This window comes from Streptomyces sp. NPDC005004, from assembly GCF_053600675.1.
This window is the reverse complement of sequence record NZ_JBSGAH010000008.1, coordinates 1-115,343: the sequence shown is the minus strand read 5'-3', so window position 1 is coordinate 115,343 and position 115,343 is coordinate 1. Positions and strand designations below refer to the sequence as shown.

At 72.5% G+C, this 115,343-nt stretch carries 86 protein-coding genes, 1 tRNA gene, 1 rRNA gene, 1 other RNA gene and 2 pseudogenes (1 of these 91 running past the window's edge); 32 read left to right on the top strand and 59 right to left on the bottom strand.

Translation table 11 applies throughout. The annotated features are described in order from the left end of the window. The 3 genes from ACWEEU_RS13495 to clpS all read right to left on the bottom strand — a co-directional run. On the bottom strand, positions 1-608 hold the 5' end (the start) of the coding sequence (locus tag ACWEEU_RS13495; protein WP_451731741.1) for an amino acid permease. It extends 811 nt beyond the left edge of the window; the window shows 608 of its 1,419 coding nt (coding positions 1-608); its start codon is at positions 606-608; the stop codon falls past the left edge of the window. A 381-nt stretch (positions 609-989) separates the two neighbouring features. Then, on the bottom strand, positions 990-1,601 hold the full coding sequence (locus tag ACWEEU_RS13490; RefSeq protein ID WP_385745245.1) for a DUF2017 domain-containing protein: 612 nt from the start codon (positions 1,599-1,601) through the stop codon (positions 990-992). Between the two features lie 9 nt (positions 1,602-1,610). Continuing rightward, complete coding sequence (gene clpS, locus ACWEEU_RS13485; protein WP_451731738.1) at positions 1,611-1,976, bottom strand: ATP-dependent Clp protease adapter ClpS; 366 nt, start codon at positions 1,974-1,976, stop codon at positions 1,611-1,613. An 8-nt stretch (positions 1,977-1,984) separates the two neighbouring features. Between clpS and ACWEEU_RS13480 the strand changes: the two genes are divergently transcribed. Then, on the top strand, positions 1,985-3,331 hold the full coding sequence (locus ACWEEU_RS13480) for a nicotinate phosphoribosyltransferase (protein WP_385745241.1): 1,347 nt from the start codon (positions 1,985-1,987) through the stop codon (positions 3,329-3,331). A 141-nt stretch (positions 3,332-3,472) separates the two neighbouring features. Continuing rightward, a complete protein-coding gene (locus ACWEEU_RS13475; RefSeq protein ID WP_385745239.1) occupies positions 3,473-4,066 on the top strand; it encodes an isochorismatase family protein in 594 nt (197 codons plus the stop codon). On the opposite strand, the gene ACWEEU_RS13470 is transcribed toward ACWEEU_RS13475, so the two are convergent. The 3 genes from ACWEEU_RS13470 to ACWEEU_RS13460 all read right to left on the bottom strand — a co-directional run bounded on the left by ACWEEU_RS13470 (position 4,056) and on the right by ACWEEU_RS13460 (position 7,569). Next, positions 4,056-4,409, bottom strand: coding sequence for a hypothetical protein (locus ACWEEU_RS13470; RefSeq protein ID WP_451731733.1), 354 nt, complete (start codon positions 4,407-4,409; stop codon positions 4,056-4,058). The genes ACWEEU_RS13475 and ACWEEU_RS13470 overlap by 11 nt on opposite strands. A gap of 372 nt (positions 4,410-4,781) precedes the next feature. Next, positions 4,782-5,102 carry a hypothetical protein gene (locus tag ACWEEU_RS13465; RefSeq protein ID WP_385745235.1) on the bottom strand — a complete coding sequence of 107 codons (321 nt, stop codon included), beginning with the start codon at positions 5,100-5,102 and terminating at the stop codon, positions 4,782-4,784. A gap of 121 nt (positions 5,103-5,223) precedes the next feature. After that, on the bottom strand, positions 5,224-7,569 hold the full coding sequence (locus tag ACWEEU_RS13460; protein ID WP_451731729.1) for an immune inhibitor A domain-containing protein: 2,346 nt from the start codon (positions 7,567-7,569) through the stop codon (positions 5,224-5,226). Between the two features lie 361 nt (positions 7,570-7,930). Between ACWEEU_RS13460 and ACWEEU_RS13455 the strand changes: the two genes are divergently transcribed. Then, the gene (locus ACWEEU_RS13455; protein ID WP_385745231.1) at positions 7,931-8,227 is read left to right on the top strand and encodes a hypothetical protein; all 297 of its coding nucleotides are present in this window, start codon (positions 7,931-7,933) and stop codon (positions 8,225-8,227) included. 107 nt (positions 8,228-8,334) lie between these two features. Here ACWEEU_RS13455 and ACWEEU_RS13450 read toward each other — a convergent pair whose 3' ends face one another. The 3 genes and pseudogenes from ACWEEU_RS13450 to ACWEEU_RS13440 form a co-directional block, all read right to left on the bottom strand. Beyond that, positions 8,335-9,114 (bottom strand): RDD family protein, encoded by a 780-nt coding sequence (locus tag ACWEEU_RS13450; protein WP_385745229.1) that lies wholly within the window; start codon positions 9,112-9,114, stop codon positions 8,335-8,337. Positions 9,115-9,185: 71 nt separating this feature from the next. Continuing rightward, on the bottom strand, positions 9,186-9,836 hold the full coding sequence (locus ACWEEU_RS13445; RefSeq protein ID WP_385745278.1) for an RDD family protein: 651 nt from the start codon (positions 9,834-9,836) through the stop codon (positions 9,186-9,188). 867 nt (positions 9,837-10,703) lie between these two features. Continuing rightward, positions 10,704-10,799, bottom strand: a pseudogene (locus ACWEEU_RS13440) (DUF2510 domain-containing protein); the annotation flags it as partial. 285 nt (positions 10,800-11,084) lie between these two features. On the opposite strand from ACWEEU_RS13440, the gene ACWEEU_RS13435 reads away from it, so the two are divergent. After that, the gene (locus tag ACWEEU_RS13435; RefSeq protein ID WP_199585872.1) at positions 11,085-11,498 is read left to right on the top strand and encodes an SsgA family sporulation/cell division regulator; all 414 of its coding nucleotides are present in this window, start codon (positions 11,085-11,087) and stop codon (positions 11,496-11,498) included. Between the two features lie 23 nt (positions 11,499-11,521). On the opposite strand, the gene ACWEEU_RS13430 is transcribed toward ACWEEU_RS13435, so the two are convergent. Further along, positions 11,522-12,931 carry an FAD-binding oxidoreductase gene (locus tag ACWEEU_RS13430; protein ID WP_451731725.1) on the bottom strand — a complete coding sequence of 470 codons (1,410 nt, stop codon included), beginning with the start codon at positions 12,929-12,931 and terminating at the stop codon, positions 11,522-11,524. Between the two features lie 97 nt (positions 12,932-13,028). On the opposite strand from ACWEEU_RS13430, the gene ACWEEU_RS13425 reads away from it, so the two are divergent. Further along, positions 13,029-14,510 carry a tetratricopeptide repeat protein gene (locus tag ACWEEU_RS13425; RefSeq protein WP_451731722.1) on the top strand — a complete coding sequence of 494 codons (1,482 nt, stop codon included), beginning with the start codon at positions 13,029-13,031 and terminating at the stop codon, positions 14,508-14,510. Between the two features lie 50 nt (positions 14,511-14,560). Here the strand turns inward: ACWEEU_RS13425 and hppD are convergent, their stop codons facing one another. Further along, a complete protein-coding gene (gene hppD, locus ACWEEU_RS13420) occupies positions 14,561-15,706 on the bottom strand; it encodes a 4-hydroxyphenylpyruvate dioxygenase (protein ID WP_451731719.1) in 1,146 nt (381 codons plus the stop codon). Positions 15,707-15,829: 123 nt separating this feature from the next. On the opposite strand from hppD, the gene ACWEEU_RS13415 reads away from it, so the two are divergent. Then, positions 15,830-16,303, top strand: coding sequence for an Lrp/AsnC family transcriptional regulator (locus ACWEEU_RS13415; protein ID WP_451731716.1), 474 nt, complete (start codon positions 15,830-15,832; stop codon positions 16,301-16,303). A gap of 103 nt (positions 16,304-16,406) precedes the next feature. On the opposite strand, the gene ACWEEU_RS13410 is transcribed toward ACWEEU_RS13415, so the two are convergent. The 6 genes from ACWEEU_RS13410 to ACWEEU_RS13385 form a co-directional block, all read right to left on the bottom strand. Beyond that, on the bottom strand, positions 16,407-17,198 hold the full coding sequence (locus ACWEEU_RS13410; RefSeq protein ID WP_451731713.1) for a S16 family serine protease: 792 nt from the start codon (positions 17,196-17,198) through the stop codon (positions 16,407-16,409). Positions 17,199-17,467: 269 nt separating this feature from the next. Continuing rightward, positions 17,468-18,109: an IclR family transcriptional regulator gene (locus ACWEEU_RS13405; RefSeq protein WP_385745218.1), complete on the bottom strand. Its 642-nt coding sequence runs from the start codon at positions 18,107-18,109 to the stop codon at positions 17,468-17,470. A gap of 390 nt (positions 18,110-18,499) precedes the next feature. Next, a complete protein-coding gene (locus tag ACWEEU_RS13400) occupies positions 18,500-20,299 on the bottom strand; it encodes a DEAD/DEAH box helicase (protein WP_385745215.1) in 1,800 nt (599 codons plus the stop codon). Between the two features lie 128 nt (positions 20,300-20,427). Beyond that, entirely contained in the window at positions 20,428-20,808 is a 381-nt protein-coding gene (locus tag ACWEEU_RS13395) for a type II toxin-antitoxin system death-on-curing family toxin (RefSeq protein ID WP_451731709.1), read from the bottom strand. Further along, positions 20,805-21,005 carry a CopG family transcriptional regulator gene (locus tag ACWEEU_RS13390; protein ID WP_385745211.1) on the bottom strand — a complete coding sequence of 67 codons (201 nt, stop codon included), beginning with the start codon at positions 21,003-21,005 and terminating at the stop codon, positions 20,805-20,807. The genes ACWEEU_RS13395 and ACWEEU_RS13390 overlap by 4 nt, the downstream gene beginning before the upstream one ends. Positions 21,006-21,041: 36 nt before the next feature. Beyond that, positions 21,042-22,487: an MFS transporter gene (locus tag ACWEEU_RS13385; protein ID WP_451731706.1), complete on the bottom strand. Its 1,446-nt coding sequence runs from the start codon at positions 22,485-22,487 to the stop codon at positions 21,042-21,044. Positions 22,488-22,654: 167 nt separating this feature from the next. Here ACWEEU_RS13385 and ACWEEU_RS13380 point away from each other — a divergent pair. After that, a tRNA-Cys gene (locus ACWEEU_RS13380) sits at positions 22,655-22,729 on the top strand. A 71-nt stretch (positions 22,730-22,800) separates the two neighbouring features. Here the strand turns inward: ACWEEU_RS13380 and ACWEEU_RS13375 are convergent. The 7 genes from ACWEEU_RS13375 to ACWEEU_RS13345 all read right to left on the bottom strand — a co-directional run bounded on the left by ACWEEU_RS13375 (position 22,801) and on the right by ACWEEU_RS13345 (position 32,448). Continuing rightward, a complete protein-coding gene (locus ACWEEU_RS13375; RefSeq protein ID WP_451731703.1) occupies positions 22,801-23,970 on the bottom strand; it encodes an SUKH-4 family immunity protein in 1,170 nt (389 codons plus the stop codon). Between the two features lie 369 nt (positions 23,971-24,339). Then, positions 24,340-26,649 (bottom strand): xanthine dehydrogenase family protein molybdopterin-binding subunit, encoded by a 2,310-nt coding sequence (locus tag ACWEEU_RS13370; protein WP_385745205.1) that lies wholly within the window; start codon positions 26,647-26,649, stop codon positions 24,340-24,342. Then, on the bottom strand, positions 26,646-28,382 hold the full coding sequence (locus tag ACWEEU_RS13365; protein WP_451731700.1) for a 2Fe-2S iron-sulfur cluster-binding protein: 1,737 nt from the start codon (positions 28,380-28,382) through the stop codon (positions 26,646-26,648). Before ACWEEU_RS13365 ends, ACWEEU_RS13370 begins: the two co-directional genes overlap by 4 nt. Further along, positions 28,379-29,272: an FAD binding domain-containing protein gene (locus ACWEEU_RS13360; RefSeq protein ID WP_385745201.1), complete on the bottom strand. Its 894-nt coding sequence runs from the start codon at positions 29,270-29,272 to the stop codon at positions 28,379-28,381. Before ACWEEU_RS13360 ends, ACWEEU_RS13365 begins: the two co-directional genes overlap by 4 nt. Positions 29,273-29,496: 224 nt before the next feature. Continuing rightward, positions 29,497-31,209, bottom strand: coding sequence for a beta-N-acetylhexosaminidase (locus ACWEEU_RS13355; protein ID WP_451731697.1), 1,713 nt, complete (start codon positions 31,207-31,209; stop codon positions 29,497-29,499). Positions 31,210-31,564: 355 nt separating this feature from the next. Then, entirely contained in the window at positions 31,565-31,846 is a 282-nt protein-coding gene (locus ACWEEU_RS13350) for a DUF3039 domain-containing protein (RefSeq protein WP_018549697.1), read from the bottom strand. 29 nt (positions 31,847-31,875) lie between these two features. After that, entirely contained in the window at positions 31,876-32,448 is a 573-nt protein-coding gene (locus tag ACWEEU_RS13345) for a YqgE/AlgH family protein (RefSeq protein ID WP_451731694.1), read from the bottom strand. Between the two features lie 514 nt (positions 32,449-32,962). Here ACWEEU_RS13345 and murA point away from each other — a divergent pair. Then, complete coding sequence (gene murA / locus ACWEEU_RS13340) at positions 32,963-34,303, top strand: UDP-N-acetylglucosamine 1-carboxyvinyltransferase (RefSeq protein ID WP_385745197.1); 1,341 nt, start codon at positions 32,963-32,965, stop codon at positions 34,301-34,303. Positions 34,304-34,473: 170 nt separating this feature from the next. Here murA and ACWEEU_RS13335 read toward each other — a convergent pair whose 3' ends face one another. From ACWEEU_RS13335 to ACWEEU_RS13290, 10 genes are all read right to left on the bottom strand, one after another. Then, positions 34,474-34,755, bottom strand: coding sequence for an HU family DNA-binding protein (locus tag ACWEEU_RS13335; RefSeq protein ID WP_018549700.1), 282 nt, complete (start codon positions 34,753-34,755; stop codon positions 34,474-34,476). Positions 34,756-35,020: 265 nt separating this feature from the next. Beyond that, positions 35,021-36,448 (bottom strand): malic enzyme-like NAD(P)-binding protein, encoded by a 1,428-nt coding sequence (locus tag ACWEEU_RS13330; protein WP_451731690.1) that lies wholly within the window; start codon positions 36,446-36,448, stop codon positions 35,021-35,023. 338 nt (positions 36,449-36,786) lie between these two features. Next, positions 36,787-39,102: a HelD family protein gene (locus ACWEEU_RS13325; RefSeq protein ID WP_385749716.1), complete on the bottom strand. Its 2,316-nt coding sequence runs from the start codon at positions 39,100-39,102 to the stop codon at positions 36,787-36,789. Positions 39,103-39,178: 76 nt separating this feature from the next. Next, a complete protein-coding gene (locus ACWEEU_RS13320; RefSeq protein ID WP_385749717.1) occupies positions 39,179-39,952 on the bottom strand; it encodes an anti-sigma factor family protein in 774 nt (257 codons plus the stop codon). Positions 39,953-39,990: 38 nt separating this feature from the next. Beyond that, complete coding sequence (locus ACWEEU_RS13315) at positions 39,991-40,575, bottom strand: sigma-70 family RNA polymerase sigma factor (RefSeq protein WP_026249241.1); 585 nt, start codon at positions 40,573-40,575, stop codon at positions 39,991-39,993. 269 nt (positions 40,576-40,844) lie between these two features. Then, on the bottom strand, positions 40,845-41,438 hold the full coding sequence (locus ACWEEU_RS13310) for a CGNR zinc finger domain-containing protein (protein ID WP_385749720.1): 594 nt from the start codon (positions 41,436-41,438) through the stop codon (positions 40,845-40,847). Between the two features lie 43 nt (positions 41,439-41,481). Next, positions 41,482-42,822: an acyltransferase family protein gene (locus ACWEEU_RS13305; protein ID WP_451731685.1), complete on the bottom strand. Its 1,341-nt coding sequence runs from the start codon at positions 42,820-42,822 to the stop codon at positions 41,482-41,484. Continuing rightward, complete coding sequence (locus ACWEEU_RS13300) at positions 42,819-45,020, bottom strand: glycosyltransferase (protein ID WP_451731682.1); 2,202 nt, start codon at positions 45,018-45,020, stop codon at positions 42,819-42,821. Before ACWEEU_RS13300 ends, ACWEEU_RS13305 begins: the two co-directional genes overlap by 4 nt. Next, entirely contained in the window at positions 45,020-46,273 is a 1,254-nt protein-coding gene (locus ACWEEU_RS13295; protein ID WP_451731679.1) for a hypothetical protein, read from the bottom strand. The genes ACWEEU_RS13300 and ACWEEU_RS13295 overlap by 1 nt, the downstream gene beginning before the upstream one ends. A gap of 222 nt (positions 46,274-46,495) precedes the next feature. Continuing rightward, complete coding sequence (locus ACWEEU_RS13290; RefSeq protein ID WP_451731677.1) at positions 46,496-47,470, bottom strand: LysR family transcriptional regulator; 975 nt, start codon at positions 47,468-47,470, stop codon at positions 46,496-46,498. A gap of 86 nt (positions 47,471-47,556) precedes the next feature. On the opposite strand from ACWEEU_RS13290, the gene ACWEEU_RS13285 reads away from it, so the two are divergent. After that, positions 47,557-48,783 carry an MFS transporter gene (locus tag ACWEEU_RS13285; RefSeq protein ID WP_451731674.1) on the top strand — a complete coding sequence of 409 codons (1,227 nt, stop codon included), beginning with the start codon at positions 47,557-47,559 and terminating at the stop codon, positions 48,781-48,783. Between the two features lie 72 nt (positions 48,784-48,855). Here the strand turns inward: ACWEEU_RS13285 and ssrA are convergent. The 5 genes from ssrA to ftsE all read right to left on the bottom strand — a co-directional run bounded on the left by ssrA (position 48,856) and on the right by ftsE (position 52,828). Next, positions 48,856-49,224, bottom strand: a transfer-messenger RNA (tmRNA) gene (gene ssrA, locus ACWEEU_RS13280). A 105-nt stretch (positions 49,225-49,329) separates the two neighbouring features. Further along, positions 49,330-49,872 (bottom strand): SsrA-binding protein SmpB, encoded by a 543-nt coding sequence (gene smpB / locus ACWEEU_RS13275; protein WP_356102208.1) that lies wholly within the window; start codon positions 49,870-49,872, stop codon positions 49,330-49,332. A 68-nt stretch (positions 49,873-49,940) separates the two neighbouring features. Next, positions 49,941-51,116 (bottom strand): S41 family peptidase, encoded by a 1,176-nt coding sequence (locus tag ACWEEU_RS13270; protein ID WP_451731671.1) that lies wholly within the window; start codon positions 51,114-51,116, stop codon positions 49,941-49,943. A gap of 68 nt (positions 51,117-51,184) precedes the next feature. Further along, on the bottom strand, positions 51,185-52,105 hold the full coding sequence (gene ftsX, locus ACWEEU_RS13265) for a permease-like cell division protein FtsX (RefSeq protein WP_385751391.1): 921 nt from the start codon (positions 52,103-52,105) through the stop codon (positions 51,185-51,187). Between the two features lie 33 nt (positions 52,106-52,138). Then, complete coding sequence (ftsE, locus tag ACWEEU_RS13260; RefSeq protein ID WP_199588375.1) at positions 52,139-52,828, bottom strand: cell division ATP-binding protein FtsE; 690 nt, start codon at positions 52,826-52,828, stop codon at positions 52,139-52,141. 232 nt (positions 52,829-53,060) lie between these two features. Between ftsE and ACWEEU_RS13255 the strand changes: the two genes are divergently transcribed. Continuing rightward, entirely contained in the window at positions 53,061-53,255 is a 195-nt protein-coding gene (locus tag ACWEEU_RS13255) for a hypothetical protein (RefSeq protein ID WP_356102204.1), read from the top strand. Positions 53,256-53,354: 99 nt separating this feature from the next. Here the strand turns inward: ACWEEU_RS13255 and ACWEEU_RS13250 are convergent, their stop codons facing one another. The 4 genes from ACWEEU_RS13250 to ACWEEU_RS13235 all read right to left on the bottom strand — a co-directional run bounded on the left by ACWEEU_RS13250 (position 53,355) and on the right by ACWEEU_RS13235 (position 59,239). Beyond that, positions 53,355-54,155 carry a hypothetical protein gene (locus tag ACWEEU_RS13250; RefSeq protein WP_451731667.1) on the bottom strand — a complete coding sequence of 267 codons (801 nt, stop codon included), beginning with the start codon at positions 54,153-54,155 and terminating at the stop codon, positions 53,355-53,357. A gap of 325 nt (positions 54,156-54,480) precedes the next feature. Next, the gene (gene prfB / locus ACWEEU_RS13245; protein WP_385751385.1) at positions 54,481-55,587 is read right to left on the bottom strand and encodes a peptide chain release factor 2; all 1,107 of its coding nucleotides are present in this window, start codon (positions 55,585-55,587) and stop codon (positions 54,481-54,483) included. A 516-nt stretch (positions 55,588-56,103) separates the two neighbouring features. Further along, positions 56,104-57,327: a serine/threonine-protein kinase gene (locus ACWEEU_RS13240; protein WP_451731664.1), complete on the bottom strand. Its 1,224-nt coding sequence runs from the start codon at positions 57,325-57,327 to the stop codon at positions 56,104-56,106. 235 nt (positions 57,328-57,562) lie between these two features. Beyond that, positions 57,563-59,239 carry a serine/threonine-protein kinase gene (locus ACWEEU_RS13235; RefSeq protein ID WP_385743779.1) on the bottom strand — a complete coding sequence of 559 codons (1,677 nt, stop codon included), beginning with the start codon at positions 59,237-59,239 and terminating at the stop codon, positions 57,563-57,565. Between the two features lie 352 nt (positions 59,240-59,591). Between ACWEEU_RS13235 and ACWEEU_RS13230 the strand changes: the two genes are divergently transcribed. The 7 genes from ACWEEU_RS13230 to ACWEEU_RS13200 all read left to right on the top strand — a co-directional run bounded on the left by ACWEEU_RS13230 (position 59,592) and on the right by ACWEEU_RS13200 (position 73,729). Beyond that, a complete protein-coding gene (locus tag ACWEEU_RS13230; protein WP_451731660.1) occupies positions 59,592-62,840 on the top strand; it encodes an FtsK/SpoIIIE domain-containing protein in 3,249 nt (1,082 codons plus the stop codon). Between the two features lie 223 nt (positions 62,841-63,063). Then, the gene (locus tag ACWEEU_RS13225) at positions 63,064-64,440 is read left to right on the top strand and encodes an ABC transporter substrate-binding protein (protein ID WP_385743775.1); all 1,377 of its coding nucleotides are present in this window, start codon (positions 63,064-63,066) and stop codon (positions 64,438-64,440) included. 111 nt (positions 64,441-64,551) lie between these two features. Continuing rightward, positions 64,552-65,832 (top strand): carbohydrate ABC transporter permease, encoded by a 1,281-nt coding sequence (locus tag ACWEEU_RS13220; protein ID WP_451731657.1) that lies wholly within the window; start codon positions 64,552-64,554, stop codon positions 65,830-65,832. Continuing rightward, positions 65,829-66,734: a carbohydrate ABC transporter permease gene (locus tag ACWEEU_RS13215; RefSeq protein ID WP_451731654.1), complete on the top strand. Its 906-nt coding sequence runs from the start codon at positions 65,829-65,831 to the stop codon at positions 66,732-66,734. Before ACWEEU_RS13220 ends, ACWEEU_RS13215 begins: the two co-directional genes overlap by 4 nt. Positions 66,735-66,884: 150 nt before the next feature. Then, positions 66,885-69,071 (top strand): bifunctional glycosyltransferase/CDP-glycerol:glycerophosphate glycerophosphotransferase, encoded by a 2,187-nt coding sequence (locus ACWEEU_RS13210; protein ID WP_385743769.1) that lies wholly within the window; start codon positions 66,885-66,887, stop codon positions 69,069-69,071. Positions 69,072-69,301: 230 nt separating this feature from the next. Beyond that, positions 69,302-71,503 (top strand): bifunctional glycosyltransferase/CDP-glycerol:glycerophosphate glycerophosphotransferase, encoded by a 2,202-nt coding sequence (locus ACWEEU_RS13205; RefSeq protein ID WP_385743767.1) that lies wholly within the window; start codon positions 69,302-69,304, stop codon positions 71,501-71,503. A 6-nt stretch (positions 71,504-71,509) separates the two neighbouring features. Next, the gene (locus tag ACWEEU_RS13200; RefSeq protein ID WP_451731651.1) at positions 71,510-73,729 is read left to right on the top strand and encodes a bifunctional glycosyltransferase/CDP-glycerol:glycerophosphate glycerophosphotransferase; all 2,220 of its coding nucleotides are present in this window, start codon (positions 71,510-71,512) and stop codon (positions 73,727-73,729) included. A gap of 19 nt (positions 73,730-73,748) precedes the next feature. Here ACWEEU_RS13200 and ACWEEU_RS13195 read toward each other — a convergent pair whose 3' ends face one another. Continuing rightward, entirely contained in the window at positions 73,749-74,162 is a 414-nt protein-coding gene (locus ACWEEU_RS13195; RefSeq protein ID WP_385743763.1) for an organic hydroperoxide resistance protein, read from the bottom strand. A gap of 116 nt (positions 74,163-74,278) precedes the next feature. Between ACWEEU_RS13195 and ACWEEU_RS13190 the strand changes: the two genes are divergently transcribed. Next, the gene (locus tag ACWEEU_RS13190) at positions 74,279-74,797 is read left to right on the top strand and encodes a MarR family winged helix-turn-helix transcriptional regulator (RefSeq protein WP_385743761.1); all 519 of its coding nucleotides are present in this window, start codon (positions 74,279-74,281) and stop codon (positions 74,795-74,797) included. Here ACWEEU_RS13190 and ACWEEU_RS13185 read toward each other — a convergent pair. Further along, positions 74,742-76,358: pseudogene (locus ACWEEU_RS13185) on the bottom strand (glycosyltransferase family 39 protein); the annotation flags it as partial. The gene ACWEEU_RS13190 and the pseudogene ACWEEU_RS13185 sit on opposite strands and share 56 nt — an antisense overlap. A gap of 113 nt (positions 76,359-76,471) precedes the next feature. On the opposite strand from ACWEEU_RS13185, the gene ACWEEU_RS13180 reads away from it, so the two are divergent. Together ACWEEU_RS13180 and ACWEEU_RS13175 are read left to right on the top strand one after the other, a co-directional pair. Continuing rightward, complete coding sequence (locus ACWEEU_RS13180) at positions 76,472-77,770, top strand: glycosyltransferase 87 family protein (protein WP_451731646.1); 1,299 nt, start codon at positions 76,472-76,474, stop codon at positions 77,768-77,770. Between the two features lie 35 nt (positions 77,771-77,805). Further along, positions 77,806-79,422: a glycosyltransferase family 2 protein gene (locus ACWEEU_RS13175; RefSeq protein ID WP_451731643.1), complete on the top strand. Its 1,617-nt coding sequence runs from the start codon at positions 77,806-77,808 to the stop codon at positions 79,420-79,422. A 22-nt stretch (positions 79,423-79,444) separates the two neighbouring features. Here the strand turns inward: ACWEEU_RS13175 and ACWEEU_RS13170 are convergent, their stop codons facing one another. Further along, positions 79,445-80,071 (bottom strand): TetR/AcrR family transcriptional regulator, encoded by a 627-nt coding sequence (locus ACWEEU_RS13170; protein WP_385743755.1) that lies wholly within the window; start codon positions 80,069-80,071, stop codon positions 79,445-79,447. A 195-nt stretch (positions 80,072-80,266) separates the two neighbouring features. Here ACWEEU_RS13170 and ACWEEU_RS13165 point away from each other — a divergent pair, with 195 nt between their 5' ends. From ACWEEU_RS13165 to ACWEEU_RS13150, 4 genes are all read left to right on the top strand, one after another. After that, a complete protein-coding gene (locus ACWEEU_RS13165; RefSeq protein ID WP_385743753.1) occupies positions 80,267-81,184 on the top strand; it encodes an ABC transporter permease in 918 nt (305 codons plus the stop codon). Then, positions 81,177-82,043, top strand: a complete 867-nt coding sequence (locus ACWEEU_RS13160; protein WP_199588139.1) for an ABC transporter ATP-binding protein — start codon at positions 81,177-81,179, stop codon at positions 82,041-82,043. The genes ACWEEU_RS13165 and ACWEEU_RS13160 overlap by 8 nt, the downstream gene beginning before the upstream one ends. A gap of 149 nt (positions 82,044-82,192) precedes the next feature. Then, complete coding sequence (locus tag ACWEEU_RS13155; RefSeq protein WP_451731638.1) at positions 82,193-84,397, top strand: CDP-glycerol glycerophosphotransferase family protein; 2,205 nt, start codon at positions 82,193-82,195, stop codon at positions 84,395-84,397. Next, a complete protein-coding gene (locus ACWEEU_RS13150; RefSeq protein WP_451731636.1) occupies positions 84,394-86,052 on the top strand; it encodes a glycosyltransferase family 2 protein in 1,659 nt (552 codons plus the stop codon). The genes ACWEEU_RS13155 and ACWEEU_RS13150 overlap by 4 nt, the downstream gene beginning before the upstream one ends. Before the next feature lie 96 nt (positions 86,053-86,148). On the opposite strand, the gene ACWEEU_RS13145 is transcribed toward ACWEEU_RS13150, so the two are convergent. From ACWEEU_RS13145 to ACWEEU_RS13130, 4 genes are all read right to left on the bottom strand, one after another. Then, complete coding sequence (locus ACWEEU_RS13145) at positions 86,149-87,624, bottom strand: hypothetical protein (RefSeq protein WP_451731633.1); 1,476 nt, start codon at positions 87,622-87,624, stop codon at positions 86,149-86,151. Positions 87,625-87,798: 174 nt separating this feature from the next. Continuing rightward, positions 87,799-92,757, bottom strand: a complete 4,959-nt coding sequence (locus ACWEEU_RS13140; protein ID WP_451731630.1) for an NAD-glutamate dehydrogenase — start codon at positions 92,755-92,757, stop codon at positions 87,799-87,801. A 448-nt stretch (positions 92,758-93,205) separates the two neighbouring features. Beyond that, positions 93,206-93,874: an HAD family hydrolase gene (locus ACWEEU_RS13135; RefSeq protein ID WP_451731627.1), complete on the bottom strand. Its 669-nt coding sequence runs from the start codon at positions 93,872-93,874 to the stop codon at positions 93,206-93,208. Positions 93,875-93,998: 124 nt separating this feature from the next. Then, positions 93,999-94,511: a DUF6912 family protein gene (locus ACWEEU_RS13130; RefSeq protein WP_385743741.1), complete on the bottom strand. Its 513-nt coding sequence runs from the start codon at positions 94,509-94,511 to the stop codon at positions 93,999-94,001. Between the two features lie 314 nt (positions 94,512-94,825). Between ACWEEU_RS13130 and ACWEEU_RS13125 the strand changes: the two genes are divergently transcribed. Continuing rightward, complete coding sequence (locus tag ACWEEU_RS13125; RefSeq protein WP_451731624.1) at positions 94,826-95,548, top strand: Rv3235 family protein; 723 nt, start codon at positions 94,826-94,828, stop codon at positions 95,546-95,548. A gap of 103 nt (positions 95,549-95,651) precedes the next feature. Here ACWEEU_RS13125 and secA read toward each other — a convergent pair whose 3' ends face one another. Beyond that, positions 95,652-98,468, bottom strand: a complete 2,817-nt coding sequence (gene secA / locus ACWEEU_RS13120; protein ID WP_385743737.1) for a preprotein translocase subunit SecA — start codon at positions 98,466-98,468, stop codon at positions 95,652-95,654. A gap of 255 nt (positions 98,469-98,723) precedes the next feature. Between secA and ACWEEU_RS13115 the strand changes: the two genes are divergently transcribed. After that, positions 98,724-99,311, top strand: coding sequence for a GNAT family N-acetyltransferase (locus tag ACWEEU_RS13115; RefSeq protein WP_451731620.1), 588 nt, complete (start codon positions 98,724-98,726; stop codon positions 99,309-99,311). A 59-nt stretch (positions 99,312-99,370) separates the two neighbouring features. Beyond that, the gene (locus tag ACWEEU_RS13110) at positions 99,371-100,546 is read left to right on the top strand and encodes a winged helix-turn-helix domain-containing protein (protein ID WP_385743733.1); all 1,176 of its coding nucleotides are present in this window, start codon (positions 99,371-99,373) and stop codon (positions 100,544-100,546) included. Between the two features lie 24 nt (positions 100,547-100,570). On the opposite strand, the gene ACWEEU_RS13105 is transcribed toward ACWEEU_RS13110, so the two are convergent. The 7 genes from ACWEEU_RS13105 to mtnA all read right to left on the bottom strand — a co-directional run bounded on the left by ACWEEU_RS13105 (position 100,571) and on the right by mtnA (position 109,424). Continuing rightward, positions 100,571-101,317, bottom strand: coding sequence for a response regulator (locus tag ACWEEU_RS13105; protein WP_199588150.1), 747 nt, complete (start codon positions 101,315-101,317; stop codon positions 100,571-100,573). Between the two features lie 201 nt (positions 101,318-101,518). Continuing rightward, on the bottom strand, positions 101,519-102,214 hold the full coding sequence (gene hpf, locus ACWEEU_RS13100; RefSeq protein ID WP_451732101.1) for a ribosome hibernation-promoting factor, HPF/YfiA family: 696 nt from the start codon (positions 102,212-102,214) through the stop codon (positions 101,519-101,521). A gap of 315 nt (positions 102,215-102,529) precedes the next feature. Next, positions 102,530-102,991: a ComF family protein gene (locus tag ACWEEU_RS13095; protein WP_451731616.1), complete on the bottom strand. Its 462-nt coding sequence runs from the start codon at positions 102,989-102,991 to the stop codon at positions 102,530-102,532. 672 nt (positions 102,992-103,663) lie between these two features. Then, entirely contained in the window at positions 103,664-105,490 is a 1,827-nt protein-coding gene (locus ACWEEU_RS13090) for an LpqB family beta-propeller domain-containing protein (protein WP_451731613.1), read from the bottom strand. Then, positions 105,491-107,461 (bottom strand): MtrAB system histidine kinase MtrB, encoded by a 1,971-nt coding sequence (mtrB, locus tag ACWEEU_RS13085; RefSeq protein ID WP_385743725.1) that lies wholly within the window; start codon positions 107,459-107,461, stop codon positions 105,491-105,493. A 1-nt stretch (position 107,462) separates the two neighbouring features. After that, positions 107,463-108,152: a two-component system response regulator MtrA gene (mtrA, locus tag ACWEEU_RS13080; protein ID WP_190045392.1), complete on the bottom strand. Its 690-nt coding sequence runs from the start codon at positions 108,150-108,152 to the stop codon at positions 107,463-107,465. A gap of 129 nt (positions 108,153-108,281) precedes the next feature. Then, positions 108,282-109,424 (bottom strand): S-methyl-5-thioribose-1-phosphate isomerase, encoded by a 1,143-nt coding sequence (gene mtnA, locus ACWEEU_RS13075; RefSeq protein WP_385743723.1) that lies wholly within the window; start codon positions 109,422-109,424, stop codon positions 108,282-108,284. Between the two features lie 137 nt (positions 109,425-109,561). On the opposite strand from mtnA, the gene ACWEEU_RS13070 reads away from it, so the two are divergent. From ACWEEU_RS13070 to ACWEEU_RS13050, 5 genes are read left to right on the top strand one after another with little or no spacing between them, the layout of a single operon-like run. Continuing rightward, positions 109,562-110,881 carry a hypothetical protein gene (locus tag ACWEEU_RS13070; protein WP_451731609.1) on the top strand — a complete coding sequence of 440 codons (1,320 nt, stop codon included), beginning with the start codon at positions 109,562-109,564 and terminating at the stop codon, positions 110,879-110,881. Between the two features lie 4 nt (positions 110,882-110,885). Next, entirely contained in the window at positions 110,886-111,647 is a 762-nt protein-coding gene (locus tag ACWEEU_RS13065; RefSeq protein ID WP_451731606.1) for a DUF4129 domain-containing protein, read from the top strand. Next, positions 111,644-112,846, top strand: a complete 1,203-nt coding sequence (locus tag ACWEEU_RS13060) for a DUF4350 domain-containing protein (protein WP_451731604.1) — start codon at positions 111,644-111,646, stop codon at positions 112,844-112,846. Before ACWEEU_RS13065 ends, ACWEEU_RS13060 begins: the two co-directional genes overlap by 4 nt. Next, entirely contained in the window at positions 112,843-113,835 is a 993-nt protein-coding gene (locus tag ACWEEU_RS13055) for an AAA family ATPase (RefSeq protein WP_451731601.1), read from the top strand. The genes ACWEEU_RS13060 and ACWEEU_RS13055 overlap by 4 nt, the downstream gene beginning before the upstream one ends. Next, the gene (locus ACWEEU_RS13050; RefSeq protein WP_451731599.1) at positions 113,835-115,145 is read left to right on the top strand and encodes a DUF58 domain-containing protein; all 1,311 of its coding nucleotides are present in this window, start codon (positions 113,835-113,837) and stop codon (positions 115,143-115,145) included. The genes ACWEEU_RS13055 and ACWEEU_RS13050 overlap by 1 nt, the downstream gene beginning before the upstream one ends. A gap of 126 nt (positions 115,146-115,271) precedes the next feature. Here the strand turns inward: ACWEEU_RS13050 and rrf are convergent. Next, positions 115,272-115,343 (bottom strand): 5S ribosomal RNA (rrf, locus tag ACWEEU_RS13045); the annotation flags it as partial.

Below are 115,343 nucleotides of genomic sequence, written 5' to 3'. Positions count from 1 at the left end.
TTGGGGAAGAAGCCGTCGAACTGGTAGAGGTTCGCGACCGAGGCGGTGTCGCCGGCGGCGCTGAAGCCGAAGGTCAGCACGCCGAGACCGATCACGATCATGCCGATCAGGGCCGTGACCTTGACCATGGAGAACCAGAACTCCAGCTCGCCGAAGAGCTTGACGGAGATCAGGTTGACGCCGAACAGGACCACCAGGAAGACCAGCGCCGTGACCCACTGCGGGACGGCCGGGAACCAGTAGTTGACGTAGATCGCGGCGGCCGTCAGCTCGGCCATGCCGGTGACGACCCACATCAGCCAGTACGTCCAGCCGGTGAAGTAACCGAAGAAGGGACCGAGGAACTCGCGCGAGTACTCGGCGAAGGAACCGGAGACCGGGCGGTAGAGCAGCAGCTCGCCCAGGGCCCGCATGATGAAGAAGATGATCGCGCCCGCGAGGGCGTACATGAGGATCAGGCTGGGACCGGCCTTGGCGATGTTCGCGCCGGCTCCCAGGAACAGGCCGACGCCGACCGCGCCGCCGATGGCGATCATCTGGACCTGGCGGCTGCCGAGTCCTCGCTCGTACCCCTCCTCAGGGGCTTCGGTGACCTTCTCAGAGGCCATGGTGGTGCGCCTTTCTCCATGCCGACCCGTGGCCGGTCAGCGGCCTCGGATCGGGTTTCGATCCCCCCGGAACTGATGGAGCTGGGCAGGTTGCGAGCCCGCCCTTGCCTGGCCGGCGGTCGCCGGCTCGGTGGCGCACCCGGTCGAACATGGGTGGTGTTCGCCGGGCGGTCGTGAAGATTTATCACGGCCGCAACAATGATCACAGGGGGCCCGTGTGGCGCATCACACAGGAAGAAGCGGACAAAGAGCGCATGAATGGGACAGACCAGGCCGCAACGGTGACGCGATCGTTATCCGGATTTGAGCGTCCTCTGAGCGAACGCCAAATCCGGCGAATCGTTACAAACGGCTACGGCAACAGGGTTATGGCGGCAGGATTCACGGCAGCAGGGTGGAGACGAGCGTCTCCTGGAGGCCGCCGAGCCAGAGGTAGGCCAGCACCATCGGCTTGCGCGGATCGTGGTCCGGGAGGTGGTAGAGCGGATCGGTGTCGTCCTCGTCGGTGATCTCCAGACGGGCGCCGATCGCGAGCCGGAGGTCATTGAGCGCGGTCAGCCACTGCCGGGACTCCTCGGGGGAGAGCTTCAGCACCGCCACACCCTCGTCGGCCGCTGCCGAGGCGGGGGCGTCCAGGGTGCGGATCACCGCGAGCGCGTTCTCCCGCTTGCCCGCGCGCAGGTCGTTCTCGGTGTAGCGGCGGAACTCGGCCGAGTGCTCCTGGCGTTCGGCGGCCTCCGCGGCGGTGTCCGGCTCCCGCTCGGGGTCGGTGTACGCGTCCGGGAAGAGCCGGCGCAGCACCGGGTCGGCCGGCGGCTCGCTCGGGCCCTCGGTGAACAGCCCGGCCAGCGGGTCGGCGGAGGCGTCCTCGGCGGGGCCGGGACCGATCAGCTCCAGGAGCTGCACGGCCAGGGACCGGATGATGGAGATCTCGACGTCGTCGAGCGCGACGGCCGCGCCGCCGCCGGGGAGCGGTTCGAAGTGTCCGGGCATGTGTCTGGGTTACTTCCGGTCCTGCTGGAGGGTGGCCCACAGGCCGTAGCCGTGCATCGCCTGCACGTCGCGTTCCATCTCCTCGCGCGTGCCGCTGGAGACGACCGCCCGGCCCTTGTGGTGGACGTCGAGCATGAGCTTGGTGGCCTTGTCCTTGGGATAGCCGAAGTACGTCTGGAAGACGTACGTCACATAGCTCATGAGGTTGACCGGGTCGTTGTGCACGATCGTGACCCAGGGGACGTCGGGCTCGGGTACGGCGAAGACCTCCTCCGCCGACTCGGTGCGTTCGATCTCTACGGGAGCGGGTGACGTCACACAGCAATGCTGCCACGTGGCCCAGAAATCGTCACACTGACGAAATGGGAGTACCATCGCTCCTCATGAACGCAGCGGACCTTGGGCTGCCGGTCGACGTCCCCTCGACGGCGCTCTTCACGGACCAGTACGAGCTGACCATGCTGCAGGCCGCCTTGCGGGCCGGAACGGCCGAGCGGCGCAGTGTGTTCGAGGTCTTCACCCGGCGGCTGCCCGACGGCCGCCGCTACGGAGTCGTCGCGGGCACCGGGCGGGTGCTGGACGCGGTGACGAACTTCCGTTTCGACCCGCCCATGCTCGACTTCCTGCGCGAGCGGGAGATCGTCGACACGGCGACCCTCGACTGGCTCGCGGACTACCGTTTCCAGGGCGACATCTGGGGCTACCCCGAGGGCGAGGTCTACTTCCCCGGCTCTCCGGTGCTGCGGGTCGAGGGCAGCTTCGCGGAGTGCGTGCTGCTGGAGACGGTGATCCTCTCGATCCTCAACCACGACTCGGCCATCGCGGCGGCCGCCTCCCGGATGTCCTCCGCCGCCGGTGACCGGCCGCTGATCGAGATGGGCGCCCGGCGCACGCACGAGCTGGCCGCCGTGGCCGCCGCCCGCGCCGCCTACATCGGCGGCTTCGCCACCACCTCCGACCTCGCGGCGGGCTTCCGCTACGGCATCCCGACCGTCGGCACCTCCGCGCACGCCTTCACCCTGCTCCACGACAACGAGCGGGACGCCTTCCGCGCCCAGGTCGACGCGCTCGGCCCGGGTACGACGCTGCTGGTGGACACCTACGACGTCGCCGAGGCGGTGCGTACGGCGGTGGAGGTGGCCGGGACCGATCTCGGCGCGGTGCGGATCGACTCCGGGGATCTGCTGCTGGTCGCACACCGGGTGCGGCGGCAGCTCGACGAGCTGGGGGCGACCAAGACGAAGATCGTCGTCACCTCGGACCTGGACGAGTACGCCATCGCCTCGCTGGCGGCGGCACCCGTGGACGCGTACGGCGTGGGTACCCAGCTCGTGACCGGTTCCGGGCATCCGACCTGCTCGATGGTCTACAAGCTGGTCGCGCGGGCCGAGTCCGCCGACCCCGCCGCGCCGCTGGTTCCGGTGGCGAAGAAGTCCAGCGGCGGCAAGACCTCCATCGGCGGCCGCAAGTGGGCGGCGCGGCGCCTGGACGCCTCGGGGATCGCGGAGGCAGAGGTCGTGGGCACGGGTCCGGTGCCGGACGAGCTGGCCGACCGGCAGTTGCTGGTCGAGCTGGTCAAGGGCGGCGAGGTGATCGCCCGCGAGCCGCTGGACGTGGCCCGCGACCGGCATAGCGCGGCCCGCGCGAACCTGCCGCTGTCGGCGACCCAGCTCTCCCGCGGGGAGCCGGTCCTTCCGACGGAGTACGTGCACCTGGGCTCGGGTAGCTAGGGGGTGTCCCGTCGATCAGCCCGGCGTGATCGGCGAGGCGCCCCCCGAAGCGGGACCGCCGTACGCCGACCACGCCCTCTCCCGCCGGAGCCCGGAAGTCTCTAGGCTCGATTCCTTGGACCCCACTCGAAGGACACCAGCATGCGCCGCGCCTTGATCGTCGTAGACGTGCAGAACGACTTCTGCGAGGGGGGCAGCCTCGCGGTGGCCGGGGGCGCCGACGTGGCCGCCGCCGTCACCGAGCTGATCGGCCAGGCGGCCGGCTCCGGCTACCGGCATGTGGTGGCCACCCGCGACCACCACATCGCCCCCGGCGGCCACTTCGCCGACAACCCCGACTACGTCCACTCCTGGCCCGCCCACTGCGTCGCCGGCACCGAGGGCGTCGGCTTCCACCCCAACTTCGCCCCCGCGGTCGCCTCCGGCGCGGTCGACGCGGTCTTCGACAAGGGTGCCTACTCCGCCGCCTACAGCGGCTTCGAGGGCGCCGACGAAAACGGCACGACGCTTGCCGAGTGGCTCCGCGAGCGGGGGGTGGAGGAAGTCGACGTGGTGGGCATCGCCACGGACCACTGCGTACGGGCCACCGCCCTGGACGCGGCACGGGAGGGCTTCCGAACCCACGTCCTCCTGGACCTGACGGCAGGCGTCTCCCAGGAGACAACGGACCGTGCCCTGGAGTCCCTCCGGGAAGCCGGAGTAAAACTGACGGGCAAGCCGGTGGTCAGCGGATGACGTGAACCTCCGGCAAGGGGGTGAGCCCGAGCCTCTCCCCCTCAAGGAGGCACCGCGCAAGCCCTCGCGCCCTCCCCCACCCCTCGTCCCCGCCCAGCGCCTCCAGGCTCCAGCGGTCGGGGTCGCCGCTCATCTCCCCAAACACGGCGTCGATCTTCCGCAGCCCGGCGAGGACGGCCTCACCGAAAACCCCCGCCGCCACCAGCCCGGGGGCGACGCCGGTGGCGTGTTCAAGATCCAGGGCGATCTCATCCGTCACCACGCCGTGGCTCCGCACCCATCCCACCTGCTCGTCGGCGGACGCGGCCACCAGCCGCAAGGCCCCGATCACGAAGCTCCTCATGACGCCCGACGGTACCGGCCCCACGGGTCGGGTGCGGGTGCAATGTGGCTGGTCGCGCAGTTCCCCGCGCCCCTGAGGCGGGACCAGTGACGCCGGTCAGCAGCAGCCCCTGTCGTCACTGGTCGCACCTGCCCGGCGGAGCCATGTGTCGGCCACAGGTCCGCTCCCCCGACGGAACTGGTCCGACCCAAGGGGCGCGGGGAACTGCGCGACCCGCCACGACGTGCCCGCACTCGGCAACGCACCTCGACTCGCGTGACAGTCTCGCCGCTCCACCTGGCGACCGGGGGGACTGTCCGACCCGAGGGGCGCGGGAACTGCGCGACCAGCCACCACGCTCCCGCACCCGCACCCCACACCCGGCAACGCACCTCACCGCCCCGGCAGGACCGCAGGTCGCAGTAGGGAGCGGATCGGGCGCCACAGGCCGGTGGCCGATGTGCCGTCCAGGGGGGTGGTGCGCCAGACCAGGCCGTCCGGATGGTGCAGGACCGCCGTGATCTCGTCCGGGGTGGGGGGCGCCGTGTTCCCCCGGAGGTACACCGCTCGGAGACCGAGGTTGCGGAGGCGCGTCAGCGCGCGGGCGCGATTGCGGGCGTGCACCAGGACGCGGACCCCGGCGGAGCCGTGCGGCAGGTTCAACGCCACCACCACCGTGCCGTTCGGCAGTCTGCTGAAGCCTCCTGCGGCCATGCGGTCACATCCCCGTTCCGTCCGGTGTCAATAAGCCGTCCACAGGACGCACCTAAACACGATCGGCGGCAACCCGCCAGGGGATTGCCGCCGATACGTCTGTGACCTGCGATGATGCGGACTACTTCACCGCGCGGCCGACCTCCAGCTCGATCGTCGAGCCGTCCGCCGCCTCCTTGGTGATCTTGATCTTGGTGTTGGTGTCAGTGATCTTGACGCCACCGGTGGGGTTCGCCGGGTCGTAGTAGGTGTTCGCGTGGTCGTTGAAGACCGACACCCCCTTCGACGCCTTGAACTTCGTCGCGACGTCACTCTTGTGCAGCGTGATCCCGTCCGTGCCGTAGAGGCTGAAGGGCGAGTCGTACGCCTGGATGCGGTTGCGCAGCAGCGTGCCGTCGGACCACTTCATCGCCGCCGGGTGCGAGTCGACCGGCAGGATCAGACCCGTACCGGGGTGCCCGTCCGCGGAGTTGGTGTTGTTGTCCGCCTGGGAGGTGTCCCACTTCCAGATCAACAGGCCGTTCTGGTACGGGTAGTGCTCCACCCAGCCCGGCTTCGAGGCGAAGCCGAAGTTGTACGGGCCGACCTTGAGGGTCTTGTCGTACGACTCGTACTGCCGGTTCTCCGCGATGTAGTACTGCGCGTAGTCCTTGGTGAAGGACGCCCCGATCCGGGAGAAGCCGTTGGCGGCCCAACCGGCGTCCGCCGACTCGGCGTTGTCGGAGAAGACGGCCGAACCGTCGGCGGTCACCGTGATCTCGTCGGCCGCGAAGCCCTTCAGCGCGACGCCGCCGTCCGTCTGGTAGCGGAAGCGCACCTGGATCTTCTGGCCCGCGTAGGCGTCCAGCGGGAACGACAGCTTCTTGTAGGCGTCCACCGTGCCGGTGAGCGCGGGCTTGCCGGAGCCGTCCTCCGGAATGGCCGCACCGTCCACCGTGCCGTTGATCGCGGTCCAGTTGGCGCCGCCGTCGGTGGACACCTCGGTGTAGAGGTAGTCGTAGCCGGCCTCGATGTCGTACCAGCCGTCCAGGCTCAGCGTGGCCGAGGACTTGCCCGTGAGGTCGACGGACCGGGTCAGCGTGTTCTTGAGGTCGTTGCCGCTGCCGCTCCACCACTGGCTCGCGCCCTGCGCCGGGGTGACCACCTCGGTGGTGACCGCCTTGTCGGGCAGCGAAACCACCAGCCCCTGACGGTACTTGGTGTTGTACTCGGCAAGACCCAGCTTGTGCCAGGAGGAGACGCCCGCCTTGGCGGTGTCGTAGGTCAGCCAGCCCAACTGCAGCTTGTCCCAGGCGTTCATGTCGCCGGGCAGGTCACCGATGGACTCCTTGCCGGTGCCGAGCCAGGAACCGGAGGACATCAGGGTCCAGAAACCGGTGGAGTTGTCGCCCCCGGCGGTGTCGTACTCGTCCGGCAGCCCGAGGTCGTGGCCGTACTCGTGGGCGAAGACGCCGAGTCCGCCGTTCTCCGGCTGGATGGTGTAGTCGCCGACCCAGATGCCGGTGTCACCGATCTGGGTGCCGCCGAGCTTGTTGTCGGCCGGACCCGTCGCGCCCGCGTCGGTGCCGAACGCGTACCAGCGGTGGGCCCAGATGGCGTCCTCGCCCTGCGCGCCGCCGCCCGCGGACTCGTCCTCACCGGCGTGCACGATCTGGAAGTGGTCGATGTAACCGTCGGGCTCGTTGAAGTTGCCGTCGCCGTCGTAGTCGTAGCGGTCCCACTGGTCGTACTTGGCCAGCTCCGCGTGGATCTCGGCCGCGGTGTCACCGGCGGCCTCGCGGTCGGCGACCCAGGCGTTGACGCCGTCCTGGACCGCGTACCAGGCACCGGTGGTGGCCTTGTTGGAGCCGTAACGGGCCTCGTTGTAAGGGACCTTGACCCAGTCGGTGACCTCGCCGTCGACCGAGTAGCGGCCCGAGGACTGCTTCTCGTAGTACTTCTTCAGCGACTCGGTGTCCTTGCCGGTGCCGAAGTAGAGGTCCTGGTAGTGCGCCTGGTTGTAGTCCTTCTGCCAGGCCGTGGAGTTGTCCTTCTTGCGGTCCGGCGCGGCGATCTGGTTGTGCAGCGGCCCGGGGGTGCCGCCGTACCGGGAGTCGGTCTTGTCGCCGAACTCCACCAGAATGGTGAAGATCTTGTCGGTCTTCTCCCGCCCCAGCTCGACGTACTTGCTGTCGCCCTTGCGGCTCTTGAGCTGGACGACCTTGGAGCCGTGGCGGTCCTGAAGCTTCGTCTTGCCCGCGATGAGCTGGGAGACCGCCTCCCGGTGCTGGGCCTGCCGGGTCTTGCTCAGCGGACCGTCGAGGTCGTGCTTCCGCTGGGCGACCGGCGCCGGGTCGTGCCGGTTCTCGGCCGCCGACCGGGGCGCCGCGCTCGCCTCCGCGACGGCGAACGTCACGAAGGTGGCGGAGGCCGCGGCGAGGGCTACACCTATCGCCGTGGTTCTGAACGTCCAGGATCTGCTGGTCACTTGATTTCCTCCCCCGCGCCGCGCACACGGCAGGAGGGTTCCGGTTCATGGAAGGTTCCGTGCGCGCACGATCAACGCGTGTAGTCAAGTGCCGTTATTTGACTAGAGGTTTAGAAGAAAAGACAGACCTTGACTTGTACAGGACAGGTGCACTATGCGGAGCGGGGGTCCGCTTTACGGACGGCGGCGCCCCACTCAACGGGCGCGTGCATCGCCCCAGTTGGCAGGGGGCATGACTCCGTGCGCCCCCTGTGCACCGGCGCCCTGGGCAAGGTCATGCTTACCCGGCGCGTGACTCGGGCATGGACGCGGGGAGAGTCCGATGGCACCCCCACATTCATCTTCCGAGGACACGATTGCCATGCCTCGTCCGACCACCGCACAGCTCGCCTACGGTTCCTGCACCGTGATCTTCTCCACCCTCGCCATGCTGCTGCTGTCACAGACGAGTTCCGGCCCCGGGATCGCCGTGATCGCCCTGGCCGCGCTCGCCCTCGGCGTCCTGGTGGCCATGACCGTGCCGCACCCCCGCCGGGCGCGCGCCGCTCACCCCGAGACCGCGCCGCAGAGCCTGGCCGCGCCCACGCGACTGGAGAGCGCGCGCCGCGAGCCGGTCGGGGCCTCGTCCGAGCCGGTGCGTGAACGGACGGCATCCTGAGGGCAGTTCGCGCCCTGCTTCGCACGCGTACGCGGAGGGGCGGACCGGGTGTGTCGCCCCGGCCCGCCCCTCCGCGTACGTGAGCGCCGCCCTGTGCCTGCCGTCGGCTACCGCGTGCTGACCACCACCGTCTTGGCCGCCTTGTCGTGCAGACCCTGCTTGTACGGGCGGTCGAAGTAGCTCCAGCCACCACAGATCGCGGTCCAGATGCAGGCGCAGCAGAAGGCGAACGGCAGCCACAGCACCAGGGCGCGGACCAGTGAGGTCTGCGGGGAGGGCGTGGAGCCGTTGTCCAGGTTGGCCACACGCATGTGGAACCACTTCATGCCGAGCGTCTGGCCGGTCCTGGCGATCAGGATCGTGTCGTAGGCGATGTAGAGGATCGCCGCGATGATCGACTGTGCGAAGGACTTCCCGGCGTTCATGCCCTGGCCGTTCACGTCGTACTGGTGCACCCCGAACGCCCAGGTCACCAGCCAGACGACGATACCGACCATGATCATGTCGAGGATGCGGGCGATGGTGCGCTTGCCGCTCTCGGCCAGCGGGGGCATACCGGCGAGGGGGTCGGCGGGGTAACCGGGACCGCCGGGCCCTCCGGGGCCGCCGTAGGGGCCACCGCCCTGACCGCCGTAAGGGCCCCCCTGACCGCCGTACGGACCGCCGCCGTGCGGGGCGTCGTACGGGTTGCCCGGGCCGTAGGGACTTCCGCCGGGCTGCTGCGGGCCGCCGGGGGGTGGGGGTGGCGGCTGACCGCCGGGTGGCTGCCGGCCGCCGTGCGGGGCGTCGTACGGCGAGCCCCACCCCTGCTCCGACGGGGGGCGCTTCCTCAGCGGATCGTCGTCGGGGGGCTGCGGGCCGGAGCCGGAGGGCGGTTCGCTGCTCATGGCCCGAGTGGACCGCGAACGCCCCGGCTCCGCATCCGGCGGGCGGCCGTACGGAGTACCGTCCGGCGCCCTCAGTCCGCCACGAAGGTGTGCGCCGCCTTGTCGTGCCAGCACTGGCGCCAGGGGCGGTCGAACAGCCCCCACAGCACGCCGATCGCCCCGATCCCGAGGAGTCCGGGCACGCAGTACACCAGCCAGCGGCGCAGCGCAGCCCCGAACGTCGGCGGCTCGTGCGCCTCGATGTCCCGCACCTGGAGCCCGACCAGCCGCTTGCCGAGGGTGCGGCCCCACTTCGCGGTGGGCAGCACCTCGTAGGCCACGCCGAAGAGGAGCAGTACGGCGAGGACGACGGCCAGGTACGTGCCGGTCGTGCCGTCGATCAGCCAGACGGTGACGGTACGGCCCGACAGCCGGGCCTCGTCGATCTTGTGCCGCAGGTGGTCCACGGTACGCACCCCGAGGGGTACGGCGGCGGCGGCCGTGACCGCGCCGACGAAGAGGCTGTCGATGAGCCGCGCGACCAGCCGTTTGCCGAGCCCCGCGGGCCGCCCCGCCGCCTGCCGCCGGGCAGCGGCGAGGAACGGGTCCTCCACCACCGGCTTCCACGGCGCGACCGTCTGTTCCTCCCCTCCCCCGGCCAGCTGATGCACCTGCTGAGCCCACGACGCCTGCCCGCCTCCGGCGTTCCGCGCGACGGGATCGGGCGCGGTGGGACCACCCATCTGCCCGCTCCGCGCCCCGGGCACGACGGCCCCGAACCCACCGGGCACACCTGGGGCACCCGGCGGGGTGACGACGTTGAAGCCCAGGGCGGCCGCGCCTTCGGCACCGGGACGGCCACCGGCCCCGGCAGGGGCCTGCGCACCGGGGAGGTTCCCGGCATGGGCGGGACCGAAGCCACCGGCGCCCGCGGCGGGACTCTGAGCACCGTGCGGGCTTCCTGCCTCGGCGGGAGCCCGCCCACCGGGACGGCTGTCGGTTCCGCCCCGGCCCTGCGCACCGGGAGCGCCGACGGCGCCGAACCCACCGGCCGCACCCTGCGCTTCGGGTCCGGATGCGGCAGGGCCGTTCGCCCCGCCAGGAGGGCCGGCCGGAGCCCAGCTCCCGGGCTCCTGACCTCCCGCCGCGGGAGCACCGTCGCCCCCGCCGGAGGCATCCCCCTGCCGAGCGGCGAACTGGCCGCCCGACGCCACGGGCACCCCCTCGCCCGGTCCCCGCGCCCCCGGGACTCCCCCGCCGACCGGCCCCTGCGGAGCCGCTCCGAACCCGGAGCCGTCCGCCCCCTGGGGACCGCCCTGCGCGAAGGGAGCCGCATCCGCCCCCGGCACCGAACCGTCGCCGCCCGCACCGAACCCTGACGCCCCCTGAACCGGCGGGGCCCCCGGCCCCGGCGTGGGCCGACGGCTCAGGAACGTGTCCGCCACAGGCGCGTCCGTGTCCCACGCGGGGCTGCCCGTGGGCGGCTCCTCGTCGAAGAAGTGGGGCCCCGTGTCCTCGACCACCGCGGGGCTGGCGGCGCGGCCCATGGGCGGGGCGAGCGGCTCGCCGTCGGCCGGGGCGGGACGGCTGGTGCCGGGCATCCAGGCCGTGCCGTTCCAGTAGCGGACGTAACCGGGAATGGACGGGTCCGGGTAGTAGCCCTCACGGGGCCTGTCGTCACCGTGGGCCGGCGTAGGGGCGCTCATGTCCGTCCCGTATCTGCTCGGAGGTGGGATAGGAACCCCCACATCTATCAGACCCGCGCATCCGGCACCGCCAGTCCGGCCGGACCCACCCTTTCCGGGCGATGCCGGACCTCTGCGCGAGGGAGCGGGGGAAGCGGGAAGCGGGGAAGGGGGGAAGGGGGGAAGCGCGGAAACAGGGAAGCGGGAAAAAAACTTCCCGGAAGTCGCGTAATGGCGGAGCCTCTGCTCCCTCTCCCTTCCCGTGGGCCCGCCGAGGAGGCCCCGGTGAGAGAGGAAACGCAGGTCATGGAGCACACGGTGGTGGAACGGGAACTGGAGCTCAAGCTCATCCTTTCGCCCGAGCGGAGCATCCCCGTCCCGGCGCGGCTGAGCTACCGCTCGGACGACCCGTACGCGATCCACGTCACGTTCCACATCAACTCCGACTTCCCCGTCAACTGGACGTTCGCCCGCGAACTGTTGGTGGAGGGCGTGTTCCGGCCCTGCGGGCACGGGGACGTGCGGGTGTGGCCGACGAAGGTGAACGGCCGCAGTGTCGTGCTGATGGCGCTCAGTTCGCCGGACGGCGACGCCCTGCTCGAGGCTCCGACGCCGCAGGTCTCGGCGTGGCTGGAGCGGACGCTGCGGGTGGTGGCGCCGGGTGCCGAGGCGGAGCAGTTGGGGATCGACGCCGCGCTCGACCAGTTGCTCGCCAGGTGAACGGCCCGGCACCCGGAGGGCGTTCAGAAGAGCTTGCCGGGGTTGAGGATGCCGAGCGGATCGAAGACCTGCTTCACCGCGCGCTGCATCTCGATCCCGACGGGCCCGATCTCCCGCGCCAGCCACTCCTTCTTCAGCACCCCCACCCCGTGTTCCCCGGTGATGGTGCCGCCGAGTTCGAGCCCGAGCGCCATGATCTCGTCGAAGGACTCGCGGGCGCGGCGGGACTCGTCGGGGTCGAGGGCGTCGAAGCAGACGGTGGGGTGGGTGTTGCCGTCGCCCGCGTGCGCGCAGAGCCCGATGGTGAGGTCGTACTTGGCGGCGATCCGCTCGACGCCGGCGAGCATCTCGCCGAGCCGGGAGCGGGGCACGCACACGTCGTCGATCATCGTCGTGCCCTTGACCGCCTCCAGCGCGGTCAGCGAGAGCCGCCGGGCCTGGAGGAGGAGTTCGGACTCGGCGGCGTCCTCGGCGGGCACCACCTGGGTGGCACCCGACTCCTCGCACAGCGCGCCGAGGGCGGCGAGGTCGGCGGCGGGGTCCGGGGTGTCGAAGGCGGCCAGCAGCAGCGCCTCGGTGGTCTCGGGCAGCCCCATGCGGGCGAAGTCGTTGACCGCCTTGACGGTCGTACGGTCCATCAGCTCCAGCAGGGACGGCACATGGCCGCCCGCCATGATCCGGCACACCGCGTCGCAGGCGTCGGCCGCCGAGGCGAACTCGGCGGCCAGCACCAGTTGCGCGGGCGGCTTGGGGCGCAGGCCGAGCACGGCCCGTACGACGATGCCGAGCGAGCCCTCGGAGCCGACGAACAGCCGGGTGAGGTCGTACCCGGCGACGCCCTTGGCGGTGCGGCGCCCGGTGGACATGAGCCGGCCGTCGGCGAGGACGACGTCGAGGCCGAGGACGTACTCGGCGGTGACCCCGTACTTGACGCAGCACAGCCCGCCCGAGGCGGTGCCGATGTTCCCGCCGATGGTGCAGGTCTCCCAGCTGGAGGGGTCCGGCGGGTAGTACAGGCCGTGGTCGCCGACGGCGCGGGAGAGCGTGGCGTTGACGACGCCGGGCTCGACGACGGCGACCCGGTCCACGGGGTTGATCTCCAGGATGCGGTCCATCTTCGTGAGGGACAGCACGATGCAGCCCTCGGAGGCGTTGGCCGCGCCGGAGAGCCCGGTGCGCGCCCCCTGCGGGACGACCGGCACGCGCAGCTCGGTGGCGGTGCGCATGACGTGCTGGACCTGTTCGACGGTGCGGGGCAGCACGACGACGGCGGGCGTCCCGGCCGGGCAGAAGCTCGCCATGTCGTTGGCGTAGGAGACGGTCACCTCGGGGTCGGTCAGCACGGCCTCGGCGGGCAGACCCGCGAGGAGCCGGTCGGTGAGGCTGCCGACGGTCACGGCGTCGTCGTCGCGGGGCGCTTCGATACGGCTCATGATCCGAGCGTCGCACTCGGGGCCATCGGTGTGAACCCCGCACGCGCCGCCCTTGAGCCACCCGGAGGCGCTTGTCGTATTGGCGCACAGTTGCCGCATGGAGAAGCGACAGTACGGGCACGCCGGTCCCGGTACGTCCCCGGTGGCCGAGTCCGCGCCGCGCCGTCCCCGGCGGTGGCCCCGGCGGCTGCTGGCCGTCGCGCTGGTGAGCGGGGCGGCGGCGGGCGCCGTCCTTGCTCTGCCGTCCCCCGGACCCCAGCCGCGCGAGCAGCGTCCCCCGTCCCCGGCACCGGCGCCGGACCTCCGGGCGAGGGCGCTGACGGCGGTCACCACCGGGCTGCCGGCCGCGCTGCCCCAGCTCACGGAGCTGATCGCACGGCAGGAGAGCGTGGTGCGGCAGCGGCCGACCGACGCGGCGGCCTGGGCGGCGCTGGGCGCGGCGTACGTGGCGCGGGGGCGGCAGACGGCCGACGCGGCGGACTTCCCGAAGGCGGAGCGGGCGCTGAACAGCTCGCTCCGGGTGAAGAGCACCGGGAACGCGGAGGCGCTCGGCGCGCTCACGGCGCTGGCCAACGCGCGCCGGGACTTCCCGGCGGCGAAGCGGTACGGCGAGCAGGCGCTGAAGCTGACGCCGAAGCGCTGGTCGGCGTATCCGCCGCTGATCGACGCGTACAACGGGCTCGGTGACTACACCGGGGCCCGCCGCACCCTCGACAAGCTGATGGCGCTGCGCACCTCCCCGGCCGAGCGGCCCGCCGTGATGGCGCGGGCGGCCGCCGTCTACCGGGACCGGGGCTGGCGCGAGGACGCGGTGGCGCAGTTGACGGACGCGGCGGCTGCCGCCGGTACGCCCGCCGAGCGGGCGGCCTGGCTGGCCGGGGTCGGGCAGCTGGCCTGGGAGCGGGGCGACCGGGACGACGCGCTGCGGCACTTCGAGGCGGCCCTGCGGCTCGATCCGGCGCAGGGCACGGCGGTGACGGGCCGGGCGCGGACGCTGGCCGCGCTGGGCCGCACGGACCAGGCGCTGACCGCGTACCGGGATGCCCTGGCCAAGCAGCCCGATCCCGGGACCGCCCTGGAGTTCGGGGAGTTGTACGAGTCGCTGGGCCGCACGCGGGACGCCGGGAAGCAGTACGCGGCGGTACGGACGCTGGCCGAGCGGGGCGCCTCCGGCGGGGTGGACGAGGAGCTGGTGCTCGGGCGTCTGGAGGCGGACCACGGCGATCCGGACGAGGCGGTGACCCGGCTGCGCGCGGAGTGGAAGCGCCAGCCCGGCATCGAGGTGGCGGACGCGCTGGGCTGGGCGCTGCACCGGGCGGGCGACGAGGAGGAGGCGCTGAAGTACGCCACCGTCGCGACCGACAAGGCGAAGGGCGGTGGGGTGCGCAGCGCGTCGCACGCCTTCCACCGGGGCATGATCGAGCGGGAGTTGGGGCATGTCGGGCCCGCCCGGCGGCAGTTGTCGGACGCGCTCCTGGTGAACCCGTACTTCTCGCCGGTGTGGGCGCCCAAGGCGCGGCGGGCGGTGGCGGGGCTGGGCGATCCGGAGGACGGGACGCTGCCGGAGGACGCGCTGTAGCGCGCTGTGGGGGCGCCGGTCGCTCGCAGCGTTGGGCGCCCCCCACTCGCCTACAGGTTGCCGCGCTTGGCCTGCTCTCGCTCGATCGCCTCGAACAGGGCCTTGAAGTTGCCCTTGCCGAAGCCCATCGAGCCGTGGCGCTCGATGAGTTCGAAGAAGACGGTCGGCTTGTCCTGGACCGGCTTGGTGAAGATCTGCAGCAGATAGCCGTCCTCGTCGCGGTCGGCGAGGATCTTCAGCTCGTGCAGGGTCTCGATCGGCACGCGGGTGTCGCCGACCCACTCGCCGAGGGTGTCGTAGTAGGAGTCCGGGGTGTCGAGGAACTGGACTCCGGCCGCGCGCATGGTGCGGACGGTGCGCACGATGTCGTTGGTGTTCAGCGCGATGTGCTGGACGCCCGCGCCGCCGTAGAACTCCAGGTACTCGTCGATCTGGGACTTCTTCTTGCCGACGGCGGGCTCGTTGATCGGGAACTTGACCTTGAGGGTGCCGTCCGCGACCACCTTGGACATCAGCGCGCTGTACTCGGTGGCGATGTCGTCGCCCACGAACTCCTTCATGTTCGTGAAGCCCATGACCTTGTTGTAGAACTCCACCCACTCGTTCATGCGGCCGAGTTCGACGTTGCCGACGCAGTGGTCCACGGCCTGGAAGGTGCGCTGGGCGGGGGGCGCGACGATGGGCTCGGCGGCGGCGTACCCGGGCAGGTACGGGCCGTCGTAGCCGGAGCGCTCGACCAGGGTGTGGCGGGTCTCGCCGTAGGTGGAGATGGCGGCGAGGACGACGGTGCCGTTCTCGTCCTTCACCTCGTACGGCTCGGCCAGCGGGCGGGCGCCGTGCTCGACGGCGTAGGCGAAGGCGGCACGGGCGTCCGGGACCTCGATGGCGAGGTCGACGACGCCGTCACCGTGCTCGGCGACGTGCCGGGCGAGGAACTCGCCCCACGGGGTGCTGGGCTTGATCACCGAGGTGAGCACGAAGCGGGCGGAGCCGCTCTCCAGGACGTAACTCGCGGTCTCCCGGCTGCCGTTCTCCGGTCCGGAGTAGGCGACCAGGGTCATGCCGAAGGCGGTGGAGTAGTAGTGCGCGGCCTGCTTGGCGTTGCCCACGGCGAAGACGACCGCGTCCATTCCCTTGACCGGGAAGGGGTCGGCCTGCCGGGCGGTGTCGGGAGTCTGGTGTGTGGTCTGCGTCATAGCCGAAGGGTGGCTCCGGTCCGCAAGGTGCGCAATAGTTCGCGTAGTGACTGGGCAGTCTGTTCAGCCGTACGGCCGTACCGGCGGGCTTTCTGTACAGGATGACCATCCCGGGAGGGCGTCGTGGCGATCGATCAACTGGACGGCCGGATCATCGTGCTGCTTGCCGAGGAACCGCGCATCGGCGTGCTGGAGATGTCCCGCCGCCTCGGGGTGGCCCGGGGTACGGCGCAGGCGCGGCTCGACCGGCTGCGGGCGGGCGGGGTGATCCGCGGCTTCGGTCCGCAGGTGGACCCGGCGGCCCTCGGCTACCCGGTCACGGCCTTCGCGACGCTCCAGATCCGCCAGGGCCGGGGGCCGGACGTACGGGCCCACTTGTCGGGCGTGCCGGAGGTGCTGGAGCTGCTGACCACGACGGGCACCGGCGACATGCTCTGCCGCCTGGTCGCCCGCTCCAACGCCGACCTCCAGCGTGTGATCGACCGGGTGGTGGGGTTCGAGGGGATCGAGCGGGCGTCGACGACGATCGTGATGGAGACACCGGTGCCGCTGCGGATCATCCCACTGGTGGAGCAGGCGGCGGGGGAGACTCCCTAGGGAGCCCGCGAAGACCGGGAAGGCGCCGCCCTGGGCCGGTCTGACCATTCCCGTCGTCGCCCGGAGGGCGGCCGCGCGGCAGACGAGAATCGTCAGACAGGCCCTAGCAGCTCGGGATCCTGCCCTTGCCCTTCTCCAGGGCGACCAGCGAGTTCACGGCGCCCTTGAGGTCGGTGACCGCGACGAGGCGCAGCCCCTTGGGCAGCTCGGCCTTGGCGTCCGCGCACTCGGCCTTCGGCACCAGGAAGACGGTGGCGCCGTCGCGCCGGGCGGCCCGCGTCTTCAGCGGCACCCCGCCGACCGCGCCGACCTTGCCGTCCGCGTCGATGGTGCCGGTGCCGGCGACGGTACGGCCGCCGGTCAGGTCGCCTCCGCTGCCGTCGCCGTCCAGCTTGTCCACGATGCCGAGCGTGAAGAGCAGCCCGGCGCTGGGTCCGCCGACGTTGGCGAGGCGCAGGTCGACCTTCACGTGGCCGGAGTCCAGGTGCAGGTAGTCCAGCGCGGCGTCGGTGGCGGCGTTCTGGGACTCCTGCATCTGCGCGGAGTTGTGCTTTTCGATCTCCTTGAGGGAGTTGCCGGTCGGGTACACCGAGCCGTAGGGCATGACGGCGCGATCGGTCCGGAACCAGTTGTCCACGACGTCCCCGAGGCTGACGCGCGCGTCCGGCGAGGTCGCCTCGATGGTCGTCATCCGCAGCTCACCGCTGGTCTTCCTGACCGGCGCCCCGGACACCGTGATCACCGGCGTCCCCCGGTTCTCCCCCAGCACGTTCGCCGTCATCCCCGGCTGCGCCACCGCGAACGGCAACGGCGCGACAGCCACCGTGACAATCAGCCCGACCACGGGCACAGCACACACGGCAACGGCCTGAAGACGCGAGAGACGAGAGAACACGCCCACAATCTAACGCGCCGGGTGGGACGGGGCGGGGGCGGCTCCGGGTGGGAGTGGGGCGCGGGTGGTGAGCGGACGGAGGAGCGCGCCCGGCCACGTGCCCGCGGGCAGCGGGCCAGGAGCGGGCGGCACACCTGCCGGGCACACCTGCCGGGCGGACGGGCCGTGGGCGCGGGCGCGGGCGCGGGCGACGCGACCGGGACCCGGCGCCGGAAAGACCGCACGCCGAAGCCGGTGGGCGCGCGCCCACTCCTCCGTCGGACCTCGCGTCAGCGGAGCGCCTCGGAGATCTCCTGGGCCGCTTCCAGGACGCGGGGGCCGACGCGGTCGGGGATGGCGTCGGTGAGCATGACGACGCCTACGCTGCCTTCGAGGCCGGTGACGCCGATCAGGGGGGCCGCCGCACCGCTGGCTCCGGCTTCGAGTTCGCCGTGGGTGAGGGTGTAGCCGGGGTGGCCGGCGCGGGAGTGGCGGGCGGCGAGGATGGCCTTGCCCGCGGCGCCTCGGTCCAGGGAGTGGCGGAAGCCCGCGCGGTAGGCGACGTGGTAGTCGGTCCAGGTGGGCTCGACCACGGCGACGGCGAGCGCCTCGGTGCCGTCGACCAGGGTGAGGTGGGCCGTCGCCCCGATGTCCTCGGCGAGCGAGCGCAGCGCGGGAAGCGCGGCCTCCCGTACGAGGGGGTGCACCTGACGGCCGAGGCGCAGCACCCCGAGCCCGACCCGGGCACGGCCGCCGAGGTCGCGGCGTACCAGGGCGTGCTGTTCGAGCGTGGCGAGGAGGCGGTACACCACCGTGCGGTTCACTCCCAGCCGGGTGGACAGCTCGGTGACGGTCAGCCCGTGGTCCGTGTCGGCCAGCAGCTTGAGGACGCGCAGTCCCCGGTCGAGCGTCTGGGAGGTCTCCGCGGTCACGACGCCCACTCCTTCGGCGGTGAGGTCGACGCCCGCGAGCGACGGCCGGCACCGGGCGGATCCCGTCGGCGACGCGCTGCGAGGGCACCGATCGGCAGGACGGCCCGGCGGCTCCGGGCCCTGTCGCTTTCACGGCTGCGCTCCGCGGCGGCGCTGCCACGGGGCGTATGCGTAGCGGGACAGTAGCGAAGCGGGTTCGCTCAGCGGAAGGCTTCGTCCACAATCCGGGCGGGGAGCGGGGCGGAGTGCGCGTTTTGCCCGTTTATGGCGGGCCGGAGACGGGCCCCGGGCTGTCCTGCACGGGGTCCGGGGCAGAGCCCCGTGAGTCGCGCTTATCGGCAACCCGGACGGGCGGACGGGCTGGAAATCCGCGTCGGACCCAGCGGAGCGTCACCGCATCCGCGTCGCCCACTCCTGCACCTTCTCGATCCGCTGCCTGAGCTGTCCCGCTGTGGCCTCCGCGCTCGGCGGCCCCCCGCACACCCGCCGCAGCTCGGTGTGGATCACCCCGTGCGGCTTGCCACTCTGGTGCACGTACGCGCTCACCATCGTGTTGAGCTTCTTGCGGAGCTCCATCATCTCCTTGTGGCTGACCACGGGGCGCCGCTCGGCGGGCAGCTCCAGCAGGTCGGCCTCGGCGTCCGGCTTCTTGCGGCTGTGCGCGATCTGCCGCGCCTGCCGCTTCTGGAGCAGCATCTGCACCTGGTCGGGTTCGAGCAGCCCCGGGATGCCGAGGTAGTCCTGCTCCTCCTCGCTCCCCGGATGCGCCTGCATACCGAACTCGGCACCGTCGTACAGCACCCGGTCGAAGACCGCCTCGGACTCCAGCGCCTCGAAGGAGAACTGCTCCTGCTCGCCGGTGTCCTCGTCCTGCTGCTTGTTCGCCTCGTCCATCTCCTTCTCGGACTCGGCGTACGGGTCCTCCTCGCCCTGCTTCTTCGGCTTGTCGAGGGCGTGGTCGCGCTCCTTCTCCATCTCGTTGGCGAAGGTCAGCAGGTCGGGAACGGTCGGCAGGAAAACGGACGCGGTCTCGCCGCGCCGCCGGGACCGTACGAAACGCCCGACGGCCTGCGCGAAGAACAGCGGTGTCGAGATCGTCGTCGCGTACACGCCCACCGCGAGCCGCGGCACGTCGACGCCCTCGGACACCATGCGGACCGCGACCATCCAGCGGTCGTTGCTCGCGCTGAAGTCGTCGATCCGCTTCGAGGCGCCGGTGTCGTCGGACAGGACCAGCGTGGCCTTGGTGCCGGTGATCTCCCGGATGAGCTTGGCGTAGGCGCGGGCGGAGTCCTGGTCGGAGGCGATGACCAGGGCACCGGCGTCCGGGATCGCCTTCCTGACCTCGGTGAGCCGCTGGTCGGCGGCGCGCAGCACGCTCGGCATCCACTCACCGCGCGGATCGAGCGCCGTACGCCACGCCTGGCTGACGGCGTCCTTGGTCATCGGTTCGCCGAGCCGGGCCGCGATCTCGTCGCCCGCCTTGGTGCGCCAGCGCATCTGGCCGCTGTAGCTGAGGAAGATCACGGGGCGGACGACGTGGTCCGCGAGCGCGTTGCCGTAGCCGTAGGTGTAGTCGGCGGCGGAGCGCCGGATGCCGTCGTCGCCCTCCTCGTACGTGACGAAGGGGATCGGGTTGGTGTCCGAGCGGAACGGCGTACCGGTCAGCGCCAGGCGCCGGGTCGCCGGCTCGAACGCCTCCAGACACGCCTCGCCCCAGGACTTGGAGTCACCGGCGTGGTGGATCTCGTCCAGGATCACCAGCGTCTTGCGCTGCTCGGAGCGGTTGCGGTGCAGCATCGGGCGCACGCCGACACCGGCGTACGTCACGGCGACCCCGTGGTAGTCCTTGCCGACCGGGCCCGCGCTGTACTCCGGGTCCAGCTTGATCCCTATCCGGGCCGCGGCCTCCGCCCACTGCTTCTTCAGGTGCTCGGTCGGCGCGACGACGGTCACCTGCTGCACGACATGGTGGTGCAGCAGCCAGGAGGCCAGCGTCAGCGCGAAGGTCGTCTTGCCGGCGCCAGGGGTGGCGACGGCGAGGAAGTCACGCGGCTGCTCCTGGATGTACTTCTCCATCGCCCCCTGCTGCCAGGCACGCAGCTTGCTGGCGGTGCCCCAGGGGGCGCGGCCGGGGAAGGCGGGGGACAGATGGTGGGAGGCGGCTGAAGTGGCGGCGGTGGTAGTCACGGTCTCCGGGGTGGGGGCTTGGGGCGGCTCGACTACGAAGAACAACCGGGCCACCCTACCGGCGCGGGACCGCCCCCCGAGGGCGGACGAGGCGGACGCCGACCGGGTTGGGACCGACGTCACATCAGTCACTCCGACAGGTCACGCAGCGCCTCGGCGATGGCCTTGACCTCTTCCGTGTCCCCCGTCGCCACACCGATGACGAGCCGCTCGGCCGCTTCGATGTCCGGTCGCAACTGCACGTCGTTCATCGCCAGAAAGACGACGCAGGACACCCAGGCCGTGCGCTTGTTCCCCTCGATGAAGGGGCGGTTGATCGCCAGCGACTGCAGGAGCGCAGCCGCCTTCTCGAACAGATCGGTGTACGCCTCCCGCCCGAACACCGAGGCCGAGGGGCGGCGCACGGCGGACTCCAGCAGCCCCAGGTCGCGTACGACGATGTCCTGGTCATCGACGGCACGCGCCGCGATGGCCAGGACATCCTCGGCCGACAGATAGATGTAGGTCACTTGAGCCGCTCCCGGAGTTCGGCCCACTTGGCGGTCTGCTCCTTCGCGGCCTTGCGGACCAGTGCCTCGTGAGCCGTCCGAGCCAGATAGTCGTCCACGGCTCTCAGCAGTATGGCGTGCATGCTGACACCCTCTTCTTCGGCTCGCAGCTTCAGTGCTTCCGTCTGGTCGCCGCGGAGACGCAGATTCATCGCCATACCAAAACGGTACCACCACGTGGGGTCATATTGGTACTACTCGCCCGCCTGCTCGCCCAACCGCGTCGTCACCCAGGCCCCCGCCAGGGCCACCCCCGCCATCGGCAGGAAGACGACCGCGAAGGCGGCGGGGTGGGAGCCGGTGACGTGCGCCGCCGCCGCGGTCGCCGTACCGCCGCCGCCCAGCGCGGCGAACGCCGCGCCCGCCGCCGCGAGCAGGACGACGTTGGACAGGGCGTCGGAGATCTGGAGCGCGGCGGAGTTGGCACCCGCCTCCTCGGGAGCGGAGAGCCGGAGCAGCAGCACGCTGGTGGAGCTGATCACGAGCCCCATCCCGAAGCAGCCGAACCCCCAGGCGACCGCGACGGTCCACACCGGCACGGCGGGCAGCAGCACGCTCGGCGCGGCGGCGATCGCGCCCGCGACCAGCAGCATCCCGAACGTCATCAGCCGCTCCCGGTACGGCGCGGTCGCGGGCCGGGACTGCACCCACGAGGCCAGCGCCCAGGTCGCCCCGCCCGCGGCCAGCGAGAACCCGGCGAGGGTCGGCGAGAGCCCCCGCTGGGTGACGAGCATCAGCGGCACGAACGACTCGGCGGCGATGAAGGACCCCGCGGACACCCCGCGCAGCAGTACGACGGCGGGCAGCCCGCGCGCGGCGCGGTAGGTACCGCGCGGCAGCAGCCGGAGCGTGGCGGGCACGAGCAGCACGGCACCGGCGAGTCCGGGCAGCACGGACAGGGGCCGCAGGTCCTGGGCGGCGTACTGGAGCAGCCCGGCGCCGACGGACACGGCGAGCGCGAGCCGGATGCGGCGCCGGTCGGGCGAGGAGGCGCCGCGCGTCCCGACCGGTCCGCCGGCCCGGCGCCGGATCTGCGGCAGGGCGAGCCCGACCGGCAGCACGACGAGCGCCGGGATGCCGAGGAACACCCACCGCCACCCCAGATGCTCGGTCACCGCACCCGAGGCCAGTGGCCCGACGACGGACGGCACCACCCACGCGGCCGCGAACGCCGCCATGATCGCGGGCCGCAGCCGCTCGGAGTAAGCCCGCCCGACGACGACGTACAGCGCGACGATCACCAGTCCGCCGCCGAGTCCCTGTACCGCCCGCCCCAGGATGAACACCCACATCGCCCGCGCGGTCCCGGCCACCACGAGCCCGCCCGCGAACGCCCCGATCCCCGCGCTCAACGCCCCGAGCGGCCCCCGCCGGTCCGCCCACTGCCCGGCGAGCACCATCCCGGTGAGGCTGGTGGTGAAGTACCCGGAGAACGCGAACGCGTACAGCGCCACCCCGTCCAACTCCCGCGCGGCCACCGGCATCGCGGTCCCGACGGCGGTCGCCTCGAAGGCGATGAGCAGCACCACGGACACGACCCCGACACTGAGCGCCCGATACGTCCGCCCCAGCACGCCGCCCTCATCGGGCTCGGCGACTACATCCACCACGGCACTGTCGGGCTGCTCAACTGCGGTCATGCGGGCCAGCGTAAGGCCCGTTCCCCCCTTTGACCCCTGTCCGGAGTCCCGCCACTCCTACTCCGTTGGCCCTACTCCCCGCCCCCGCTCGTGAACGCCCCATGACAGTCACATTGCACCCCTTGCCCCACCCTCGGACCCCCGCCTACGTTCATTCCACGACACACGGCCGTGTGCCCGAGTGGCTCAGGGACTCGCCTGCAAAGCGAGTTACGCGGGTTCGATTCCCGCCACGGCCTCCATCAAGTGCTCCCGCGCGGAGCCCACCGAGGCAGCCGCAGGCGTCACGGCGCCGGTGATCCGGCCGCAGGCGTCAGAGCGCTCCGCCCGCCTCGTCCTGGAACAGTTCCGTCCAGTAGTGCCAGTCCGTCGACGGGTCGGTGCCCGTGGGGTCGAGGGTGGCCAGCGTGTCGAGCATCGTCAGCGCGAGCTGGTCGTACGCGGACGTCGTCAGCTCGTGGGAGAGGTGGTCGTCGATCGTGCGTTCGTGGTGGAGGAGCCAGAGGGTGTAGGCGAGGGTGGAGGTGTCGGTGTTCAGGGGGTGGAGGGTGCCGTCCGGCTCGGAGTAGCTGAGGACGGCGCCGGTGCGGCCGTCGAGCACCAGGCTGGTGTCCTCCACCAGGTGGCCGAGGCGGACCAGGTGGTCGGCGTGGGCGGGGAGGAGGTCGAGGGGGTAGTCCTCGGCGGCCTCTTCCGTGAAGTACTCGGTGAGCGTGCGCAGCGGGCCGTCCGCGTCCGCGTGGAACAGCACCGCCTCCTCCGGCAGCCCCGTCTCCCGCAGGAAGCGACGCGTCGGTTCGTGGGTGAGCGTGCGGGGGAAGTCCACCTCCTCGAAGCGGACCACCCGGCCCGAGCCGAACTCCTCCTCCAGGAGCCGGCCGGGGAGGTCGAGGGTGAGACCGCCGGAGCGGCTGGGCGCGGCGACCAGGGACAGCGGGCGGATCAGGGCCGCCACCTTCCAGTAGGCCGGGACTGCGCCGTCGGTGCCCTCCTCGAAGAGCGCGAGCAGCTTGCGGGACGCCTCGGCCGCCGTCTCCGTGCCGTACCGCCCGCGCAGGCTCGCGAACCGGCCGCGCAGGCCCGCCAGTTCCTCGGTGACGGCGGCGAAGCGCAGCAGGGTGGCCAGGGAGGGGGCGAAGGGGTGCGCGTCGGCGGGGTCGTACAGGTACGCCGTCGTCAGCTCGCCCGTCACTCCGTCGAGCAGGATCGACTGCTGCTCGAGGCCGGCCGGGCCGAGCAGTTCGCCTATGACCAGCCGGTCCCGCAGTTCCTCCGCGAGCCGGAAGGGGCCCTCGGCCGCCTCGGCGGCCTCGCCCAGGCGGCGCAGTCCGTGCGTGCGGAGCGCGGCGAAGGTCAGCAGGCCGGTGTGCGCGGGCAGTCCGGGGCCGGAGAGCAGGCCGCGCGTGGGCGCGTGGGTGACGTAGCGGTCCAGCTCGGCCTCGGTCAGTGTGATCGCCGTGACCTCGGTCTCGGTCGTGCTCATCGCTTCCCCCGCGATCTTCATCGGTACGTCGGTACGTCGTCGTACGGCTTCCCTGAGAACGGGACGCGTCCGGGCTCACCCGCAGCACGCGGCCGGGACACCCACCGTCCGGAACATTACGCCGCGCCACTGACAACGGCCCGTCAGTAAAGACGCCCCACCCCCGCCGCACGTTGCGTCACGGCGTGAGAAAAGGACGTGACGTACGAGACACCCCCCGCCCCGGAGCACCACGCACCGGGCGCCGCCCCTCACGTCAGGTGAAGTAGATCCCGCCGAGGACCACGACGATCGCCGCCACGATGAACAACAGCACCCACAGGAACAACTTGCCCACGCTCGGGGCCGGTTCGTAACGAGGTTCGTCTGTCACTGCGAGGTCACCACTGCTGCTTGAGGCCGGATCGGGAGGCGGTTGACCGGGCGGCCGGTGGCCGCGCGGACGGCGGAGGCGACGGCGGCCGGGGCCGTGACCACCGGCACCGCCGAGACCGACTTGGCGCCGAAGGGCGCGACCACGTCCCGCTCCTCGACCAGCTTCACGATACGGATGTCCGGCGCGTCCAGCGACGTCGGGAGGGCGTAGCCGGTCAGATCCGGGTGCCGGATCAGACCGCGCGGGGTGCGCAGGTTCTCGGTGAGCGCGATGCCCACCCCCTGCGTGACCCCGCCCTCGATACGGGCGCGCAACTGCGCCGGGTTCAGCACCCGGCCCACGTCCTGCGCGACCGCCAGCTCGACCACGCGGACCGCGCCCAGCTCCACGTCCACGTCCACCACCGCGCGGATCGCGCAGAAGGCGAGGCCGACGAACGCGTCCCCCTGACCGGCGCCGTCCAGCGGCTCGGTCGGATGCGGGCGGCACTGGGCCGTCGCCCACAGTTCCTTGCCCTCCAGGGCCTCCGCGACGGTGGTCGAGAGCACGCCGTCGTAGGACGTGATCTTGCCGTCGGTGATCTGGAGCAGCTCGGTGGACATGCCGAACTTGTGCGCCAGCGGCTGGAGCAGCTGGGTGCGGACCATCTTGGCCGCGCGCTCCACCGCGCCGCCGGAGACCCAGGTGTGCCGTCCCCGGCAGCCGGGGCCCGCCTCGGGCTGGTCGGTGTCGACGGGCGCCACGTGCACCTCGTCCACGCCCAGGGTGTCCTGGACGATCTGCCGGGCCAGCGTGGTGAAACCCTGCCCCGACTCCACCGCCGCGCACAGCACGGTCGCGACGCCGTCGTGGACCTTGACGGTGGCCGTGGAGACCTCGTCCGCGCCCTCGGCGCCGAGCATGTGGACCATGCCGAGGCCGTAGCCGACGCCCCGGCGCACCGCGCCCGGCTCGCCCGCGCCCTCGGGGCCGCCGGGCAGCAGCCAGTCCTCCTCGGGGGTGTCCTTGGGCAGGGGCGGCAGCGGGAACTCCTGCACCGCCTGGAGGAGTTCGGCCACCGGCGCCGGGCAGGTCACGGTCTGCCCGATGGGCAGCACGTCACCGGTGGCGAGCACGTTGCGCAGCCTCAACTCGGCCGGGTCCAGGTCGAGTTTCCTGGCCAGCTTGTCCATCTGCGCCTCGTAGGCGGCGCACACCTGCATCGCGCCCTCGCCGCGCACATGGCCGGAGGGCGGGTTGTTGGTGCGCACGGCCCAGCCCTCGATGAAGGCGTTCGGGACGACGTAGGGACCGCAGGCGAAGGAGACGGCGGCGGCGAGCGCGTCCGCCGAAGTGTCCGCGTAGGGGCCCGCGTCGAGCAGGATCTGCGCCTCCACCTTGACCAGCTTGCCCTCGGCGTCCGCGTGGTGGCGGTAGCGCAGCAGGGTCGGGTGGCGGTGGGCGTGGCCGAGGAAGGACTCCTCGCGGTTGGCCGCGAGCTTCACCGGGCAGCCGGTCTTCAACGCCAGCAGACCGAGCGGGAGTTGGAAGCCCTGGTCCTCACGGTCGGCGGTCGCGCCGGGCACGCCGGTGACGACGATCTTCACGCGGTCGGCGGGCAGTCCGTAGCAGGCGGCGGCCGTGTTGCGGTCGGTGTGCGGGTCGGTGGAGGCGAGATACAGCTCCACCCCGCCGTCGGGACGCGGCACGGCGAGCCCGGCCTCGGCGCCGATGGGCGCGGGGTCCTGGCGGCCGATGCGGTACAGCCCCTCGACGACGATCTCGCCCGCGGCCTCCGGGTCGCCGTGGTGCAGGGGGATGTGCCGGATCAAGTTGCCGTCGGGGTGCAGGGGTTCGGCCTCGAACGCCTGCTCTGGGTCGGTGACCGGGTCGAGGAGTTCGTACTCGACGATGACGGCGGCGGCCGCCATCCGCGCGGTGTCGGGGTGGTCGGCGGCGACGGCGGCGATGGGCTCGCCGTGGTGGCGTACGACCTCGGAGGCGAACACCGGACGGTCCGGGGTGCCCCGGCCGTGCCGGGGGGTGCCGGGCACGTCCTCGTGGGTGATGACGGCGCGGACGCCGGGCATCTCGCGGGCGTGGGTGGTGTCGATGGACACGATGCGCGCGTGCGCGTGCGGGGAGCGCAGCACGGCCGCCCACAGCAGGCCCTCGGCCCACAGGTCGGCGGCGTAGGGGAAGGTGCCCTCGGTCTTGGCGCGGGCGTCGGCGTGCGGCAGTGAGGCGCCGAGGCCGTGCGGCAGCGGCTCGGGAGCGGGGACCGCTTCCGCCGCGGGGGTCGCGGTGGCGGCTTCGTTGCTCACGCCTGGCCTCCGTCCTGGCCGTAGTACGGGTCCTGCTGGGCGTACGGGTCCTGCTCGTGCGGGGCGTACGGGCCCTGCGGCGGGTACTGCTGGTGCTGGTCCCCGGGGGTGTCGAAGGCGCCGGGCGCCTCGAACGCCGAGGGGTTGACGCCTCCGGCGCCGGGGGGCGCCTGGTGCGGGATGCGGGCGGTGTCGCCGTCCGCCCCGGCCTCGGCCTCGGCGGCCGCGTGCGCCTCGCGCTCCGCGACGACCTCCTGCACGGCGTCCAGGACGCCCCGGTAGCCCGAGCAGCGGCAGAGGTTGCCGCACAGGGCCTGCCGGGTCTCCAGCTCCGTGGGGGCCGGGTTGCCCTCCAGCAGGTCGTGCAGGGTCATCGCGATGCCGGGCACGCAGAAGCCGCACTGCACGGCGCCGCAGCGGGCGAGCGCGCGCTGCACGTCGGAGGGGTGGCCGTCGGCGGCCAGGCCCTCGACGGTACGGACCTCGCTGCCGGCCGTGGTGACCGCCGGGACCAGGCAGGAGGCGACCAGACGGCCGTCCACCTGGACGTTGCACGCCCCGCACTCGCCCTGGGAGCAGCCGTCCTTGGCGCCCGCCAGACCGAGCCGCTCGCGCAGCACGTACAGCAGGGACTCGCCGATCCAGGCGTCGGTCACGGGGCGGTCGGCGCCGTTGACCCGCAGGACGTAGGAGGCGAGGGGGTGGTCGTCGTGGGGCGGGAGGGGCTCGGCGTCGGGCTCGGGCTCCGGGTCACCGGCCTCGGGTTCGGGCCGGTCGAGCTCCTGCCCGTCGGTCTCGGGCGCGAACTCCGCCTCCGGCTCCGCCCGGCCGTCCTCGTCGGCGTGCTCCGCCGCCTCCGGGGCGGGGCCGGTTTCCGTGGCCGCAGCGGGTGCCGCCGGACCGTCGGCGTGGCCCTCGGGGGCCTCCTCGACGGCGTCGGCCTCGGTGCCGTAGGCGTCCTCGTCCGGGCCGCCCGCGTACACCTCCTCCGGCAGGTGCGTGCCCTCCGCCGGGGTGTGCCGCCCGGGCTCCTGCGAACGCCCCCAGGGGTCGTCCGCGGGCTCGGTCGCCCAGGGCGCCGCCGCGCCGCCGGGCAGGGTCGCGGGCGCGCCGGTCCCCCACTGCTCCGCCAGTACGGACGTGGTGAACTCGCCCGACTCGTCCGGCAGCTCACCGCCCGCAACAGGTACGGACCAGTGCCCGGTGACGTCGTGCCCCGGCGCGGGGGGCTCCTCGACGGTCCAGTGCTGGTCGGCGGCGGGCTGGTGGGGCGCGGTGTGCTGCTCGGTGCCCTGGTGCTGCGCCATGCCGTGGTGTTCGGCGCCGGGGTACTGACCCGTACCCGGGTAGTCGGCGGCGGGGTGCTGACCCGTGTCGTGCCGCCCGGTGTGAGCGTCCTGCGGATACGGGGTCGTCTGCGGGTCGTACGTGAAGCGGTCGCCGCCGCCCTGTTCGCCCGGTACGGGCCACTGATGGGCGTCGGCGGGCGCGCCCCAGCCGCCCGGCGCGGCGGGCGGTGCCTGGCCGTCGGCGGGCGGGGCGGGGTCGATCCGGGGCGGCACGTAGCCGTGACCCGGCGCGGCCAGCGGGCTGTCGCCGGACAGCAGGGCGTCGATGCCGCCCTCGGGGAGCTGGACGAAGGCGGTGGCGCCGTCGTCGTACTCGCCCTGGGGCAGCGGGTTCCACCGGCCGCCGCCCTGGGGCGTGCCCTCTCCGTGCTGGTCGTCGGTCACGACAGCGCCCTCCCCAGTGCTCGTCGGGCCAGCGCGGCGACGGTGCGCCGCAGGTGCAGTACGGCGGGTGGCAGCGCTGCCACCGTGCCGTCCGGCCCGGGGGCCGGGTCGGGGATGCAGGCCGCGGCGACGTACTCCCCGAAGGCCTGCAGGGCCTCGGGGACCAGCGCGCGGTCGTTGTCCCAGTCGATGAGCTGCGCGACCCACTGCTCGGCCTCCAGCGGGCGCAGCGGCATCGGCGCGATGGCGCCGACGGCGCACCGCACCCCGCGCCGGGCGGGGTCGAGCACGAGCGCCACGGAGGCGACGGCGCGGCCGGGTCCGGTGCGGCCCGTGGCCTTGAGGAAGACCTGGGGGGCGTGCAGCAGCGGTACGCGGACGTAGCCGATGACCTCGCCGCCGTTCAGCATCTCGACGCCGGCCAGCAGGTGCGAGACCGGGATCTCGCGGCGGGCGCCGTCGAGCCCGGCGATGATCAGCGTGGCCTCCAGCGCGGCCAGGACCGGCAGCGCGTCGCCGGTCGGGGCGGCGGAGGCGATGTTGCCGCCGAGGGTGCCCGCGTTGCGGATGTGCGGCGGGCCCGCGGCGCGCGCGGCGGCGGCGAGCGCCGGGATGAGGGCGGCGAAGTCGGGGCGGCCCATGCGGGCGTGGGTGAGTCCGGCGCCGAGCAGGGCGTGGCCGTCCTGGTACTGCCAGCCGCGGATCTCGCTGATCCGGCCGAGGCCGACGAGCGCGGCGGGCCTGAGCCTGCCGGAGTTGACCGCGTGCATCAGATCGGTGCCGCCCGCGACGGGGACGGCGGTCGGGTTGGCGGTCAGGGCCGCCACCGCCTCGTCCAGTGTCGTGGGCAGCGTGACGACCTGCGCCGCCTGCGGTGCGTGCGTGGTCAAACCGGCTGCCCCTTCCCGCTGCCCCACCTGGTCCCCGCCTGTGCTGCCGTACGGTACGGCCTGACAGGGCGGACGTGGCAACTCTGGCACATCTTCGCAAGCCCCGGACGCCGGGGTCCGCCAGGGGTGTTGAGCCGCGCCTCCGGCCGTACGACCCGGTTTCCACCGCCATCGCACGGCTGGTCCGATTGACCCGCTTCGGCGAGTCCCGGGGGCTTTTTCCATTACGTGTTCGTCGGCAGGTCGTTCGAGTCGACGGGGGTGGCGGGCGCGGGCAGCCCGGCCGCCGGGGCCGGGCGCGGCGGGGCCGGGGACGCCGGGGGCGGGCCCGGGAACGGCTTGCCCGGCACCCCCGGACGGCGCTGCCAGGGGCGGGGGCCGGCGGGCGGGCGGTAGGCGACGCCGAGGGCGTCCAGGCGGCGGTAGTGGGCGGTCATACGGCGCTCGAAGTCCGCGAAGTCCCGTTCGGCGGGCGGGGGCAGCGGGCTCCAGGCGGCCTCCGCGAACGCGGCGAGCCGGGGGAAGACCTGGTAGTCCACGCGTCCGGCGTCCTCCATCGCCTCGGTCCACACGTTGGCCTGGGCACCGAGGACACGGCTCGTCTCGGCCGGAGTGAGTCCGGGCGGAACGGGGTCGAAGCGGTAGACGTCCTCCAGGGTGCGCACGTAGCCGATCGGCACCGGCTCGTCGGCGCCGGGCGCCTGGCGGTGGTCGAGGTAGACCTGCTGCTCGGGGCACATCACCACGTCGTGCCCGGCTTGTACGGCCTCCGCCCCGGCCGCGAGACCGCGCCAGCAGGAGACGACCGCGCCGTCCGGTACGGGACCGTCCAGGATCTCGTCCCACCCGCCGAGCACCCGGCCCCGCGCGGCGAGCCATGCCCCGAAGTGGCCGGTGAACCAGGAGCGCAGCGCCTCCACGTCGGCGAGCCCCAGTTCCTCGACCCGGGCCCGCGCCACGGCCGACGCCCGCCACTGGTCCACCGGGCACTCGTCGCCCCCCAGGTGCACGATCGGCGAGGGGAACAGTTCCAGCACCTCTTCCAGCACGCCCTCGTAGAAACGCAGTACGGCTTCGGTGGGCGCGAGGACGTGCGGCGAGATCCCCCAGTCGTCCCGGACGGTGAGCGCGGCGGTGTCGACGGCGTCGGTGTTGCCGAGTTCCGGATACGCGGCGATGGCCGCCTGGGAGTGACCGGGAAGATCGATTTCGGGGACGACGGTGATATGCCGTTCGGCGGCGTAGGAGACGATCTCCCGGATGTCGTCCTGGGTGTAGTGACCGCCGTGCGGTTTGTGTTCCCACAGGGGTGAGGCACGGTGGCCGAATTTGGTCCGGGCCCGCCAGGAGCCGGTCTCCGTGAGCCCCGGATGACGGCGGATCTCGATACGCCAGCCCTGATCATCCGTCAGATGCAGGTGCAGCACGTTGAGTTTGTGCGCGGCGAGCAGATCGAGCAGGCGCAGTACGCCTTCCTTGGGCATGAAGTGCCGGGCCACGTCGAGCAGCAGTCCGCGCCAGGCGAAGCGTGGGGTGTCCTCGATCCGCACGGACGGGAGACGCCAGGTGCGGCCGGGGAGCGGGGCGCGGCGGAAGGCGTCGGGGCCGAGCAGCTGCCGCAGCGTCTGGGCGCCCCGGAACAGCCCGGCGGGGCCGCCGCCGCGCAGGTCGGCGGTGGTGGGGGTGACGGTGAGCCGATAGCCCTCGGGGCCGAGGCAGGCGGTGACGGCGGCATCGACGGTGAGCCGTACGGTGTCCGTCCGGTCCGCGCCGGCCGGGGGCAGGGCGAGGCCGGTGGCGGCGCCGAGGGCCGACCTCAGCCAGCGTTCGGTGCCGCTCGCGCCTGCTCCGGCGGCGATGCCGGTGGATTCAGTGAGGGTGAATCCACCGGGACCGTTCTCCGTCGTGGCGACGGGCGCGGGAATCACATCCGTCACTTCCGCCCACCCCTTGTCTCGCGTCACAGGGAGGACGGTGCCCAGGGGCGGGGCGAAACACTCGGGGAGCGAGGGAACGCCTCGGCGGGAAATCGCGGAAACACGCGGTCCGACGATCTTGCGAACGTGCGCGCGAAACCAGCGGGGCAGGGGTGAATGACGTTCACGCGGGGCGGGCGTGAAACGACGGTGTGCGGCGAGTGGAGCGTGAACCGGGTTCACACGTAATACGCCTGAAACACGTCGCGCGGCACCCCAGCCGCGCTTCCGGGGAACACGAAGGCCCCCGGGGAAACGCGTCCACGCGCGTGCCGGGAGCCTCGTGAGATCGGGACGGGAGGGGGCCCTTACTTCTTTACTTCTTGTCGCCGCCCTTGTCGTCGCCGCCGCTGCTCATGGATTCGTAGATCTCTTTGCACATGGGGCAGACGGGGTACTTCTTCGGGTCACGGCCGGGCACCCACACCTTGCCGCACAGCGCCACGACGGGCGTGCCGTCGAGCGCGCTCGCCATGATCTTGTCCTTCTGGACGTAATGGGCGAAGCGCTCATGGTCGCCGTCGCCGTGGGAGACCTGCGGCGTCGGCTCGACGAGGGTTCCCGTACCAGTCCCGCGCTCGGGCTCGAGAGTGCTCATACCGCCAAGGGTACTGAAGCCGGGCCGCTTCAGTTGAGCGACGGGTCGTCCGGATAGGTGGCCACCATCGCCAGTTCGTTGCGCTGCCGGCGCAGCACCTCGCGCCACAGCTTCTCGGGCGCCGGGGAGGAGATGTCGCCCGGCTCCGACTCCACCACGTACCAGGCGCCCTGGGCCACTTCGTCCTCCAGTTGACCCGGGCCCCAGCCGGCGTACCCGGCGAAGATCCGCAGCGAGCCCAGCGCGGACGCGAGCAGCTCCGGCGGGGTCTCCAGGTCCACCAGTCCGATCGCCCGGTGCACCCGCCGCCATCCGAGCGGTGCCGTGTCCCCGCCGTCGCCGCCCGGGATCACGGCGACCCCGAGCGCGGAGTCCAGCGAGACGGGCCCTCCCTGGAAGACCACCCCGGGCTCCCCCGCGAGCGTCTCCCACCCCGCCAGGATGTCCCCCACCCCCACGGGTGTGGGCCGGTTCAGCACAACCCCCAGCGACCCCTCCTCGTCGTGGTCGAGGAGCAGCACCACCGCACGATCGAAATTCGGATCCGCCAGGGCAGGCGTGGCCACGAGCAACCGCCCCGTGAGCGAGGACACCTCGGTCATGCCAGCCATGATCCCGCATCTCACCGCGCCGTGGGGAGCGAGCGGGGGTGAACTTGGGGCGGGTACGGGTGGACACGTGGCGCGGCGACCGGGGTGCCGGGAGGGGCGCGACCGCTTGCGGGCCGGCGACGGACGGCGGAACGCGGCGCGGACGGGCCCACGCGGCCCCGGCGGCGACAGACCCGCTCCGGCCACCGCCCCTCGTCCGACCCCGGACGGACGGCCCCGCCCCCGAACCCGGCCACCGGGCCACCGGGCCACCGGGCCACCGGGCCACCGGGCCACCGGGCCACCGGGCCACCGGGCCACTCTCTCCTCGTCGGCCCCCGGCGTCCACCCCGCCCCACCAGCGCGGTAACCCCCCGTACTCGCCAGGAAACCGTTCGTGTTGTGACACGGCGATAGCGGGATCGGGCTTACGGGTGGGGGGTGATCGGCGTTTACCCTGTCTCTCCGGCCCCTGCGCAAAGTGATCGGCCGACCCCTGCCCGACACTCATCGGAACGCGAGATACATGACCGTCAACGACGATGTCCTGCTTGTCCACGGCGGAACCCCGCTGGAGGGCGAGATCCGTGTCCGCGGTGCGAAGAACCTCGTGCCGAAGGCCATGGTCGCCGCCCTGCTGGGCAGCGAGCCGAGCCGCCTGCGCAACGTCCCGGACATCCGTGACGTACGGGTCGTCCGCGGCCTGCTCCAGTTGCACGGCGTGACGGTCCGCCCGGGCGACGAGCCCGGCGAACTGGTGCTCGACCCGACCTACGTCGAGAGCGCGAACGTCGCCGACATCGACGCCCACGCCGGTTCCAGCCGCATCCCGATCCTCTTCTGCGGCCCCCTGCTGCACCGCCTCGGCCACGCCTTCATCCCGGGCCTGGGCGGCTGCGACATCGGCGGCCGGCCGATCGACTTCCACTTCGACGTGCTCCGCCAGTTCGGCGCGACCATCGAGAAGCGCGCGGACGGCCAGTACCTGGAGGCCCCGCAGCGCCTGCGCGGTACGAAGATCGACCTGCCGTACCCCTCCGTGGGCGCCACCGAGCAGGTCCTGCTGACGGCCGTGCTGGCCGAGGGCGTCACCGAGCTGTCCAACGCGGCCGTCGAGCCCGAGATCGAGGACCTCATCTGCGTACTGCAGAAGATGGGCGCGATCATCGCGATGGACACCGACCGCACCATCCGCATCACCGGTGTGGACAAGCTCGGCGGCTACACCCACCGCGCCCTGCCGGACCGCCTGGAGGCCGCGTCCTGGGCCTCGGCGGCCCTCGCGACCCACGGCAACATCTACGTGCGCGGCGCCCAGCAGCGCTCGATGATGACGTTCCTGAACACCTACCGCAAGGTCGGCGGCGCCTTCGAGATCGACGACGAGGGCATCCGCTTCTGGCACCCGGGCGGTCAGCTCAAGTCCATCGCGCTGGAGACGGACGTCCACCCCGGTTTCCAGACCGACTGGCAGCAGCCGCTGGTGGTGGCGCTGACCCAGGCCACCGGCCTGTCGATCATCCACGAGACGGTCTACGAGTCCCGCCTCGGCTTCACTTCCGCGCTCAACCAGATGGGCGCGCACATCCAGCTCTACCGCGAGTGCCTGGGCGGCTCGGACTGCCGCTTCGGCGCGCGCAACTTCCTGCACTCGGCGGTCGTCTCGGGACCGACCAAGCTGCAGGGCGCCGACCTGGTCATCCCCGACCTGCGCGGCGGCTTCTCGTACCTGATCGCGGCACTGGCCGCCGAGGGCACGTCCCGTGTCCACGGCATCGACCTGATCAACCGCGGCTACGAGAACTTCATGGACAAGCTCGTGGAACTCGGCGCCAAGGTCGAACTCCCCGGCAAGGCCCTGAGCTGACGGTTCCCCACACGCAGAACGGGCGGCCCCCCTGGTGACAGGGGGGCCGCCCATTTTGACCACGACCACGGGAACGTGCCCCGTGAGGGGCGCGGGGAACTGCGCGACCAGCCACCGGCGGCTCGCAGGTCGCGACGGCGCTCAGTTGCCCGGTGTCCCCAGCGGAACGCTTACTTGCCCTTGGCGGCTTCCTTGAGCTTCGAGCCCGCCGAGACCTTCACGCTGAAGCCGGCCGGGATGTTGATGGGCTCACCGGTCTGCGGGTTGCGCGCGGTACGAGCGGCACGGTGGGTGCGCTCGAAGGTCAGGAAGCCGGGGATGGTGACCTTCTCGTCGCCCTTGGAGACGATGTCGCCGACGACCTCGGCGAACGCGGCCAGCACGGCGTCGGCGTCCTTGCGGGTCACCTCGGCGCGGTCGGCCAGCGCGGCCACCAGCTCACTGCGGTTCATGTTGTTACTCCCGTGTTCTTCTTGCCATTGAGGCGTGAGGTGAGATCGATGCCGATGCGCTCGCGCCCAGGGACGCATCCTGCCCCTACCTGCGGCGGGAAAGCCAATCCGGCACCCGCAGGAGTCATGAGAGCACCCTGGGGAGTCGCACGGACGCGCCTGCCCGGCCGTCACCCTAGAGGGCGCCGGGCAAAGGACTTCCCACGACTCGCCGTGCGGGGGCCGTGTCGATCATCACAACCCCCGCACCCTACGGTACCTGCGGCTACGACGCGGAGGGCGACGCCGCTCCGGCGGCCTTGGCCGCCTCGCGCACGGCTCCGGCGACCGCGCCCGCGACCTTGTCGTTGAAGACGCTGGGCACGATGTAGTTGGGGTTCAGCTCGTCCTCGGTGACGACGTTCGCCAGCGCCTGCGCGGCGGCGAGCATCATCTCCGTGTTGACGGTGCGGGACTGCGCGTCCAGGAGACCGCGGAAGACACCCGGGAAGACCAGCACGTTGTTGATCTGGTTCGGGAAGTCCGAGCGGCCGGTGGCGACGACGGCGGCCGTCTGGCGGGCGACGGCGGGGTCCACCTCGGGGTCGGGGTTCGCGAGCGCGAACACGATCGCGCCGTCCGCCATGGCGGCCACGTCGTCGCCGTCCAGGACGTTCGGGGCGGAGACGCCGATGAAGACGTCCGCGCCGCGCACGGCCTCCTTCAGGGTGCCGGTCAGGCCCTCGGGGTTGGTGTTGTCCGCGATCCAGCGCAGCGCGGAGCCGGCCGGGGCGTCCACCAGGTCCTCGCGGCCCGCGTGGACGACACCGTTGATGTCGGCGACGACCGCGTTCTTCACCCCGGCGGCGAGCAGGAGCTTGAGGATGGCCGTACCGGCCGCGCCCGCGCCGGACATGACGACCCGGATGTTCTCCATGGAGCGGCCGGTGACGCGCAGCGCGTTGGTGAGCGCGGCGAGGACGACGATGGCGGTGCCGTGCTGGTCGTCGTGGAAGACGGGGATGTCCAGGGCCTCGCGCAGCCGGGCCTCGATCTCGAAGCAGCGGGGCGCGGAGATGTCCTCCAGGTTGATGCCCGCGAAGCCGGGGGCGATGGCCTTGACGATCTCGACGATGGCGTCGGTGTCCTGGGTGTCCAGGCAGATCGGCCAGGCGTCGATGCCCGCGAAGCGCTTGAACAGCGCGGCCTTGCCCTCCATGACCGGCAGCGCGGCCTTGGGGCCGATGTTGCCGAGGCCGAGCACCGCGGAGCCGTCCGTCACGACCGCAACCGAGTTGCGCTTGATGGTGAGGCGGCGGGCGTCCTCGGGGTTCTGCGCGATGGCCATGCAGACGCGGGCCACACCGGGCGTGTAGACCATGGAGAGGTCGTCACGGTTGCGGATGGGGTGCTTGGACTGCATCTCGATCTTGCCGCCGAGGTGCATCAGGAACGTACGGTCCGAGACCTTGCCGAGGGTGACGCCCTCGATGGTGCGGAGCTGCTCGACGATCTGCTCGGCGTGCGCGGTGGAGCTGGCGGCGATGGTGACGTCGATCCGGAGCTTCTCGTGCCCGGAGGCGGTGACGTCGAGGCCGGTGACCGAGCCTCCGGAGGACTCCACGGCGGTGGTGAGCTGCGATACGGCCGTTCCGCTCGCGGGCACCTCCAACCGGATGGTCATCGAGTAGGAGACGCTGGGCGCCGTTGCCATGGCCGACTTCCTCTGCTTTCACCGTGTCGCGTGTTGTGCCGTCCGATCGTCGCACCTACCGACGGGTACGTGGTAGTCGCCCCCGGTTGCGGACATTGTGTTCTCCAAGACGAGAGGCCCACGTCACAGGGACGTGGGCCTCTCGCTCACACTCATGACACCGACCCGCCATGCTCGCCTCGCGGCAAGTGGTCGCTCGTAGCGACGAAGGTTGGGCCCGGGGGCTTGGATCGAGCCGGTGTCACGACAAGGCTAACAAACAGGTGCCGGAGGGCATTCCCGTGTGCGCGCGGCTCGCCGGATTCAGCCGCGCGGCGGGTCGGAGCCGACCGCGCGGATCAGTCGCGCAGCAGGTCCGGCACCCCGGCCGCGTCCGGCACGTCCCGCTCGCCGGAGACCACGGTGAGCTGCTGGGTGGCGCGGGTGAGCGCGACGTAGAGCACGCGCAGACCCGCCGGGGACTCGTCCGCGATCTCGGCCGGGGAGACGACGACCGTCGCGTCGTACTCCAGGCCCTTGGCCTCCAGGCTGCCGAGGGCCACCACGCGGTCGCCGAGCCCGGCCAGCCAGCGGCGGGCCTCCTCGCGGCGGTTCATGGCGACGACGACGCCGACCGTGCCGTCGACCAGCCCGAGGAGGCGGATCGCCTCCTCGCGGACGGTGGCGCCGAGGGACTCGTCCACGACGCGGAAGCGGGGTTCGACGCCGGTGGAGCGTACGGCGGAGGGCGGCTCGGCGCCGGGCATGGCGAGGGCGAGGACCTTGGAGGCCAGCTCGGCGATCTCGGAGGGGTTGCGGTAGTTGACGGTCAGCTCGAAGCGGCGGCGGGGGCGGGAGCCGAGGGCCTCGTCGCGGGCCTCGGCCGCCTCGTCGGGGTCGGACCAGGACGACTGGGCGGGGTCGCCGACGACCGTCCAGGTGGCGTGCCGGCCGCGGCGGCCGACCATGCGCCACTGCATGGGGGTGAGGTCCTGGGCCTCGTCCACGATGACGTGGGCGTACTCGGTGCGCTCCTGGGCGAGCCGCTCGGCCCGCTCGCGCTGGGTCTCCTCGCGCACCGGCATCAGCTCCTCCAGGCCGGTGAGGTGGGCCAGCGGGTCCATGTCGCGCTTCTTGCGGGGGCGGGCGGGCACGCCGAGGATCGCCTGGAGCTCGTCCAGGAGGGCGACGTCGTGCACGGAGTACCCGTCGCGCTTGAGCGAGCGGGCGACCTTGCGGACCTCGCCGGGGTTGAACACGCGGCGCGAGAAGCGGCCCAGGCGCTTTTCGTCGGCCATGGCGGTGAGGACGCCCTTGGGGGTCAGCTCGGGCCACCAGGCGTCCAGGAAGGCGAGGAAGGAGTCCTCGCTGGTCACGTCGTCGTCGAAGGAGGCGCGCAGTTCGGCGGCCAGCTCGGGGTCGGTGTGCCGTCCCGCGGCGCCGGACCTGGCCCACAGGGCGTCCAGGAGCAGTTTGCGGGCGCGCGGGCGGAGCAGGTTGACCGGCGCGGTGCCGCTGAGGGCGGTACGGCGGACGTGCTCCAGTTCCCCGGCCTCCAGTTCGAGGCGGCGGCCGAAGGCGACCACGCGGAGCCGGTCGGGCGGGGTGCTGCCGGGGGTGCCGAGTTCGAGGGCGCCGCGCGCGGCCTTCCGGAGGACCTTGAGCATCCGGTACGAGCCCTTGGCGCGGGCCACGGCCGGGGTGTCGTGGAGGGTGGCCTCGACGCCGTCGACCAGGGAGCCGAGCGCGCGGATGGCGACCTGGCCCTCCTCGCCGAGCGAGGGCAGCACGCCCTCGGTGTAGGCCACGAGCAGCGGGGTGGGCGAGACGATCAGGATGCCGCCCGCGTAGCGTCTGCGGTCCTGGTAGAGCAGATAGGCCGCGCGGTGCAGGGCGACGGCGGTCTTGCCGGTGCCGGGGCCGCCCTCGACGTAGGTGACGGAGTTGGCGGGGGCGCGGATGACCAGGTCCTGTTCGGCCTGGATGGAGGAGACGATGTCCCGCATGGTGTGCCCGCGCGCCTGACCGAGGGCGGCCATCAGGGCGCCGTCGCCGATGACCGCCAGCTCGTGGCCGTCCAGGTTCGCCTTCAGCTCGGGGCGCATGAGGTCGTCCTCGACGCCGAGGACGCGGCGCTGGCGGGAGCGGATGACCCGGCGGCGCACGACCCGGCCGGGGTCGACCGGCGTGGAGCGGTAGAAGGGGGCGGCGGCGGGCGCGCGCCAGTCGATGACGAGCGGGGAGTAGTCCTCGTCGAGCACGCCGATGCGCCCGATGTGCAGGGTCTCGGCGATGTCGGCGGTGTGGTCGTCGCGGACCGCGCCCTCGGCGGGCTCGACGGCGGTGTAGGCGCCGTCGGGGCCCTTCTTGCCGTCCTTGCCGCGGAGCAGGTCGATCCGGCCGAACAGGAAGTCCTCGAACTCGTTGTTCAGCCGGTTCAGATGGATGCCGGCCCGGAAGACCTGCGCGTCCCGTTCGGCCAGCGCGCCGGGTGTGCCCACCTGGCCGCGCTGGGCCGCGTCGTGCATGAGGAACTCGGCCTCGTGGATCTTCTCCTCGAGCCGCCGGTACACCCGGTCCAGGTGTTCCTGTTCGACGCTGATCTCTCGGTCACGCGCGGAATCCTGTGCGTCGTGTACCGAGCCGACCGCGGACTGCTGAACCTGAGCGGCCACCGGGCCCCCTTCTGACGTGCTGGGCAGCCGTCAACCGTACGCGAAGAGGGCCCGTCAGGGCTACGTGGCAGCTCGGTTACGCCTTCACCTGGACCAGTTCCTTGCCGTCCAGGGTGGACACCACGAAGTGGTCGATGTCGCCGGGCTTGAGCGCGGTGCCGCCGCCGATGTACAGCGGATTGCGGGCCTGCTCGGTCTTGGCGTCCGGGTTGCCGTACCCCCATTTGCCGACGGTCCAGGTGCCGAGCGTCTGGCGCTCGCCGTTGGTGCCGACGGCGATCAGGGAGCAGGTGAGCGGACCCTTGACGCCCTTGAGCTCCATCACCGTGTCCGTGCCCCAGTCCTTGCCCGCCATCGCGATGGTGGCGGAGACGCCGGTGCCGGAGTCGGTGCCGGAGACCTTGTGCGACAACTGGGCGAAGTGGTCCTTGGCGGTCGCCGCGAGCGGGGTCGCGGTCTGGGTGGTGCCCGAGTTCGACACGGCCATGACGCCGACGGGCGCCGCCACGATGAGCGCCGCCGCGGCCGCGATCATGTAGAAGCTCTTGCGCCGCTTGCGGGCGCGGCGCTCGGCGACCTCGTCGACCATGCGCTCGACCAGGCGCGGGCTCGGCCGGGCGGACAGCGACTCCCCGATGGCGGGGGTGCTGCCGGTGCCGGGCAGGTCCGCGAGCGCGGCCAGCATCGGCTCCATCCCGGCGAGTTCGTCCAGTTGCTGAGCGCACCACTCGCAGCCCGCGAGGTGGGTCTCGAAAGCCGTCGCCTCGGTGTCGTCCAGGATTCCGAGGGCGTAGGCGCCGACGGTCTCGTGCTCGTTCGGCACCGGAGATCCCTGCATGGGGCCAGACATACCCGTACCGCTCGCTCCGAATCCCCCGTACACACTCATCACGCCGTCACCCCCCGCTCCTCCAGCGCCAGCTTCATCGACCGCAGGGCATAGAAGACCCGGGAGCGGACCGTACCGCTGGGTATCCCCAGGGTCTGGGCCGCCTCGTTGACGGTACGCCCCTTGAAGTAGGTCTCGACGAGGACCTCCCGGTGGGCCGGGGTCAGGTCGTCGAGCGCGTCCGTCAGCGTCATCAGCCACAGCGCCTTGTCGATCTCGTCCTCCGCGGGGATGACCTCCAGCGGCGACGGATCGACCTCCTGCGGCCGGGCCTGCCGGCTGCGGTGGCCGTCGATGACGATGCGCCGGGCGACCGTCACCAGCCAGGGGCGTACCGAACCGGTCGCCCGATTGAGCTGACCGGCGTTCTTCCAGGCACGGATGAGTGTTTCCTGCACCACGTCCTCGGCTCGTTGCCGGTCTCCGGCGACCAGTCTGAGGACATACGCAAGGAGGGGTCCGGCGTGCTCGCGGTACAGAGCACGCATCAGCTCCTCATCGGGTTCCGAGGGCTGCGAGGACATGCGATGTCGGGCCCTCGATCCACTTTCATTGGCCACGGCCGCATCCTTGCGCACGCCCACCTCCGGTGTCCGGGGCTTCTCCCCGTCGGTCGCTCGCCCACACGTACGCGGCACAGGACAGGAATGTTCAAGGGGAGTTGGCGGTTTTCCCGGGGGTGACGTGACGAGCGGGACATGCGCACACATTCTCCCCGCTCGTTCTTTACATTTCCGACACGTCGTCAAGGCCGGTCGGGCTGCCCGTGCTTGGCCAGAGGCAAACGCCGTGTAACGGAACTCACAGGGACGCGAGTTCGGGAGCGTCCCGGCACAACTCCCTTACCGGACACTCAGGATCGGGCGAGCGCGGCGCGCCTGCGGTGCCGGGCGACGCGTTCGCGGTTGCCGCAGGTCTCGCTGGAGCACCAGCGGCGGCGCCGGCCGCGGGAGGTGTCCAGGTAGACGATCGGGCAGTCGTCCCCGGCGCACTCGCGCACGGCCGCGCGGGCCACCGGGTCGGTGAGCAGCTCCACCGCGTCCCGCGCGACGACGGCGAGCAGCGCCGCGCACCCGGGCGCCCCGGCCAACGCGCGGGTGAGGGCGCCGTTCTCCCCGGGCACCGCGCGGGGTGCCGGAGGCGCGGCTGCGGCCAGCTCGTTGAGGCGGGCGAGGGCGCGGTCGTACGGACGGGGGTCGCAACCGCCGTCTTCGCGTATCAACGTCCCTATATGGGAGCGCAGTTCGCGGAAGCGGGGCGGCCAGCCGGGGTCGGCGTGGCCGAGCGGGGTGCCGGGCGGGACGAGCCCGGCACCCGTGATCCAGGCGCACAACGGCGCTACGGCGTCGAGGTGTTCACCAGGGTGCGCGGTCGCCAGGAGGTCCAGGCAGCATCGCCCGGCGTCGAAGCGCAGTTCGTACGGGGCCGTGGCCGTATCCCGTGCCATGTGACCGTCACCGCCTGGGCAGGAACCGTTGCGTCGCTGCCTCTCACAGTGCCTCTCCTGACGCCCGGCCGGAACCCCTCGTACCGGTCTTCGCGGACCGCCCGCGCGCCTCGCCCCCGTGCCGTACCCGCCCGTCGGGCCACAGCCGTGGGCGTCTCCTGGCCGCCAGGTCCTCCACCCAGCCGAAGGCCAGGACGCACAGGGCGACCAGGACCCAGGTGACCCCCAGCTCCGGCCAGGAGCTCTCCAGGAGCCAGGTGAAGTGCAGTTCCAGCGTCTCGAAGCGCCAGAGCTGGTCCCACAGGGTGGAGGCGATCAGGATGCAGATGTTGTGCCACAGATAGATCGTCACCGCGCGGGAGTTGAGCAGGGTGATCAACCGGTCGAAGGGGCGCAGCAGACGCGGCCAGACCGGCCAGGACGGGCTCAGGTGCAGCAGGAGCAGCACGGTGGCGAAGGACCACAGGGCCTGCGCGAACGGGATGTCGTCGAGGTCGTGGCCCTGCCGGAAGCCGTGGCCGAGCGCGTACCAGAGGCCCACGGCGGCGATGGCCGGGGCGACGGAGGGGACCACGTAGCGCGGGATGCGGCGCAGCACGCCCTGCTGGTGGGCCATGCCGAGGACCCAGCAGGCGCCGAAGGTGCTGAAGTCGGTGAGGGCGGAGGGGAAGCGGTCGCCGGGGAGGGCGGGGTGCCCGAACTCCAGGACGGCGGCGAGCGCGACCGGCATGAGGATCGTCGCCCAGGGCAGCCCGCGCAGCGCGCGCAGCAGCAGCGGCGAGAGCAGGACGAACCAGAGGTAGGCGCGCAGGTACCAGAGGGGTCCGGCGAGTTCGCCGCCCCAGTCGGGGCCGAGCACGCCGTGCACCCCGCGCAGTCCGTCGGCGTACGGCGGGTCGCTCAGCGGCAGGATCCAGTACCCGAGGTGCAGCCACCACCAGCCGGGGTGACCGTCGGCGTCCGGGCGCCAGCCCTGGAGCACCATGCCGGTCACACCGATGGCGCCGAGCAGCCACAGCGGCGGCAGCAGACGGCGGAGCCTGCCGCGGACGACGTCGAGCGGCGGCCGCTTGAGCGAGCGGGCCATGAGGCTGCCCGCGAGGGCGAACATCACGCCCATGGAGGGGAAGACGACGGGCAGCCAGGACCAGCCCATCAGGTGGTAGAAGACGACCCGGAACAGGGCGACGGCCCGGAGCAGGTCGAAGTAGCGGTCGCGGACGGGCTTTCGGGGCGCGGCCGCGCCGGTTAAGGCGGCGGGCGGCGCGGGCGCGACCTCCGCGACGGCGGTGTCGGCCGGTGGCGTGGCCGGTCCCGGCACCGGCGGAGCGGCCGGCTCCGGGCGGCGGGCGTGCCGGGCCGGGCCCTGGGGGCTGGTCGTCATCGGGCCGCCCTCCCGTCGGCCGTGGCGAGGGCGTCCGGCCTCGGGAGGCCGACGCCGCCCTTGCGGCGCAGCTTCTGCCAGCGCAGCCGGCCGCCGGTCAGGGCGGTGATCCAGGACTGGAGCAGGACGACGTACATGAGCTGGCGGTAGAGGATCTGCTGGAGCGGAAGTGAGATCAACGGAGTGAGCCGTTCCCGGTCGAGGAAGAAGGCGTACGCCGCGCAGGCCGCCTGGATGGCGAGGATCGCGAACCAGGACCCGATCGTGCGTCCCGTCGGGCCGAAGACCAGGCCGTAGACGAGGAAGATGTCGATCAGCGGGGCGAGGAGCGGGGCGAGCACCATGAACAGGGACACCAACGGCAGTCCGATCCGGCCGAACCGGCCGGAGGGGCCGCGTTCCACGACGGCGCGGCGGTGTTTCCAGATGGCCTGCATGGTGCCGTAGGACCAGCGGTAGCGCTGGGACCACAACTGCTGGACGGATTCGGGAGCCTCGGTCCAGGCGCGCGCCTTCTCGGCGTAGACCACGCGCCAGCCGTCGCGGTGCAGCGCCATGGTGACGTCGGTGTCCTCGGCGAGGGTGTCGTCGCTCATGCCGCCGACCCGTTCCAGGGCGGAGCGGCGGAAGGCGCCGACGGCGCCGGGGATGGTCGGCATACAGCGCAGCACGTCGTACATCCGGCGGTCGAGGTTGAAGCCCATCACGTACTCGATGTGCTGCCAGGCCCCGATGAGGGTGTCCTTGTTGCCGACCTTGGCGTTGCCCGCGACGGCGCCGACGCGATGGTCGGCGAAGGGCTGGACCAGTTCGCGGACGGTGGAGGGCTCGAAGACCGTGTCGCCGTCCATCATCACGATCAGGTCGTGACTGGCGTTCGCCAGACCTCGGTTGAGGGCGGCGGGCTTGCCCGCGTTGAGCTGGCGCACGACGCGTACGCCGGGCAGCCCGAGCGCCTCGACGATGCGGGCGGTGCCGTCGGTGGAGCCGTCGTCGATGACGATGATCTCCACCGGATGATCGCTCTCGGTGAGCGAACGCACCGTGCTCTCGATGCACTTGGCCTCGTTGTAGGCCGGGACCAGCACCGAGACGGGCCGCGTCACGGGCTCGGGGCCCCAGCGGAAACCCCGGCGGCGGGTACGGCGGGCGTGCGCGGCGGAGAGCAGCAGCATCAGCCCGAACCGCCCGATGACCAGCACGCCGACGACCGCGAGGCCCGCCACCAGCACGTCGGTCGTACTGTCGGCCGCCTTGATCAGCACGATCCAGGCCCGGCCCTTCCACAGCGCCGCCCCGGCGACCGGGGTGTCCGCGCTCGGCGCGTCCAGGGCCTCGGTGAGGGTCTGGAACCGGTAGCCCCTGGCCTGGAGTTCGGGCAGGTAGCGGTCGAGGGCCGCGACGGTCTCGCTGCGGTCGCCGCCGGAGTCGTGCATCAGGACGACCGCGCCCTTGCCGCCCTCGGGGGTGGCTCCGCGCACGATCGCGTCGACGCCGGGCTTGCGCCAGTCCTCGCTGTCGCGGTCGTTGAGGACGGTGAGATAGCCCCGGCTGCCGACGTACTTCGTCACCGGCCAGGACCGGTCGTCCATGGCGGAGGCGAAGGAGGAGTACGGCGGCCGGAACAGCGAGCTGCGGATGCCGGCCGCCCCGGCGAGGGCCAGCTGCCCCTGGGACAGCTCCCAGTCGGCGCGGCTCCTGGAGTGGTAGGAGAGGTCGGGGTGGTTGAAGGTGTGCAGCCCGACCTCGTGGCCCTCGTCCACCATGCGTTTGACCAGCTCCGGGTAGCGCGAGGTCATCGTGCCGGTGACGAAGAAGGTCGCGTGGGCGTGGTGCTTCTTGAGGATGTCGAGGACCTTCGGCGTCCAGGTCGGGTCGGGGCCGTCGTCGAAGGTGAGGACGAGCCGGTGTTTCGGCACGCGGAGGCTGTCGGTGCCGCCGCCCCGGGTGTCGATGACCGGCCCGCCGTCGAGGATCTTCCGGGGCACCTGGTCGGTCGGTGCCTCGGGGCGCACGCGGAAGTCGGCGAGGATCTCGTTGTGCACGTAGCCGTGCAGGACGAGCATCGCCAGGGTCGCGAGCAGCAGCAGGAACGACAGCGCGTAGCGCAGCGGGAAGCGGCGGCGCTCGGCGCGGGCCTTGCGATCGGTGCGGGTGCGGGTCGAGTGGTCGGTACGGCGGCGGGAGCGCGAGGACATCAGAGGGTGGTTCCCGCGGTCCGGGGGCCGAGGGCGGCGGCCGGGGCGGCCGGGCCGTGCGGCTCGGGTCCGCCGCCGCCCGCCGGGGAGCCGCTGGGCGCCGGGCTCGGGGAGCCGGCCGGGGCGGAGGAGGTCGGGGAGGAGCCGGTCGTGGGCGAGCCGGTGGGCGTGGGTTTCCCGGGCGGGCTGGAGACCCGGGGCGTGCCGGACGCCCGCGGGGTCGGGCTGGTGCTCGGCGAGGCGGGCGGCCCGCTGGTCCCGGCGGCCGGGGCGGACGGCGCGCCCGAGGCGCCGGGCACGGCGGAGACCGCGGTGGGCAGGGGCTCGGCGGGACCGGTCGCTCCCCCGGCGTCCGCCGCCGTCGGCGCGGTGGACACGGTGGGCACGGGCGAGGTGTGCACCCGCCCGGCCGGCTTGTCCTCGTTGTCCGGCACCGGCAGCCAGGGCGCGTCCGAGCTGCCGGACAGCAGGGTCGCGACGATGACGACGGCGTACCCCGCGCAGGCGACGGCCACCGCGAACCCGATCCGCCGGACGGTACGCCCGCGACGGCCGGACTCGTCCACGAAGACGGGCCCGTCCGGGCGGGCCTCCGCCTCCGCCCTCACGGAGTCGAGCTGGACGGTGACCTCGTGCGGATCGTGCGCGGGGTCGGCCCCCCTGCCGGTCTCCGCCGCCTCGGGCGCGGTGGGCGTGGCGGCGGCGCGGGCGTCCCAGGGATCACGGGGCGCGGCGGTCCGTGCGGTGTCCCGTACGACGGGCCAGCCGGCGGCCGCTCCGCTCGCCCGCGCGGCGGGCCGGGACGCGCCCGCCCGCCGGGGCAGCACGGCGGTCCGCTCGACGGCGGAGGCGGTGCGCTCGGTGGCGGACGCGGCGGGCAGGACGGCGGTGCGGTCCTCGGCGCCCGGGGCCTGCGGCAGGACGGCGGTGCGGTCGGCGTCCCGCGTCGTCGGCAGGACGGCCGTCCGCTCGGCGTCGGGGGCCGGCGTGCGCCGGAAGTCGGAGGCGGCGCGCGCGTTGCGCGGGCGCGGGACGACGGCCGTCTCGTCGGCGCCGGTCGGGGCGGCCCGTCCGCCCCGGGGTATCGCGGAGCCCGTGCCGCTCACGGTGGCGGTGCCGCTCCGGGTGAGCGCACCGCCTCGTACGGCGGGCCATCCGCCCCGGCCGGGCTCGGCGCTCCCCCGGCGGAGCGTGCCGGTCTCGGCGACCGTTCCGCTCTCGGGGAACGACTGCGTCCCGCTGCCCTCTGTCACCGGCGGCTCCGGAGTCGCGGATGCGACATCGGGCCATTCCGGTTGGGCGTCTTCTCGCCACTGTTTCACGCGTGCACATCCCCCACGGAACCGTTCGGGGGGCGCTACGACCCCGAGCATCACGCCACGAACCGGGCCCCCACCAGGTCCGTGCGCCCCCTTTATCACACTGTGCTCGGGCCCCGAATGTAGCGCATGTGAAGGTTTCGGGGTCATGATGCGTCACATATGGCCGTTCATCACATCTTCATCGGTGGCCGGAATCCATCCCTCGGCGGGCCTCTCCAGCCAGCCCTCGGCGCGCGAGATCTCGGCGGCGGCCGTGCGGAGCGCGTCCAGTCCGGGATGGACCAGGCCCTTCCGCCACACCAGCGAGACGGGCGAAAGCGGGACAGGATCGACAAGCGGTCGCAGCACGGCGCCCGGCATGGCCGAAAAATCCACCACCGAAAGGACAGGAACACGCGTTCTGGTCATGACCCGGGCGAATTCCTCGCGTCCCACAGCCATCGGAACGGGTGAAGCCGGAAGGATGCCGTATCGCTCGAAAAGCTGACGCGCGAGGCCGGTCCACTCCCGGGTGCCCGGATTGCCCGCGCCGGCGTACACCGTCGCACCCACCAGCGCGCGCACCGGCACCTCCTCCAGCGCGGCCAGCGGGTGGTCCTCGGGCAGGAAGACGGCCATCGGCTCGTAGCGCACGGGCTGCTGGGCCAGGCGGGCACGCAGGGCCGGGGCGAGTCCCGCGAAGCGCCCGAAGGAGGCGTCGAGCCGCCCGGCGAGCAGGTCGTCGGCCGCCTTGGTGAGCCCGCTCTCGTACCGCGCCGTCAGCTCCTGGGCAGGGGCCAGCTCCCGGGCCCGCACGAGCACCCGGCGCGTGGTGCCCAGCCCCTCGGAGTTGAGGTCGACGAGCAGCGGGCGCACCTGCCCGAACGCGGCGAGCAGCTCCTCCTGCGCGTCGAGCACCCGGCGGGCCAGCGGAAGCAGCCGTTCGCCGTCGGCGGTGAGCGTCACCTGCCGGGTCGTCCGGACGAACAGCTCGGTCCCCAACTCCCGCTCCAGCCGCCGCACATCACGGCTCAGCGCCTGCTGCGCGACATAGAGCCGGGTGGCGGCGCGGGTGAAGTGCAGCTCCTCGGCGACGGCGAGGAAGGCGCGGAGCAGACGAGGGTCTACGGAGGCGAAGGATGCGGACACGATCGCGAACTTACAACGAGGGTGCGTGAATCGGGCCGGAGAAAGGTGTTGGACGCGGACCGGGGCGCCGGGCGAACGTGCATGTCATGCCCCAACTGACCCGTTACCGGAGCCTCTTCGGCATCCCCGGAACCGCTGCCTTCACCCTCGGCAATCTCGTCGCACGGCTGCCGATGGGAATGTTCAGCGTGAGCGCGGTCGTGACGATCGCGGGGGCGCGGGGCTCGTACGCGCTGGCCGGAGCCGTCACCGCGGCCGGCCTCGCGGCGACGGCTCTGGCCGGTCCCTGGACGGCGCGGCTGACCGACCGCCTCGGACAGGCGCGGGTCGCCGTGCCCGCGACGCTCACGTCGGTGGCCGGCAGCCTGGCCCTGCTGCTGTGCGTGCACTTCGGCGCCCCCGCCTGGACCCTGTTCGCCGCCTACGCCGCGACCGCCGCCACCCCCAACATCGGCGGTCTCTCCCGCGCCCGCTGGGCCCATCTCCTGCGCGACGACCCCGCCGCCCTGCACACCGCGAACTCCTTCGAGCAGGCAGCCGACGAGCTGTGCTTCATGCTGGGCCCGGTCCTGGCGTCCTTCCTGACCGGCACGCTCTTCCCGGAGGCTGGCACGCTCATCGGCGCGGGGCTGCTGCTGACCGGCATGATCCTGTTCACCTCCCAGCGTGCGACGGAACCCCCGCCGAGCCCCCGCTCCACGGCCCCGTCCCCCTTCCGCACCCGGGGTGTCCCGCCCCTGCTCGCGACCTTCGCGGCCACGGGTGCGATCTTCGGCTCCCTGGAGGTCGTGACGCTCGCCTACGCCGACGCGCACGGCCACCGCGCGGCGGCGGGCGCGGTCCTGGCCCTCCAGGCGGCGGGCTCCTGCGCGGCGGGCCTGCTCTACGGCTCCCTGAAGCCCGCCGGCTCCCCCGCCCGGCTCCTGCCCTGGTGTCTGCTGGCCATGACGGCCCTGATGACCCTCCCCTGGCTCACCACCGCCGCCCTCGGCGCCCTTGCGCCCCTGGCAGCGGCTCTCCTCCTGGCGGGCATGGCGACGGCCCCCACCATGGTCACCGCCATGACCCTCCTCCAGACCCACACCCCACCCGACCGCCTCAACGAGGGCATGAGCCTGGCGGTGACCTCCCTGCTGACCGGGATCGCCTGCGGCTCGGCGACCGGCGGCTGGGCGGTGGAGCGCCTGGGCCCGGGCACGGCCTACGCCCTGCCGGCCGGGGCGGCGGCCCTGGCGCTGCTGATCAACACGGCGACACGACTCGGCACGACGGCACGACGCGACACAGCGCTACGACACGGCACGGCGGCATGACGAAGGCCCCGCCGCTCAAGAGCGACGGGGCCTTTGCCCACATGGGGTACGGAAAGCTCGTGAGCTCTCCGATCGTGGAGATGGCGGGAATCGAACCCGCGTCCACCGGTGCGGAAACAGGGCTTCTCCGTGCGCAGTTCGCTTCGATTTTCTCGGCCCCGGAGATCACGCGAACAAGTCTCCGACGGGCTCAGTCACTGTTGGATTTCCCTCTTCACCCCGTGACCGGGATCAAGGTTTAGTCCCCTAGCTGATGCCAGGATCCGGGTCGGGAACAGCCCCGGGCTGACACTTCGCAAGTCGCTACTTAGGCAGCGAGGGCGAAGGAATCGCGCTTGGTGTTGGCGATTATTTTTTTCGGCCTGTGGTTTACGAGATCATGGCCGCTTCCTCGACACGCTTCCCCTGCTTCGACATCCGCTGTCGAAACCGATCATCCCCATGTTGTTTTTTCAAGTGCCTCCGGTGAGGGAGGCCGCGCACCCGCTGTGAGGTGCAGTGCCATCGTAAGGGAACAACGGCGGAGCACGCCAGCGTATTCCCCGCTCAGCCGCGCTGGCGCCGCTTCGCCGCCGCGATGGCGCGGTCGGACTCCCGGCGGTCCTGCTTCTCACGCAGGGTCTGCCGCTTGTCGTACTCCTTCTTGCCCCGCGCGAGCGCGATCTCGGCCTTGGCCCGGCCGTCCTTGAAGTAGATCGCCAGGGGCACGATGGTGTGACCCGTCTCCTGGGACTTGGACTCCAGCTTGTCGATCTCCTCGCGGTGCAGGAGCAGCTTGCGCTTGCGGCGCACGGAGTGGTTCGTCCAGGTGCCCTGGAAGTACTCCGGGATGTGGGCGTTGTGCAGCCAGGCCTCGTTCCCGTCGATCTGGACGAAGCCGTCGGTCAGCGAGGCCCGTCCCTGGCGCAGCGACTTCACCTCGGTGCCGGTCAGGACGATGCCGGCCTCGTAGGTGTCGATGATCGCGTAGTCGTGCCGCGCCTTCTTGTTCTGCGCGACCATCTTGCGCTTGCCGTCCTTGGCCGCCTTCGCGGCTCCCCCGCCCTGCTTGGGCTGGGACTCCTTCGGTACGTACATTCCCTTGCTCATAGTGCCCACATTTTCTCACCGGACAGGGGGTGGGAGGGAAGCGTATTTCGGTGTCCGCGCCCGGGTGTTTACGACGGGTCGCCGAGCCCTGTGAGCACCGTCTCCGCCCGCTCCAGCGCCCCCGCGCCCGCGTCCAGGTCCGGGGTGATGCCCCGGCCGTCGACGGTGTGACCCAGCGGAGTGCGGTAGTGGCCCACGGTCAGCTCGGCCACCGAGCCGTCGGGCAGGTCCGTCGGCATCTGGACCGAGCCCTTACCGAAGGTGCGGGAGCCGATCACGACCGCCCGCCCCCGGTCCTGGAGCGCACCGGTGAGCATCTCGGCCGCGCTCATCGTGCCCCCGTCGACCAGGACGACCAGCGGGCGGACGGTGTCCCCGCCGGAGGCGGCGTGCAGGGCGCGCTGGGCGCCGTCCACGTCGTAGGTGGCGACCAGGCCGCCGTCGAGGAAGGCGGAGGCGGTGGCGACGGCCTCGGTGACCAGGCCGCCGGAGTTCCCGCGCAGGTCGAGCACGATCCCGGCGTCGGCGGGAGCCCGGCGCACGGCGTCGCGCACGGTGTCGGCGGAGCCCTTGGTGAAGGCGGCGACCCGGACGACCCGGACACCGGGGACCGGGCGGGTCACGGTCACGGAATCCGTGGACAGCCGCGCCCGGCGCAGTGTGCGGCTCCAGGTGCGCTCACCGCGCCCGAGCCCGAGCACGACCGGCGTTCCGGCGGCCGCGTCCTCGGCGTCGCCGCGCAGCAACGACACGACCTCGGTGACCGGGAGCCCGTCCACCGCGCGTCCGTCGACGCTGCGCAGCCCGTCGCCCCGGCGGATGCCCGCCCCGGCCGCGGGGGAGCCGGGCCGGACCCGGGTCACCTCGATCCGGCCGTCGCGCCCGCGCCGCGCCCACAGCCCGACGCCGGTGTACTCGCCGTCCAGGGCCTCCTGGAACTCCGCGTACTCGCCCGAGGAGTAGACGGCAGCCCAGCGGTCACCGCTGCGGCTGACGGCCCGTTCGGCGGCCTCCGTCGGGGACTCGCCCGCGGCCATCGCCTCGGCGGCGGCCCGGCGCACGGCCTCGTGACGCGCCGCTCCGGAGGACCTGCTCCCCTGCGCGGCCTCGTTCTCGCGGTCCTGACCGCGCTCCGGCAGCGAGCCGGTCACCGCGCCCGCCGCCAGCACTCCGGCGAAGAACAGAGCCAGCGCCGCCCCGCGGCGGTTGCGGCGGGGCCGGCGGAACAGCTCGCGGCCTGACATGGCGGTGAGTCTAGGACAACGCGAGGGGCCGCACGGGCGGATGCCCGTGCGGCCCCTCGCGGCATGTGTCACACCTTCAGGTACTTGCGCAACGCGAAGAACGCCGCCAGCGCGGGCATCAGCACACTCGTCGCGAGGATCAGCGGCAGCTTGGTCAACACCGCGTCCCAGCCGACGAAGTTGATGAGCGTCAGCTTGGTCGACAGAGCCATGCCGTGGTCGATCGTGAAGTACCGGCCCACCACCAGGAACACACAGGCGAGACCGCCGCCGATGAGCCCGGCGACCGCGGCCTCCATGATGAACGGCGCCTGGATGTAGAACCCGGAGGCGCCGACGAGGCGCATGATGCCGGTCTCCCGGCGGCGGCTGAACGCGGAGACGCGCACGGTGTTGACGATCAGCAGCAGGGCGACGATCAGCATCATCGCCATCACGCCGAGCGCCGCGCGGTTCATCAGGTTGAGCAACTGGAAGAGGTTGTCCAGGATGCCCTTCTGGTCCTGCACGGACTGCACGCCGTCACGCCCGTTGAACGCGGTCGCGATGACCTGGTACTTCTGCGGGTCCTTGAGCTTGATCCGGAAGGACTCCTGCATCTGGTCCGGCGTCAGGGAGCTGGCCAGCGGGGAGTTGCCGAACTGCTCCTTGTAGTGCTTGTACGCCTGGTCCTGCGACTCGTAGGTGACCTTCTGCACGAGCGTGGTCATCTTGCCGAGGTCGGAGCGGATCTGCTTCTTCTGGTCCTCGGTGACCGCGCCCTTGGCGCAGTTGGCGTCCGACTGCGCGTCGCTCTTGTTGCACAGGAAGATCGAGACGTTGACCTTGTCGTACCAGTAGCCCTTCATGGTGCTCACCTGGTCGCTCATCAGCAGCGAGCCGCCGAACAGGGCCAGGGAGAGGGCAACGGAGACGATGACCGCGAAGGTCATGGTCAGATTGCGGCGGAGACCGACTCCGATCTCCGACAGGACGAACTGGGCGCGCATGGCGTCTGGTCGAGCCTTTCGTCGTGAACTTGCTTAGTGCTGGTAGCCGTAGACGCCGCGGGCCTGGTCGCGCACCAGGCGCCCCTTCTCCAGCTCGATGACGCGCTTGCGCATCTGGTCCACGATGTTCTGGTCGTGCGTCGCCATGACCACCGTGGTGCCCGTCCGGTTGATGCGGTCGAGCAGCTTCATGATGCCGACGGAGGTCTGCGGGTCGAGGTTGCCCGTGGGCTCGTCCGCGATCAGCAGCTTGGGCCGGTTGACGAAGGCCCGCGCGATGGCGACGCGCTGCTGCTCACCACCGGACAGCTCGCCCGGCATACGGTCCTCCTTGCCGCCGAGTCCGACGAGGTCGAGGACCTGCGGCACGGATTTGCGGGTCTCGCCCTTGGACTTGCCGATCACCTCCTGGGCGAAGGCCACGTTCTCCGCGACCGTCTTGTTCGGCAGCAGCCGGAAGTCCTGGAAGACCGTCCCGAGCTGGCGCCGCATCTGCGGCACCTTCCAGTTGGACAGCCGGGCGAGGTCCTTGCCCAGGACGTGCACCTGGCCGTGGCTGCACCGCTCCTCGCGCAGCAGCAGCCGCAGGAAGGTGGACTTGCCGGAGCCGGAGGACCCCACGAGGAAGACGAACTCGCCCTTCTCCACTTCCAGGGAGACGTCCCTGAGGGCCGGACGGGTCTGCTTGGGGTAGACCTTGGAGACACTGTCGAATCGGATCACGGATGCACCACGGGTCGCCGGGGGTAGATGAGCGTGACCATACGCGAACCGGCCGTGCCCACGCAGGGCCCCGTCGTGTTGGGCGACACTTGTGCGTTTTTGTACGGGCCGCTGGGCAGGCTTTCCCGGGCGCCCGCGCTCTTTCCGGGGGAACCTGGCAGAGTGGACGGGGAACGTTCTGGTTCCAGAGGACGTTCTACGGGGTGAGGGCCTGCACGAGGAGGGCGAGCGCATGACGTACGACCGGTTGGTGTGCGCGAACTGTGCGGCGCCCGTGAGCGAGGGCCGGTGCCCGGTGTGCCGGGCCAGCCGGGAGCGGCTCCAGCAGCAGAATCTCTTCGCGGGGCTGAACCCGGTGGCGCTGATCGCGCTGCTCGCGGTGCTGATCGCCGCGGTGGCCCTGCTGGCGCACCAGACGGGGCTGTAGCGGGGCGGCCGAGAGGCCGCACAGGACGCCGGAAGGGCCCGGAGCATGTGGATCATGCTCCGGGCCCTTCGCGTCACGTCAAGGGGCTGGTACGACCGCTCAGGCGGCCGCGCCGCCCCGGCCGCCCGCCAGGCGCGGGAGGAAGCGGAAGGCGACGCCGCCCGCGATCATCGTGGCCGCGCCGGCCAGCAGGAACATGGTCTCGCCCGCACCGGTCTCGGCCAGCTCCTTGTCGTCGCCGCCCTGCGGGGCCGCGTCCGAGCCGGTGTCGGTGAGCGCCGAGGTGCCCGCCTCCTGGGAGACGTTGTCGTTGCCGCCACCGTCCGGGGTCGTGTGGTTGCCGCCAGTGGTGGAGCCACCGTGACCGCCGCCGTGGCCGCCGCCGGAGTGGCCGCCGGTCGAACCGCCGTTGCCGCCGCCGGTGGAGCCGGAGCCGCCGTTGCCGCCGTTGCCGCCACCGGTGTCGCCACCGTTGCCGCCGCCCGTGGTGGAGGTGCCGCCGGTGGTCGTGGTGGAGCCGCCGTCGGTCGTACCGCCCGTGGTGGTCGTCGAACCGCCGTCGGTGCCGCCGGTCGTGGTGGTGGAGCCACCGTCGGTGGTGCCGCCCTCGTTGCCACCGATGATGCCGCCGATCAGGCCGCCGTCGGTGTCACCGCCGTCGGTCGTCTCACCGGTGGTGCCGCCGTCGGTGGTGTCACCCGTGGTGCCGCCGTCGGTGGTGTCGCCCGTCGTGCCGCCGTCCGTGCCCGGGTCGGGGCAGTTCGGGTCGGCGCCGATGGTGCAGGTCGGGTCGGGACCCGGGTCGGCCGTCGCCACACCCGTGATCATCAGGGAGGCCCCGGCCGCCACCACGGCACCGGCGGCGATCCGCGCGACGCGTATCCGCGTCTTCTTCGTCATTGGTTGCTACCCCCAGTAGCCGAATCGTCAATGAGGCCGCGCGTGGGACTGGCCGTGCTCGACGGGGACAGCCGACGGCTCGGGGACCGGCGTACGCGTACGTGCCGGTTCCCAGGCCATCTCATTCCCCCGGTTCACATGCGCCCCAGCAGATGCGCATACCGCGATGCACCATTCCCATTTTTCAAAGCAACGTCAAGGCCGTTGCGAGCGCAATGTCCGATGGGTGGGCGTATGCCGGGAGTTGAGGGATGCAACTGTGACGTAAAACGCCGGACATACGACAACTGCCGCCTCAAGGGCGGCAGTTGTCATGTCGACAAACTTACTTCTCCTGCTGCTTGCGCCAGCGAATTCCGGCCTCCAGGAAGCCGTCGATCTCGCCGTCGAGCACGGACTGCGGGTTGCCGACCTCGAACTCCGTGCGCAGGTCCTTGACCATCTGGTACGGGTGCAGGACGTACGAACGCATCTGGTTGCCCCACGAGCTGCCGCCGTCGCCCTTGAGGGCGTCCATCTTGGCGCGCTCCTCCTGGCGCTGGCGCTCGAGAAGCTTGGCCTGAAGCACGTTCATGGCCGTGGCCTTGTTCTGGATCTGGGAGCGCTCGTTCTGGCAGGAGACCACGATGCCGGTGGGGATGTGGGTCAGCCGGACCGCGGAGTCCGTCGTGTTCACGCCCTGGCCGCCGGGGCCCGAGGAACGGTAGACGTCCACGCGCAGGTCCGACTCGTCGATCTCGACGTGGTCGGTCTGCTCCACGACGGGAAGCACCTCGACGCCCGCGAAGGACGTCTGACGGCGTCCCTGGTTGTCGAACGGCGAGATGCGCACCAGCCGGTGCGTGCCCTGCTCGACCGAGAGCGTGCCGTAGGCGTACGGGACCTGGACGGCGAAGGTGGTCGACTTGATGCCGGCCTCTTCGGCGTACGACGTCTCGTAGATCTCGGTCTTGTAGCCGTGGCGCTCGGCCCAGCGGAGGTACATGCGCTGGAGCTGCTCGGCGAAGTCGGCGGCGTCGACGCCGCCCGCCTCGGCGCGGATGTTGACCAGCGCCTCGCGGGAGTCGTACTCGCCGGACAGGAGGGTACGGACCTCCATCTCGTCCAGCGCCTTCTTCACCGCGACCAGCTCGGACTCGGCCTCGGCGAGGGTGTCCGGGTCGTCCTCCTCCTCGGCCATCTCGAAGAGGACGGCGAGATCGTCGATCCGGCCGCGCAGCGCTTCGGCCTTCCTGACCTCGGCCTGGAGGTGGGAGAGCTTGCTGGTGATCTTCTGCGCCTCGTCCGGGTTGTCCCAGAGGGACGGCGCGGCCGCCTGCTCCTCGAGCACGGCGATGTCTGCCCTCAGCTTGTCGAGGTCCAGGACGGCCTCGATCGACTCCATGGTCGAGGAGAGGGACTTCAGCTCTTCGGATACATCGACGACTGCCACGCTCCCAGCGTAACGGCTCCGCCGGGTGGCGAGGTCCGGTGCCGGGGGGTGCCGCCGGGTGCGGGGCGTCGCGGCGCGGCTACCGGGGGCCGCGCCCCCGGACCCCCGCTCCGGCCCCCGAGGGCCTCGTCCTCAAACGCCGGACGGGCTGAATTGTCCACGACCCGAGCTGTTAAGGGCCCCGGGAAGGGCTGACGCCATCACCGGGTCCCCCCGCGCCGACGCCCCGCCGCGTCCCCTCCCGCCACACCCCGAACCAACGCCGCCCCGCAGCCCCTCGCGCCAGCGCTCCACATCAACGCCTCTCCGCAGCACCCCGCCCAGATCCCACGCCCCAGCACTCTGACCCGATGCCCCAGCGCCCCAACCCCATGCCCCGCCCCCAATGTCGCGTCCCCCGCGCCCGCTCCAGAGCCTCGGTCAGGTGCCTCGGGCCCAGCACCTCGCCTTTGTGCCTGCCGAGACGGGTGGGTGGGTGGGTGGGAAAAACGGGGTCTGGGGCGGAGCCCCAGGGGTTCAGGGGCTCGACGTCGTCTGGGTGTCCTGGGGTGGGGTGTCGTCGCTCGACGTGGCCCAGACTCCGTAGCCGATCGCTGCGACGAGCAGCGTGCCCGCGATCGTCAGGGTGAGTTTGCGGCGGCGCGCGGCCGCTCGGTGGCGGGCCGAGCCGGGGCGGGGGGAGCCCGAGGGACGCGGAGCGCGAGCGGTCCCGTGGGCGCCCCCGGCGAGTTCGTCGGGGGCGGGGACGCGCATGGAGGTGTGGGTGTCACGGTTGGAGTCGGGGCGCGAGCCGGGGACGAGGGAGACGGCGCCGCGACGGCGTACGGGCGCGCCCGGGGTCGTGACGGGGTCCGGGTCCTCCACCAGCCCCTCCGCCGCCTCCGACTCCGGCTCGTCCACCTCCAGCGGGGGCAGGTCCGCCAGGGACGGGAGCTGTTCCCGCAGGCGCGCGGCCAGCTCGGACGCTCGGAGCCGGGACGCGGGCCCCTTGGCCAGGCACTGGACGATCAGTTGCCACAGTTCCTCGGGGATGCCGGGGAGCGGGACGACCGTCTCGGTGACATGGCGCCGCAGCACCGCGCCGGGGTGGCCGCCGCCGAACGGGGTGAAACCCGCGAGGAGTTCGTAGAGGACGGTCGCCAGGGCGTAGATGTCGACGGCGGCACGGGGCGGCAGGCCCTCGACGATCTCGGGGGCCAGATAGTCCGGCGTGCCGATGATCTTCGTGGCGCGCGTGCGCTTCGGGGTGTCGATGAGCTTGGCCACGCCGAAGTCGGTGAGCAGCGCGGGGTGGGCGCCGCCGGGCCCGAGGGGACCGCGCATGTCGAGGAGGATGTTCTCGGGCTTGACGTCGCGGTGGACGACGCCCGCGGCGTGCGCGGCCGCGAGGCCGTCCGCCACGTCGGCGACGATCGCGACGGCCGCCTCGGGCGACAGACGCCGCTCGCGCTCCAGACGGGTGCGCAGGTCGGTGCCCCGGACGAGGTCCATGACGAGGGCGAGGTCGTCGCCGTCGACCACCAGGTCGCGCACGGTGACGATGTGCGGGTGCTCCAGGCCGAGCAGCGCCGTGCGCTCCTGGACGAAGCGTCCGACCAGCTCCTGGTCCGACGCGAGGTCCTCGCGCAGCATCTTGATCGCGACGGGACCGTCCGGCCCCTCGCCCAGCCACACCGTCCCGGCGCTGCCCCGCCCCAGGATCTGGTTCGCGGTGTACCGGCTGCCGATCTTCCGTGCCAAGACTGCTCCTACAGACGCGCGTTGCCGCCGCCGCGGCATACCGGGACGCGGGGCACGCCGCGGCCCCACCCCGGGCCCCCGGACGACACACGAGGACTCCAGGGCGACAAAACTACGCGTCCGACGGGCTCACCTTCACCGCGGAGCCGGAAATCACCCTCTGGATGTCGACAAGTCCCCAGAGTCGAGTGTCCGGAGTCACGTCCGGGGCGCCTTCCGCGTGACGCCCGCCGGCTCAGTTGCCGCCCGAGGAGCTGCCGAGGTTGCTCACCCAGTCGTAGGCGTTGCCCACCCAGTCGCTCAACTGGTGCCAGTAGCCCTGGCCCTGCCCCACCCACGTGTGCAGCGGGGTCAGGTCCCAGATGAGCCATCCGGCGACGAAGAGGATCACCAGCGTGAACAGGCAGCCCTTCAGGCAGCCGAGACCGGGGATCTTCATGGGGTTGGCGCCGCGCTGGCGCGGGGCCCGGGGTTCGGCGGCCGGGCGCTGCGGGGCCGCGGGCGCGTAGCGCTGCTGGGGCTGCGGCGGCGGTGCGTACTGCTGCGGCTGTGGCGTCTGGCGGCGCGGCTGCGGGCGCTGCTGCGGCTGCTGGACGGGGCGCGGCTGGTGCTGCGGGCGGGCCACCTGCCGCTGGGGGCGGCGGCGCAGCGGGTCCTCGTCGGGGTCGACGTACTGGATCTGGGTCTGCTCGTTGCGGTCCCGGGCGGCGCGCAACTGGGTCTGCCAGGGGTGCGGCTGGTCGGGCGGGCCCTGCGGGTCCTGTCCGGGGCCGCCGTACTGGCCCGGCTGGTTCTGCGGCACCGGCGGCATGACCGCCGTCGGGTCGGCCGCGCCGGTGTGGGGCAGCGCGGTGGTGGGGTCGGCGGAGCCGGGGAAACCGGTGTTCGGCAGGACGCTGGTGGCCGCGTTCGGGTCGTAGCCGTACGGGCCCTGGGCCGCGTTGGTCGGCAGCACCTGGGTCGGGTCGGCGGAGCCGGGCGCGCCGGGGACGGAGGCCGGGGCCGGGTCGGGGGCGAGCAGGGCGCCCACGCCCTCGGCGGCGGCGATCTGCGCCGGGTTGGCGTGCACGCCGACGCCCTCGGCGACGACGCGCAGCGCGCGGGCCAGGTTCTCGGCGCTGGGCCGCTCGGCGGGGTTCTTGCGCAGGCAGCGGTCTATGACCGTCCACAGCGGGTCCGGGACGGTGGAGGGGCGGCGCGGCTCGGCGCTCAGGTGCTGGTGCAGCACCTCAAGGGCGGTCGCGCCGGAGAACGGCGGGCGGCCGGTGAGCAGTTCGTAGAGCAGGATGCCCGCGCCGTAGATGTCGACGGCGGAGGTCTGCGGGCGGCCCTCGGCGGACTCGGGTGCGACGTAGGCCGGGGTGCCGACGAACTCGTGGGTGCGGGTCAGGCCCGGGGAGTCGGCGAGGCGGGCGATGCCGAAGTCGGTCAGCATCGGGTGCATCTGGTGGTCGTACTGGCGCAGCAGCACGTTGGCGGGCTTGAGGTCGCGGTGGACCACCCCGTCGGCGTGGCTCGCGGCGAGCGCGTCGGCGACCTGCGCGGTCAGCAGGGCGGCGGCCACCGGGGAGAAGGGGCCGTTCTCGCGCAGGTAGCGGTGCAGGTCGGGACCGTCCACCAGGTCCATGACGAGGGCGAGGAGATCACCCTCGACGACCAGGTCGCGGACCTGGACGATGTTGGGGTGGGTGAGCCGGAGCAGCACGGAGCGCTCGCGCAGGAAGCGCATCACGATGTCCGGGTCGCTCGCCAGCTCCTCCTTGAGGACCTTGATGGCGACGGTCTCGCCGGGCGCCCCCGGCACGGCCGCCTCGGCGCCCGCGGTCTCCCTCTGCCGGGCACGCCAGACAGTGCCCGTGGCGCCGCGCCCGAGCGGCTCCTCAAGCAGGTATTTACTGCCGACTGGCCGCACGTCACGCGCTCCCTGCTGCTTGCTGGCTGCTTGCGCGCCGGTTCTCCCGGCGTTCCGACCCACTGTAGTGGGGCCCTCTGGGCAGTACGTGAGCGTTCCCGCCCATGTTCGGGGGAAAGACGCTCACCTCGGTCCTCCGGTTGCCCGGTCCTGGACGTGACCGATCTCAAGTGATCAACGAGGCGTTCCTGGTCAGGCACTTTTGGGGGCAGAGCTGACCAATCAAGATCACTTGGCGCCGGAGCGTGGGCACGTGCCCGGCGACAGGTGCGAGGATGCCTCCAGTACTGGCCGAAGTGCCCGTGCGGGGGTGGGGGCGTCCGCGACGGGGCAGAAGGGACCGCTGACGGCGATGCAGATCCGGCTGACCGTCGTAGATCCGCTCGGCGCGTCCTCCCGGCGGGGCCGTGCCGCGAGCCGGGACGTGCTGGTCACGGCGCCCGTGGGCACCGATCTGGGCGCGGTCGCGCCCGCGCTGGCCGTGGCGGTCACCGGCGAGAGCGGCGCGGGCCGGGACACCGGCGGCGCCCCGGTGGTGCTGTACGCGGGCGCGGAGCGCCTGGACACCCGCCGCCACACCCTGGGCGAGCCCCCGCTGGTCGACGGCGCCGTGCTCTCCCTGGGCGCCCCGGCGGCCACCGAGTCCGACCCCGAGCCGGACGGGGCGCCGACCCAGTTGCACGTGGTCGCGGGCCCGGACGCGGGCGGGGTCCATCTGCTGCACGGCGGCCGGATAACGGTCGGCCGCTCCGCCGACGCCGACGTGCCCCTGGACGACCCGGACGTCTCCCGGCTGCACTGCGCGGTCACCGTCGCGGCCGACGGCCGGGTCTCGGTGACCGACCTCGGCTCCACCAACGGCACCACCCTGGACGGCGCCCGCGTCACCGACCGTCCCCTGCGCTTCCCCGAGGGCGCCTTCCTGCGCCTCGGCGAGTCCGCCCTACGTCTGACCCGGTCCGCGGGCCCGGCCGCCCGGATACCGACGGTGCCGGACGGCGAGGGCTGCGTGCGGGTGCCGCTGGGGGCCGCCCGGGGGTCGAGCGTCCCGGGTACGGGGTACGCCGACGCGGACACCGGCCACGGCACGGGCGGCGCCCCTCTCACGGAGGCCGCGCACGACGCGCCCCACGGCCGCACCGAGCACGCCTACGGCCTCGCGAACCCGGTCGAGGGGGACCACCACCGCCCCGGGCCGACCGTGCCGGAGCAGGCGGGCGCCCCGCGCATCGAGAGCCGGGACGAGGACCACCGCACCCACTACGCCACCGGGCCGCACGCCCCCGCCGCGTCCGGCACCCACGCCGGGCGCCACGGCCAAACGGAGCGGACGGCGACCGGTGGACCGTACGGCGACGCCCCGTACGACGACCCCTACGAGGACGGTCCCACCCGCAAGAACACCCCGCTGCGCGGCACCGACCTCCCCCCGTCCGCCCGCCGCCGGGGCGGCCTCGGGGCCTGGGCGCGCAAGCTGACCGGCGGACGCCCCGAGGAACCGCAGGCGGAGGACGTGCACCGCGTCCCCGACACGCTGGTCCAGGACACCCGCCGCCCCGAGACCTGGCCCGACCCCGCCGCGCTGCTGCTGACCGCGCTGGGCCCCGGCCCCCGGCTGTGGGAGCGCGGCGCCGGCCACCCGGAGGCGCTGACCGTGCGGCTCGGCACGACCGACCGGCCCGCGCCGGACGGTACGGGCCGGCTGCCCGCCGTACCGGTGACGGCCGCGCTGCGCGAGGCGGGCGCGCTGGGTCTCGCGGGACCGCGCCCGCGGCTCGCGGGACTCGCGCGCGCCGTGCTGGCGCAGCTCGCGGCGCTGCACTCGCCCGAACTGCTGGAGATCGTGCTGATCAGCGCGGACCACTCGCGCCCGCTGGAGGAGCGGCTCGCGGAGTGGGCGTGGCTCGGCTGGCTGCCGCACGTCCGCCCCGGTCATGGTCAGGACTGCCGGCTGCTGCTCGCCTACGACCGCGAGCAGGCGGCGGCGCGTACCGAGGAGCTGCTGCGCCGGGTGGAGGACCCGGCGGCACCCGGGCCCGTCGCGCACCCCGGCCCGTACACGGTGGTCGTGGTGGACGGCGACCCCGGCGGGGCGGCGCTGCGCGAGGCGGTGGCGCGGCTGGCCGTGGCCGGGCCGCGCGCCGGAATCCACGTGGTGTGCCTGGCGGAGACGGCGCCCTGTTCGCCCGCCTCGCCGGTGGCGGGGACGTACGAGGACGCGTGCGCGACGACGCCGACCTTCCGGCACTGCGGCGCGGTGGCGCTGCTCAGTGGGGACGTGGCGAGCGCGCTGCGGCTGATGCGGGTGGCGCCGGGCGGTCCGGTGGGGCCGGGCGCGGTGGCGGCCGTGGACGCGGTGTCGGCGGCGTGGGCGGAGCGGTTCGCGCGGGCGCTGGCGCCGCTGCGGCCCCAGGGTCCGGTCGGCGGCCCGCAGGCGCCGGTGGCCGTGCCGCTGCCGCGCTCGGCCCGGCTGCTGGACGAGTTGGGCCTGGCCCGCGCGACCCCGGCCTCGCTGATGGCGCGCTGGGCGGACGCGGCCGACGACACCGAGTCGCTGGGCGGCCGGGCGCGCGCGGTGCTCGGTGCCGGTCCGCACGGTCCGGTGACCGCCGACCTGGTGACCGAGGGGCCGCATCTGCTGATCGAGGGGCCGCCCGGCAGCGGCCGTACCGAGCTGCTGCGGGCCGTGGTGGCGTCGCTGGCCGCCGCCGAGCGGCCCGACCGGCTCGGCCTGGTGCTGATCGACGGGCGGGACGGCGTGGGCACCGGGGCGGGGCTCGGCGACGGGCTGCGGGTGTGTACCGACATCCCCCATGTGACGACCCATCTGTTGGCCAACGACCCCGTACGGATGCGGGAGTTCGCGCAGTCGTTGAGCGCGGAGCTGAAGCGGCGGGCCGAGTTGGTGGGGACGGCCGACTTCGCGCACTGGCACGCGGGGCGCGCGGTGTCGGACCGGATGGTCGCGCAGCGCACCCACGGCGGGCGCACCGGTGACCTCGAGTCGCCGCCGAGCACCACGCTGCGGCTGCGGCCCGGTGCGGCGGCGCGGCAGCAGACCGAGGCGGCGCCCGCGCTGCCCCGGCTCGTGGTGGTCGTGGACGACCTGGACGCGCTGGTCTCCCCCGCGCTGGGTTCGCCGGGACGGCCCGCCGCCGGTTCGGTGATGCGCGCTCTGGAGGCGGTGGCCCGTGACGGTGAGCGGCTCGGCGTGCACCTGGTGGCGGCGACCGGCACCGACGGCCGTACGGCCCAGACGGAGCCGGTCCGCAGGGCGGCCCTGCGGGCGGTCCTGGACGCGCCGCCGTCCGAGCGGAGCGGCGACACCAGCGGTGAACCGGTGCCCGGGCGCGGCAGGCTGGCGTACCGGGACGGACGCGCGAGCGGCTTCCAGGGCGGCCGGGTGACGGGCCGTATCCCGCGTACCGCGACCCAGCGGCCGACCGTGCTGCCGCTGGAGTGGCAGCGGATGGGCGACCCGCCCGCCCGCCGCCCGGTGCGCGAGCTGGGCAACGGCCCGACCGACCTCGCGCTCCTGGCGAGCGCGGTGGAGCGGGCCGCCCGGCAGGTGTCGGCCGAACAGGTGCCCTCGCTCCTCTAACCAGCTCGGGCTGGTCCGGTCCCGTGGTCCACCCCGGCCGGACCGCCCCCGCGCGCATACCTCCACCGTCACGAGCCGGTCACGATGCGCGGCCGTACGGCGCAGGCGCTCTTGCCGCTGCCGTACGGCCCGGCGTACACCGGAGCCCACGGGACCGTGTGCACGCGTGCACCGCGCGCGACGGCGGTCCGGCGTTCAACGGAGAACGACGAACGGGGAAGTGATGCGCTGCACGAGCGACACCAGCCGGACGAACCGGGCCGCCACCGCGCTCGCCGCGCTGCTCGCGGGAGCCCTGGCGCTCACCGCCTGCTCCGGCGACGGCGGTGACAAGGACAAGGGGGAGAAGAGCGGCGGGCCCACCGGCTCCACCGTGACCCTGCCGAAGCTGGACGGCGCGCACCTGGAGGTCGCCGCCGTCTGGACCGGCACCGAGCAGAAGAACTTCAAGAAGGTCCTCGCGGAGTTCGAGAAGCGCACGGGCGCGAAGGTGACGTTCGTGCCCGCGCAGGACCCGATCATCAACTTCCTCGGCTCGAAGATCGCGGGCGGCCAGCCCCCGGACGTGGCCCTGCTGCCGCAGCCGGGCGCGATCAAGCAGGCGGTCGAGAAGAAGTGGGCCAAGCCGCTCGGCCCAGAGGCCCTGAAGGAGCTGTCGAAGAACTACTCCCAGGGCTGGCAGGACATCGGCAAGGTCGACGGCAAGAGCTACGGCGTCTACTACAAGGCCGCCAACAAGTCGCTGATCTGGTACAACTCGGCGGTCTTCGACAACGCGGGCGCGAAGGTCCCGAAGACCTGGCCGGAGCTGCTGACCACCGCGCGGGCGGTGTACGACTCGGGGGTGACCCCGTTCTCGGTGGGCGGCGCGGACGGCTGGACGCTGACGGACTGGTTCGAGAACGTCTATCTCTCCCAGGCGGGCCCGGAGAAGTACGACCAGCTCGCCCAGCACAGGATCAAGTGGACCGACCCCTCGGTGAAGAAGGCGCTCACCACGCTCGCCGAGGTCTGGGGCAAGAAGGACTACGTGGCGGGCGGCGCGGACGGCGCGCTCCAGACGGAGTTCCCCGCCTCGGTGACGCAGACCTTCAGCGGCGGCGACCAGCCGAAGGCGGCGATGGTCTACGAGGGCGACTTCGCGCAGGTCAACATCGGTGAGACCAAGGCGAAGGTGGGCACGGACGCCAAGGTGTTCCCGTTCCCGGCGGTGGGCTCGACCGCGCCCGTGGTCTCCGGCGGCGACGCGGCCGTGATCCTGAAGGACTCCAAGGCGGCGCAGGCGCTGGCCACCTTCCTGGCCTCCCCGGACGCGGCGACCATCCAGGCCAGGCTCGGCGGATATCTCTCCCCGAACAAGAACGTGCCGGACTCGGCCTACCCGAACGCGGTGCAGCGCACCATCGCCAAGGCGCTGATCGCGTCCGGGGACGACTTCCGGTTCGACATGTCCGACCAGGCCCCGCAGGCGTTCGGCGGCACCCCGGGCAAGGGCGAGTGGAAGGACCTCCAGGACTTCCTGAAGAACCCCAAGGACGTGGCGGGCACCCAGCGGCAACTGGAGAAGGACGCGGCCGCCGCGTACGGGAACGGGAGCTGACCGGTGACGACACCGGAAGCGGCGGCCGGGGCCCCGCCGGGCCCGGCCGTGTCCAAGGACAGGCACCGGGGCAGGGGCGGGGCCGGCGGGCGGCGCGGGAACCGCCGGAGCGTGACCGGCACCCGCAGGAGCGTCGCCGCCCTCTTCCTGCTCCCCGCGCTGGTGCTGCTCGGCGCGCTCGTGGTCTACCCCATCGGGTACTCGCTGGTCCGCAGCTTCTACGACGCCTCCGGCGACCACGCGGCCGGGTTCGACAACTACAAGGCGATCTTCACGGACGACGGCATCCGCACCGCCCTGAAGAACAACGTCGTCTGGGTGGTGTTCGCGCCCGCCGTCTCCACCGCGCTCGGCCTCGTCTTCGCGGTGCTGACCGAGAGGGTGCGCTGGGGAACGGCGTTCAAGCTGGTCGTCTTCATGCCGATGGCGATCTCGATGCTGGCGGCCGGGATCATCTTCCGGCTGGTGTACGACCAGGACCCGGACAAGGGGGTGGCCAACGCGGTCTGGGTGGGGGTGCACGACACCTTCGCGCAGTCCTCGGCGTTCCCGAAGGCGCATCCCGGCCGTGAGTCGCCGCTGGTCGCGCAGGGCGGGGGCTTCGTCACCAGGGACCCGGTGCGCGTGGGCACCCCGGTCGCGCTGCCCCTCGTCGGCGTCGCCCCGGACCAACTGCCGGACGACGTCGGGCGGGCCGTCGCCGCCCGCCCCGAGCCCGGCCGGGTCACCGGCACGACCTGGCAGGACTTCACCCGGGGCAAGGGCGTCGGCAGGCTCGGCGCGCCGGACCCCTCGGAGGTGGGGTACGCCGGGATGCGGATCGAGGCGGTGAAGGACGGCCACGTGGTGGCGTCCACGAAAGCCGCCGCCGACGGCACCTTCAGCCTCCCCGCCGCCGCGGACGGGGCACGGCTCCGGCTTCCGGCGGCCAACTTCAAGGAGGCGTACAACGGCGTCGACTGGCTGGGACCGTCCCTGGTCACCCCGGCGATCATCGGCTCGTACGTGTGGATGTGGGCGGGCTTCGCGATGGTGCTCATCGCGGCCGGGCTCGCCGGGGTCCCGCGCGAACTCCTGGAGGCCGCCCGGGTGGACGGGGCGAGCGAGTGGCAGGTGTTCCGCAAGGTCACCGTGCCGCTCCTCGCACCGGTCCTGGCGGTGGTCACCGTCACGCTGATGATCAACGTGCTCAAGGTGTTCGACCTCGTCTACATCATCGCGCCGGGCTCGTCCCAGGACGACGCCAACGTGCTGGCCCTGGAGCTGTACCGCAAGGGCTTCGCGGAGGGGCAGCCGGGCATCGCGAGCGCCATCGCGGTGTTCCTGCTGCTGCTGGTGATCCCGGTGATGCTGTTCAACATCCGGCGGCTGCGGCGGGAGGAGCGGCGATGACGACGAGTGCCGAAAGCGTCCGGAAGTCCGCCGTGCCGGCCGCGCCGGCACGGACCCCGCTCGGGGAGCGGCTCACCGCGCGGCTCGGCGGCGGTCTGGTACGGGCGTTCCTGCTGGTGGTGGGCCTGTTCTGGCTGGTGCCGACCATCGGGCTGCTCATCTCCTCGCTGCGCTCGCCGGAGGACATGAGCGCGAGCGGCTGGTGGCAGGTGTTCGCCAAGCCCTCCCAGCTCACCGTGGACAGCTACCGCAGGCTGCTGGAGAACGGCGACATCACGCACTCGCTGGTCAACACCGTGCTGATCACGGTCCCGGCGACCGTCCTGGTGGTGCTGATCGGCTCGCTGGCCGGGTACGCGTTCGCGTGGATGGAGTTCCCGGGGCGGGACTGGTGGTTCCTCGCCGTGGTGAGCCTGCTGGTGGTGCCGGTGCAGGTGGCGCTGATCCCGATCGCCGAACTCTTCGGGAAGATCGGTCTGTTCGGGTCGATCCTCGGGGTGGTCCTCTTCCACGTCGGCTTCGGGCTGCCGTTCGCGGTGTTCCTGCTGCGGAACTTCTTCGCGGAGATCCCGCGCGAGCTCCTGGAGGCGGCGCGGCTGGACGGCGCCGGTGAACTCCGGCTGTTCGCCCGGGTGGTGCTGCCGCTCGGCGGTCCGGCGATCGCGAGCCTCGGCATCTTCCAGTTCCTGTGGGTGTGGAACGACATGCTGGTGGCGCTGGTGTTCACCAAGTCCGGCTCCCAGCCGATCACGGTCGCCCTCCAGACGCAGGTACGGCAGTTCGGCAACAACATCGACGTGCTCGCGCCCGGCGCGTTCCTGTCGATGGTGATCCCGCTGGCCGTGTTCTTCGCGTTCCAGCGGCAGTTCGTGTCGGGCGTGATGGCGGGCGCGGTCAAGTAGCCGCGAGCAGAACGTTTTTGCGGAGCGGGGGCGGTCCGATGCGGGCCGCCCCCGCGGCATGTCCCCCGTATGCCGTAGGGACCGTAACCAAGTCACCCGGACGGCCGTTGCCGGGCAGAAGGCCCGCGCCGAGCGACCCATGGATGTCCCTTGCCCAGGTTCAGCGTCATCGTCCCCGCGTACGAGGTCCAGGCGTATCTCTCCGAGTGCCTGGACTCGGTGCTCTCGCAGTCGTACGCCGATCTCGAACTGATCGCCGTGGACGACGGATCGCCGGACGCGTGCGGCACGATCATCGACGAGTACGCCGGCCGCGACGCCCGGGTGCGCCCCCTGCACCTCACCGCCAACCAGGGCCTGGGACCCGCCCGCAACGCGGGGATGGCGGGGGCGACCGGGGACTATCTGCTCTTCCTGGACGGCGACGACACCCTCACCCCGCACACGCTGCGCGCGGTCGCGGACCGGATCAGGGAGACCGGCGACCCGGACGTGCTGGTCTTCGACTACGCGCGCACCTACGGCGACGGCCGCGAGATCCGCAACCGGGAGGCCGCGCGCCTGACCGAGCACGGCCCGGCCCCCTTCCGCCTGGCGGAACGCCCCGGGCTGCTGAGGGTGCTGATGGTGGCCTGGAACAAGGCGTACCGGAGGGACTTCGTGGAGCACGGCGAGCTGGTCTTCCCGCCGGGCTACTACGAGGACACCCCCTGGACCTTCCCGGTGCTGATGTCGGCGGACACCATCGCCACGCTCGACCGGGTGTGCGTGCACTACCGCCAGCGTCACACGGGCTCCATCCTGCGCACCACCAGCGACCGGCACTTCGACATCCTCGACCAGTACGAGCGGGTCTTCGCCTACGTCGACACACGTCCCGAACTGGAATGCTGGCGACCGGAGTTGTTCAACAAGATGGTCGAGCACTACGCGACCGTCTTCAGCCGTCCCGACCGGCTGCCGCGCCGCAGCCGCCCCCGCTTCCTGCGCCGGGCCCGCGCCCACTACCGCCGCTACCGGGTACCGGCCCAGCGGCCCTCCCGGCGCGCCCGGGTCCGGCACGCGCTGGTCCGCTTCGGGCTGCACCGCACCTACCGCACCCTGCTGCTGGTCTCGGCGGTGCGCCGCCGCGCCCGGGCCTGCGCCGCCGACCGGGTGCGGGCACTGCGGGCCGCCGCGCTGCGGCTGCACTACCGGCTCCAGTTGCGGCTGCCGCTGCGCGAGGACGACGCGGTGTTCGCCGACTCCGGCAACACGGGCGGCGACCCGGCGGCGCTCGCGGAGGCCCTGCACCGGCACGCCCCGCACATCCGCACCGCGTGGATCGCGCACCCAGGACAGTCCTGTCCCGGCGGGACGCGACCGCTGCGGCCCGGCTCCGCCGCCTGCTGGAGCGCGCTGGCCCGCTCCAAGTACCTCATCAGCAACGGCGTGTTCGCGCCGGGCGTCCGCAAGCGCCCCGGGCAGGTCTTCCTCCAGACCGGCGACACGGCCCCCCGGACGGCCGCCCCCGGCAGCGGTCCCGCCTCCGAGACCCGCGCGCACAACCCGGCCACCTGGGACTACGCCCTCTCCCCCGGCCCGCACACCGCCCCGCCCGCCGAGCGGGCCCACCCGGACCCCTGCACGACCCTGGTGTACGGCCGCCCGCGCAACGACGTGCTCCAGCAGGCGACCTCGGCCGACGTGACCCGGCTGCGTACCGCCCTCGGTATCCCCGACGGCACGGTCGCGATCCTCTACGCCCCCGCCCGCCGGGACCACCCGTACACCCGGCGACCCGTCCTCGACCTGGAGCGGCTGGCCCGCGAGCTGGGTCCGCGCTTCGTCGTGCTGGTCCGCGCCGGGCGGGCACCGGTGCTCTGGCGCCGCGAGATCCCGGGCGTCCTCGACGTCTCCGCGCATCCGAGCGCGGCCGAGCTGTGCCTGGCCTCGGACGCGCTGCTCACCGACGGCGCGCCGCTGATGTTCGACTACGCGGGCCTGGACCGCCCGATCGTCGTGCACGCCGGGGACGGCTTCCCCGACGCCCCCGGCGAGGTCGCGCGGGGCGAGGACGAGGTGATCGGCCTGTTCGTCTCCGGCCGCTGGCGCGACCCCGGCGCGGCCGGGCACCGGGCGGCGTTCCGGGAGCGGTTCTGTCCGCTGGACGACGGGCGGGCCGCCGAGCGGATCGTGCGGCACGTGATGCTCGGGCGGGCGGACGGACTGCCCGAGGTGATCCCGGTCGTGGACCGGCGCCCGGCGCCCTCCGCCGCCGCGCGCGCCCTCGCGCCCCCGGTCCCGGTTCCGGTGCCCGAAACCTCCGGTCCTGGCCCCGTCACCGACGGCCGCTGAACACCGTTGGATCTTCCGGGAGTTCCGATGCCCCGCTCCACCACGCGGCCCACCCCGAGCCGGCCGTCCACCTGGCGCCCCGCGGGACGCCCCGGCCGCGCCCACCGTCCGACGGGGCGCCGCCGGAGGACGACGGGCCGCCGCCGGGGAGGAACGGGCCGCCCCCACCGGCCGGCGCTCCGCATCCGCAGGACGACCGGCCGCGTCCGCAAGACGACAGAGAGAACAGAATGCCCCGCTTCAGCATCATCGTCCCCTCGCACGGGGTCTCGGGCCGGCTGTCCCAGGCCCTGGACTCGGTCCTCGCCCAGTCCTTCGACGACCTGGAGCTGATCCCGGTCTGCGACGACGCCGAGTCCCCGGCCGCCCACGTCGCGGCCGAGTACGCCCGGCGCGACCCCCGGGTGCGCCCGGTGTACTCGCCGCCGTCCGCGGGGCTGAGCGGGGCCCGCAACACCGGCACGCGGGCGGCGAGCGGGGCGTACGTGCTGTTCCTGGACGGCGACGACCTTCTACTGCCCGGCGCGCTGGCGGCGGCGGACGCCCGGCTGACGGAGACCGCCGGGGTGGACGTGCTGCACGGCGAGTACGAGCGCGTCTCCTGGTGGGAGGGCGAGCCGGCCAACCCGGCCGCCCCGCTGCTGGCCAAGGCTCCGAAGGGTGCCTTCGACCCCGCGATGGTGCCCGAACCGTTCGGCTCGCGGCTGCCCGCCTGGAGCGCGGTGTACCGCAGAGCCTTCCTCGCCGAGCACGAACTCGCCTTCCCCGAAGGTCACTTCACCGATCTCGGCTGGACCGGACTGGTGGCGGTGGCCGCGCGCAGGGCCGCCGTGCTGCGCCGCCCGCTCGTGCGCCACCGCGCGCGCCGCCAGGGCAGCAGGCTGAACCTGCCCGGCGCGCACCAGCACACCCTGCTGGACCAGGTGGAGCTGGTGCTGACCCGGGCCGCCGGGGCGGGGCTGCCCGCCGCGCGGGTGCGGGCGCTCTTCGACCAGCTCTTCACCGAGGTCCTGAGGACCGCCTCCCGACCGCACCGGCTCCCCTCCGGACACCGGAAGTTCTTCCGCCGGGCCGCCCGCCTCTACCGGCGCCACCGCCCGGCCGGACACCGCTTCCCGGAGGGCAGTCTCGGAGTGCAGCACCGGCTGCTGGCGTCGGGCGCGTACAGCGCGTTCCGGGCGCTGCGCGGCGCCAACCGGGCCGCCGCCGGAGCCCTCGCCCGGCTCCCCCGCCCCCGCATGGCGCGCACGCGACTGCGCTACGCCCGCGCCCTGCGCCGCCCGCTGGATGCCAACCTGGCCGTGTACTGCGCCTATTGGGGCCGGGGCTACGTCTGCAACCCGGCCGCGATCCACGCCAAGGCACGTGAACTCGCCCCGCACATCAGGTCGGTGTTCCTGGTGGAGGCGGGGCAGGAGCACACGCTGCCGAAGGGCGTGGAGCACGCGGTGATCGGTTCGCACCGCTCCTGGGAGCTGCTGGCCCGCGCCAAGTACCTCGTGAACAACGCCAACTTCGCCGAGGGGGTCGTCAAGCGCCCCGGCAGCGTCCACCTCCAGACCCAGCACGGCACCCCGCTGAAGACGATGGGCGTGGACCAGTCGACGTACCCGGTGGTGGCGTCACGGTCCGGGAGCTTCACCAGGCTGCTCGGCCGGGTGGACCGCTGGGACTTCAACCTGTCGTCCAACGAGCACTCCACCCAGATGTGGGAGCGCGCCTTCCCGGGCTCCTACGAGCAGTTGGAGTACGGCTATCCCCGCAACGACGTGTACTGCACGGCGACGTCCGAGGACGTGGCCCGTATCCGCCGCGAACTGGGCGTGCCCGAGGGGCGCACCGCCGTGCTGTACGCGCCGACCCACCGCGACTGGGCCGACGGCTTCGAGACCGGCCTGGATCTGGAGGAGTTCTGCCGCGCGGCCGGTGACGACGTGGTGGTGCTGCTGCGCGCCCACTACTTCTACGACCGCGGCACGGCCCGGAGTTCGGACCGGATCATCGACGTGACCGCGCACCGCTCGGCCGAGGACGTGTGCCTGGCGGCGGACGCGCTGATCACGGACTACTCCTCGATCATGTTCGACTACGCCAACCTGGACCGCCCGGTCGTGATCTACGCCGACGACTGGGAGGTCTACCGCGAGACCCGGGGCGTCTACTTCGACCTGATGGCCGCCCCGCCGGGCCCGGTGGCCCGGACGCCCGGGGAACTGGCCCGGATCTTCCGCGAGGGCGAGTACACGGGCCCGCAGTCGCGGGAGCTGCGGGCCGCGTTCCGGGAGCGGTTCTGCCAGTTCGACGACGGGCGCGCCGCCGAGCGCGTCGTACGCCGGGTGCTGCTCGGCCAGCCGCCGGAGGCGCTTCCCCCGGTGGTGCCGCTCGCGGAGCGTGTGCCCGCCCCCGCCGCCGCGACCCTCGTGAGGAGCTGACCCGCCGTGCCCCGCTTCAGTGTGATCGTGCCCTGCTTCAAGGTGCAGGGCTTCCTGCGCGAGTGTCTGGACTCGGTGCTCGGCCAGTCGTACGCCGACCTCGAAGTCATCGCCGTGGACGACCGCTCGCCGGACGGCTGCGGCGCGATCCTGGACGAGTACGCCGCCCGCGACCCGCGCGTCAGGGTGCTGCACCTGCCGGAGAACGTGGGCCTGGGCCGCGCCCGCAACGCCGGGATGCCGCACGCCACCGGCGACTACCTCCTCTTCCTGGACAGCGACGACACGCTGACCCCGGGCGCGCTCAAGGCCGTGGCGGACCGTCTGGACGAGACCGCCGACCCGGACGTGCTGGTCTTCGACTACGCGCGCACCTACTGGTGGGGCGGCACCCGGCGCAACGTCCTCGCCCACGTCCTGGCGGAGGCCGGTCCCGGCACCTTCACGGCGGCCGCGCGCCCGGAGATCCTCGACCTGCTGATGGTGGTGTGGAACAAGGTCTACCGGCGCGACTTCGTGACCGGGCACGGCTTCGCCTTCCCGCCCGGCTACTACGAGGACACCCCCTGGACCTTCCCGGTGCTGCTGAGCGCCGGGCGGATCGCGGCCCTGGACCGGATCTGCGTGAACTACCGGCAGCGGCGGCAGGGCAACATCCTGTCCACCACGAGCCGCAAGCACTTCGACGTCCACGACCAGTACGAGCGGGTCTTCGCGTTCGTGGCGGCGCACCCGGAGCTGTGGGTGTGGCGGCCGTATCTGCACCGCAAGATGGGCGAGCACTGCCTGGACATCCTGTCCAAGCCGGACCGGCTGCCGCCCGCCGACAAGGCGGAGTTCTTCCGGCGCACCGCCGAACTGTTCCGCGCGCACCGGCCCGAGGGCGCCGAGGTGACGGGCGAGACCGCGGTGCTGACCGGCGGCTACCGGGCGTACCTGGTGCGCCGTCAGGCGGTGCGGGCGGGACGGGAGGCCCGGCGGCGGGCCGGACGGGTGCGCGGTGCGGCGGCCGTGCGGGCCCGGCGCACCTGGACGGCGCTGCATGCGCGGCGCCCGCTCGACCCCGACCTGGTGGTGTACTCGGCGTCCTCGCACCGGGGGATGCTGGGCGACCCGGCGGCGGTGTACCGCGCGGCCGAGGTGATCGCGCCCCGGTTGCGCGGGGTGTGGGTGGTCCGGGACGAGGAGACGGCGGCGGGGCTGCCGGAGGGCACCGAGTACGCCGTCGTCGGCTCCCGGCGCTACGGCGAGGTCACCGCGCGTGCGGCGTTCTTCGTCAACGACGTCAACTGGCCCGGCGATCTGGCCAAGCGGCCCGGTGCCGTGCACATCCACACCCACCAGTGCACGCCGCTGAAGCTCCTGGGCGCCGATCTGCTGGACCGGCCGGGCGCCCGGCTGGGCTTCGACGTGCCGAGGATGCTGCGCCGTGCCGACCGCTGGGACCAGAGTCTGGTCGCGAGCCGGTACGCGGAGCTGGTGTGGGAGCGGGCCTATCCCTGCCACTTCGCCTCGGCGCGCACGGGGAGCCCGCGCAACGACGTGCTGGTGCGCTCGGGGGCGCTGCGCGGCGCGGACTTCCGGCTGCGGCACGGCATTCCCGAGGACCACACGGTGGTGCTGTACGCCCCGACCCGGCGCGACTACCGGCGCAGCGGCCATGTGGACCGCCTGGACCTGGCACGGTTCGCGGCCGGGCTGGGCGCGGGGCACACCCTGGTGGTCCGGCTGCATCCGTCGCTCGCGGCCGGTCCGGCGCGCGGGATGGGGCTCGCGGAGCTGGCCCGGCGCGGGGTCGTGGTGGACGCCACCGACGAGCCGGAGGCGGCGGAGGTGCTGCTCGCGGCGGACGCGCTGGTGACGGACTACTCGTCGATCATGTTCGACTACGCCAACCTGGACCGCCCGATCGTGCTGTTCGCGGACGACCTGGCCACGTTCGCCGCGAGCCGGGGCACCTACTTCGACGTCACGGCGGAGCCGCCGGGGCATGTGGCGTACACGGAACGCGACCTCGTCCGGCTGTTCGCGTCCGGCTCGTGGCGGGACGCGGACGCGGCGGCGCTGCGGGCCGCCTTCCGGGCGCGGTTCTGCGCGTACGAGGACGGCAGGGCCGCCGAGCGCGTGGTGCGCACGCTGCTGCTCGGCGAGCCCATGCCGGATGCCCCGGCGGCGCGTGTCCCCCGTCCGGCGATGGGCGACGGGGTGCTCACGCCGTCGCCCTGAGGCCGGAGTTCACCGAGGTTCACTCGACGACGAGGTCGACCTCGATGTTGCCGCGGGTGGCGTTGGAGTACGGGCAGACCTGGTGGGCGGTCTCGACCAGCTTGCGGCCGGTCTCGGCGTCCACGCTGTCGGGCAGCTCGACGCGCAGCGTCACCTTCAGGCCGAAGCCCTCGCCCTGCTTGCCGATGCCGACCTCGGCGGTGACGGCGGCGTCGCTCACGTCCACCTTGGCCTGCCTGCCGACCAGGCCGAGCGCGCTGCCGAAGCAGGCGGCGTACCCGGCGGCGAAGAGCTGCTCGGGGTTGGTGCCCTGGCCGTCGCCGCCCAGCTCCACCGGCATGGCCAGGGCGAGGTCGATGCGGCCGTCGGAGGAGACGGCGCGGCCCTCGCGGCCGTGGGTGGCGGTGGCGACGGCGGTGTAGAGCGCGTCCATGGGGACCATCCCTCTCAGGAGTCGGGTGCGGCGGTCTGCCGCCCTCACGACTCCGAGTAGAGCACGCAATTAAATTGTGCGCAACCAAATGGCGCCTGCTTGGCTATCCTGGTCCCATGACCGCCTCGCCCACCCCGCCCGCGGGCACCACCCCAGCCGCCGTCGCCGCCGAGGCCGACTGGCTCCGCCTCGACCGGCAGATCTGCTTCTCCCTGCACGCCGCGTCCCGCGCGTTCAACGGCGTCTACCGGGTCCTGCTGAAGGACCTCGGGCTCACCTACCCGCAGTACCTCGTGATGCTCGTGCTGTGGGAGCGCGGGGATCTGCCGGTCAAGGCGCTCGGCGAGCATCTGCGGCTCGACTCGGGCACGCTGTCCCCGCTGGTCAAGCGGCTGGAGTCGGCCGGTCTGGTGCGGCGGGAGCGCAGCGCGCTCGACGAGCGCTCGGTACGGGTGCGGCTCACGGAGGAGGGGGCGGCGCTGCGCGAGCGGGCCCTGGAGGTGCCCCGCCGGATCGCGGCCGCGACCGGAGCCGACCCGGCGGAGATCGGCGAGCTGCGCGACCGCCTCGACCGTCTGACCTCGGCACTGGACGCGGCGGTAAGGGACCTGGAGGCGTCCCCGGAGCCCCGCTGACCCCGGTCCGCCGCACATACAGCCGCACGCTCGCGTCCGGGCTCAGGGACTCCTCGACGGGCGTGAACTCCTCGGCCAGCAGCGTCATCTTGGCCCGCTCGGCGGCCCCGGCCGGGCTCCAGCGCCCCTCCACGAGATCCCGGTCGGCCACGACCCACACCCGGTCGAGCCGCGCCAGCCGCGCCCGCAGCAGCGCCGGGCCCGCCTCCTGGCCGTACAGCGTGCCCGAGGCGGCGACCGGTGCCATCAGGGCCACGTCCCGTACGCCCCGGAAGGCGTCCGGGTAGGCGAGGGCGGCGTTGCGGGCCTGCGCGGGCAGGAACAGCACCGGCTGCCCCGGGCGCACCGCACGCTCGGCGACCCGGGCGACGGCGCCGAGGTCGTCCGGCCGGTTCGCCGGGTCGCGGTCGGCGCGCAGCAGCGGGAGCTGGCAGGAGTAGCCGAGCCCGAGCAGGGCGACGCCGAACACGGCGACGAGGGACGGCCGCCACCGGCCGCCGGCCGTGGGCAGCGCCCGCCGCGCGAGCCGGACCACCGCGTCCGCGCCCGCCGCCGCCAGGAGCGGCGCCCCCGAGGCGGCGTAGAGCACGTACCGGTCGACGTACAGCGGGGAGAGCTGTGAGGCCAGCATCAGGGCGGCCGGCGGCACCACGGTCAGGGGCAGGCACAGACGCGCGAGGGTCAGCCGTCCGCGTGGTGCGGCCAGACCGCCGAGACCGAGCAGGGCGAGCGGGAGGCAGGTCCAGTAGAGCGGGTCGCTCTCGCCGAGGAAGGCGCGCAGCAGTACCTGGGCGGTGTGCCAGGTCGGCGGGCCGAGCCAGGCCAACTGGGCCGACTGGGCCTGCGAGACCAGGGCCATCGGCAGCAGCGCGAGGACGACCGCGCCCGCCGCGCGCCCCCAGCCCCGCCAGACCCGCCGGTCCGCGCGGGCCAGCGCCAGCGAGACCGCGTGGGCGAGCAGCAGCAGGACCGCGAACTCGTGGAGCCAGCAGGTGAGTCCGAGCAGCAGACCGTAGGAGCGCCAGGAGCCGGTGCGCACCGCGCGGGTCAGGAGCAGGGTGGCTCCGGTGGCACCGGCGGCGACGAGGGCGTAGGAGCGGCCCTCCTGGGCGTAGTGCCCGGCCATGGGCGTGATGGCGTACAGCAGTCCGGCCCACAGGCCCACGCGCGGACCGGCGAGGCGGGCGCCGAGCACGCCGACCAGCCCCGCGGTCACCGTCGCCGCGCACACCGAGGGCAGCCGCAGCAGGACCTCGTCGGGGCGGACGGCGAGGACGGCGTGCATGAGCAGGTAGTAGAGGCCGTGCACGGCGTCCACGCTGTGCAGCAGCCGCCAGATGTCGGGTACCCCGCGCCGCGCCACCTGGAGGGTGACGGCCTCGTCCCGCCACGTCCCGCCCCGGTCCACGCCCCACAGCCCGAGCGCGAGCATCACCGCCGCGGGCACGAGCGCGGCGGCGCCCCGCGCGCCGTGCCCCGGCGTCCGGACGGCCGCCCGCCGTGCCACCCGCACCGGTGCGGCAGCCGCTTCTCCAGCCGCGTCGAGCGGCTGCGGTTCCACAAGAGGCCCGACGTTCACCACGGCCCGATCTTTTGCGATGAGACAACCTTTTATGACCATTGACGGCGTATCGGCGTGGATACACCATCCACCCGGATTACGCTCCCCCCTCGATGAAGCGCCTTGGTGTCACCCCCGGACCGGTCCTCGCCCTCACCGCGGCCTGGCTCGCCACCCGCGCCCTGATGCTGTGGCTGCTGGCCCACTCCGCCGCGCCCCTGCTGGGCGGGGGCTCGGTGACGCGTGAGGTGTCGCGGCTGTACTTCCACTGGTACGGCGTGCTGTCCAACGGCGCGTTCCCCGCCCAGGACACGATGTGGCAGTACCCGCCGGGCGCCGGTCCCGTGCTGCTGGCCCCGGGCGCGCTGCCCGGACTCGACTATCTCCAGGGGTTCGTGACCCTGACCCTCGCCACGGACGCGCTGGTCACGGCGCTGCTGGTGGCCGCCGCCCGCCGTCCGGGACGGAGCCTGAAGGGCGCGGCCCTGTGGACCGGCGGCGTACCGCTGCTGCTGCACATCCCGCTCGCCCGCTACGACGTCCAGGTCACCGCGCTCGCCGTGCTCTGCCTGCTGACCCTGGGCCGCTCCCCGCGCCTGGGCGGGGTGTTCGGGGCGCTGGGCGCGCTGGTGAAGGTGTGGCCCGCGCTCGCGCTGCTCGGCACGCCGAGGGGCCGGGCGACCCGGACGGCGTGGGCCTGGTCGGTGGGCGCCGGATGCGCGGCCCTCGCCCTGCTCGCGGTGCTCTTCAGCGACCCGCTCTCGTTCCTGGGCGAACAGAGCGGCCGGGGCGTGCAGATCGAGTCGCTCGGCGGCACCCTGCTGAACCTGGCCCGGCACGCGGGGTGGCCCGGCCGGGTCCGCTACCAGTACGGCGCGACGGAGCTGGTCGGCCCCGGGGTGCGCGCCGTCGCCGACGTCTCGCTGGCGCTCACGGCGGCCGCGTTCGCCCTGCTGCTGCTGTGGCGGTGGAAGGCCCGACGCTGGAACCCGGCCACGCCGTACGACACCGCGCTCGCGGCCGTGCTGCTGTTCACCGTGACCAGCCGGGTGATCAGCCCGCAGTACCTGGTCTGGCTGCTGGGTCTCGCCGCCGTGTGCCTGACCTCCCGGCACACCTCGCAGCGCCCGGTGGCGGTGCTGGTCCTCGCGGCGACCGCGCTCAGCAGCCTGGTCTTCCCGGTGTTCTACGGTGAGGTGACCGGCGGAAGCTGGGCCGGCGCTCTGCTGCCGCTGGCCCGCGTCGGGCTGCTGGTGGCCGCCGCGGCGCTGTCCTTCGTCCGGCTGTGGCGCTCCACGCGCCCGGTGCCGGGGCCGTCCGTGCCGCCACCCGCTCCGGCGACGGCACCGCCCGCGACGGAACCGCGAGCCGATTCCGACCGTCTTCCGGAACGACCACTGAGTATCTCTTAACAGGGTATTACTGAATATTCCTACGCTCCCGGCTCATGGACCTCATGCTTCCAGCACCGCAGGACCCGCATCCCGCGCCCCAGGTCGCCGTCGTCGTCATCGGGTACGACGACGCCGCCCATGTGGCCGACGCCGTGCGTTCGGCGCTCCGTCAGGGGCCCGCCGTCGGTGAGGTGATCGCCGTGGACGACTGCTCCACGGACGGCAGCGCCGAGCTGCTGGAGCGGCTGGCCGAGCACGACCCCCGGCTGCGCGTCGTACGCCGGAGCGAGAACAGCGGCGGCTGCGGCACCCCGCGCAACACCGGGATCGACGCGGTGACGCTGCCGTACGTGATGTTCCTGGACAGCGACGACGTGCTGCCCACGGGTGCGGTGGACGCGCTGCTGCGGGCGGCCGTCGCGGCGGACGCCCAGGTGACGTCCGGGCTGTGCGTGCGCCGCGAGCTGCCCTCGGGGCGCGAGCAGCCCTGGCAGCCGACGCTGTACGCGGCGCCCGCGGTCTTCGCGCGCCCCTCCGAACGCCCCCGGCTGGTGGACGACACGCTGTGCGTCAACAAGCTGTACCTGACCTCGTTCCTGCGCGAGCACGACATCCGCTTCCCCGAAGGCCGTTTCCTCTACGAGGACTTCGTCTTCACCGCGCGCGTGCTGGCCGCCGCGCCGCGCGTCGCGCTCGTCCCGGACCGGGTCTACACGTGGAACGTGCGCCGCTCCGCCGACCGGCTCTCGCTCTCCCTGGACCGGGACGGGATCGACAACTGGCGCTCCCGCACCCGCGCCTGCGCCCTGGCGCACGAGATCCTGCTGAGCGCGGGCCAGAAGGTGCTGGCGCGAGCCGCCCGGGTGAAGTTCCTCGACCATGAACTGCGGATGTACGTGCGCGAGTTGCACCTGCGCAGCGCGGAGTACCGGCGCGCCTGGTGGGAGCACACGCGGGAGTTCCTCGGGCACTACGACGCCGCCGACTGGGAGCCCAACCCCGCGGCACCGGGCCGGCTCGTCGGCCGGGTGATCATGGAGTGTCCGGAGCCCGCCGACCTGCCCCGGCTGCGGGAGCTGGCCGCGCGACCGGCCCGCCTCCTGCCGCCGTACGCCCGCGCCGCGGACGGCACGCCGATCTGGTCGGCCGCGCTGCCGCAGGTGAACCTGGCCCCGCTGCTGACCCGTCCGGCGAGCGGGCTCCCCGTCGCGGTGGACGCCGAACTCCTGGTCCGGACGCGCACGTCCCGGCTGCGGCTGCGCCTGCACGAGCTGTACGGCAGGGTCGCCGAGGCGGAGCCGCTCGCGGTGACCGTGGAGTGGCGCTTCCGCGCGACGGGCCGCGTCGCACGGCGCTCCACGGTCCCCTTCGCGCCCACGGCCCCCGACCTGTGGACGGCCGAGACCCCGGTGGACCTCACCGCGCTGGGCGCGGGCGTCTGGGACCTCTGCCTCACCCTGCACTTCAAGGACGGCCCCAGCCGCGAGGCCACGGCCCACGCCCGCAGCTCCCCGCACCTGCGCCGCCGCGCCCTGCCCAACCCGCACCATCTGCTGCTGCTCGCCCACCCCTACGCCACCCACTCCGGCGCCCTGGCGCTGCGCGTGGCCACGGGTCCGCTCGGGGCGGCGCGGGTCGCCAAGGGCAGGCTCCAGCGCATACTGCGCTGACCGTGCGCGCCGCGCCGCGCCCTCAGAGCACCTTGAGCGCCCCGGCCGTGGCGCGGGCCAGGCTCGCCAGATAGCCCTTGGGCGGTTTCGGCGCGCGGATGACCACCGCGCGCCAGTACAGCGGCCCGGAGATCAGGTCAAGGGCCAGGTCGGGGTCGACACCCGGGGCGACCTCGCCGCGCTGCTCCGCCGCCGCGAGAATCCGGCTGGCGACGCTCTCCTGGCCGTCCCGCAGAGCCTTCTGGAAGGCGTCGGCCATCTCGGGCGTCCGCGCGGCCTCGGCCTGGAGGTCGGGGATGATCTGCGAGACCACGGGGTGGCGCAGCGCGCGCGAGGTGACCTCGTACAGCAGGCGCAGGTCGCCCTCCAGGGAGCCGGTGTCCGGGACCGGCAGGCCGAGGACGGCCATCGCGGAGACCACGTCGAGCACCAGGTGCAGCTTGGAGCGCCAGCGCCGGTAGACGGCCGTCTTGCCCACTCCGGCCCGCCGGGCGATGCCCTCGATGGACATGCGGGCGTACCCGACGGCCGCCAGTTCCTCGAAGACGGCCGCACGGATGGCCTCGGTCACGTCCTCCCGGAGCACGGCGGCCCCGGCCGGAGCACGGCGGCGCGGCCGCGCCGGGGGTTCGTCGGCGTTGGTGGTCATGCGCCCAGCATAGGGCGTGACGACGAAACGGTTGCGTTGCGACGTCGCTTGGGCCTACGCTCGCGTTGCGACGATACGGTCCCGTTCCGACGTAAGAGAACGTGAAGAGAAGCGTAGGTAAACGCCGGGCGACGACCACGCCCCGGCGCGGGCCGGGCGAGCGCACCCCCCTCCCCCCGAGCGAAAGCAGCGGATGTGAGCCAGGTCCTCGACACACCGCCCCCGACCCGGGCCCCGGCCGACGACACCGACCTCGCGGCCCTGGCCGCCCGGCACGGCCTCACGGTCAGCGGCGCCCGCCCCTCCGTCCCGGCCTACGTCCGCCAGTTGTGGGCGCGGCGCCACTTCATCACCGCGTTCGCCACCGCCAAGCTCACCGCCCAGTACAGCCAGGCGAAGCTCGGCCAGGTCTGGCAGGTGATGACCCCGCTGCTGAACGCGGCGGTCTACTACTTCATCTTCGGCGTGCTCCTCGGCACCAAGCACGGCGTCCCGGACTACATCCCGTTCCTGGTCACCGGCGTGTTCGTGTGGACGTTCACGCAGAGCTCGATCATGGCGGGCACCCGGGCCATCTCCGGCAACCTCGGCCTGGTCCGCGCCCTGCACTTCCCGCGCGCCGCGCTGCCGATCTCGTTCTGCCTCCAGCAGTTGCAGCAGTTGCTGTTCTCCATGGCCGCGCTGCTCGTCATCCTGCTGTGCGCGGGCGTGCCGGTGTCACTGTCCTGGCTGCTCGCGATCCCCGCGCTGTGCCTGCAGTTCACGTTCAACGCGGGCGTGGCGATGGCCATGGCCCGGCTCGGCGCGAAGACCCCGGACATCGCCCAGCTGATGCCGTTCGTGCTGCGCACCTGGATGTACGTCTCCGGGGTGATGTGGAGCATCGGCAAGCTCACCAAGGACAAGGGCCTGCCGCACGCGGTCATCGTCCTGCTGGAGACCAACCCGTCCGCCGTGTACATCGACCTCATGCGGTTCGCGCTGATCGACAGCTTCCACGCGAGCCAGCTCCCGCCGCACGTGTGGGCGGCGGCGATCGGGTGGGCCGTCGTCGCCGGGGTCGGCGGATTCATCTACTTCTGGAAGGCTGAGGAGACCTACGGCCGTGGCTGAGCAGACCGACGCGCAGGAGCAGGTCTCCGCGCACAGCGAGAAGATCCCCACCGTCGTCGCCGACCGGGTGGACATCGTCTACCGGGTCAACGGCACCGGCGCGGGCCGTGGCTCGGCCACCGCCGCCCTCAACCGCATCCTGCGCCGCGAGCAGGCGGAGAAGGCGGCGGGCGTGCGCCGCGTCCACGCGGTCAAGAAGGTGTCCTTCGTCGCGTACCGGGGCGAGGCCATCGGCCTGATCGGCACCAACGGCTCGGGCAAGTCCACCCTGCTCAAGGCGGTCGCCGGCCTGCTCCCGGTGGAGAACGGCCACATCTACACCGGCGGCCAGCCCTCCCTGCTCGGTGTCAACGCGGCCCTGATGAACGACCTGACCGGCGAGCGGAACGTGCACCTCGGCGGGCTCGCGATGGGCATGTCGCGCGAGCAGGTCCGGGAGCGCTACCAGGACATCGTCGACTTCTCCGGGATCAACGAGAAGGGCGACTTCATCACGCTCCCGATGCGGACGTACTCCTCCGGCATGGCCGCGCGCCTGCGCTTCTCCATCGCCGCCGCCAAGGACCACGACGTGCTGCTGATCGACGAGGCGCTGGCCACCGGCGACCGTTCCTTCCAGAAGCGCTCCGAGGCCCGCATCCGCGAGCTGCGCAAGCACGCGGGCACGGTCTTCCTGGTGAGTCACAACAACAAGTCCATCCGCGACACCTGCGAACGGGTGCTCTGGCTGGAGCGCGGGGAGCTGCGCATGGACGGGCCCACCGAGGAGGTGCTCAAGGAGTACGAGGCCTTCACGGGTGACAAGGGCGACAAGAAGGCGAAGAAGCCCGCACCCAAGCCCGCTCCCGCGAAACCATAGGGGCCGGGAAGCCGTCTTCCGGGGTAAGAGGGGGTGAAGGCGTCGCGCCTTCGTTGACCCCGGTCGCGATTATCCCTTTCATCGCTCTAATGACAGTATGTTATGAAAGGTGCCCTCTCTGAGACGACGAGCCGAAGGAGTCCTCCGCGATGCCTCACCTCAGCCTGATCGTCTACGGGCCGAACACCCAGGGGCATCTGACGGAGCTGCTCGACTCGCTGGCGACCCACCCGCTCCCGGACGCCGAGGTGATCGTCGCCGCCGTCGGTGACTGGGCCCTGGAGACCGCCGAGGGGCACACCCCCGAGACGGTCACCGTGCCGCTGCCCGAGGGCACCACCGACGCGGCGGCCCGGGCGGCGGGGGCCGCGCGGGCCCAGGGCCGCTGGCTGCAGTTCGTGCACGCGAAGGACGGCGTACCCGCCGGAACGCCCCGGCTGGTCGCCGAGCGCACCGCCGAACTCGACCGGAGCGGCGAACACGCCGACGTCCTGCTCCTCGACCACGTCACCACCACCTGGCGCACCACCGCCGCCCCCTCCCGCGACGGCCGCGTCCTGGCCGCCGCCGGACGCTCCGTCCTCACCCTGGACGAGAATCCGGGCCTGCTGCGCCTGGAGCCCCTCCTCGGCACCCACGTGCTCAGCACCGCGTTCTGGCGGGCCCTCGAGGACGCCCTCACCACCGACGACGAAGCCCGCGTCGCCCACACCGCCCTGCTCCGCGCCGACCGCGTCGCCTGCCTCAACCAGGTGGCGTACGAGAACCGCGAGCTGCGCCCCGAGAGCCTGCCCCCGCTCGCCCCCGAGTCCCGGCTCGCGCTGGTCGACCGCTACGAGTCGCTGCTCCCGCTCACCGAGGGCCGCGGCGCCGTCCGCGCGGTGCTCTACGACCTGATGGTCCGCGACCTGCTGCGCACCTTCGCCCGCGAGGACATGCCCGAGCCCGTCGCGCGCGCCTTCTTCGCCCGCGCCTCGCAGGCCGCCGTCCGCTGGCGCCCCGAGGGCCATCAGCGCCCGGGCGGTCTTGAGGGCGTACGCCACACGCTGCTCGAAGAGGGCGCCTACACCCGCTACCGCGCCTTCCAGGCCGCCAACCGCACCCGGCGCGCCGCCAAGAAGGCCGTCCGCGCCCGCAAGCGCCAGGCGGGCGCCAAGCTCCGCGACCACTACTACCGCAGGGCGCTCGCCCGCCCGGTCGACCCCGACCTGGCCGTCTTCTCCGCCTACTGGGACCGGGGCGTGGCCTGCAACCCGGCCGCCATCGCCGCCAAGCTCGCCGAACTCGCCCCGCACATCCGCGCGGTGTGGGTGGTGAGCAAGGAGAACGAGGCCCTGCTGCCCGCCGGCACCGACCACGTGATCCCCGGCACCCGGAGCTACTGGGAGACGCTGGCCACCGCCAAGTACCTGGTCAACAACGTCAACTTCCCCAACGCGGTGGTCAAACGGCCCGACGCGATCCACCTCCAGACCCACCACGGCACCCCGCTCAAGCGCATGGGCCTGGACCAGCGCGACCACCCGGCCGCCGCCCAGGGCCTGGACTTCGCCGCCCTGCTGTCGCGGATCGACAAGTGGGACTACAGCATCAGCGCCAACAGCCACACCACCCGCATGTGGGAGCGCGCCTACCCGGCCCGCTACACCTCGCTGGACCACGGCTATCCGCGCAACGACGTCTTCTACACCGCGACCGCCGCCGACGTGCGCGCCGCCCGCGAGCGCCTCGGCATCCCGCCCGGCCGCACCGCCGTCCTCTACGCGCCCACCCACCGCGACTACGAGGCCGGGTTCACCCCCCGCCTCGACCTCGCCACCCTGGCCGACCGGCTCGGCGAGGACACCGTCCTGCTGGTGCGCGCCCACTACTTCTACGGCGGCGCCGCCTCCCCGCTCAGCGGTCTGCGCCGCTCCGGCCGGATCATCGACGTCTCCTCCTACGACCCGGTCGAGGAGCTGTGCCTCGCGGCGGACGCGCTGGTCACGGACTACTCGTCGATCATGTTCGACTACGCCAACCTGGACCGCCCGATCGTCGTCTACGCCGACGACTGGGAGACCTACCGCACCACGCGTGGCGTCTACTTCGACCTGATGGCCGAGGCGCCGGGGCACGTCGCCCGCACCCAGGAGGAGCTGACCGAGATCCTCACCTCCGGCGCCTGGCGCGACGAGAACGCGGCGAAGGCACGCACCGCCTTCCGGCGCCGGTTCTGCGAGTTCGACGACGGCCGCGCCGCCGAGCGGGTCGTGCGCCGGGTGTTCCTCGGCGAGCCCGAGGAGGCGCTCCCGCCCGTGCTCCCGCCGGAGGAACGCACCCCCGCCCCGACCCCCGAGGAGGCCCAAGGATGACGACCCCCGATGTCACGGTCACCGTCATCAGCTACAACGACGCGGCCCGGCTGCCCCGCGCGGTCGCCTCCCTGCGCGCACAGACCCACCGGAACATCGAGATCGTCATCAGCGACGACCACTCCACCGACGACACCCCCGAGGTGGCCCGGGGGCTCGCGGCGGAGGACTCCCGCATCCGCTACCTGCGGCTGCCCGAGAACAGCGGCGGGTGCAGCGCCCCGCGCAACCGCGCCATCGACATCGCCCGCGCTCCGTATCTGATGTTCCTCGACAGCGACGACGAACTCCCGCCCCGCGCGGTCGAGCTGCTTCTCGCCGCGCACCGCGAGCGCGAGGTCGACTTCACCATGGGCGCGGTGACCCGGGTCCGCGTGGACAGCGGCCGGCGCACCACCTGGATGCCCCACCTGGTCGGCGAGCACCGCACCCTGGACGGCATCGCCGCCGACCCCCGGCTGCTCTTCGAGCACCTGTCGACCAGCAAGATGTACGCCCGCGCCTTCCTCGACCGGCACGAGCTGCGCTTCCCCGAGGGCATCCACTACGAGGACCAGCTCTTCTCCGCGCAGGCGTACTGCCTGGCCGAGGCGTTCACGATCATCCCGGACCCGGTCTACACCTGGTACATCGAGCCCTACGCGGCCGCCGCCTCCGCGTCCATCTCCAACCAGCGGCACAAGATCTCCAACGTGGCCGACCGGGTGCACGTCCAGCGCCTGATCGACGACTTCCTGGTGGAGAGCGGGCACGCGGAACTGCGTGAGGACAAGGACTACAAGTTCCTCAAGCACGACTTCCGGATGTACGCGGGCGACCTGCCCTACCGCGACGACGAGTGGCTCTCCGCCTTCGCCGAGATCATGAACCCGTACCTCGACAGCCTCGCCGACGGCGCCTTCACCCGGCTCCCCCGGGCCGAGCGGGTCGTCCTGGAGCTGCTGCGCGAGGGACGCCTGGACGACCTGCGGCTCGCCGCGCGCGGCCTCGGCCAGCCGGTGGCGCCGAGGGAGGTCACCACCGACAGCACGGGCAGCTACTGGGGCGGTGCGGTGCCGTCCTCCGCGCGGGGGCGCCGCGAGCTGGACGTGTCCGACCTGGAGCTGGAGACCCGGCCGTTCCCCAGCGCGTACTTCCGCCACGAGATCACCGAGCTGACGCCCGGCCCCGGCGCGACGCTCACCCTCACCGTGCGCACCTACGACCCCGGGCTGCGGCTGCCCGTCGGACCGCAGCGGGCGGGACTGCTGCTGACCCCGGGCAAGCGGCGGATGACGGTGCCCTTCCGGCTCGATCCGGTCCGGCCCGGTGTGTTCGAGGGCCGGGTGCGGGTGGATCTGAGCGAGGCTCGACTGCCGGTGCAGGGGTTCGCGGGGGTGCGGCATCCGCTGGTGCGGCTCCAGCAGCAGGGGCTCGCCAACGGGGGGCTGCTGCTGGCCCCGCTGGCGTTCCCCGCGCTGACGGCTCGCGTGGAGTACCGGTCGGGTACGGCGCCGCACGAGGTGGTCGTGGAGCCGGAGGGGCGGGGGGCGGGGCGGTTGCAGGTACGGTGGCGGCCGGTTGGCACGGCGTTGCTTCTGCAGCGGGTGGTGCGGCGGGTCGATCACCCTCGGGTTCGGGGGGCGGCGCGGCTTGTGTCGAGTGTGCTGCGGTAGTTCCCCGGGTGCGAAGGCATGAGTTCTCGGGTGCGGGTGCGTGGTGGCTTGTCGCGCAGTTCCCCGCGCCCCGGAAAACTCACAGCTCCCCTCGTATCAAGGCTCGACCTTGTACAGGACCTGGCCTGCCGGTCCCCTCGTCACCTCTTTCAGCCAGGGTTCCGCCGTGTCCGGTGAGCCGATCACCCAGTGGACCCCGTACCGGCGGGCTATGGCCAGGCGGGTCGCGGAGCCGGTCGTGGGGGCGTAGTAGCGGGTGACCGCTTCGTCACGGCCCGTTTCGTCCGGGAGGAAGAAGTCGGGGTAGCCGGGGGCCACGGTGTAGGGGCCGTAGGCGGGGATCTGGCGGGACGGGGTGGTGCGGGCCATCACCACGTCGCCGTAGCGGACCCAGGGGGTGATCCAGTGGTAACCGACCCAGGGGGTGCGGTACTTGGCGGCGACCGGGGCCGGGAGGTCGGTACGGTCGATCACATAGCCGAGCGTGCCCGCCTGCGCCCACGCGCCGACCCCGAGGGCCACTCCGAGCAGGCAGGCCCAGATCAGCCGTACCCTCCGGCGTGACGCCGAGACGGTCTCCAGCGCGGCCGCGAGCTGGGCCGGGATGAGGGCGGCGGGCAGGGCGCGGCCCCAGGAGTAGTGGCCGGTGAGGCCGCCCGCCACGAAGAGCAGCACGCCGAGGACGAAGAAGAGGACCAGGACGTCCCGGTGGTCCCGGCGCCCGCGGAACACCAGGGCGACCACGCCGAGCAGGACCAGGCCGAAGCGGGGCAGCAGGTCGCTGTAGAGGGGGCGGTGGATCGCCTCCAGGTCGGCGCCCGCCGAGAACAGGGCGAAGAAGTCGTAGTACGGCCAGAGCGCGAGCAGCACGATGCCCGCCACCAGGGCCGCGCCCAGGCGCGGCAGAGTCGCGCGGGCGGGGCGGGCCGCGAGGACTACGGCGAGGGCGCCGAGGGAGGCGACCACGCCGGAGAACTGGTGGCACAGCAGGATCAGCGCCCAGAGGAGACCGAGTCCGATCCAGGCGGGCCAGCCGGTGTCGGCGCGCAGCGCCCGCGTGAGCCAGGCCCAGAAGTGGAAGGAGAGCCCGAGCGCGAGCACGCTGGGGTACGACACCGTCAGGGCCAGGGAGTTGAGGCCGAGAAAGCCGCTCCAGTTGAAGACGTCCGGGCCCCACAGGAAGACCACGCAGAGGATCGCGAGCGCGGGGGCGGCGCGGTGGTCGCTCAGGGTGCGGACGTAGCGCCAGACGCCGCTGAGGAGCAGCGCGAGCCCGACGAGGGCGCCGATCCGGAGCACCACGAACACCGACAGGCCGGTGACGCGGGCAAGCAGTCCCAGCAGCAGCATCCACGGCGAGTAGTAGGGGCTCGGGGTGTCGGCGTCGACCAGCGGGTTGCCGGGGTTGAGCAGGCTGTGCCGCAGCCGCTGCACGGTCGCCGCGTGCATCCCTAGGTCACCGGCCCAGGGCAGCCGGACGATCACCAGGAGCATGAGCACCAGGACGAGCGCGGCGGCGGCCCAGGGCAGCGCGCGGCCGGCGCTCGCCGGGCTAGGCGGGGCGGCGCGCATCGGGCCGGGCCTCGGTGCGGTTCAAGGTCACAGGCACAGGCCAGACCTTATCCGAAAAGGACCGATTAGCAGGAAACGGTAAATTCGCCACAGGTTTCTCCCTAACCGGGGGCAAGAACACGGATGCCCCGGAACCGTTTCTCCGGGTTCCGGGGCATCCTGTGTCGTCTCGCGTCAGGAGTGCGTACGCAGCAGCGTCCGCATCGTGCGCATCGCCACCGACAGGTTGGCGAGGTCGAACGCGTCCGAGCTGCGGATCTCCTCCAGGGTGGAGCGCGCCCGGCTCAGGATCGGCGCGTTCTTCTCCTCCCATGCCTTGAAGCGCTGTTCGGGCGTCGAGGTGCCGTTGCCCACCGCGAGCACGTCCGCCGTGAGGGCGGCGTGGGCCGCGTAGAGGTCCTCACGGATGGAGGCGCGGGCCATGGACTGCCAGCGATCCGCGCGGGGCAGCTCGATGATGCGGTCCATGAGCTGCGTGATGTGCAGCCGGTCGGCGAGGTCGTAGTAGACCTCGGCGACATCGAGCGGCTCCTTGCCCATGCGGTCGGCCACCGAGACGATGTCCAGCGCCGGGAAGGCGGAGGAGAACCCGGCGACGCGCGTGGCGAGTTCGTCCGGGACACCGGCCGCGGACAGCTCGTCGTACACGTGCTGGTACCACTCCAGGTCCGCGCCGCGCAGCAGCTTCGGGAGCTGCTGCCAGACCTGCTCGACGCGCGCCGCGAAGAACTCGACGGTCTCGGCGAGCTGGAGCGGCTGCGGCCGGTTGTTGAGCAGCCAGCGGGTGCCGCGCTCGACCAGGCGGCGCGAGTGCAGCCGGATGCGGGTCTGGACGGCCGCGTCGACCTTGTTGTCCAGCTCCTCCACCGCGTCCCACACCGGCGCCGAGCAGAAGATCGCGCGGGCCGCGGTCTGGGCGCGGACGATCTCCTCCAGGGAGGCCCCGGTCTCCTCGCGCAGACGGTGCAGATAGGTCGTACCGCCCGTGTTCACCGTGTCGTTGACCAGCACGGTCGTGGTGATCTCGCGGCGCAGGGGGTGGGTGTCGATGGACTCCGCGAACCGCTCGCGCAGCGCCGACGGGAAGTAGGCGTGCAGCAGGGTGCGCAGATACGGGTCGTCGGGCAGCGAGGTGCGCAGCAGCTCCTCGGCGACCGTGATCTTCGTGTACGCCAGCAGGACGGCGGTCTCGGGGCTGGTGAGCCCCTGCCCCTGGGCCAGCCGCTCGCGGATCTGACGGTCGGTGGGCAGGAACTCCAGCGCCCGGTCGAGGTGACCCTCGCGCACCAGGTGGCGGATGAAGCGGGCCTGCGCGTGCAGCATGTCCTTGGACTGCGCGAGCGCGTTGGCCAGGGCGGTGTTCTGCGCGTAGTTGTTGCGCAGGACCAGGGAGCCGACCTCGTCCGTCATCTCCGCGAGCAGCTTGTTGCGCTGCTTGACGGTCATGTCGCCGTCGGTCACCAGGCCGTTGAGCAGGATCTTGATGTTCACCTCGTGGTCGGAGGTGTCCACACCGGCGCTGTTGTCGATCGCGTCGGTGTTGATCCGGCCGCCCTGGAGGGCGAACTCGATGCGGCCGAGCTGGGTCAGACCCAGGTTGCCGCCCTCGCCGACGACCTTGACGCGCAGGTCGGCGCCGTCGACGCGGATGGCGTCGTTGGCCTTGTCGCCGACGTCCGCGTTGGACTCCGCCGAGGACTTCACGTAGGTGCCGATGCCGCCGTTCCACAGCAGGTCGACCGGCGACTGGAGGATCGCCTTCATCAGGTCGGCCGGGGTCATCTTGGAGATCTTCTCCTCGATGCCCAGCGCCTCGCGGATGTGGCTGTTGAGCGGGATCGACTTGGCGCTGCGCGGGAAGATCCCGCCGCCCGCCGACAGCAGCGAGGTGTCGTAGTCGGCCCAGCTCGAACGGGGCAGCTCGAACAGGCGGCGGCGCTCGGCGTAGGAGGTGGCCGCGTCCGGGTTCGGGTCGATGAAGATGTGCCGGTGGTCAAAGGCGGCGACCAGGCGGATGTGCTCGGAGAGCAACATGCCGTTGCCGAACACGTCACCGGACATGTCACCGATGCCGACGACCGTGAAGTCCTCGGACTGCGTGTCCACGCCCAGCTCGCGGAAGTGCCGCTTGACGGACTCCCAGGCGCCGCGCGCGGTGATGCCCATGCCCTTGTGGTCGTAGCCCGCCGAGCCGCCGGAGGCGAAGGCGTCCCCGAGCCAGAAGTCGTACTCCCCGGCGACGCCGTTGGCGATGTCGGAGAACGTCGCGGTGCCCTTGTCGGCCGCGACGACCAGGTAGGTGTCCTCGCCGTCGTGGCGGACCACGTCCTGCGGCGGGACGACCTCGCCGGCCACCATGTTGTCGGTGATGTCGAGCAGCGCCGAGATGAACGTCTTGTAGCTGGCGATGCCCTCGGCCAGCCACGCGTCCCGGTCCACGCTCGGGTCGGGGAGCTGCTTGGCGACGAAGCCGCCCTTGGCGCCCACCGGCACGATGACGGTGTTCTTCACCATCTGCGCCTTGACCAGGCCGAGGATCTCGGTGCGGAAGTCCTCGCGCCGGTCCGACCAGCGCAAGCCGCCGCGCGCGACCTTGCCGAAGCGCAGGTGCACGCCCTCCACGCGCGGCGAGTACACCCAGATCTCGTACGCCGGGCGCGGCGCGGGCAGGTCCGGGATGGCGCGCGGGTCGAACTTCATGGAGACGTAGTCGTGCGGCTTGCCGCCCTCGGTCTCCTGGAAGAAGTTGGTGCGCAGGGTCGCCTTGATGACGGTCAGGAAGGAGCGCAGGATGCGGTCCTCGTCCAGGCTCGCCACCTGGTCGAGCGCGGCGTCCAGCTCCTCCAGGAGCGCGTCGGTGATCTCCAGACCGGCCGTCTGCCGGTCCGGGGACATCCGCGCCTCGAAAAGGGAGACCAGCAGCCGGGTGGTGTGGACGTTGTTGCGGAGGGTGTCCTCCATGTAGTCCTGGCTGAAGGTGGAGCCCGCCTGGCGCAGGTACTTGGCGTACGCGCGCAGCACCATCGCCTGCCGCCAGGTCAGCCCGGCGCTCAGGACGAGGGAGTTGAAGCCGTCGTTCTCCGCCTGGCCGGTCCAGGTCGCGGCGAACGCCTCCTGGAACCGCTCGCGGCCGTCCTCGCCGAGGTGGTCGCCGCCGCCCGCGGGCTTCGGCATCCGCAGGCCGAAGTCGTAGACCCAGGCGGTGGTGCGGTCGGCGCGGCGCAGCTCGTAGGGGCGCTCGTCGACGACCTCGACGCCGAGCCGGTTGAGGACCGGCAGCACGGCGGAGAGGGAGACCGCGTCGCCCGTGCGGTAGATCTTGAAGCGGCGCTCGCCGGGGGCGGCGCCCACCGGCTCGTACAGGCTCAGCGCGAAGTCGCCGCCGTCCTTGCCGTCCTTGCCGTCCTTCTGGTTCAGCCGCTCCAGGTGGACCAGGTCGGCCACGGCCGCGCGCGGGGTGTGGTCGGCCTTGTAGCCCTCGGGGAAGGCGTTGCCGTGCTGGTAGCGGCGCAGCAGCTCGGCGGCGCGCTCCTCGCCGCACTCGGCGTTCAGCGCCTCGGTGAAGCCGTCCGCCCAGGAGCGGGTGGCCTCGACCAGGCGGGCCTCGATGCGCTCCTTGTCGGCGTCGGAGAGCTGGGGCAGCTCGGTGCCCTGCGGGACGCGGACGACGAAGTGCAGCCGGGAGAGGATCGACTCGGTGTTCCAGGCGGTGAAATCGACGCTGGTGCCGCCCAGCTCCTCCTTGAGGATGTCGATGATCCGCAGCCGGACGCCGGTGGTGTAGCGGTCGCGCGGGAGGTAGACGAGGGCCGAGTAGTAGCGGCCGTACTCGTCCTGGCGCAGGTAGAGCCGCAGGCGGCGGCGCTCCTGGAGGTAGAGCACGCTGGTCGCGATGGACTGCAGCTCGTCGACCGGGGTCTGGAACAGCTCGTCGCGCGGGTAGGTCTCCAGGATCTGGAGCAGGTCGCGGCCGTCGTGGCTGTTGGGCGAGAACCCGGCGCGCTCCAGGACCTCCTCGACCTTGCGGCGGATGACCGGCACGCGGCGCACCGACTCGGTGTACGCGGCGGAGGAGAACAGGCCGAGGAACCGGCGCTCGCCGACCACGTTGCCCTTGGCGTCGAACTTCTTGACGCCGATGTAGTCCAGGTAGGACGGGCGGTGCACGGTGGCGCGGCTGTTGGCCTTGGTCAGCACGAGCAGGCGGTGCTCGCGGGCCTTGGCGCGGGCGTCGGCCGGGAGCCGCTCGAAGGAGGGGCTGACCGGGTGCTCGTCCTGCTCGGAGTGGTGCGGGTCGGAGCGCAGGATGCCGAGGCCGGTGCCGGGCACGGCACTGAGCGAGTCGTCGCCGCGGAGCTGGTACTCGCGGTAGCCGAGGAAGGTGAAGTGGTCGGCGGAGAGCCAGCGCAGCAGCTCGCGGGCCTCCTCGGCCTCCGGTCCGGGCAGGTCGGCGGGGCGGGGCTCGCTCTCCAGGCCGTCCGCGATCCGGACCGCGGTCTCCCGCATCTTCTCCCAGTCCTCGACGGCCTCGCGGACGTCGGACAGGACGCGGAGCAGGTCGGCGGAGATCTGCTTGAGGTCGGCGCGGTCGGTCTCGCGGTCGATCTCGACGTGGATCCAGGACTCGACGTGCGCGTCGTGGGGCAGCTCGGCGCCGGGGGCCGGCTTGGGCAGCACCTCGATGAGCTTGCCGGTCACGTCCCGGCGCACGACGAACTGCGGGTGGATCACGACGTGGATGCCGCGGCCCTGACGGGTCAGCTCATTGGTGACCGAGTCGACCAGGAAGGGCATGTCGTCGGTGACGACCTCCACCACGGTGTGGCTGCACGTCCACCCGTTCTCTTCCACGCTCGGGGTGTGCACCCGCACGTTGGCGGTGCCCTGCGGGCGGTTCTCGGCGAGCCGGTAGTGGGAGACAGCGGCACCGAAGGCGTCGACCGGGTCGCGGTCGGTGAGGTCCTCGGGGGCCGTGTGCAGGTAGTAGCGCTGGAGGAACGCGAGCACGGACTCGCTGTCGGGGGCCTCGCTCGTGGTCCCGGTCGGTAGGTGCCCCCCGACCGGACTGTTCTCAGCTACCCGGGCCGCCCGATCGAGCAGCTCGGCCTTGGCTTCGTCCAGCTTGGTCTGCATTGTCCTCTGGCTCCTGTCGCGCGCCGTTGCGTGACGTAGAAGGAAGTACGGTCTCTTTCCCTCCGGTATGACGCCACGGCCCGGGGTGTCCGGTCCGTTCCGACGCTATGCCGCGAGGTGAGATGGGCGGGAGGAATTCGGCCATTGTCGACGCGTCTGTCGGGTGCGACGCTGCGCCCAGTGCCGACGTGTCCCGTGCCGATCCCGGCGTCCTGGAGGCTTCGGCGCCCCTGTCGCGCCCGCGAAGACCAGCGACCGCCGCCCGGTCACGGAGGTGTTCCGTGCGAACCGGGCGCAGGGCAGGGGCCGTGGCGCCCCCGCGAGATATCGCGCTGATCACGCCACAAGGCTATCGCTCCTGACCCCGGGCCCGTCATGAGCCGTATGTGTACAAAACCGGGGGGTGAAGTTTGACGTTCTGCACAGCGCCGCGCGGGCCGGGGGGCGGCTATGCCGCTATTCGGTGCGCCTCTTCGACCGCCTCGGCCAGGGTGTCCACCACCGGCACACCGGCCTCGCGGAGGCTGGCCGGGCCGTGGGAGCCGCCGGTGTACAGCACCGCCCGCGCGCCCACGTGGCGGGCCGCCAGCGCGTCGTCCACCGCGTCGCCGATGACGACGGTGCGCTCCGGCGCCACCAGGTCCTCCAGCGACTTCAGGTGGCGGACCATGTGCTCGGCCTTGGAGCCCCCCGAGGGGCCCGTGCGTCCGTCGATCCGCAGGAAGTGGGCCTCGATGCCGAAGCCGCGCACCAGCGGCAGCAGCTCCTCGTGGCCGTACATGCTCAGCAGCGACTGGCTGTGCCCCGCCGACCGCCAGCCCGCGAGCAGGTCGGCCGCGCCCTCGGTCAGGCCGCAGCGCGTCCGCCACTCGGTGTAGTGCCGGTGGAAGGCGCCGTCCATCACGTCCCACTCGGCCTCGGTCGGCAGCCGGCCGAGCAGCCGCTCGTAGAACCTCGGCACCGGGACGCAGTACAGCGCGCGGTACGTCTCCAGCGTGATCGGCTCAAGGCCCAGCTCGGCGAAGGCCGCGTTCGTCGCCCCGATGATCGCGTCGATGTCGTGGAACAGGGTGCCGTTCCAGTCCCAGACGATGTGCGCGTTCCCCTGCTTCCCCATGTCCGAAACCGTACCCACTCCCACTGACAATCGGACATCCGCGGTGTATCGCCGCAGGTCAGGTGGGGGTCAAGGCGGGGTCAGGCGGAGGTCGGAACGGGGTCAGGCGGAGGTCAGGGCATGGTCAGGACCCGCGGACGAGGCTGGGGATCTCCTGCGTGGCGTACCAGAGCAGCTCGTGGTGGTCGGCCGTCTCCACCGCCGCCAGGTCGTGGTCGTCCCCGGCGTCCGCCTCCGCGAGCGCCGCCGCGGCCGCGGCCACGTCTGCCTCGGCGTCCTCGGCGTCGGCGTGCACCGCGGCCGCCTTGGCGAGCGGCACCTCGGCGGTGACCATGACCTCGCCCAGCTCGGCCGGCTCCGCGTCGCGGTCGAGGCCGGGCTTGACGGCGCGGTCCGGTACGTCGGCGGCGACCACGACCCGTCGCGGGGTGGCCGACTGGTCGGCCGCGAGCAGCCGCAGCGAGGCGAGGGCGGCCTGGCCGAGCGCCGCGTACTCCAGCTCCTCCATGTCCTCCGAGCCGCACCACTGGCGCAGCTCGGGCGTGACGGCGTAGGCGACGAAGGAGCCGGTGCCCAGCACCCCCGTGCGGTGCGCCTCGGCGAGCCCGGGCAGGGTCAGGGGTACGTAGACGCGCATTCCGGCCGCTCTTTTCCTGGTCAGAGGCTCTGCTGAATGGGCCTCCAGAATACGTGCGCCCGTCCTCTTTCGGGCGCCCGCCCACCTGCCCGGAGGCGTCCACCCCACGCCCCGGACGTCACCCGGTCCCGCCCCGAGCCCTCGGGCTTTCCACCTCGTGCCGTCACCCGGATAAGTGAACATTCCGGCCCTCCGCCACGGCCCCCGCGCTCCTTGCCGACCCGGCAGCCGCCCCCGTACAAGATCCCCACCACCGAGTTACCGCCCGGTATCCCGGGCCGCTCCCGAACGGGGACCCCCACATGAACAAGGTCATGAGCCGCAAACCCCACCCCCGCCACCGCCCCCCGACCCGCCAGGACCCCAGCCGCCCCGGCTCGCCCCCGCCCCGCACTCCGCTGCGCCCTCGCCCGAAGGCGACGGTCCAGGGCGTGACGGGCGCCCTGGAACCCCTGACGACCCCGCACACGGCCCGGCAGGCTGCGGCCCACGCGGACACCACGGCGCCCGGCACGGCGGCGCACGCGGGAAGTCCGACGCCAGGGACGGCGCCCTACCCGGCCACCCCCGCGCCCAGGCGGGCTGCCCCGTCGGGCGCCGCGGCCCCCGGCATCACCGCACGGGCTCCCCGGCCGGCCCTCAGCGCCACGGCCCCCGGCCCCGTGACCTCCGTCCCCGCCGACCGGCCACGCCCACAGCCCCGCCCCACCGACCTCTTCGCCGACCGCCTCGTAGCCGTTCTCAGCGGGCAGCGCCCCGTGCACTGGATGCTGCGGCACACCGCCGGGCAGGCGTACGACGATCTCGCGCGGCTTGCCGAGCGGAATCCGTTGCGGGCGCCCGGGGTTCGGCCCGTCGTCAGTGATCTCGGGTACTTCGTGCCGAGGGACGGCGCGCTGGAGGTGTTCGCGCGGGTCGCCGCCGGGGACCGGCTGCGGGCGCTGGCGTTCCGGCTGGAGCGCGGGCGGGACCTGCGGTGGCGCTGCACCGCCGTGGAGCTGGCGGGCCCCCGCCTCGCGCGCGGGGACACCGGCTGAACCCCGGACACGGCGAAGGGCCGGACCTCTCACGAAGAGAGACCCGGCCCCGGACGTCACCGGCTCGGCCGAACCTGCCGTTCAGGCCGCCGGCGGGCGACCGTCACTTCTTGCGACGACCCCGCGCCTTCGCCTGCTTGCGACGCTCCGCGCGCGTGAGGCCGTCGGCCTCCGAGCGCACCGGCTCGTCGTCCTCGAGGTCGCGCTCGACCACGCCGCCCTCGCCGTCCACCGTGGGCGCGGAGAAGTGCAGTTCGCGCCGCTGCGGAACGTCCAGCCCCTTGGCCCGGATCTCCGGGCGGGCACCCGCGGGAACCTGCGCGGGCACGATGTCCTGCACGCCCCCGCCGACCGGCTCGACGGCCTGGACCTCGACCTCCTCGACCTGCTGCTCGACCTGGACCTCCAGGTTGAACAGGTAGCCGACGGACTCCTCCTTGATGCCCTCCATCATGGCGGTGAACATGTCGAAGCCCTCCCGCTGGTACTCCACCAGCGGGTCCTTCTGCGCCATCGCGCGCAGACCGATGCCCTCCTGGAGGTAGTCCATCTCGTAGAGGTGCTCGCGCCACTTGCGGTCCAGGACCGACAGCACGACCCGCCGCTCCAGCTCACGCATGATCTCGGAGCCGAGCTGCTCCTCGCGCGCCTCGTACTGCGCGCGGATGTCGTCCTTGATGGACTCGGAGATGAACTCGGCGGTCAGACCGGCGCGGTCGCCCGCGGCGTCCTCCAGCTCCTCGATGGTGACCTTCACCGGGTAGAGCTGCCGGAAGGCACCCCACAGCCGGTCCAGGTCCCAGTCCTCGGGGAACCCGTCGGCGGTCTCGGCGGCGACGTACGCGTCGATCGTGTCGTCCATGAAGTGCTGCACCTGCTCCTGCAGGTCCTCGCCCTCCAGGACGCGGCGGCGCTCGCCGTAGATGACCTCGCGCTGCCGGTTGAGCACCTCGTCGTACTTCAGGACGTTCTTACGGGTCTCGAAGTTCTGCTGCTCGACCTGCGACTGCGCGGACGCGATCGCACGGGTCACCATCTTGTTCTCGATCGGCACGTCGTCCGGGACGTTCGCCATCGCCATCACGCGCTCGACCATGGCGGCCTTGAACAGGCGCATCAGGTCGTCGCCGAGGGAGAGGTAGAACCGGGACTCGCCGGGGTCGCCCTGACGGCCGGAACGGCCGCGGAGCTGGTTGTCGATACGGCGCGACTCGTGCCGCTCGGTGCCGAGCACGTAGAGACCGCCGCTGCGCTCGACCTCCTCCTTCTCGGCCTTGACCGCCTGCTCGGCGCGGGCCAGCGCGGCGGGCAGCGCGGCCGCCCACTCCTCGATGTGCTCCTCGGGGTCCAGACCGATCTGGCGCAGCTCCGCCTCGGCGAGGTCCTCGGGGTTGCCGCCGAGCTTGATGTCCGTACCACGCCCCGCCATGTTCGTGGCGACGGTGACGGCGCCCTTGCGGCCCGCCTGGGCGACGATCGACGCCTCACGCTCGTGGTGCTTGGCGTTCAGCACCTCGTGCTGGATGCCGCGCTTGCTGAGCTGCTGGGAGAGGTACTCCGACTTCTCGACGGACGTGGTGCCGACGAGGATCGGCTGGCCCTTCTCGTGCTTCTCGGCGATGTCGTCGACGACCGCCTCGAACTTGGCCACCTCGGTGCGGTAGATCAGGTCGGACTGGTCCTTGCGGACGAGCGCCCGGTTGGTGGGGATGGGCACCACGCCGAGCTTGTAGATCTGGTGGAACTCGGCGGCCTCGGTCATCGCCGTACCGGTCATGCCGGAGAGCTTGTCGTAGAGGCGGAAGAAGTTCTGCAGGGTGATCGTGGCGAGGGTCTGGTTCTCGTCCTTGATGTCCACCCCTTCCTTCGCCTCGATCGCCTGGTGCATACCCTCGTTGTAGCGGCGGCCGGCGAGGATACGGCCGGTGTGCTCGTCGACGATCATGACCTCGCCGTCGATGACGACGTAGTCCTTGTCCTTCTTGAACAGTTCCTTCGCCTTGATGGCGTTGTTCAGGTAACCGACGAGCGGGGTGTTCACCGACTCGTAGAGGTTGTCGATGCCCAGCCAGTCCTCGACCTTGGACACGCCGGACTCGTGGATGGCGACGGTGCGCTTCTTCTCGTCGACGTCGTAGTCGCCGGTCTCCTCCACGCCCTTGAGCGGGTTGCCGGGCTCGCCGCGCTTGAGGCGGGTGACCAGCTTCGCGAAGTCGCCGTACCACTTGGTGGCCTGGTCGGCCGGGCCGGAGATGATCAGCGGCGTACGGGCCTCGTCGATGAGGATCGAGTCGACCTCGTCGACGATGGCGAAGTTGTGGCCGCGCTGCACCAGCTCGTCCTGCGACCACGCCATGTTGTCGCGCAGGTAGTCGAAGCCGAACTCGTTGTTCGTGCCGTAGGTGATGTCGCACGCGTACTGCTCGCGGCGCTGGGCCGGGGTCATGTTGGCCAGGATGCAGCCGACCTCGAGACCCAGGAAGCGGTGGACGCGGCCCATCATCTCGGAGTCGCGCTCGGCCAGGTAGTCGTTCACCGTGATGAGGTGGACGCCGTCTCCGGAGAGCGCGTTCAGATAAGCGGGGAGGGTGCCGACGAGGGTCTTGCCCTCACCGGTCTTCATCTCGGCCACGTAACCGAGGTGGAGCGCGGCGCCGCCCATGAGCTGGACGTCGTAGTGCCGCTGGCCGAGGACGCGCTTGGCGGCCTCACGGACGGTGGCGAACGCCTCGGGGAGCAGGTCGTCCAGGCTCTCACCGTCGGCGTACCGCTGCTTGTACTCGTCGGTGAGGGCCCGCAGCTCGGCGTCGGAGAGGTCCACGAAGTCCTCTTCGATGGAGTTGACCTGGTCCGCGATGCGGTGCAGCTTGCGCAGGATCTTGCCTTCGCCTGCACGCATGATCTTCGAGAGGACGGACACGGGGGGTGGTCTCCTTGCCGGTCGGGCCTGGGACGGTCTGTTTTCCATGTGACTTGCTGAGCAACGGCCATCGTATGCGAGGACCCCGGCGTGCCGGGAGGGCCTGGCGACCCGGTGCGCGCCTCACTGTGGACAACGGACGAACACACCGGATAGTGCCGCGCCGGATCGCGGATTTGCGCGAATCGTGACCCTGCGCTCACCCAGCGCGAAAAGCCGTGGCGGCACCGCCGGCCGGCCGCCCAGAATCAGGCGATGGACCCCGTCATCCTCACGACCGACCGCCTCCGGATGCGCGCCCTCGCCCCGGCCGACGCCGACGCGGTGCACGCCGCCGCCCAGGACCCCGCGACCCAGCGCTGGATCTCTTCTTTTCCCTCTCCTTACCTACGCGAACACGCCGACGCGTTCATCGACGGCGTGGTGACCCGGGGCTGGGCGGACGACTCGGAGTACCACTTCGGCCTGTTCCTGCCCGACGGCGCGCTGGTGGGCGTGCTGGGTGTCATACGGCGCGGGCCGGGCGCCGCCGAGGTCGGCTTCTGGGCCACCCGCGAGTACCGCGGCCGTGGTTACGTCACCGAGGCCGTGCTGGCGGCTGCCCGCTGGGCCTTCACGGAACTGTCCGTGGACCGGCTGGAGTGGCGCGCCGAAGTGGGCAACCTGCCCTCCCGCGCGGTGGCCGAACGCGTCGGCTTCACCATGGAGGGCACGCTGCGCGCGGCCGTCGAACACCGGGGCGTACGGCGCGACTCGTGGGTCGGCTCGCTGCTCCCCTCCGACCTCGGGCTGACCCCGGCCGCCCCGTATCTCGCCGCGCCCGATCCCGCGGTCACCCCCTGACCTGCGGGAAGTCCGGGGCGGGCGGCCACTGTCAGTGCCACCCTCTATCGTCGGCGACCATGACGACCCTGCCGCGCCCCGCCACCACCCTCACCGCGGACGACGCCCGCCGTATCGCCCTGCGGGCCCAGGGCCTGCTGGGCGCGCCCGACCGGCGGGCGGGCGTGAGCGGGGTGCTGCGGCATCTGGGCGCGGTCCAGCTCGACACCATCTCGGTGCTGGCCCGCTCGCACGAACTGGTGCCCTACGCCCGCCTCGGCGCCGTCGGCCGCCAGGCCGTCGAGTCGGCCTACTGGCAGGACACCCGCGCCTTCGAGTACTGGTCGCACGCCGCCTGCGTCCTGCCCGTCGAGGAGTGGCCCCACTTCGCCTTCCGCCGCCGCGCCTACCGCTCCCGCCCGCACTGGAACCACCAGTTGCCCGAGGGCGCCTACGACCAGGTGATCAAGCAGCTCCAGGCCGAAGGCCCGCTCACCGCGACCGAGTTGGGGGGCGCCAAGCGCACCAGCGAATGGTGGGACTGGTCCGGCACCAAGGTCGCCGTCGAGCGCGCGCTGATGTACGGCGAGGTGGTGTGCGTCGAGCGGCGCGGCTGGAAGCGGGTGTACGACCTCGCCGAGCGCGCCATCCCGGACGCCCTGCTGCACGACGAGCTGGACGACGCCGAGTGCCTGCGCCGCCTGGTCCGGCTGGCCGGCGAGTCGCTGGGCGTCGGCACGCGCGCGGACATCGCGGACTACCACCGTCTCAAGGCCGAGCAGGTGGAGGCTGTGATCGCCGACTCGGGTCTGGTGCCGGTCGAGGTCGAGGGCTGGTCCAAGCCGGCCTGGGCGGACCCGGTAGCCCTCGCCACCCCGCCGCGCGGCCGCCACCGCACGACGCTGCTCTCCCCGTTCGACTCGCTGATCTGGGAGCGGGCCCGCACGGAGCGCCTGTTCGGCTTCACCCACCGCCTGGAGGCGTACGTCCCCAAGCAGAAGCGGGTCCACGGCTACTTCGCGATGCCGGTGCTCTCGGGCGGGCAGCTGGTCGGCCGGGTGGACCCCGCGCGCGAGGGGCGCACGCTGGTGGCCCGGCAGGTCACGCTGGACGGTCCGAAGGCCGTGGCGGCGGTCGCCGACGCGCTGATCGAGGCGGCGAGCTGGGTGGGCTGCACGGACGTCCGCGTGGAGCGCGTGACGGAGCCCGAACTCCACGCGCCGCTGGCCGCCGTACTGGCCCGCGCGCTGGCCTGAGCACCGGCGGGTGCCGGTCCGGGGTCAGCGGATCTCGAGGATCTTCTCCCGCATCGCGTAGACCACGGCCTCCATCCTGGAGTGGAGCTGGAGCTTCTCCAGGATGTTGCGCACGTGGTTCTTCACGGTGTTCTCGGAGATGAACAACTCCTTGGCGATGTCCCGGTTGTTCATCCCCGTGGCGACCAGCTTGAGGACCTCCAACTCCCGGTCGGTCAGCCGGGGGGCGGGCACCAGCCGGCGCTCGTCGGTGCGCTGGATCATCGACTTGAACTCGGTGAGCAGCTTGGACGCCATGGACGGGCTGATCTGCGACTGCCCGTCGGCCACCGCGCGAATGGCCGTGGCCACCTCGTCGGTGGAGATCTCCTTGAGGAGATAGCCGGTCGCGCCCGCCTTGATCGCGTCGTAGAGGTCGGCCTCCTCGTCGCTGATCGTCAGCATGATGATCTTCGCGCTGGGGGCGACCTCCTTGATGGAGGTGCATGCCTCGATCCCGCCGCGCCGGGGCATCCGCACGTCCATCAGCACGATGTCCGGCAACAGGTCGGCCGCCTTGTCCACGGCCTCGGCCCCGTCGCCCGCCTCGCCGACGACCTGGATGTCCTCCTCGGCGGCGAGCACGATCTCCAGACCTCGCCGGAAGAGGGCGTGGTCGTCCACGACCAGCACTCTGATCGGCTCCGCGCGCGGGGCACCCGCATCAGGATCCCGGCCGAGGTCACCGTGGTCGGCGTCCGGGTCACGCATGGGTCCGAAGGTGTCCGCCATCGTTCCTCCCCCTGAAGGCTGTGGCCTGTGGTCCTGCCATCGCCAACCCAAGGCAGCGGCCCACCGGTTGGGCCGGTGCGGTCATGATTTCATGCCCGGACGCCGCCGCGATGCCGAGCGGGGCGTGAAGTGGTCGCACACCGGTGCCCCTGGGGGCGCACACGCGCTCCAGGGGCACCCGCTCCGCTTCGCCGGGCCGGATCAGCCGCCCAGCGTGCCGCCCGCCGCGGGCGGCTGCACCTCCGCCACCATCGGGTCCGTGCTGAGGTGGATGACGCCGTAGTCGTAGGCGTGTCGCCGGTAGACGACGCTCGGCTCCTTGGTCTCGGAGTCGACGAACAGGTAGAAGTCGTGGCCGACCAGTTCCATCTCGTAGAGAGCCTGGTCAAGGGTCATGGGAGAGGCGACGTGGGTCTTCTCGCGGACGACGAGCGGGCCTTCGCCCGTGACCTCCAGCGAGCCGATCTTCCTGGTCGGCACACCGCCGTCGGACTCCGCGGGCGGAACCGGAACGCCGTCGGGGTAGAGCGTCGCCACGCCCGGCACCACGTCGGGCACCTCGGCCGCCGGGATGCGTCGTGCGCCCCGGCGCACGACTCGCTTGTCGTGCTGCTTGCGCAGCCTTGCCTCCAGCTTCTCCGCGGCCATGTCGAGGGCCGCGTACGGGTCGCTGGCGGACGCTTCCGCCCTGATCACCGGACCGCGGGAGCGGAGCGTGATCTCCACTCGGTCACAGCGGTCGGCCTGGCGGGGGTTCGGCTCCTTGGACACCTCGACGTCGAGGCTCATCACCTTGCCGTCGAGCTTCTGGATCTTCTCCAGCTTCAGCTTCTCGGCCACGTGCTTGCGGAACCGATCGGGCACCTCGGTCTTGCGGCCCTTGACGACGATGTCCACGCAGAACTCCGTTCCCGGATAGCCCCGCAGCAGCGGCGGAGCATCTCCCTTTTGCACCAGGTCCCGGTGGGCCCCGGAACCTTCGGACTCGGTGACGTCCACCTCCTCCTCCCCCGTGGGCGAGATCTCCATCCCGCCGGCGCGGGTGATTGCGGAAATCACACGGCGCGGCATTCGGATAAGCGAGGTCTGGCCTGCGCCTTTCCTCACAACCGAACATATCTCGCCCGGACGTATGTCGTCACCCTCTACTGCGGCGTACCTCCGTTCAGGTGAATTTCCGCTCCTGCTACCTGCAACGACACAGGTAGGAGGTCAGTTCCTGACTATTTCGAAAGAATCCGGGGGCGCGGCGATCACCGCCGCCCGGAGTGCCACTCGTGTGGCCTTCGGTGCCGTCTTTTCCGGTGCACCCTGCACCGAGTTTCCGCTCTCCGATCGGACCCCTGTCTCTCGTTTCCCCCTTCCTTCCCGAGTTCCGCCGGGGTACACGGACGTTCTCTCTCCGCGATGCGAACCGGCCGCCTCCCGCAGCGCCCGCGCCGCCTCGGCGAGGGTCGCGCCCGTCGTCATCAGGTCGTCGACGAGCACGACCCGCCCCGCGTCGAGCAGCCGCGCCCCGCCCGCCGTCACCTCCAGAGCCCCGGCCAGGTTCTCCCGCCGCTCCCGCGCGTCGAGGCCCGCCTGGTCCAGGACCGGACGCCGCTGCCGCAGGACGGCCGCCACCCGGGCCGGAGTGCCACCGCGCCGCAGCCGACCGGCGGCGACGAGCGCCATCCGCCGCACCGGATCGTGCCCCCGCGCCCGCACGGCCGCCCGCGCGGAGGGCAGCGGCACGAGGATCACCGGGCCCGGCGGTCCGTGAACCGCCTCGTGCGGCGACCCGAGCTGCGGTCCTCCCTGTCTCGCCCGTCCCAATCCCGTCGGCCCGTGTCCCCCCGCCCGGAGTCCCGCGGACCCGATTCCCGCCGACCCCAGCCCCGCGCGCACGGCCTCCGCCAAGGCCGCGCCCAGGGCTCCCGTGAGCGCCAGCGCGCCCCGCTCCTTGTGCGCCAGGATGAGCGATCGCACCTCCCGGGCGTACGGCGCCACCGCGTGCACCACCGGCAGCCCGGGCGGCTCGGGCGACGGCCGCACCCGGCGCGGTGCCGCCCCGCCCAGCGCCCTCCGGCACCGTGGGCACAGCACCGTGCGCGGCGCCTCGCAGCCCTCACAGTCGGCCGGAAGCACCAGGTCCGTGAGGTCCCGCCACCATCCCCGCATGGCTCCACTGTGCCGAGCCTCCGGCCTCCCGGCCACCCCTGTGGACAGCGCCCTGTGGACAACCGACGCCCTTGCCCGACCGTCCTCACCCGCACGAGTGAGAAGCGCGCACGAGACCCCGGCCGGACACGAAAGCGGCCCGGATCCCCAAGGGAATCCGGGCCGCTCAGGAGACGTAGGACCGCCTCACCCCGGATAGACCGGCGCCGTCCCGTCCTTGTCCACCTTCTGCCACTGCGCCCCCGAGGGGAGCCGGACGATGCCGTCGTCCGAGGAGGCGACCAGCGGCGCCCGTTCGTCCTCGGCGGCGGCGATCGCCGTCACCCGGGACAGCGCGGCGGGCACCGGGCCCTCCAGCGTGGAGCCGTCCACCTGGACGTACCGCATCTGGTGCACACCGCCCTGCTCGCGGCCGACCACGACGAGCCTGCTGTCCCCGGCCCAGGTCATCGCCGTGACCAGCTCCATGTCGGGCGCGGCCGGACGCGTGCCGACGACCGCAGGGGCGTCGCCCGCCTCGTCCCCGCGCTCGATCCGGCCGATGAGCAGTGACTGCTTGTCGTCCTTCGAGGCCACGACCAGCGCGACCCGCACCCCGTCGGCGGCCACCCGCACATCGGTGATCCGGCCGCGCGGCTTGGGCAGCGCCACGGTCGCCGGCTTCCCGGTGTCCCGGTCCACGACGTAGAGGCGCGGTCCGGCCGGGTTCAGGTCGGCCACCCACAGGTCGCCGCGCGCGTCCCAGCTCGGCCGGGTCAGCCGCGCGTCCTCGGTCGCCCCGATGCTGGTGACCACGGGCTCCCCGAGCGTGCCAGCGGCGGCCAACGGCGTGACGTACAGCGCCCGGCCGTCGGCCGAGACCCCGGCCACCGTGTGGTCGTCCCGCGAGACGGCCACCGACCGCATCTCCTTGGTGCCCTCGCCGAAGGCGCCCGGCACCGGTGTCGCGCTGGTCCCGCCCGCGCCCGTCGGCATCCGCACCAGCCGGTGCTTGCCGTCGAGGAAGTAGAGGTACTGCGGGCTCTGGGCCGAGGCGCGCCACGCGACGTTCTCCGCCCCGTCCTCGTCCAGATCGCACAGCCGTCGCCCGCCGGGCCCCTCCAGCTCGACCGTCTCCAGCGTCGGCGCCAGGTTCCGCAGGGTGAACAGCAACTGGGTGGCCATCTCGCGGCAGCGGGCCCGTCCGACCCGCTCGGCCTGCGCGTTGAGCGGCACGACCAGGCGGTTCTGGTCGTCGGGCGCCAGCCCCGAGACCCCGCGCTGCAGGGCCGTCCCTGTCGGGAAGCTGGACCTGGCCACGGGTTCGAGCCACGAGGTCGGGCCCTTCAGGATCGAGCGCACCATCTCCGTCATCGGGTCGACCTTGCTGCGCACGAACACCGGGTCGGCGACCGCGACCGGCCGGCCGTTCGATCCGGCCCGGGTGTGGGTCGCGAAGTAGTACTTGTCGACCGAGGTGTAGTTGCGCTGGAAGTCGGACTTGCCCATGACGACGCCCGTGGGCGGCGCGTCGATGCGCCACTGACCGCTCTTGGGGTCCTTCGACAGATGCACCTTGGCGCGGTAGGCGCCCGCCGCGGGTTTGTACGCGTGGTCGCCGTCGACCGAGGCGACCTTGCGGCCCTCCAGGACGTAGGTGTCCGGCTGGTGCCCCGCCTGCTCCGGCCCGGCCTGCGTGACACTCGGGCCGTCGGCGAGCACGGTCGCCCGCTCCGGCCGCCAGACACGCGCGGCCGCGGGCGTCAGATACTTGCGGGCCGTGTCGTACTGCGGATCGTCGCTGGTCAGGGCCTCCAGGAAGCCCTGCACGATCGCGTTGGACGACGCTCCCTGGGCGGGCGGCACCGCGAAGACCCGCACCCCGGTGTCCTGCCGGGGCGTGGACTCGACGTCGCGCAGATCGCCACTGTCGGGCATCGAGGCGCATCCGGACAGCAGGACGACCCCGCATACGGCGTACGCCACCGCGCGTCCCGGCCGGCGCCGGGCGCCCCCCTCGCGGTCAGCGACCACTCACTGCCTCCCCTGGCTCGACGGGTCCTGCTGCGCGGCCGCCCCCGGACGGCCGTTCTCCGCCTCGGGCGCCGGGCCCGGAGCGCTGTCGTCGGTGCGCCGTGCGCCGTTCGCGGGCCTGGGCACCACCCGCGCGCCGTTGCCGTTGCCGGGCAGCGCGGTCGGGTCGGCCGTGGCGACGGTCTGGCGCGGCGGCAGCGGCGCCCGCTGCGTCTCGGTCGCCTGCGCGGGCACGGTGGCCCGCTTCTGCGCGGCGCGCTCGCGGCCGGTCTCACGGTTGCGGCGCGAATCCTTGGGTTCCAGCGGGATCGGTGAGCCGCGCAGCGGTTCGTCGGCGGTGCGGGGCAGCGTCAGCCGGAACTGCGAGCCGCCGCCGGGCTCGCCCCACGCCTGCAGCCAGCCGCCGTGCAGCCGGGCGTCCTCCAGGGCGATGGACAGTCCGAGACCGGTGCCGCCGGTCGTGCGCGCGCGTGCCGGGTCGGCCCGCCAGAAGCGGCTGAAGACGCGCGTGGCCTCGCCGGGCTTGAGCCCGACGCCGTAGTCGCGCACCGCGACGGCGACCGCGCCGCCCGCCGCGGCCAGCTTGACCACGACGTCCTTGCCCTCGCCGTGCTCGACGGCGTTGACGACCAGGTTGCGCAGCACCCGCTCCACGCGCCGGGCGTCCGCCTCGGCGATCACGGGCTGCTGGTCGCCGCTGACGCGTATCCGCGTGCCCTTGCGCTCGGCCAGCGGCTCGGCGCCGCCGACGACGCGCCGTACGACCTCGCGCAGGTCGATCGGCTCGGCCTCCAGCGCGGCCGCTCCGGCGTCGAAGCGGCTGATCTCCAGCAGGTCCGCGAGCAACGACTCGAAGCGGTCCAACTGGTCCGCGAGCAGTTCGGCGGAGCGCGCGGTCACCGGGTCGAAGTCCTCGCGCGCCTCATGGATGACGTCGGCGGCCATGCGGACGGTGGTCAGCGGGGTGCGCAGCTCGTGCGAGACGTCGGAGACGAACCGCCGCTGCATCCGCGAGAGGTCCTCGAGCTGCTGGATCTTGAGCTGGAGGTTCTGCGCCATCTTGTTGAAGGCTTCGCCCAGGCGCGCGATGTCGTCCTCGCCGGTGACCTTCATCCGCTCCTGCAGCCGCCCTGCGGACAGCCGCTCCGCGACTCCGGCGGCCATCCGCACGGGCGTGACGACCTGCCGTACGACCAGCCAGGCGATGGCGCCGAGGAGGACGACGACGAAGAGTCCGGCGGTCGCGAGGGTGCCCTTGACCAGGCTGAGGGACTTCTCCTCCTGGGTGAGCGGGAAGAGGTAGTACAGCTCGTAGGGGTGACTGTTCGGGTCGTTGACCTGCTTGCCGATGACCAGCGCGGGCTGCGACTCCTTGCCGTTGCTGTAGACGATGCGGGTGTAGCTCTGCGCCGCGGTCGTACTGCCGTTGACCCGCTCGCGCAGGGCCGCGGGCACGCTGTCGGTCGGGCTGACGTAGCCGGAACCGCGCGGGCTGCGGCCACCGCCGGTGTCGTCGCCGACGGGCAGCGTCACCACGTCGAAGGCACCCGCGCCACCGCTGGAGAGCGACTCCACGAGATCGCTCATCCACTGGATGACGTTCTGCGAGGGCTGACCGTCGGTGCCGGAGACGATGTCGTCCCCGCCACCGGTGCCGGTGTCGCCCGCGGCGGTCTCGTCCGCCTGCTGCCGTGCCACGGCGAAGCCGCCGGCGGCCTGGCTCTGGGACGCCTTCACCTTCGCTTCCAGCAGGCCGTTGCGCACCTGTCCGATGACGACGAAGCCGAGCAGCAGGACGACGCCGAGCGACATCAGCAGGGTCGTGGCGACGACCCTGAGCTGGATGTTGCGTCGCCACAGCCGCATGAGGGGCAGCAGCGGACGGCGGACCCAGCGGATGAACAGACGCACGAACGGGCTGCGCTGGAGCCCGCCGCGCAGCAGACGCGCACGGCGCGAAGCCCCCGACACGTCAGCTCGGTCCGGCCTTGTAGCCGACGCCGCGCACGGTCACCACGATCTCCGGACGCTCCGGGTCCTTCTCGACCTTGGAACGCAGCCGCTGCACATGGACGTTGACCAGACGGGTGTCGGCGGCATGACGGTAGCCCCACACCTGCTCCAGGAGCACCTCTCGGGTGAACACCTGCCAGGGCTTGCGCGCGAGCGCGACCAGCAGGTCGAACTCCAGCGGGGTCAGCGCGATCGACTGCCCGTTGCGCTTCACGGAGTGCCCGGCCACGTCGATCACCAGGTCACCGATGGTGAGCTGCTCCGGCGCCGGCTCCTCCGACCTCCGCAGCCGCGCCCGGATACGGGCGACCAGCTCCTTCGGCTTGAACGGCTTCACGATGTAGTCGTCGGCACCGGACTCCAGACCGACGACCACGTCGACGGTGTCGCTCTTCGCCGTGAGCATCACGATCGGCACCCCGGACTCCGCCCGGATCAGCCGGCAGACCTCGATGCCGTCCCGTCCGGGCAGCATCAGGTCCAGCAGCACCAGGTCCGGCTTGGACTCCCGGAAAGCGGCCAGCGCCTTGTCCCCGTCGGCTACGAAAGACGGCTCAAAACCTTCACCACGCAGCACGATGCCGAGCATCTCGGCCAGTGCGGTGTCGTCGTCGACGACAAGGACTCGTCCCTTCATAAACGACATCATCCCATTCTCGTAACGACGACAGAGGCGCAGGTGAGGCAGCTCACTGGCCTGTGACGATAGTCGTACCGGGGCGTCACTGTCTGCCCCGGTCCCCTCGAGAACGACGCCGACGACGCCGACAGGGTTGACTCACCGGACCGGTTGCCGCTCCGACTTCGCGTACAGCCTGGCCAGCGACTCCGCCGTCACCGGAGAAACGGTGCCCTCCTCGGTGACGATCGCCGTCACAAGTTCCGGTGGAGTGATGTCGAAGGCCGGGTTGTACGCCTGCGTGCCCAGCGGTGCCACGGGGACGCCGCCGCCCGGTCCCGCCACCGGCACCTGCGGCACGCTGAACTCGGTCACCTCGTACCCCGGGCGCTGCTCCACCTCGATGGAGGCGCCGTCCGGAGTCGCGGGGTCGACCGTGGTCAGCGGGGCCACGACGATGAACGGCACGTGGTGGTAGCGCGCCAGCACCGCGAGCGGATAACTGCCGACCTTGTTGGCCACCGAGCCGTCCGCCGCGATCCGGTCCGCGCCGATCAGCACGGCGTCCACCTCACCCGCCGCGAACAGCGAACCGGCCGCGTTGTCCGTGAGCAGCGTGTACGCCATCCCGCTGCGCGCCGCCTCGTACGCGGTGAGGCGGGCGCCCTGGAGCAGCGGGCGTGTCTCGTCCACCCACAGCCGGCGCAACTGTCCCGCCCGGTGCGCGGCCAGCGCCACCGCGAACGCCGTGCCTTCCCCGCCCGACACCAGCGCGCCGGAGTTGCAGTGGGTCAGGACGCGGTGTCCACCGCCCGGCAGCAGCTCGTCCAGCAGCGCCAGCCCGTGCGCGGCCATCCGGGCACTCGCCCGCGCGTCCTCCTGGTGCAGCGCCCGCGCCGCGTCCAGGGCCGCCGTCGTCGCCACGGTCGGGTCACCGCTGACGGCGAGCGCCGCCCGGTACGCGGTCAGGGCCCGGTCCACTCCCACGGACAGGTTCACCGCCGTCGGCCGAGCGTCCACCAGCGCTTGCGCGGCCTCGTCCACGTCGAAACCGCGCGCGGCGGCGAGCGCGACGCCGTAAGCCCCCGCGATGCCAAGCACGGGCGCCCCGCGCACGGCCAGCGAACGGATCGCCTCCACCAGCGCGGAGGCGTCGGTGCACACCAGCTCCACCTCTTCGGTGGGCAGCCTGGTCTGGTCGAGAAGGATCAGTACCGGTCCTTCGGGTGGTTCTTCCCAACGGATCACGGGTATCTCGGTCGGCCGCTTGTCCTCGCCCGGTCGCGCGTGCTGATCAGCCATGCGATGAGTCTGCCCCGGATCCGGCGGACAATTGACGGAGTACGGCTCCACCTCGGCCGGTCACACGACGACCGCCCCATGGCACGATGGCTGCCAACCTGCCGCCGCGATCACGCGGGCACCGTTAAGGAGCTTCGATGAGTGACACTCCGGGCTGGGCGTCGCCCGGATCGACCCCGTCGTCCGAGGGGCGGGAGCCGGGCGCGACCGGCCCCGCCGAGCCCGCCCCCGCCGAACCCGGGGCGAAGCAGCCCGAGGCGTCTTCGCCGGACACGGGCGCGAAGTGGGCGCAGGGGCAGCCCCCGCCCGCCCAGTGGTCCGCTCCGGCCGGACAGCAGGCGCCGGGCCACACCCCGCCTCCCCCGCCCGGGCCGGGCTGGGGCGCCCCGCACCCCGGCGGATACGGAAGCGGCCAGGGCGGCGGCTACGGCACCCACGGCGGCTGGGGAGGCGGCTGGAGCGGTCCTCCGCCCGCGGCCAAGCCCGGCATCATCCCGCTGCGCCCGCTGGGCGTCGGCGAGATACTCGACGGCGCCGTCTCGACCATGCGCACCTACTGGCGCACGGTCCTCGGCATCTCCCTGACGGTCGCCGTCGTCTCCCAGGTGGCCGTGCTCCTCCTGCGGGGGTTCGTCCTCAACGACACCGCCACCTTCGCCGACCCCACCCTCACCGCGAGCGAACTGGGTCGCACACTCGGCCGTGACGTACTCGGCAGCCTGATCGTGGCCGCCGTCCTCCTGCTCAGTTCGATCTTCGCGACCGGCATGCTGACGACCGTGACCAGCCAAGCGGTACTCGGCCGGCCTGTCACCGCCGGGGAAGCCTGGCGCCAGGCCCGGCCCCGGTTGCTCCGACTGCTCGGACTGCTTCTGGTGCTGTCCGCCATCTGCGTCGGTGTGTTCGCGGTCGGCATCGCCCCCGGCGTCCTGATCGGCGAGACCGACGGCTCGGGCGCCGCCATGGCGATCGCGCTCTTCCTTGGCCTCCTCGGCGCCTTCCTGGTCGTCGTGTGGCTGATGGTGCGCTACTCGCTGGCCCCCTCCGCGCTCATGCTGGAACGGCAGAGCGTCCTGAAGTCGATGGGCCGTTCCGCGAAACTCGTGAACGGCTCCTGGTGGCGCATCGCCGGCATCCAGGCACTCGCCTCGGTCATCAGCTACATCGTCTCCTCGATCCTGACGATCCCCTTCCTCGTCGTCGCGTTCGTCGTGAACAGCGGCAGCCTGCTGGACCAGCTCGGCGCCGGACACCAGCACCTGAGCTGGTCGTTCCTGATCATCTCCGGTATCGGCTCGGTGATCGCCTCCACGATCGTCATCCCGTTGAACGCGGGCATCACCGTCCTGCTCTACATCGACCAGCGCATCCGCCGCGAGGCCCTCGACCTCGAACTGGCCCGCGCCGCCGGAGTCCAGGACCACGGCACCGGGCCCGCTCCCGTACCGGGAGGCTGATGCGGTGAGCCTGACGGGGGGAGTTCTCACGGCGGTGCCCGCCCTGCACACCGCCACCGCGTCGGCCGCCCGCCTCCTGCTGCGCGCGGCACACCCGGCCCTGGCACTCGGTCGCTCCGGCGACGGACCACCGGTCACCGTCCCGCGCGATCCCGCGCGGGAGGCGGCCCGGCGCGAACTGTCCAAGCCGATGTACCACGAGAACGACCCCAGCCTGCTCCAGCGGGCCCTGGACGCCTTCTGGGACTGGCTGGACCGGCTGTTCGGCCGCGCCGCCACCGCGACCCCGGGCGGCACACTGGGGCTCGTCGTCGTGGTGCTGTGCGTCGTCGCCCTGCTGGCCGCCCTGTGGTGGCGGCTCGGCACACCCCACCGCACCCCCACCTCCGCCTCACCCCTCTTCGGCGAACGCCCTCGCACCGCCGCAGACCACCGCGCCACCGCCGAGGCACACGCCGCCCAGGGCCACTGGAACCAGGCCGTCCAGGAGCGCGTACGAGCCGTCGTCCGCGCCCTGGAGGAACGGGCCCTACTCGACGCCCGCCCCGGCCGCACCGCCGACGAAGCGGCCGCGGAGGCCGGACGCGCCCTGCCCGACCACGCCGACCGGCTGCGCTCGGCGGCCCGGGACTTCGACGACGTCACATACGGCGGTCGCAGCGCGAGCGAGGAGACGTACCGGCGCCTGAGCGCGCTCGACCTCGACATCCAGCGCGCCCGCCCCGTCCTCGCGGACCACGCCGCCCACCAGGGGGACGCCGGATGACCGCCGAGGCCATGCCGTCGCCCACGTCGGCCTCCCTCACCGCCCGCCAGACGTGGACCCGCGGACGGGGCCTCCTGATCGCCCTCCTGCTGATCCTGACCGGCGCGATCGCCATGGCCGCCATCCGCTCCCACTCGGTCCACGGCGAACTGGACCCCCGCTCCGCCGACCCCTACGGCAGCCGTGCCGTCGCCGAACTCCTCGCCGACCACGGGGTCTCCACCCGCGTGGTCACCACGCCCGCCGCCGCCCGCGCCGCGGCCGGCCCCGGCACCACCCTCCTCGTCGCCGCACCCGACCTGCTGAGCCTGCGTCAGCAGGGACTGCTCTACACGGCCACCCAGTCCTCCGGCGGCCGCACGGTCCTCGTCGCCCCCGGCCCCTGGTCCATCGACCGGCTCGCCCCCGGCGTCGGCGCGGACCCCGCCACCAGCGACCACTCCACCCTCGCCCCCGGCTGCTCCCTCCCCGAGGCCCGGCGCGCGGGCAGCGCCGACACCGGCGGCATCCGCTACACCACGTCCGTCCCCGGCGCGGACACCTGCTACCCCAGCGAACGCCTCGCGACGCTGCTCCGCCTGCCGACCGGCTCCCACAACGGCGACACCGTCGTCCTCGGCGCGCCCGACATCCTCCTGAACAAGCGTCTCGACCAGCAGGGCAACGCCTCGCTCGCCCTGCAACTCCTCGGATCCCGGCCCCATCTGGTCTGGTACCTCCCCTCGCTCGACGACTCGTCCCTCACCGACACCCAGGACCGCAAGAGCCTCTTCGACCTGCTCCCCTCGGGCTGGCTCTGGGGCACCCTGCAACTGTTCGTCGCCGCACTCCTCGCCGCACTCTGGCGGGGACGGCGCTTCGGCCCGCTCGTCCCGGAGAACATCCCCGTCGCGATCCGCGCCTCCGAGACCACCGAAGGACGCGCCCGCCTCTACCGCAAGGCCGACGCCCGCGACCGCGCCGCCGACGCCCTGCGCGCCGCGACCCGCACCCGCCTCGCCCCGCTCGTCGGCGTCCCGGCCGCCCAGGCCCACACGCCGGAGGTCCTGCTCCCGGCCCTCTCCGCCCACCTGGCGGACGGCGACGGCCAACCCGCCCCGCAATCCCTCCTCTTCGGACCGCCACCCACCGACGACGCGGCTCTCGTCGCCCTCACCGACCGACTCGACGCCCTCGAAAGAGAGGTACGCCGTCCATGACGGACCCGACCACCGACAACGCCGGAAACACCGGGGACGCGGACACCGCCCGAGCCTCCCTCGAAGCCCTGCGCGCCGAGATCGCCAAAGCCGTGGTCGGCCAGGACCCCGCCGTCACCGGGCTGGTCGTCGCCCTCCTCTGCCGTGGACACGTCCTCCTCGAAGGCGTCCCCGGCGTCGCCAAGACACTCCTCGTGCGCGCGCTCGCCTCGGCCCTCGAACTCGACACCAAGCGCGTCCAGTTCACCCCCGACCTGATGCCGAGCGACGTCACCGGCTCCCTGGTCTACGACGCCCGCACCGCCGCGTTCTCCTTCCAGCCCGGCCCCGTCTTCACCAACCTCCTCCTCGCGGACGAGATCAACCGCACCCCGCCCAAGACCCAGTCCTCCCTCCTGGAAGCAATGGAGGAACGTCAGGTCACGGTCGACGGCACGCCCCGCCCGCTCCCCGAGCCGTTCCTCGTCGCGGCCACCCAGAACCCGGTGGAGTACGAGGGCACCTATCCGCTCCCCGAGGCCCAACTGGACCGCTTCCTCCTGAAGCTGACGATCCCTCTGCCCTCACGGCAGGACGAGATCGACGTCCTCACCCGCCACGCGTCCGGCTTCAACCCCCGTGACCTGCGTGCCGCCGGTGTACGCCCCGTCGCCGGTCCCGCCGACCTCGAAGCGGCCCGCGCCGCCGTCGCCAAGACCACCGTCTCCCCCGAGATCACCGCCTACGTGGTGGACATCTGCCGTGCCACCCGCGAGTCCCCCTCCCTCACCCTGGGCGTCTCCCCGCGCGGCGCGACCGCCCTGATCGCGGCGGCACGCGCCTGGGCGTGGCTGACAGGCCGTGACTACGTCATCCCCGACGACGTGAAGGCCCTCGCCCTGCCCGCCCTGCGCCACCGCGTCCAACTCCGGCCCGAGGCCGAGATGGAGGGCGTGACCGCCGACTCCGTCATCAACTCCGTCCTCGCACACGTCCCGGTGCCCCGCTGATGCCGCTCACCGGACGCGCCGCCCTGATCGCGGCCCTGGGTTCCGTGCCCGTCGGTGTCCTGGAGCCCAGTTGGACCGGGCTCCTCGCGGTCAACGGCTCCCTGGCCCTGGCCTGTGCCTGCGACTTCGCTCTCGCCGCACCCGTGCGACGCCTCCTCCTCACTCGCTCCGGCGACACCTCCGTGCGTCTCGGCGACGCCGCCGATGTCACACTCACCGTCACCAACCCGTCCCGCCGTCTGCTGCGCGCTCGTCTGCGGGACGCCTGGCCGCCCAGCAGTTGGCAACCAGGCACCGAACTGGACAGCTCCCGGCACCGCCTGACCGTCCCGCCCGGCGAACGCCGCCGCGTGACGACCCGGCTGCGCCCCACCCGCCGCGGCGACCGACAGACAGACCGGGTGACCATCCGTTCCTACGGCCCCCTCGGGCTCTTCTCGCGCCAGGGCACCCATCGAATCCCCTGGACACTACGGGTTCTGCCCCCGTTCACCAGCCGAAAGCACCTCCCGTCCAAACTCGCTCGATTGCGTGAACTAGACGGTCGTACAAGCGTCCTGACACGCGGTGAGGGCACCGAATTCGACAGCCTCCGCGAGTACGTCCCCGGTGACGACACCCGCTCGATCGACTGGCGCGCCACCGCCCGCCAGTCCTCCGTGGCCGTACGCACCTGGCGCCCCGAGCGCGACCGCCGCATCCTGCTCGTCCTGGACACCGGACGCACCTCGGCCGGCCGCGTGGGCGACGCACCGCGCCTCGACGCGTCCCTCGACGCCGCGCTCCTTCTGGGCGCCCTGGCCTCCCGCGCGGGCGACCGCGTGGACCTGCTGGCCTACGACCGCCGGGTACGCGCTCTCGTCCAGGCGAAGTCCGCGGGCGACGTCCTGCCCTCGCTGGTGAACGCGTTGGCCTCCCTCGAACCGGAGCTCGTGGAGACCGACGCCCGCGGCCTCGCCGCCACGGTCCTGCGTACGGCTTCTCGCCGTTCCCTCGTCGTCCTCTTCACCACGCTCGACGCGGCCCCGGTGGAGGAGGGCCTACTGCCGGTACTCCCCCAGCTGACGAGCCGCCACACGGTTCTCGTGGCTTCGGTGGCCGACCCGCACATCGCGGCGATGGCTCAGGCACGGGGCGACGTCGACGCCGTGTACGAGGCTGCGGCGGCGGCCCAGGCTCAGCGTGAGCGCGCGCGGACAGCGGATCGACTGCGGCGCCACGGCGTGACGGTGGTGGACGCGACACCGGACGAGCTGGCGACTGCGGTCGCGGACGCATATCTCGCGCTGAAAGCGGCCGGCCGACTTTGACCGTGCGTTCCCGTGTCCCTTCCCCTCTCCTCTTCGGAGGAGAAAGGGCCTGCAAAAGGGTCCGGAAGAATGTCCCGGAACGCAGAAAACCCCCGCACCATTGGTGCGGGGGTTTTCTTAAAATTTGTTCGGCGGCGTCCTACTCTCCCACAAGGTCCCCCTTGCAGTACCATCGGCGCTGTGAGGCTTAGCTTCCGG

Excerpts from the sequence above, each read along its gene's own strand:
- ACWEEU_RS13490 (WP_385745245.1), bottom strand. The coding sequence starts at position 1,601 with ATGCCCGGACACTTCGAACCGCTCCCCGGCGGCGGCGCGGCCGTCGCG.
- clpS (WP_451731738.1), bottom strand. The coding sequence starts at position 1,976 with ATGGTACTCCCATTTCGTCAGTGTGACGATTTCTGGGCCACGTGGCAG.
- ACWEEU_RS13480 (WP_385745241.1), top strand. The coding sequence starts at position 1,985 with ATGAACGCAGCGGACCTTGGGCTGCCGGTCGACGTCCCCTCGACGGCG.
- ACWEEU_RS13475 (WP_385745239.1), top strand. The coding sequence starts at position 3,473 with ATGCGCCGCGCCTTGATCGTCGTAGACGTGCAGAACGACTTCTGCGAG.
- ACWEEU_RS13470 (WP_451731733.1), bottom strand. The coding sequence starts at position 4,409 with ATGAGGAGCTTCGTGATCGGGGCCTTGCGGCTGGTGGCCGCGTCCGCC.
- ACWEEU_RS13465 (WP_385745235.1), bottom strand. The coding sequence starts at position 5,102 with ATGGCCGCAGGAGGCTTCAGCAGACTGCCGAACGGCACGGTGGTGGTG.
- ACWEEU_RS13455 (WP_385745231.1), top strand. The coding sequence starts at position 7,931 with ATGCCTCGTCCGACCACCGCACAGCTCGCCTACGGTTCCTGCACCGTG.
- ACWEEU_RS13450 (WP_385745229.1), bottom strand. The coding sequence starts at position 9,114 with ATGAGCAGCGAACCGCCCTCCGGCTCCGGCCCGCAGCCCCCCGACGAC.
- ACWEEU_RS13445 (WP_385745278.1), bottom strand. The coding sequence starts at position 9,836 with ATGGGTGGTCCCACCGCGCCCGATCCCGTCGCGCGGAACGCCGGAGGC.
- ACWEEU_RS13435 (WP_199585872.1), top strand. The coding sequence starts at position 11,085 with ATGGAGCACACGGTGGTGGAACGGGAACTGGAGCTCAAGCTCATCCTT.
- ACWEEU_RS13430 (WP_451731725.1), bottom strand. The coding sequence starts at position 12,931 with ATGAGCCGTATCGAAGCGCCCCGCGACGACGACGCCGTGACCGTCGGC.
- ACWEEU_RS13425 (WP_451731722.1), top strand. The coding sequence starts at position 13,029 with ATGGAGAAGCGACAGTACGGGCACGCCGGTCCCGGTACGTCCCCGGTG.
- hppD (WP_451731719.1), bottom strand. The coding sequence starts at position 15,706 with ATGACGCAGACCACACACCAGACTCCCGACACCGCCCGGCAGGCCGAC.
- ACWEEU_RS13390 (WP_385745211.1), bottom strand. The coding sequence starts at position 21,005 with ATGGCGATGAATCTGCGTCTCCGCGGCGACCAGACGGAAGCACTGAAG.
- ACWEEU_RS13385 (WP_451731706.1), bottom strand. The coding sequence starts at position 22,487 with ATGACCGCAGTTGAGCAGCCCGACAGTGCCGTGGTGGATGTAGTCGCC.
- ACWEEU_RS13375 (WP_451731703.1), bottom strand. The coding sequence starts at position 23,970 with ATGAGCACGACCGAGACCGAGGTCACGGCGATCACACTGACCGAGGCC.
- ACWEEU_RS13350 (WP_018549697.1), bottom strand. The coding sequence starts at position 31,846 with ATGAGCACTCTCGAGCCCGAGCGCGGGACTGGTACGGGAACCCTCGTC.
- ACWEEU_RS13345 (WP_451731694.1), bottom strand. The coding sequence starts at position 32,448 with ATGACCGAGGTGTCCTCGCTCACGGGGCGGTTGCTCGTGGCCACGCCT.
- murA (WP_385745197.1), top strand. The coding sequence starts at position 32,963 with ATGACCGTCAACGACGATGTCCTGCTTGTCCACGGCGGAACCCCGCTG.
- ACWEEU_RS13335 (WP_018549700.1), bottom strand. The coding sequence starts at position 34,755 with ATGAACCGCAGTGAGCTGGTGGCCGCGCTGGCCGACCGCGCCGAGGTG.
- ACWEEU_RS13330 (WP_451731690.1), bottom strand. The coding sequence starts at position 36,448 with ATGGCAACGGCGCCCAGCGTCTCCTACTCGATGACCATCCGGTTGGAG.
- ACWEEU_RS13320 (WP_385749717.1), bottom strand. The coding sequence starts at position 39,952 with ATGTCTGGCCCCATGCAGGGATCTCCGGTGCCGAACGAGCACGAGACC.
- ACWEEU_RS13310 (WP_385749720.1), bottom strand. The coding sequence starts at position 41,438 with ATGGCACGGGATACGGCCACGGCCCCGTACGAACTGCGCTTCGACGCC.
- ACWEEU_RS13305 (WP_451731685.1), bottom strand. The coding sequence starts at position 42,822 with ATGACGACCAGCCCCCAGGGCCCGGCCCGGCACGCCCGCCGCCCGGAG.
- ACWEEU_RS13300 (WP_451731682.1), bottom strand. The coding sequence starts at position 45,020 with ATGTCCTCGCGCTCCCGCCGCCGTACCGACCACTCGACCCGCACCCGC.
- ACWEEU_RS13285 (WP_451731674.1), top strand. The coding sequence starts at position 47,557 with ATGCCCCAACTGACCCGTTACCGGAGCCTCTTCGGCATCCCCGGAACC.
- smpB (WP_356102208.1), bottom strand. The coding sequence starts at position 49,872 with ATGAGCAAGGGAATGTACGTACCGAAGGAGTCCCAGCCCAAGCAGGGC.
- ACWEEU_RS13270 (WP_451731671.1), bottom strand. The coding sequence starts at position 51,116 with ATGTCAGGCCGCGAGCTGTTCCGCCGGCCCCGCCGCAACCGCCGCGGG.
- ftsX (WP_385751391.1), bottom strand. The coding sequence starts at position 52,105 with ATGCGCGCCCAGTTCGTCCTGTCGGAGATCGGAGTCGGTCTCCGCCGC.
- ACWEEU_RS13255 (WP_356102204.1), top strand. The coding sequence starts at position 53,061 with ATGACGTACGACCGGTTGGTGTGCGCGAACTGTGCGGCGCCCGTGAGC.
- ACWEEU_RS13250 (WP_451731667.1), bottom strand. The coding sequence starts at position 54,155 with ATGACGAAGAAGACGCGGATACGCGTCGCGCGGATCGCCGCCGGTGCC.
- ACWEEU_RS13230 (WP_451731660.1), top strand. The coding sequence starts at position 59,592 with ATGCAGATCCGGCTGACCGTCGTAGATCCGCTCGGCGCGTCCTCCCGG.
- ACWEEU_RS13225 (WP_385743775.1), top strand. The coding sequence starts at position 63,064 with ATGCGCTGCACGAGCGACACCAGCCGGACGAACCGGGCCGCCACCGCG.
- ACWEEU_RS13215 (WP_451731654.1), top strand. The coding sequence starts at position 65,829 with ATGACGACGAGTGCCGAAAGCGTCCGGAAGTCCGCCGTGCCGGCCGCG.
- ACWEEU_RS13205 (WP_385743767.1), top strand. The coding sequence starts at position 69,302 with ATGCCCCGCTTCAGCATCATCGTCCCCTCGCACGGGGTCTCGGGCCGG.
- ACWEEU_RS13195 (WP_385743763.1), bottom strand. The coding sequence starts at position 74,162 with ATGGACGCGCTCTACACCGCCGTCGCCACCGCCACCCACGGCCGCGAG.
- ACWEEU_RS13190 (WP_385743761.1), top strand. The coding sequence starts at position 74,279 with ATGACCGCCTCGCCCACCCCGCCCGCGGGCACCACCCCAGCCGCCGTC.
- ACWEEU_RS13180 (WP_451731646.1), top strand. The coding sequence starts at position 76,472 with ATGAAGCGCCTTGGTGTCACCCCCGGACCGGTCCTCGCCCTCACCGCG.
- ACWEEU_RS13175 (WP_451731643.1), top strand. The coding sequence starts at position 77,806 with ATGGACCTCATGCTTCCAGCACCGCAGGACCCGCATCCCGCGCCCCAG.
- ACWEEU_RS13170 (WP_385743755.1), bottom strand. The coding sequence starts at position 80,071 with ATGACCACCAACGCCGACGAACCCCCGGCGCGGCCGCGCCGCCGTGCT.
- ACWEEU_RS13155 (WP_451731638.1), top strand. The coding sequence starts at position 82,193 with ATGCCTCACCTCAGCCTGATCGTCTACGGGCCGAACACCCAGGGGCAT.
- ACWEEU_RS13150 (WP_451731636.1), top strand. The coding sequence starts at position 84,394 with ATGACGACCCCCGATGTCACGGTCACCGTCATCAGCTACAACGACGCG.
- ACWEEU_RS13145 (WP_451731633.1), bottom strand. The coding sequence starts at position 87,624 with ATGCGCGCCGCCCCGCCTAGCCCGGCGAGCGCCGGCCGCGCGCTGCCC.
- ACWEEU_RS13140 (WP_451731630.1), bottom strand. The coding sequence starts at position 92,757 with ATGCAGACCAAGCTGGACGAAGCCAAGGCCGAGCTGCTCGATCGGGCG.
- ACWEEU_RS13135 (WP_451731627.1), bottom strand. The coding sequence starts at position 93,874 with ATGGGGAAGCAGGGGAACGCGCACATCGTCTGGGACTGGAACGGCACC.
- ACWEEU_RS13130 (WP_385743741.1), bottom strand. The coding sequence starts at position 94,511 with ATGCGCGTCTACGTACCCCTGACCCTGCCCGGGCTCGCCGAGGCGCAC.
- ACWEEU_RS13125 (WP_451731624.1), top strand. The coding sequence starts at position 94,826 with ATGAGCCGCAAACCCCACCCCCGCCACCGCCCCCCGACCCGCCAGGAC.
- ACWEEU_RS13115 (WP_451731620.1), top strand. The coding sequence starts at position 98,724 with ATGGACCCCGTCATCCTCACGACCGACCGCCTCCGGATGCGCGCCCTC.
- ACWEEU_RS13110 (WP_385743733.1), top strand. The coding sequence starts at position 99,371 with ATGACGACCCTGCCGCGCCCCGCCACCACCCTCACCGCGGACGACGCC.
- ACWEEU_RS13105 (WP_199588150.1), bottom strand. The coding sequence starts at position 101,317 with ATGGCGGACACCTTCGGACCCATGCGTGACCCGGACGCCGACCACGGT.
- ACWEEU_RS13095 (WP_451731616.1), bottom strand. The coding sequence starts at position 102,991 with ATGGCGCTCGTCGCCGCCGGTCGGCTGCGGCGCGGTGGCACTCCGGCC.
- mtrA (WP_190045392.1), bottom strand. The coding sequence starts at position 108,152 with ATGATGTCGTTTATGAAGGGACGAGTCCTTGTCGTCGACGACGACACC.
- mtnA (WP_385743723.1), bottom strand. The coding sequence starts at position 109,424 with ATGGCTGATCAGCACGCGCGACCGGGCGAGGACAAGCGGCCGACCGAG.
- ACWEEU_RS13070 (WP_451731609.1), top strand. The coding sequence starts at position 109,562 with ATGAGTGACACTCCGGGCTGGGCGTCGCCCGGATCGACCCCGTCGTCC.
- ACWEEU_RS13060 (WP_451731604.1), top strand. The coding sequence starts at position 111,644 with ATGACCGCCGAGGCCATGCCGTCGCCCACGTCGGCCTCCCTCACCGCC.
- ACWEEU_RS13055 (WP_451731601.1), top strand. The coding sequence starts at position 112,843 with ATGACGGACCCGACCACCGACAACGCCGGAAACACCGGGGACGCGGAC.
- ACWEEU_RS13050 (WP_451731599.1), top strand. The coding sequence starts at position 113,835 with ATGCCGCTCACCGGACGCGCCGCCCTGATCGCGGCCCTGGGTTCCGTG.